Here is a 97,719-nt window from a genome sequence, read left to right on the forward strand (position 1 = left end):
GCACATCGCCTTCTTCAGCGCCTTCTACATACTCTTGTAAAATAACGTAATTGCCGCCTTTACCACTGTTGATATAAAACTCTAGCAAAGAGTGAAAACTCTTTTGCGCTGCTTTCTCAACTAAGATCACGCCTTGACCGCCGTAACCATCAAGTGGCTTCATGATCATCTTGTCAGTCTTAGACTCACGCAATACTTCTTCTAAGTACTCTGGTGTTTTAGACACGTGAGTCACTGGAATGAAGGTGTTATTTGGATCGTCAAATGACGCTGTGTACAGCTTATTGTTCGCAATACGCAGACCGTCAATATCATTCATGATGAACACTTCATCACGCACCGAATCTAAGAAGTTCAGCGCTACGGTATCCAATGGTGGATTCGCACGCATGATAATGCTGTCAAAGCCCGCTAACGGTAAACGTAGCTTTTTGAACTGCGCTTTTTTATAGAATGAAACAATATTATTTGGCGTAACTTGTTCTTTATCGAACACTTGGCAAAACGCACTAGCTTCTGAATCACGCATAGTTAAGTTGCTAGTCGTCGCTAAGGCTACAGTGTGGCCACGAGCAACGCATTCGTGAATTAAACGCAATGTGGTATCAGTTTCAGGCTCGATACTCGTCCAAGGGTACATCAAAAATAAAATATTCAATGGGATCTCTTACAAAAGGGGAATGCTCTAAAGATCTTGGGCCGGGTGATGGCTTGGGGAGGTGTAGAGTATTCAAAATAAATAACACAATGACTCAGGTTGGGGACAACCCAAGCCAGACAATGGCATCTATCTATCAATACAAGTTGAACTAGATATGGTGGCGCTAATTTACACCATATTTTGAAATTGGAATATAGAAATATTCACACAAAATAAAATGATTTTATTCACTAAAAAGCCAACAAGTGCGCAACACCACGAACCGCGCCACAATAGGCTTTAAACCAAGCTTGTCCAACACCAAAACGCAACAAGCCACACAACAAAGTAACAGGCATATTTGATATAGGTTTCGGTTTTCCCCCATAAAGAAACGCAGCCAAAGCTGCGTTTTGATTCTGTTTAAGATGTGACGCCACCATATTACCGGCGCAGCAAACTCTCGCTATTGGTTTGGCAACACCGTCGTCAAAGGCTTTTCTATAGTTCGACTCGCTAAAGCACTTCGACGCTTTAAGAGCATACATCCAAAAATAATTAGCAATAACATCGCAATTTCAACACCTACAACAGCCTTAAAACCGCTTTGCCAAAGCTGGATAATTTGCTCACCAAATAAATACCCGTCAGCAATTAAGGTGGCACTTAAAATAACCACACTCGCCGCAATTAATTGTGTCAGGTATCGCTGTTTATTATCGACAATGTAAGCCATTATCATTGCTGCAACTAAACCCGCAATAAAGCCATAAACCAGCCAATCAGAGCGGCTTTGTAACCCCGCAGGCAAAATTCGCTCAAGTAAAAAAGCCAAGGCTGTCGCCACAATTAGTCCACCACAGCCGCCTAAGGTTAAGCCTCTGACAATACTGATACTGCGCGGTGAGACATTTTTCTGTAAAGCCCGCTTATCTAGCCATAACATGTTACCAATGACTATCATGGCACAAATTGCGATAGAGAGAATGAAGTACAAAATACGCACATCAACGCCAGCAAAGTCGCCAAAATGTAGGGTGGCAATAATCTCTCGGCCTTTACGAAACACATTGTAGTTATTGATATCGGTCTTATTGAGTAGCTCGCCTGTTTTCACTCGGTAAAAGAACTCGTCTTTTTGTGAAAAATTAGCAAGGTCATTACCGCGTAGTTGGATAATCGCGGACTCATCTCCATAGTTATAAAAAATGACATTTCTTAAGTGGAAACCTTGCCGTTCACGCGTTTGAGCAATAATCTTATATGCGTTACTCATATCAATTGTTTGCTCTATTTGTGGCTCGTCAAATAAAGTAAAACCCGCATCTTTAAATAAGGTGTCTTGGTCGCCTTGATAGATAAATACCACAAAGGAAATTTGGTAGATAATAGCCAGATTAAATACCAAGCCACTTAAGGCATACATAAAGGTAAAAGGCAGCGTCATCACCCCAACCACATTATGTAAATCAAGTAATTTGTCACGGCGATTCTTATCGCTACGGTATAAGAAAAAGTGTTTGAACAACTTTCTAGCATGGATAAACACACCTGAAATCAACGCGAAAAAGAAGAACAAGCTAATGATACCGACAAGGTATGTCCCCCCAGGTAAATTAAGGTCGTAATGCAGCCGATATAAAAAGTCTCCAAGAAAAAAGTCATCTTTATTCGCCACACTAACGCCAGTATTAGGATCCACTAACAAAGACACCACTTCGCCATGTTCATCCTCTTTGCCCTCTTCGCGAACAAGATCCAAATAGACTTTGTAATAGGGGTCATATTCCGACGGCATTTGCACCATTAAGTGCTCTTGATAATCAAAATCATGTTGGGCCAATTTATCTTCGACAATTTGCTGCAGTGGCGCTGTAGTTTGTTGCACGCTAACCGGATAATGCGGCATAACCGCCCACTGCTTTACTTCTTCATAAAACAAGGTAACTGCACCAGCCCAAAATATGACAAACAGTAAGGGCGAAATAATCACTCCAATCCAGCTATGTGATTCGGTTAAGTTTTTTACCCACTGGCTCTGTGGTTTTTTATTGTTTTGAGAGTACATAGATTGAGTGTTCATAATGGAGACTGATACCAAAAAAGAAGAGAGTTAACACCCACTGACAACAGCAAAAATTTACCGCAGGCTATGGCACTGGTTTTGCCACTGTTAAAGCTATAGTAATAAACCATTGCCGCCACCCAGATAATAAAACCAGCTAATAAACCAATAAGCAGTTTGGTACCAATAGCGAGTGGAATAAGCAGATAAAGGCTCAACATGATACTGACAGACAGCAATAGCCCCCCAAAAAAAGCGGTCAGTGTTTTTGGCCACATAGTTAATTAATCCCTAATAAAAAAATACTTGGAAACACTACCGTTCCAAGTGAAAAAACCAACACACTTCGCTCCCGAACATGTGATGCCACCACAACTAACAACAGCCACATTGCCATCGTTAAAAGCAAGCTAATTAGCATTGAAACTAACCAACCAAATTGCATTGCTAAACCTGTTATGGCTATTGCAGCAGTAATGACAAAACCTGGCCAAGCCAATGCCCTAGGTATAGGTTTATAGATAAGCCGCTGTTTACTTGAAGATAAGTAGCTAGCAAAGCAGCCAAGCCACAGTGAAAATACACTCACGAATATCATAAAACCACCAACACAAATACAAATGATAATAATTTGTATTAATTATCGTAAATACGTTATCAAATTACAAGATGATTGTGTTAGCATCGCCGCGTTTACAAATAACAACCATTATCATTTGGACGATAAAACATGCGATCATCTAACTTAAACCCTATCACCAGTGCAATTCGCTTTGGCTTACTCCTTCCAGCTTCTCTGATATGTTTATCTGCTGCAGCAGATAATGCTGTCGATACCACAAATATCGAGCGGATCATGGTGACAGGTCAGAAAATTGCTCGCACCGTACAAGAGACAACAACCAGTGTTGCGGTATTGACTGAAAAGCAATTAGAGCAAGAAAACATCAATGATTTTCGCGATGTGATCATAAATACCGCTAATGCTCAAGTAACAGGCAATCGCAGCTTTAGCATTCGTGGTATTGACGGCTTTAACGTCTCCGGAGGCGGTAACAGCTTTTTAGCCAGTGTGTATGTCGACGGTGCTCCTCTGCCAGAACGGATGATTTATGGCGGTGGTTTTTCTACTTGGGACGCTAAACAAGTAGAAATATTACGAGGCCCACAATCAACTCTACAAGGACGTAACGCATTAGCTGGCGCTGTGATCATGACTACCCAAGCACCAACGCAGGAGTGGCAAGGTAAATACCAGCTAACTGTGGGTGAAAATGGTCAAAGAGAGATTGGCGTAGCCATTGGTGGCGGCCTTATCGAAGATGAACTTTCATTTAGGTTTAGTGGCGAAAAGAAAGAAATTGACGGTTATATTGAAAACTTAGTGCGCAATGAGCCCGCCGATTATCGTGACGACGGCACTTATCGATTAAAATTACTTTATCAACCATCGGCACTGCCTGAGTTTTCAGCTCAGCTAGGCTATACCCGCAGCAATAGTGACTATGGTCATACTGCGGTTGAGATAGCACAAGGTCAAAATCCTTTTGAAAATCGCTATGTCTACAATAACGATGAAAGAAAAGAGACTGTAGATGCCGACATACTAGTGCTAGAGCTAAACTACGACTTAAATGATTATTGGTCATTAGGGTCATACACCACGTGGTCTAGCGTCGATACTCGCTTTACTTGGGACTCTGACTTCTTAGAGATTGAAGGCAGTCAATTCCCAGAAGATACTGGCAGTATTTCTAACTACAAAAATACTACCGATTCACTAAGCCAAGAGCTGAGATTGACCTTTGAATACGATGATTTTAGCGGCGTGATTGGTGCTTATTACTTCAATACCGATGTTGATGATCACTCTAACGGATTAAGTAATCTAAAACTAAACCGTTTAGGGCTCACTAGCGATATATTGCAAGCAAGATATGGGTTAAGCCAACCCATTGCTGATTTAGTGGTTGGCCAATACGCTGAGTTTAATCCTGCCCACACGAGCGCACTAACCTCGTCACAGCAGACAATTTCAAGCTATGCGTTATTTGCAGATGCTGTTTGGAATATTACTGAAAAATGGGACGTTTTTGGTGGTATTCGCTTTGATCATGAAAAGCAACAAACACAAAATGATGCCCAATATATTATTTTAAATGCGGATAAAATACCGGATCCAGCCAGCTATATTGGAACACCTTATGAAGGTATTTCCCCGTTAATCGCCGGTATTAACCAGCAGTTTTATGATTTAGCGGCTAGTGCCTCAACAACGACTCCCGAAATTGAAAATGATTTTAATACCATCTTACCTAAGCTAGGTGTGAGCTATCACTGGACTGAAGACTTAATCACTAGCTTTTCGTACCAAAAAGGCTATCGCTCAGGTGGCGTAGGTATTAATAACGCTCGCGGTGATGTGTTTGAATACGACCCAGAATACACTGACAACTATGAGTTATCATTGCGTTCAAGCTGGTTAGACGGTGACTTGATTGCCAATGCCAACCTGTTTTACGTTGACTGGCGTGACCAACAAGTAAACGTGCAGCTCTCACCTAACCGTTATGACAATGAAACTGTCAATGCAGGTCAATCAACAGTGCAAGGGTTTGAGCTTGAGCTGAACTACCAAGTCACTAGCGAACTCGCACTTTATGCGTCTGTGGGTCAGTCAAAGACCGAGTTTACTGACTTTGTGATCACCATTCCCACTGAAACTACGCCAATAGTCAACGACTTATCCGGTCGCCAATTTACCGCTCCCGAGTGGACCGGTAATATTGGTGCCACTTACAGCGCCGATAACGGTATTTTTGCTAACCTAAATGCCAACTATGCCCAAAGCGCACCGGTAAAGGTTGACCCATACCGTGAAGGATATAAAGAGGGTGATGAACTGTTTGATCCTTACAATGACAGCCGCACTCTGGTCAATATGCAGATAGGCTATGAGTGGCAAAACGTCGGGATTTACCTGCAAGGTAAAAACTTATTTGATGAAGAATACATTACTAATAACTTCACTCGCACACCGGCCTTAGGCGAACCAAGACAACTAGCGTTAACCTTACGTGGCGAGTTTAGCCTTTAGCAAAAAAATGCAATAAACACATATAAGAAGGTCAACTCAATGTTGGCCTTTTTCTTAAACTAATCAGTATAAGAATTTGATCTACTCAGAGCGGTTTTTGGCAAACTAATCCAAGGCGAATAGCTGCAATAATGGTTATTCCCTTATAAAGCTAATCAACGCAGAAGTAGGCAGTCAAAAACGCTCCTGAAGGCGAGTTTTAGCGATTCTGATGCTGTGACTCTTAATAAACAAAGAAGGAGCTTGAACCTAGTTCAACTATGCTCTTCACTCGTTGCAAACCACATGGATGTAGTGAATGTCATTAATGCTGGAGCATTTAATGACTTTGCCTCAAAACCGCTAAACTCTCGCTAAGTGACTAAATGTTTATACTGATTGGTATTAATCATTTGTCAGGCATTAGAGCTGCACGACCTTCTGAGCGTAAAACTCAGCAGGATCATTCACTTTAATTTGATCTCTGCCAGCTTGTTTTGCCATATATAAAGACGTATCAGCACGTTTAACCCAAAGCTCACTGTCTTCGTTTGCAATTGCCTCGGCAATGCCAATACTTAAGGTCACTTGCTCAATATCAGGGCATTGTTGCGTCAGCCCTTCTACAACACTTTTACGAATTTTTTGCACCGCTTTAAAAGCACTATCGAGCTCAGTGTTATCAAATAACAATAAAAACTCATCCCCTCCTAAGCGAAACAGTAAATCGGTTTGCCGGCTATTAACATTAACAAGTTCCACCACGGACTTAATGATTTTGTCGCCCATATCATGTCCGTGTAGATCATTCACTTTTTTGAAGTAATCAATGTCAATAACGGCGATGCAGGTTAGATGCCCTGCTTTCGCTCTTTGGCTTGCAGCTTGTAGACTAAGATCCATTTGATGACGGTTAAACGCCCCTGTTAGTGAATCTCGGGTGGATAAATAACTTAAGTTACCCTGCAGCTTTCTGACAGCCTCAATAACACATTGGGTAATAGCGGCACAAATTAATAGCGCTAAGGTAAAACGCAATGTGACCGTCACCGACTGGTGCGGTAATGCAGCAAATGTTGTCGCAATTATGATTAAGCTGTTTACCGCTATCGCCATCTTCTTAGGTACGAGAAGTACGATGGCCGTTACAATAGGAAACACCCAATAAGTGGCTAATGTGCCAAAGATATGCACGCTTAGCACTATGCTAATAACGAGTAAAAATAAAGGCAGTTGGTAACCAATGATCTTATGCTTTAGTCGTAAGACACCAAATATTTCAACCGCTAAGCTAAACTCAAATGCTAATAAAACACTAGCTAACAAAGGTTGGCCGATTAAAAAATTTTTGATACTAAGAGGAATAAAGGTCAGCAATGACACGATAAGAATAAAACTTAACACCCTTTTGCGGCTGTAAATATCAAACAGTCCTTCGTCTAGCGCTTTTTCCGTAAAACTCAATCTATCCATAAAACGGCCTTATGTAATCCTTGCCTGTGGACGAACGTCTTAACTACCAACGTACTTAGCCTGAAAATAAAAACAAGTAATTACTCTAAAAAATAGTAAAACCCGTGCTTAAAGTACTAAATAGCTAACCAATTATAAGTAATAATCACTAAAAACGCGTCAATTTACCGTAAATATACATAGGTATTGAACGAGCATTAATGCGGAAAGTTCTAACTAGAAGACAAGCTAAAGCGGCAATTTATTACAGAAAAAGAAAACACAGATGCTTGTCATTAACCCAAACGCTCGTTACATCTGTCTGCAGAGACATAAAAAAGGGCTGCATTTAGCAGCCCTAGATTAGTTGTATTTAAGCTTAGCCACCCGTGGCTAACTTACGTTTGTTGTGCACCATTATCAGGCCAATTAAACAAACCACTCCAACGGCAATACCTACCGGCTGACTGAGTGACTGTGGTAGCCCTAGGCCAATGCCTGCAGTAACAATGTATGACACTGTGACGCAGGTACCCACAATCGCAGGTAAACTCACTATCCAGTGGAAAGCCCCTCTATCAAACAAATATTTAGTGGCTAGCCACAATACGCTGGTTGATAGCAGCATGTTTGAGAATGCAAAATAGCGCCAGATTAATGAGAAATCAATCTTAGTCATGAAGTAAGCAATCACCAAAATAGGGATGGCTAACAACAGACGATTTCTCAAACTTTGTGGGATCTTAAACGCATCAATAATGGTTAGACGTAAAGATCTAAAGGCTGTATCACCAGAGGTGATTGGGAAAATGGCTACAGCAATAATCGCCATAATGCCACCAGCAACACCTAAATATGTCGTAGCGACTTGGTTAACAACTAAACCTGGGCCACCCGCATCTAGAATGCTTTTCAGCTCAACATAACCACCGGGGAAAGCGGCAATACCTGCTGTTGCCCACACACAAGCCACAATACCTTCAGACATCATAGCGCCGTAATATACTGGGCGAACATATTTTTCGTTAGTTAAACAACGCGCCATAATTGGCGCTTGAGTTGAATGGAACCCACTAATAGCGCCACAAGTAATAGTCACAAAAAGCAGCGGCCATACAGGCAGTCCATCGGGGTTTGGCGCTAATAAGTCATTGTTGTAATGGCTATGGTCAAAATAGGCAAAAATATCGCCCATCTCAGGCAATTGCGGCGCACTCACCAATAATGCCACTGCAATCGACACTGTCATTACAATCATCAGCAAACCAAACAATGGGTAAAGCTTAGTGATGATTTTATCAATCGGTAGCATGGTTGCTAAGAAGTAGTAGCCTAAAATCACTAATACCCAAAAGGTATTGTTAGCCAGTATTGTGCCTTCAAAGTAGTCGAGATTACTCAATAAGCCCGCTGGGCTCATAATGAACACTACACCAACAAAAAATAGCAGCATAGCAGTGAATATCAACATAACGCCTTTAAAGTAAACGTTAAAGTAATGCCCGGCAATTTCAGGCAAGCTCTTACCGTCTTCTTTAATACTTAATACACCTGAAAAGTAATCGTGTACTGCACCACCAATAATATTACCCAGAACAATCCACACTAGTGCGATTGGGCCATATAACGCACCAAGAATAGGACCGAAAATCGGCCCCACACCAGCAACGTTTAGAAATTGAATTAAGTAAGCTTTAACCGGATGAACCTTGACGTAGTCAACGCCATCTTCAAAACGGGCTTGCGGAGTTTTTGCATTGGGATCGATACCAGCTTGGCGCTCTACAAAGGGACTGTAGAACTTATAAGCTAGCACTAGCGCCGCAATACAAATTAAGAATATTAGCATTTTTATAATCATCCATATTTGTAGGGTATATGTTGAGCATCGAGTGTTGTTCACTTAAGGATTTTGGTCAAGTAACAACTTGTTATACCAAAGTCGGGCTTGCTATCTAGCGTCTTGGTGTGAGAGGCAGTAAATAACACATCTTTACTATCCTTGGTGCTTAGGTCTTTATATAGTTTGGACTTTTTACTACGGGATTTGACTTAATTCGGCTTCAACTGTCCGTGAATGTAATCGTCTTATCAATGACTCCAACCCAAGCTGTCAACAAAGAGCCTGCATCGCAACACAAACGGGCTTCATCATTACAACAATAAATAGCGTTTTACTGACATTTATACATTGCAGGCTCTGCGCTAGGACAATCAATCGTATTCGAGTAGTAATTATAACTAGCAGCGGCAACAAGGGGGTCAAGGAGGGGCTGATATATAGCCTACAATAAACTAATTTAGTGTAGGCAGCATGATTAAGAGCGATATGCTTAACAAGCTAAAGGTGGGGTTTGCCTTTCATAAAGGCTTTGTCTGCTAGGGCTAGCATGGCCAAGTCTTCTTTGGTATCACCATAAGCGTAGACACTAGAAAACTGTGTTAACACAAACTGCTGGGTGACTTTGTCAGCCTTAGCGTTGCAGCTGCAGTCTCCAGCTAAATAGTGCCCAGTGTAACGCATACTATTACTGGCCATTTGGCTACAAATTAGCTCGATATTCATCATTTGGCACCATGGCTTGAGGTAAAGATCGAGCGATGCTGATACCAGTACTATTTTAGCGCCCTGCTGCTGATGCAGCTTTAATGTTTGCAGTGCATGCGAACATAGGTAGTTGGGGATGATACTTTGAGCATAACGCAAGCCAATGGCATCGACTTGCTGTTTACTGCGGCCAGCAAACGCAAAAAAGCTCACTACAGGCCTAAGCTTTCGTGGAGCTATCACTCCTAATTTATAAAGCAGATACAGCGGTGACATAAAGATAATGCCCAGCAATAGGCGGACTGGCGTTGCAGAAAATAGAATAAACTTGGTGTACATATCTTTGGTGGTCAGAGTGCCATCAAAATCAAATAGAACCAACTTCACCGCTAACTCCTCAACCAATTAATCGTACATTTTAGCAGGTGTTAGGCAATCTCTTCTTCAATTATATCCACTAGCTTAAGCTGCTCGTCGTGGCCAAAAGAGGTGTTGTCAGCATTGGACACCAAAAATACGTTTTCGGTACACTCACCTAAGGTACTAATTTTTGCTGAGTGAATACTTAAATTACGCTCGGAGAGAAGATTACAGATCTGCTCTAGATACATAGGATCATCTAAAGTGTTGACCTTAAGCAGCGCCCTATTCTTTTTAGTGGTGTGTAGTACTGTCACCACTGGTGGGCTATCAAAGTTCTTTAATGCTCTATGGGTCACGAGCTTTCTCGGCCTATCTTTTTGATCGATAGCTCTGTGTATACGTTTAACGATTTGCTCTAGTCTTGGTTCATCATCGATCGGCTCATCTTTATGATCCAACACCTTAATGATCTCTAATACTTGACCATTCTTCGTCTGCATCATCTGCGCATCTTTAACCTTGAGCTTTGAACTCGCTAAGGTTTTAAATAGATCGACAAATAGCTTAGGTCTGTCTTCGGTATAAACAAAAATACTAGTAAAACCATTGTCGCCATTTTTACCGATTAAGACGCGAGTGGTGCCCGGCTCGCCTTTTAGCACGCCTTGGCTAATATCAACAATATCTTCAACTGAGTTACCGCTGAAAAAGTTATTCGGCAAACTCTGCCAAAATCGAGTTAAACGTTCAGGTTCTACGCCCGCTTGTAATAGTTCGGCTTTGGCGTCACTTTGGTTTTCACGAATAACCGTACGCACCTCAAAGATGTTCTCAATACCTTGCTTTAATGTTTCGCGGATTGCCATATATAACTGAGTTAACTGGCTCTCTTGCCAATCGTTCCAATAGCTTTCATTGGTTGCCATCATATCTGCAATAGTAAATAAAAACAGTGCATTGAGCTTGCTCTGAGAACCAACGACTTTGGCCAAATGCTTAATTACATCCGGCTCACTAATATCTTGAGTTTGAATAGCACTAATCAATACATTTTGATTAGCCACTAACCAGTAAATAAGTGCTGTAGTTGAACCTTTTAACAGGTGTTCTTCTGCTAGCTCTTTTGCCTGAATAGCACTTAACTCACTATTCTCAATGACCTGCTTACCAGACAAGTGATGACAAAGCGTGGCAAAAACCAGTGCAAAACGATTACTCAAATTTTGATAAATACTGTATGTCAGGCTGTTTTTCTTGTTCAGAGCAAAGCTGTCGATGTATTGAATCGCTTTGAAAGTATGCTCATCGACTGTAAAGGCGTTATGCATATCAAACTGCATTTGGCCTTCAATGGCATGCCACTGTGAACAATAGGCCGCTAATACTCCATAGCGATGCATTAAGCCTAAACATTTACGCAGACCTTTAGGATGAGCCAATATGGCCAGAAACTCTTCACGGCAACCTTGGTAATCTTGCAGCTCACCGAGTAAGCGGCGACGAGTTTGGCGCAGCAACCTTAATGTTTTCGGCGCAATACCCACAATATTGTCGTTGTCGGCAATCAGCTTAAACATACGCATGACTTGGCGTTTATCAATAAACGCCTGCGTAAACTTAACCTCTATCAAACCGTTACATACACTGAAGTATTTATCGATTGATTGTAGGTTTTCTCGCTCGGTTTCATTTAAAGTATCTAACTTAAATGAATCACAAATAATTTGGTTTATTTCACGCACACGAGTCATTGCTCTAAAGAGCTGACGCATCATTCGCTCAATAGCTAGCTGGCTATTATCACCCTGACCAAATTGCATAAACTCAGCCACTGCTGCTTGATGCTCAAATAACAGTACGTCTTGTGCAGATTGAGTGACGCAGTGTAGCGCCCACCTTACTCTGCAAATAAAGTCATAGGCCTCTAGTAGCTCATACACTTCGTCTTGATCTAAAAAGCCTATGGTCTTTAAGGCGTTAGCGTTAGCGAGTGAGAAGTGCTTTTGCGCAATCCACATAATTGTATGGACATCACGCAGACCACCTGGATTGTTCTTTAAGTTAGGCTCTAAATATAACGCCGTGTTTTGCGCCTTATTGTGCCTAAGTTCCTGCTCAACCATTTTGGCATCATAAAATGACAGGCTGGTCCAAAGCTCATTTTGATACAGCTGATCTTTAATGGTTTGCGAGTGTTTTTTCGAACCCACTAAACAGCGAATATCAAGCAGGTTAGTTGCAATAGTGATATCTGTTGATGCAGCTTCGATAGATTCAGAAAGTGTTCTAACGGTTTGACCTATGTCTAAGCCAAAATCCCAGAGGCGGGTAAGGAAAAGTGATAATTGTTCTTGCTGGGGTGGGGTTAACTCTTGTTCAACGATAATGGCCAAATCGATATCCGACCTAGGGTGCAATGCCCTTCGCCCATAACCTCCAACCGCATTGAGCGACATTGAAGTTTGATGTAAGTGGTATGTCTTCCATAACGACACCAACATTTCGTCTATATGCTTAGCACGCTTTTTTAGCAGCGACTGCACAGGCAAAGTTAAAAACTGTGCATTAAGCTGTTCGTCGAAATTTTTAATATGAAACTTCAACTCCGACAGAGAATTCAGTTCCAATGTATTAGACATAATTAAGGACTCTTTAATCGCTAAACAACAGGTTTACACTAGCTCAAATTCCAATATTCCCCCTGCGGGATTTAATATCGCAGGCTAAACTAAAGCACCATAAAACATAGCTCAAACTGCTCCAGCAGCGACATAACCATAACAATTGCAAGACTTTTTTTCAACAAACCCAAGCTAAATGGCAGCTTTTATAAGCCTTATACTCGCAATATTCAGTCCGCTCAAAATAAGATCTTCACTAAAATGAGTTGCCAACAAACGATTACGATTTAATCACCATTTAGTGGCAAGCACCTTGAATAATAACAAATTAATGCCATTTACCTCGGAGCAATGATCAAGTAACCTTACATTGATTGCTGACACCGCTAGATAACCCTGACTCAGCAGTTTTATTCTTTAAAATACTGCAGGCTAATAACTCGCTAAAGGTCATCAAATGAATCAAAAAGTTGTATTGGTAAAAAGCTATTTTGCTAAGATCGCAACCGATAAACGCGAAGAAATGTGGGCTGCTAAGCCAAAAACATCTGAGTTTGAATACTCGACTTGTAAAATAGATATTGAGCGCCTTGATACCGATCTGCAACAAGCAATCGCTAGCCTAAATCAGCAAGGTTATAAAGTGATGCAAATTACGCCAGTGCTTTCTGGTGATTTTGCTTTTAAAGATCACTTCAGCGACCCGCACTTGCTTGGTAATGGAGTGAGTACTGAAGGCGGCTACGGATATGGTTTCTCTTATACCGACAGCTTAATTATTTTGGCGGAGCAAGTTAGTCAACCACACTGTGAGCAAGTAACGCCAGCTAGTGAGCCTCTACTAGAAGCTGACATGACTCCAGAACAGGAAACTAACGACTAAGCACGCGTTAGTTAGTATAAAATAATTGATGTGCGCTATACATTTTGAAATAGCACTTCGAGCGTAAACGTTAACACCACTTGGTTAATACGCTCGGAGAACTCATCTTCTTTACTCCAACGGTACTCAGGAGTAACAGCAAAAAAAAGCCAATCACGAATAAAATTTTGTCGATAAGTGGCGCTTATACTGGCATTTTTCACATAATGATAGGGTTCATCGACACCATAAATACTGGCTTGATAGCTTAATGCCTGCTTGTTATTTATGTATTGATAAAGCTTAACGCTAGAACCAAATTCCCAACCATTATTTCGATTTTCATATTGTGCTACTGCACTCCAGCGCCCCACAAAGGTTTCGTTAAAAGCGTGTTCAATATCAAATTCAGTCGACTCCCCCGTAACCTTTTTTTCCTGATAAATCTTTTGGGTTAAGCGGGTAACAGTACTATCGGAAATCGGATAGGTATAGCGCCACCTTGCCTCAAGTTTAGGCTTTAAGTTGGCTTTGATATTAAAACTTACACGGCCTTTGGCATACCAGTCATACCTTAATCCAATATCTCTATCATTATTGTCATCTGGTGATTTCAAAAACGAAAATGGATCGTCCTCACCTGTTGAATCTAAGATCAGCTTTAAACGCTTACTCGCTCCAGGTAAGTTCAATCGAGCGTTCAAGTTAGCTCGATACTTAAAGCCCTCTTCAGCGTAATAAGAAAAATCGTTATACCAGCGAATAATGGTTCCAGCTCGCGCATCATCCTCCACTCTGTCATCAACAAAAAAGCTATCAAACCAAATAGCTGGCTGACAAAACTTAGTGTTGAGGTAATCAAATGCCTTGTCTATCGCATCTTCCATTTGTGAATTGCTATAACAAGGATCTTCAGTTTTGGCAGCTTCTTCTAAGCTGTTAGCTTCATTAGCGTCTTGCCCCTCTCTAGCTCTCACTGTTGCAGGTTCTGTGACGCTAGCTTTTTGTTCTAGTTTGGAGGCAGGCTCTGGATCAAGCCGAGCTAAAAATGTTTTAACAGGAGACGGTACTGGTTGCTTGGGTGGGCTTTCTGCCAAAGGTAAAGCGGATTGCTCAGTTTTAATCCCTTGTTCTACTGCGGGCTTAGCCTCAGTAATTACGCTTGTTTCAGGCAAAAGCTCTGACGCTTGCACTGCCATAGAAGCAGCAAGACCACAAAATAGTATAGCTAATGAAAACTGATGCTTAAACAACAAGATGAGAGCTCTAACCCGTAAAATCAATATGCTGCGATAATACCACCGATTACATTACCATTACAGATTAAACATAAGTCCTACATACATTCAAACCTTACTTGCTGCAATGTAAGTAGATAATTCTGCCTGGCAAAATATTGATTACCACAGCTATTAATAAACTAACTAAAACTGATCCTTACAGCCATCCAAGCACGTCAGCGATTAAAACTTATAACAGCTTAGCGGTAGCGAGCTCTTACACATTAACTTCACATCTTCACAAGTAAACTGCACTTCATGCTTAGCTAATTAATGTTTTTCGTAATGCCATTTACGGTTTAAGCCGTTTTAGACCTTGATTAGCTAGAGCACATTCAAATCTTAAAAAACGTCATTATTTAAACTAGGTAATTTCACTATGACTCGGCATTATAATTCGCTCTTAGAGCAAAGAATCGAACCCTTAATATTTAAACCATGGTTGCCCTTGTCTATTCTATTAATTGCTATTGTTAGTTGCTTTGCAATTGCTGCCACAGCTCCAATCTCTGCAGAAAAAGTTAAAGGTGAAACCGCCGTTAACGTCAATGTTATGGCGATTACACCAAGTGTTTTTACGCCTAGTTATACCGCCTATGGCAGTGTCATTGCCGATAATAAATTAACCTTAAGTGCACAAGTCGATGGCCAACTAATTTATCTCAATAGCAATGTGGTAGAGGGCGGCATAATTGGATTAGATGAATTGGTTTTTCGACAAGACAACGCCGATCTCAGCGCAATTTTGTCGCAGCGACAAGCACAATGGGAAATCGCCAGAGCGCAACTAGCACTGGAGCAAGGTGAACAGCGGATAGCTGAAAAAGATTACCAAATGATGCAACAAGACTTTAAAGATAATGACTGGAAAATTGATCTAGATTTACTACTGCGTCAACCGCAATTGAGCCAAGCTAAAGCTGAGATCAATATTGCCCAGAATGCTTTAAAAATCGCTGAGAGAGATCTTAGCCGCAGCCAATGGTTAAGTGATAAACGCTATATCGTTGAATCTAAAAACGCGACCCAAGGTGACTATCTGTCTAAAGGGGACAAAGTCGCGACACTTGTTGATATAAGCCATTTGAGGGTACCTCTTTATTTACCTCGGGCACAGGCTTCTCAGTTACGCTTAGGTCAAAGTATTCGCTTAATACAGCCTGATACTGAACAGCGCTTTAATGCAACTATTAGTCATATAGTGCCTATTTTAGACCCTTCTTCTCAGCTGCAAAAAATCTATGCTGAATATCAAGCTTTACCGCTGCAAACTGATGCGTTGATTATTGGTGATTTTGTCAAAGCCAAGATTACTTTTGCACCTATCAACAATACTGTGCGTATCCCCCTCGCAGCTATCGATAACGGTCAGGTATGGCTGGTTGGCCTTAACAGTACCCTGCAAGCCAAAGCAATCAATGTGCTGCATCAAGATGAAAACCATGCGGTAATCAAAAACGTCTTTGCCAATAAAGAGTATTTAGTTACCAGTAAGCTTCACCGACCGCAAACAGGTTTAACCGCTAACATTGTCGAGAGTTTCTAATGTCCAAGAGAATACCTAAGGCATCAAATCAAACGACAACAAAAACTCAGGCATTATCGCTATTTCAACGATTGTTATCTTGGATGATAGATAACCCTGTTGCCGTTAATTTACTTACCCTTTCGATCATTGTTTTGGGTGTTTACCGCTTTAACGACATAACCCAAGAAACCTCCCCCTCTTTTAGAGTTGATGAAATTGAAATCAGCGCTAGTTTTCCAGGCGCTACTGTCAAAGAAATTGAACAAAGCATCATATTACCTATCGAGCATAGGCTAAAAGAAAATACCCGCATTGATCGACTACATGCTAGTGCGACTCAAGGTGAGGCTTTAATAATAATAAGCTTAAATGATGCCGTAGATGTCAACAGCATGCTTGCGGATGTCAAGAATGACTTAGACAGTATAAATAGCTTTCCTGACAGTATGGAGCCAATGCAAATTAGCCTTGTTGAAGAGTTAGAACCATTAATTGAACTAGGTATTTATGGCGATCTCACTGAAACAGCATTAAAAAATGAAGCGCTTAAATTGAAACGTAAATTACTCGCAAACTTTGATATTGCCCAAATAAAACTTGAAGGTGTTAGAGACAGCGAAATAGTCATTGAGATAAGCCAAGATAAACTCAAGCAACACCAACTCAGTTTGAGCCAAGTAACTGATAAAGTGGCAAGCTCAGTTAGCGATACCTCTGCTGGCAGCATCAGTACCAATGCCGGTGACATTGTTATTCGCACCTTGGGCCGTAAAGAACAATTAGCTGAATTTAGGGCTATTAGCATCTACAGTAATAATAAAGGTGCAGAGCTTACATTAGGACAAATAGCTAAAGTCAGCAGGGGCTTTTCCCAGTCTGAGCAACCCTTTCTAGTTAACGGAAAACCAGCTGTAATGTTGGTGGTTTATCAAAACAAACACGTTAAACCTATCGCTCTAAGCGCTGACATACAAAGCTATATCAAACAATACCAAACACTATTACCTGTAGCGAGCCAAATCACTGTACTAGAAGATCAAGCACAAGCCTACCAAACACGCAGCAAACTGTTAGTCGACAATGGCGTAATTGGTTTGGTACTCGTCATTATTGCGCTTTCACTATTTCTTGATACTCGATTAGCATTTTGGGTTTGTATGGGGATCCCCATCGCCATATTAGGCTCGCTAGCCATTATGCCAACATTGAATATTGCCCTAAATATCGTGACCTTATTTGCTTTTATTATCACCTTAGGGATCTTGGTGGATGATGCTGTAATTGTGGCCGAGAACATCTATCAAAAAGTGCATGATGGACTAGAAATAGACCAAGCTCTAAAACAGGGAGTACATGAAATGGCGCTGCCTGTATGCTTTTCTGTCGCCACTAATATCATTGCTTTTATGCCGCTGCTTTTTGTGACAGGCGAATTGGGTAATATGTACAAGCCCATGACCTTACTGATCTTTGCAATCTTTTTCGTCTCACTAATCGAAGCCTTGTTTATTCTTCCGTATCATTTAAAACAACTGAATAAGCCAAAAAGGTTAACTCGGCTAGCACAGATACAGCAACGCAGTTTTACTGCTTTTGAAAAGCTGCGTGACGGCCATTTTAGGCGTTTACTTAATCAGGTACTGAGAAATCCTTTAAGCGTTATCGCCGTTTTTATTGCTGCAAGCCTGATAGTCTTTACATGGGTAGGGTCAGGGCGAGTCGATAGCAGTTTTGTGCCTAAAGTTGAGTCAGAACGGATCGATGTTGAAGTGGAGTTTATTGCAGGCAGCTCACTTACCGATAAAAAGCGAGTTATGCAGGCCATTGAAGCTGCTGGTATACGCGCCTTTATTCGCTTAAAAGAGCCCGGTAATTACAAACACATTATGTTGTCAATTGAGGGCAGCGCAGCGTCAAGTACCTTTCAAATACCAGCAGAAGAACTGCGTCAATATAACGCGAGGCAGTTAGTCGATAGCTGGCGACAGGAGATAGGTGAAGTCGCGGGTATTAAATCACTTTTCTTTGATTTTGAAGTCGGCCCCGGCGGCGGCAAAGAGATATCGATTGAGCTTGCGAGTATCGATAGTAAGGCACTACAACAAGCAAGTTATGCACTAATGGCCAAACTACAATCTTTACAGGGGATAACGGATCTAGATAGTGGCTTAATCGATGCGCAACGTGAATACACTCTTACGGTTAACCAAAGAGGGTTACTAATGGGGTTTAGCAGCGATAATTTGGGCTCAATAGTGCGCAATAGCATGTACGGCAAAGAGGTAAGCCGCCAAATACAAGCAGGTGAAGAGTTAAAAGTACGAGTAATGCGTGATAAACGTGAGCAATATAAAGCCAATAATTTAGCTGACTTATTGATACTCTCACCATCAGGGCAGCAGGTCCTATTAGGGCAAGTTGCAACTATAAAGCCGGAGTTTTCACGGGCTAAAATTGAGCGTGTAGACGGGGTTGAACAAGTCGAAGTCAGCGCTAGTGTTATTCGCAGCCAAGCTAATGTGTCATTACTCATAAAGCAAATTGATCAACAAGTTCTACCCGAGATTGCAGAGCAATACCCAAGTGTAGCGCTAGAGCTAGGAGGTAGTGCGAGAACAGAGCGTAAAGTAAGTACCAATCTAACAAGCGGCATTATATTGGCACTATTTCTAGTGTTCGCTTTTTTAGCTATATATTTTAAAAATTGCTTAGATGCTGTACTTGTTCTTAGTGTCATTCCGCTATGTTTAGCCGCTGCAATGCTCGGCCATATAATGCTTGGATATAGCTTTAGCGTAATGAGTCTATTTGGCATGATCGCGCTGTCGGGTTTAGTGCTAAACGGCTCATTTGTATTACTACTTGAAGTGAAAAAACGCCGGCAACTTGGTTTAACTATTGTTGATGCTGTTTTGCAAGCCAGCCTTGCACGCTTTAGACCGGTAACAATCACAGCACTCACAACCACAGTAGGGTTAGCGCCAATGCTATTTGAAACCTCTGTGCAGGCACAATACCTAATACCTATGGTGATAAGTTTAAGTTTTGGTACCCTATTCTCTCTTGCCACCATCTTAATTTATTGCCCAGCGATATTTTATTTAGCCCTGCAATGGCGGGCAGCTAAACGAGTCAATAAAGGCGTTTATAATTTAGAACATAGCTTAATGGATTAACAAATAACACTCATAACACCAAGGCTGTAAACCACTTTTAAAATGCAAAAATGGTACAGCCTTTTATCGGCAAAAGTACTTCGGAGTAAGCAGGATATTTTACGCCTAGCTATCTTTAGATTAAGATCCAGACCAAATATAGATATTAATGGATTAATAATCAGTGGCTTCCCGACTATCAAAGAACTATTACCTGTCAATCGCAGGATTAATAGGCTTTACCCTTGTGGCACTCAAGGCTGCAACAATCTTACTTGCTCCAGAGCAACTTTATTTTTTTGGTGTCAGTATCCCTGCTGACTACGCCAACAATGCTTACCTACAAGATCAAAACCTAAGGTTTTGCTTGTTCTTGCTCGTTAGCTACGCCATTTTTACTAGCTATTGCGTGATAGCAGAAACGACAAATATATCACTGCCTTTTATGCTTTCAGTTTTGTTGCTGTTTTTACTGCTATCTATATTATCAGCCGTACTCACGCTAAGTACGCCACTAGCAGAACCTGTCAGTACCAGTTATCGCTATTGGCCAATATGGGTTATCAACAGCCTTGCTGAACTCAGTATCGCTGTTTTAGCCCTTATAGGTATTAAAGGTTTATGGAAAAACTTAACCGCTAAAATCAATTACCAACAAAATATTGTCATGATCAGTGCCATGGTCATCGCCTTTAGCATTACTCAGTTCTATGTTCCTGATAGTTATATGGACTGTAGTCTGGCCTTAATGAAGCAATATAAAGAGCTGCTAACTCAATTACCCTATGAACTTGATGATCTTATTAGCATGTTTTGGTTTAGCCTCCCTAAATATGTCATCTTATTTACTATATCAATTGCTCTCTTGGCTAAACTTGGGCATGGTCGTCACTTTGTTTACGCGCTGCTTTTAAGCTTTATCTTGCTACAATTTGTCCTCAAACAGCTACCGATAATCTCAACGTTAGTCATAGGCTCAACAACGAAAGTAAGCCAAATTATTTTGCTTTCAAACAGCTTTGCAATTGGATTACTTGTCGTTATGGTTGGTTGTTTATCAAATACCCGAAGCAAAAATCTTGGCACAGGCAAAGTTTAACCGTAATCATTATTCTGTTGACCTGTCTACAGGTATAGGCTTGATACTCCACGCTGTCGTCAAAGCTAGGATGAAATATGTATACCGTTACCCAACTTGCAAAACGCGCCAACATCTCTCGAACCACACTGCTCTATTATGAAAAAGAGGGGCTGCTCACACCAGCATTACGAGCAGATAATGGTTATCGATATTATGGTGAAGCTGAAGAAAAGAAATTAGCTGCGATAGTGTCGTATCGTGCATATGGGTTGTCAGTAGCCAGCATTACAACCTTACTTAACGAAGAAAACGCACTTGAGCAACCTCTGCTGTTAAAAGAGCATTTTAATCAGCTTGAGCAAGAGGTCGCCAAACTTAGACAGCAACAGCGGGCAATAGTCATCTTATTGAAAGCCCCTGATTTATTGGAGAACGAAATGGTAAACAAACAGCGCTGGGTTGAGATAATGATTGAAGCTGGTTTTGATGAAGCAGCTATGGTGCGCTGGCATCAAACATTTGAAAAACTAGAGCCGGAAGAGCACCAAAAATTCTTAGAATCTTTAAGCATTGATGCTGAAGAGATTAAACATATTCGTGCCTTATAGTTTTATAAGTAATTCATAATATATAAAAACATCACCACGCCTGCTATTAGCAGGCGTTTTTATCTCCCCGAAAACTAAAGCTATGCCCTGTTAACACTTCTGCTTGGACTTTCTCTAATAATCCCCCCCTTTTTTAGAGCAATAATGAAACCTCTACGACTACCTTGTATTTAATCCAACGATTAGCTTTACTTACCTAAGCAACAATACTGTTCATTCACTATTTAGGGGTTGATATGTTAGGCGAAGACCACTCTCTTATTCATGAGTTTCCTGAGTACCAAACAACGATTGTTAAGCTTTGTCAAAATGATGAGGCTTTTGCAAAAGATACTAAGCACTACAATGCGCTGGATAAAGAGATTCGAGTGCTTGAACTAAAAGGTGCACCAATTGATGATGAAGCGATGCACCAACTCAAACATGACCGAGCAGTGCTGAAAGATGCGCTTTTTCATCGCTTAAATACGATCGAGTAACCGCGTGAAACGTAGCTACAATTAATATAAAAGGGAGCTTAAGCTCCCTTTATAGTGCCCCTCTCATCAGTAAACCTTGTAAAGGATTAGTTCGCTTGAATAATGGTAGCGCTATTATTACTGCCTAATACATGCACTGAAGCAACGTTGTTAGCGTCATACTGCAAAACTGAAACCTGGTTGTTCACCCCGCCTTCAACATATACATCAGCCAATTGAAACTCACCTGTCTGTACTAAGCTAATATCATTTTCAGCACCTAACCAAGACTCTACCGATGCTAAGTTAAAGTCACCCTGTTGCGAAATATCGACCTTTGATTGATCTTGCGCCGCGTCGGCATAAAGCCTGTTGCCCTGTCCATTTTGCTCAATTTTCAGTTGGTTATTAGACCCTTTAGTACCAGCACCAACCAAACCACCATAATTACTCGGTGTATTGCCACCACCCATAATAACGTTATCGTTGCCTTGCTGAGTAATTTCGACCGAACTACCATCACCTAAACGCGTACCAGCTGCTGCAAAGTTACGTTCACCTGATTGATTGATGCTAATTGAATTACCAAAGCTGCCACTATCTTGATCAATTATCGCGACATTCAACTCACCTGCTTGGGTAATGACTGCCAAATCATTTTCACCAGATTGACTAATATTCGCTTCATTACCCTTGTCCAATGAACTGCCACTTTGGGTCAGTAACAACTGATTACCCAGACCACTTTGATTAACATCAGCTTGGTTAGATGCATCTTCCTGAGTAATACTTGCACTTTGTGTTAGCCCTAACTGAACAACTAGCGCACTGTTAGCTTCACCTTGCTGATTAAGCAACAGCTGGCTCAAGTCACTCGTTTGCGTGATTTGAGCATTTTGGTCTTCACCCTGTTGAGTAACTGATAATTGGTTAGCATCGCCTGTTTGCACAGTTTGAGCCGCACTCAATGAGCTGTCTGTTTGTAAAACAGTGGCTTGGTTTGCCGACCCAGTTTGAATAAGGTTAGCTAAATTAACCGTACTGTTTGCAGTTTGAGCCACTGCAGCTTGGTTATCATCTCCCGACTGAGTAATCTCTGCCAAATTATCTTGGCTTCCCGCTGCATTAGCGCTCGAAAGAAACATTGCGGCAGAGACAAGCACCGCTAACTGAGTATATTTCATATCCTATTCCCTAAATAGACTGTAATCAGCCAACAGCCAATTCTGTTAACCTCCGAGAAGAACATCAGTGATTTTACTCATGCTCCATAAAGTATTCTGTAGACGTAATTAGGAATAATTACCAATATTAACGGCTAGTTATCAGAACCCAGCGAAGATTATGATTAGAGAAAGCTTAACGAGAATCCGCCCTAAGTATTAAGCCAAGCGAACCTAAAGTTGTATTATTAAAAACAGCATAGACTTAACTACTAAGCTAATCAGTAATCAATAGCTAAAGCGATCTGTACAGCGCTAAAAGTAGATGACTGGTCCAGTAACCACCCCAAACAAAGCAACATTTACACAACCACCTGCAAACAAACATTTCAACTAGATACAATTATTGCTATCTTTGCAGCGCAAATTTCGAAAGGACATCAAAATGCTGCAAAAAAACTCAAAATTGACTCAAATTACAAAATCTTTTTCATTATTGAAAGTTTTACCAATCTTATTGTTAATCATCGCTATCTTTAATTCATACTTCATTGTTGTTGAAGGCCATGTAGGTGTTGTAAAACGCTTTGGCGAGGCAAAAGATCAGCAAAATCCAGGCTTACATTTCAAAATTCCTTTTATTGAAACAGTTGAAATGATTGAAGTGCGTACCCGTAAGAATGCCGAGAAAATGGCATCAAGCACTAAAGAGCAGATGCCTGTGACTATCGAGGTATCGGTAAACTGGACCGTAAATAAAGAAGCTGCACTTGATTTGTTTAAACGTTATGGTGGATTAACTCAATTTGAACAGCGTATTCTGGATCCACGTTTTCGCTCTGCGACTAAAGATACTATTCCGCAGTTTGAAGCAGAGCAGCTAATACAAGACCGTGCAAGTGCCATTCAGGGCATCGAACGTCGTTTGGCCGAAGAAATGGAGGGTTTCCCCGTTATCGTAGATAACATTCAAATTGAAAATATTATTCTGCCGCAGAAATATATCAACTCAATTGAAATTAAGCAGACCGAGAAAAACCTTGCTGCAGCAGAGGAACACAAGCTTGAGCGTCAACGCTTAGAAGCACTGCGCGCAGTAAACACGGCCGATGCCCGCGCCAAAGGCATTTTAAAAGTGGCAGAAGCTGAAGCGCAGTCTATCTTGCTAAAAGGTAAAGCCGAAGCTCAGGCGATTGAAGCAAAAGCCAAGGCACTTAAAAATAACCCACTAATTGTAAAGCTTACTGAAGCACAAGCATGGGACGGCAGACTACCAAGCACCATGATGGGTGACGGCGCGATGCCAATTATGGATATTCGCGACTCAAAAGATAACTAATTCTACGCTGTAACTAAAATTGGCATTAAAGCGCCAATTTTAGTTACTTAATAGGAAGGGGCGAGCGTAATTACACTTTTCAACCCTATTTAAAGCTCTCGCTTTTGTTTTTAGATGTTGCTAACTAACACAGGTTCAGCAATAAATTCTCGGGAGAAATACTCCACGTTAATATAGGCAGTATTGCGATCTTTAATTTTGACCTCTAAGATCGCAGAAGTGCCATCATCATACCCAACCTCTAAGCGTCTCCCGATGCAATTCCCTTGGAAAATACATTGATAACTTGAAGTATTTCTTGGAGTAAACTTTTTAGCTTGATAGCCTTTATTTAGTAGTGCATCTTCAAACTCTGCAAAATCTAAATCTAACTGCGCACCAAAAAGAGAGTAATCAAAGGTCTTCATTGACACTTTCATTAACCCATCTTCAGGCGTACCAACTAATTGGTAACACTCTGCAGTTAAATCATGATTTGGTAATTCAGCTGTCTTTACTTCGGCATAAATTCCTTTTTGTACAAATTCACCATAATGTGAAAATTCCCCTCCCCATTCTAGGCCAAATGGTGCAGCCGCATTAACGGTTAAAGGAGCGATTAATAAAAACAACATAAATTTTTTCATCACACATCCATTTAAGTCAAAAAACTGGCGGATAATATCCAAGACTTATGATTATGTATAGGTAATCAAGAAATAAAAACATCAAAAACATGAGCTTAAGCAATAATTACAGCGAAAAATAAATTACGCAGTTTTTTTGACAAAAATAAATAACCTATCAATTACAATTAGATAAAAAATAAGACAATAATTTAATTAAGTATAATTAACTTATAAGTATGATTTAAAAACTTAATTACCTAAACCTTAATTACCCCCTCCTTAATCAATCTACCCAACCACCTAAAAATTAATTTATTACACATTCATTATTTATATCCAAAACATTACACGTAACAAACAAATAGATAATTATAATATGTGAAAGTCACATATCTTAAATCCCGATATCACCACTATTAATATTAAGTAGCCAAACTTTTATTTATAAAATAAAGATGTACCAGGAAACACTTATAAATAATTATAAATACCTTTCAGCTCTGAGAAATATTTAGGTGATTAATTATTATCGAACCAAAGCGACCAATAGAATTGTTAACCCTATCACGCGTCTTTACACTTCTTTAATTGCAGTTGAAAGTGAGATTGATTACCATTCTCGTAAGTTTTGTGTGACATATTTCTTTTTCTAAAAAAAGTATAAAAATCAATATGTTTATAACAGCAAGCTTAAAGATCCTTTTTTGTCTTGGTCAAACTTTGCCTAGACTGACATTGAGAATGTAAATATGAACGCAGTAGCCGCTTTAAAATGGTTTCACAATTGGGTGGGATTTTTCATCAGTATTACTATGCTTATCGTACTCACAACTGGCGTATACCTCGGTAGTGTCGATATGTTTAAAAGACTTGACGATAAAGGCCAGCAATATGCGCCGCTATCTATCGAGCAAAAAGCCCATACCGTGGAAACGCTATTCGAGCGTTACCCTGAAATGAGCACGGTCCGCTTTCCAACAGAGCATACTCCCTACATTCAAGCTGCAACACGCGGCAAAACCATTGCATTAGACAGTGAACTCAATGAGCTTTCAGTAAGCGCATTTGGTGACATTCCTGGCTACCGCACGGTGTTTTGGTTACATCGTAACTTCTTGCTAGAAGACTTTGGTGGTAAATACATTAATGCTTGGGCGTCGCTACTTGGCGGCGCTGTCACTCTTATAGGTATTTACCTCTGGTGGCGTGTGCGTAAAGGCTTTAGATTAAAGCAAAGTATTCCTACTAACACACGCTCAAGCAGTTTAGTTAAGAGCCATATTCAGCTAGGTCTATTTATCTCTGTGCCACTGTTTATCTTGTGCATTAGCGGTTTTTTAATTACCTACAAAAGTTTATGGACAGGCGCACTTAAGCAACCTATGGCTGAAATCAGCTACCCAGTAAGCCAAGCAAGTAACTGGCAAAGCCAGTTACAAACAGCACAAGAGCTATGGCCTGAATCAAACTTAGTGGCAATTAGCAAGCCGCGAGTGAAGAAAGGCGAGACGCCTACAGAGCTAAATTACAGCATTCGTTTTGATAGCCATAACGATGTGTGGTTACGTGAAGCAGACCGTATGACCATGAGTTTCGAGCAAGGCATGATTAAAGACGCACTAAAACATAGCGATAGAACACTATCGGGCCAAGTTGCAGCATTTGTAAGACCACTGCACGATGCGCTAAATATGCCGTTAAGTTATGTGATTTTTATCACTTCGGTGTCTGTCGTTGGCTGTATGATTTTACTCTTTAGTGCGGTTACTTTTTACCGCCGCATATTTGCGAAGAAAACCAAACGAGTGAATAAACACGCCACTGCTTAATCGCCACTATCTACACCATTAATAGCAGCCAATTGGCTGCTATTTTTTTAGATCTTATTCCTCATGACCAACAAACAAACCTGTTAACAATTCATTAGTTGACATTTTATGCCAATCCTAGAAGATAACTGAGTTAAAACTCATGATATGCTGGGTTGAAAATCATAATAAAAACCGTTAAAAAAACGATAAAAGATTGACAAGGAAGAAAGGATAAAAATGAAAAAGTCATTAATAGCGATTGCTCTAGCAACCACATTTTTAGCGGGTTGTGGCGCATCAGATGTAAACAACGAAGCCAAAAATGAAGTCACTAAAGTGGCTACAACTAAAGCGGAACTAGGTAGTTTTGGCGTTGATTTAACTGCACGAAATGAAGCCGTAAAACCTGGTGATGATTTCTTTATGTATGCCAGCGGCACTTGGTATGACAACTACGTTATGCCTGCTGATAAGACTCGTTTTGGCGCATTTACCGGCCTTGCTGAGCGCAGTGAAAAGCAAGTTAAAGAAATTATTGACGACATCGCTAGCCGCAGCGACCTAAATGCTGAAGAGCAGCTCATCGCTGATTTTTATCAAGCTTACATGGACACAGATACCATCAATAAACTGGGTATCACGCCAATTCAAGGCACACTTGATCAAATCAATGCGATTAAATCAACTGATGACTTAACTAAAGTCTTCGGTGCATCTTGGTTAACTGGCGCAAGCTCACCAATTGCTGGCGGCATGTGGTTTAACCGTTTAGACCCTAACCAGTATGAAATGTCGATTGGTGCCAGCGGCCTAGGTTTACCAGATCGTTCTTACTACCTTGAAGATGCTGAGCGCTTTGTCAAAATCCGTGAAGCCTATGTTAGTCATATTGCTGAAATGCTCGCTTTTGCCGGTATTAAAGATGGCCAAGCTCGCGCCGAGGCAATTCTAGCGTTAGAAACTAAGATGGCTGAAGGCCAATGGCCGCGTGAAAAGCGTCGTAACCGTGACCTAACCCTTAACCAAGTTAAGCGTGCTGATTTAGCAAAAGAGTATCCAGGTTTTGATTGGGACGTATACTTTGCCGAAACTGGCTATCAAGTTCCTCAGCTAAACATCTCTCAGCCAGATCCTGTGAAAGCTATGATTAAATTGGTTAACAATGAATCATTAAAGGTTTGGCAGGACTACCTAACTTTCCACACCGTTAGTAACAACGCAGGCTTGTTGTCTGAAGATATCTACGCTGCTAACTTTGGCTTTTACGGTAAAACGCTAAGTGGTCAGCAAGAGCCGCGCCCTCGCTGGAAACGCGCAATTTCTGAGATGTCAGGTACTCAATCTCTTGGTTTTGCCATTGGTAAAGTCTACGTAGCACGTTACTTCCCTGAGTCATCTAAAAAACAGATGGCAGCACTAGTTGAAAACCTACGTACTGCAATGGGCGAGCGTATTGATGGTCTTGACTGGATGGGCGCTGAAACTAAAGTAAATGCACACGCAAAACTTGCTGCGTTTAATCCGAAAATTGGTTACCCGGATGTATGGCAAGAGTTTGACGGTGTTGAGCTAACCAACAAAGATCTTATCGGTAATATTCAAAACCTACGTCAATTCTTCCAAGCAGATAGTGTTTCTAAAGAGCTTGAAAAGACTGACCGTAATCGTTGGGGTATGACACCGCAACGTGTTAATGCTTACTACAACAGTTCGTTTAACGAGATTGTATTCCCAGCGGCAATTTTGCAACCACCATTCTTCGATCCAAATGCCGATCCAGCCGTTAACTATGGTGGTATTGGTGCGGTAATTGGACATGAAATGGGTCACGGTTTTGATGATCAAGGCTCAAAGTCTGACGCCAACGGTATTCAACGTAACTGGTGGACCGATGCTGACCGCGCAGCATTTGAAGCCAAAGCCGATCAACTTGCCGCCCAGTACAGCAAGTATGAGCCAATCCCAGATAACTTCGTTAACGGCCGTAACAGCCTAGGTGAAAACATTGGCGACGTAGGCGGCCTTTCAATGGCATACCACGCATACAAGCTAAGCCTTAACGGTAAAGAAGCACCTGTGATTGACGGTGTAACTGGCGACCAGCGTTTCTTCCTTGCTTGGGCACAAGTATGGAAAGAAAAGCGCACAGAGCAAAGCATGCTAAACCAGCTACGTGCAGGCACACACGCACCAGGTCGCTACCGTGCACAAGCACCACGTAACCACGACGCTTGGTACAAAGCGTTTGACGTTAAACCAGGTGATGAACTGTATCTTCCTGAAGATCAGCGCGTACGTATTTGGTAATACGCAAGCTCTTTTAGCTTAACGTTAAAATGCCAGTCAGTTATCTGACTGGCATTTTTTATAGAAAGCTATTAATTGCTTATTTTATGCTTACTCTTTTATGCAAAAGTCATCTCAATCAGATTAAAGGGTTATATTCATAAAAGTACTTAGGGGTTTTAAAACCACTTTCCGACCCGATATCTATACTGTGAAGCTTGAACAACCAAGCAGGTACGCGATTCAATACAACACGTAATTGCCAGATTAAAACCAATAGGATAAGACATGACAAACCAATACACACCAGCGAAAGTTTGGACCATGGATAATGAAAATGGTGGCCAATGGGCAAGTATCAATCGCCCAGATTCAGGTGCTAGACATGAGGAAACCCTGCCAAGTGGTGAACATCCATTACAGCTGCATTCGCTCGCTACGCCCAATGGTCAAAAGGTCACGATTATGCTGGAAGAGTTGCTCGCAAAAGGTATAACTGCCGCAGAGTATGATGCCTACACCATCAACATCGGCGAAGGCGATCAGTTCGGCTCGGGTTTTGTCGACATTAATCCAAACTCCAAAATCCCTGCCCTGCTTGATACTTCGGCCAATACACCAATCCGCGTATTTGAGTCTGGCAATATCCTTTTATACTTAGCAGAAAAATTTGGCCATTTCTTACCAACAGACATTGCCGCTAAAACGGAAGTCATGAACTGGCTATTTTGGCTACAAGGCTCAGCGCCGTACTTAGGCGGTGGCTTCGGTCACTTCTACGCTTATGCACCAGAGAAGTTCGAATACCCTATTAACCGCTTTACCATGGAAGCTAAACGCCAACTTGATGTGCTCGATAAGCAACTCGCTAACAATGAATATATTGGTGGTGATGAATATAGTATTGCCGATATCGCTATCTGGCCTTGGTATGGCAGCCTAGTGCTGGGCAATTTATATAACGCTGCAGAGTTTTTAGATGTCACGAGCTACAAACACCTACTGCGCTGGGCAAAGCAAGTTGAGCAACGTGAAGCCGTACAACGTGGTCGAATCGTTAATCGCTCATGGGGCGAAGAGTGGGAGCAACTTGAAGAGCGCCACTGCGCTGCCGATATTGATGCGGTGCTTAACAAAAAAACTTAGTGTCCGGCGATCCAAAATGCATAACGCCAGTCTTTGACTGGCGTTATGCTTTAAAAGTAACCATTTGATACTAATCGATACTTTTGTGAGACCCAAACCAAACTTCTTCACTTCTGCATATGATAATTTACTTACCGTTGCCAATATAAATGTGAAATAAACCCTTTGCATTTAATAAGTAACTCGCCTGAATAAAAACCGTTTATGAACATCAAAAGGATGGATGTGTGACCACAGCTAATACAGCCGAAGTAACTCACAGCTTTTCCCCCCTCACCAACGCTATTGTTGATAAAGCTATTGATAACGTTACTCGAAAACTTGTGGGCGGAGTAAGAAACAAAAACAACTCCCAAGCTGGCAGTAAGCACCCAAGTGTAAAAATAACAATCGAGGATACACTCGCTGCCACATCAGCAAAAGATGTCATGGAAGTGGCTAATAGAGGTGTCGATTGGAAAGAGATGATTAGCAAAAGCTTATCTCATGGCATTTCATCACTTTCTAGCATGCAATACGATGGTCAATTCACAGTAAAAGATGGTATTGCCGAAGGATTACACCAAGTGCCGGGGAAGCCAGGGGTTTATGTCGTATTCGATAAAACCAATACGCCCGTTTATGTTGGTGACAGTGCGAATATTCGTAGCCGCTGGCATGCTGGTCACCTGAATGAAAACCGCCAAAAACTCAGCAATGGCGAGCAATATAAATTATCAGATCAGCTTACAGAAGGTTGTGTAGTTAAGTTTATCTCATGTGAGTCAAAAGAAACTGCTGCAGCGATTGAAGCGCACCTTATCAAAGAGGCACAACCAAGTGTTAACGCCCGCGAAGAGCTACTTAACCAACAAGGTACTCGCTCCAATATTGAAGCAAAGAAAATGAAAGATGCTTCTGGTAGCACAGCAAGCCTTACTGCAGGTGCAGCTAAAGCCGCAGCAGAAAATGTCGGCTGGAATATATTAGAAACTCTAGTCTCCACTTGTATTAAAGCTTTAAAAGATGAGTTAGTTGATATTGTTTCTGGCGGAAAAACTAAACTTAAAGATCGTATAAAGCGTCTATTTAATAAGATCTGGTCTGTTATTGCCAATATCCTGAAAAATCCTGGATCTATACTAAAAGGGATTTTTGAATTTATTGTTAACGCCTTTTCAAGTGCCATTCGCAAAATTTATCAATTAGCTCGCAACATTTACGACTTAGGTTACGCGGCGTGGCAGTTGTATAAAGGCCAAAAAACAATGGGCAAGGCCGAGCTTGTCGCAAAAATATCTGAAACTATCATTACCAGTGGCTGCTTAGTGATTTGGGATGCACTCGATCCTATCATTGAGGCAAATCTGACCGCACTCATACCGCCTATCGCACCATTTGCCCCCTATTTTGCAGCAACGATAGCCGCAATTGGATTTGGTGTGTCTAGCCATTACTTATCGGGTTTTGTGCCACAAATTGTCGAAAAAATTGTTAACTTCAACCCGATGCAACAACAATCGCTTGCTCAACAAAGAAGCGCCTGTGAGCAGCTGGTGATTAATGCAGAAAAAGAGTTAATTATGATTAATGGCCTTGAAGATTACATGCGCTCATCCCAAGAGCTATTACTCGACTTATCTGCACAAACTAAACAACTTGAGCAACATCAAGCCATCGAGCATTTCAGTATAGAAGACAGATTAAATAGCATTTCCTTAGGAGCAAAAGCGTGACATTAGTAAAAGCCAAACAAGAGCTTATTGAAAGACAAGAATACCAAGTCTTCTTTCAGGACTTTGAAAGCAACCTAACTAAGCTAACAGCAGCATTAAAAACGACTAAAGATGTGCAAAAGCTTGCCACTGAAATCAATAAAAAAGGATTTTGGAGTAATGCTTTTGGTAGTATTTCAGGCCGTAACGATAAAGATCTTGCCGCTATGGTTGAAAATCTTGGCGCAAGTTTAGAAGTCACCCAAAATATTCTAACTATCGTGCTTAAAGTACAAAATATTAAAAATGGATTTTTAAAAGATTTCCATGAAGCCTTAGTAGAAAAAATAGTAAAGCTAACCAAAGACGATAAAACATTAGACAGCAACCAAAAAGAAGCGGCACTTGCAATTGTCACCAAAATTGAGCAGCAAGTAAGCTATCAACTAGCGCAGTCTCAACAAATCGAAAATCATGAGCGTAAACTGATAGAGCTCGATGATTTTGTTGAAGTGAAAGATATTATCGACTCTGAGCAAAGCGCCAAAATTGCCCATCTAGATAAGACTTCACAACAGATTATTCAAGGTGCAGATACTCGCCAACAGTTGATCAATGAACTGCAACAAAAAAGCGAAGCTAAACGTAAAAAGGATTTGTCCCAAGATGTAGAGATCAGCCAGTTGTCAAAAATGGCTCACTCTCTGAAAGATGATAACGAAGCTAAAAGCCTAAAAGATACCTCTCAAGACAGTGCTATTGAAATGCTAAGCCAGCAAAAGGCTGAGCTAAAGCAACAACACCTGCAAACAAGTGCACAACTACAGACGCAAAAAGAAGAACTTGTCGAACTAAATCAAATAGTCGAAACATTGTCGGAGCAACTATCAAACAATGAGCTCCGCACCACAGAGCTAACTCATAACTTAGAAAAAACAGCAAAACTATTAACGCAAACTCAACAACAACACACTGACTATGTCGCAGAGCAAGGAAAGCTATCTCAACGTTTAGCGAGAAACCTAATCCCCGTAGCAGCTTTGCTTGCCAGTGCAATCGCTATTTTCTTGATCCTGCAACCGCTGCAGTTTTAGCTTATCTTTTGTTGCAGTTCTTTTGTTGCAGTAAAACAATAAAAAGGCGCTAAAAACTGTTTATTAGCGCCTTTTAAATATTTATTTACTAGCTCCCCACACCACAGCGACTTAGTCGCTTAATAATCTCTTCATGTTGTGGGTAGTCATTTAATAATGTTTCTTGGCTAAATAACTCAAAGTCATCAAAGGTAAAACCGGGTGACACCATACAACCCACTAAAGAAAAGCCCGGCTTGTTCATTGCAGAGCCAAATATACAGCCTTTAGGCACTAAAAATTGTGGCCGCTCACCAGCTGCTAAATCAAGGCCAAGCTGCGCAGTGGTAAGCACGCCTTGTTCATCAATCATATAAATCGTCAATGACTCTCCAGCGTGGAAGTACCACATTTCATCAGCAGTTAAGCGGTGAAAGTTCGACACCTCATTTGTGCGCAATAAGAAGTAAATGCTGGTCCAAAGTGCACGACTGTCGCCAAAGTTTTGCTCTGAGCGATAAGATGAGCGGAAGTAACCGCCTTCGACATGTTGTTCTAACTCAAGGTGTTCAATAAAGTATTCAGCGGTTTGCATTGCAATGACCTTTATGCCGTTAGTCGACTTAATTTATGTAGGGAATAATAAAGCGCAGATTCTACGGCAAACTCACGTCCGTTAATGCGACAGCGCTTAAATAATTAATCCCGTAGTCACAGGGTAAGCGCCTCATCCAGCAATCATAAGATCGTTAAGAAAGTAAAATGGATTGTGAGCAGTAAAGTAAAAAGCCAGAGCTATTCGCCCTGGCTTTAAGAGGTATAATTAACTACCCAATCGATTACTTGTTACGGCGTCTAAAGAAAACAAGCGGCGTCAACAATAAAACTAACCATGACATACTACCGCCTGATGAACCACCAGACTCAGGCTTAACAGGTGGTTGAGGCGCGCTACCCTCACCGTTTATGGTTACAGTAACCTGCGCACTAACCTCCTCATCACCATCTGAAACAGCATAGCTAAATGTTTCTGTCGCAGTTTGGCCGTCATACAAATCATTAAATTGACCGTTAGGGCTATAGGTAACAGTGCCATCACTATTATTGACTACGCTTCCTTTAATTGAGACGCTATCAATCGCTGTAACAGTCAACTTATCACCATCAATATCGGTATCGTTACCAATCACATCAATAGACACATCTGCTGATTTCCCTGTCTCAGCAGTGTCAGCCTGAGCTTCTGGAGCTGTATTGGTTCCAACAACCGTAATTGTTACACCTGCAGTACTTACAGCACCTAACTCATCAACAATCGAATAGGTAAATGATTCAGTTTCCATTTCATCTCGAGTTAACTCTGCAAACTGACCATTTGGATCATAACTGAAACTGCCATCACCATTGTCGGTCAATGTACCTTTTAATGATTGCTGGAATCCGCTTAAAGTGATGCTATGACCATCAGCATCACTGTCGTTACTCAGTGGTGTGAATGTTACGGTTTGATCTTCTGCAACAGTTACCATATCGGCATTAGCCGTTGGAGTCGTATTGATCTTAACCGTAATATCTATTTGCCCAGCAACAAAAGCACCTTTGTTATCTGTCACTAAGTAAGTGAAGCTATCAACAATACTTGAACCCTCAACTTCATTATTAAATGCAGTCCCCGGATCATAGGTTAGCGTATCGCCATTCAAGCCCACAGATCCTCTCAGCCCTGAAGTATCAAGACTTTCGATAACTAAGGCGTCACCATCTGCATCAGTGTCATTAAGTAACGGAGATACATTAACGGTTTGCCCAACCCAAACTGAAGCAGCGTCTGTATTCACTACCGGTGCATTATTTGGCGGTACGTCAGTATTCAATGGCTCACCCGCACTAATACGGTACCCTCCAAACGATGCTGCCGTATCTTCATGTTTTACTTCAATAAAGATACTAGAGTCTAGATCTGCAGCAGCGATCTTATAGAACAAATAGTCAGTAGCCGAGGGGTCAGTTGCTACAGTGATATTTTCAACTATTTTGGTCGTTTCATCCGCTTTATAGATAGTCAATTGTGGCAACATATCTAAACTTAAGTCAGAAACCCGAACGACTAAATCCTGCGTATTATCAACATTGGCAACCTGATACATATCAATATCGGCAGCATTATCTATAGCACCATCTATACCTGTATTGTCAGCCGCTAAATCAACAGCCCCTTGGAAAGTGTCATTATTATCAGAGTAAGGTACATCAGTCACCACCAGCGAGGTCTTAGCAATACGAACAAAGTTCTCATCAATCGTCGGTAAGGCTTCTTGTACTGGTTCTGAACCATCAATCGCAGGTGTGAGTAAACCTGTACTAGTATATTGAGCTGTGTTATTTGAGTTATCAACCTTCACTTCAACTTGATAAATACCGTTGGCTGCATAAGGCGCAATCGCGGAATAAATACCGTCTCCAGCAACCGCATCGCCATTTAAACCATCATCTAACATTGGCAAGTCAGACAGTCCATTATAAGGCGAGGTAATAGTCGCAACGACATTAGCACCAGTAATCAGCTTATCTTTAGTTAAAGCCGTAGTTAAAATCATTGGGCTTGGATACGCTATAGAGTTACCCGTAAATCCTTCAACAGAAACGGTATAACTTCCCTCTAAACTAGGCTCTGCAATGACGTTAACGCTTGCATCAACATCGTAAGCTGTTGGGCTGTTTACCATCTCAAGTTGCCACTCTCCATGTCCAGCCATTGTGATAACGCTGCTCGGCACATTGACATTACAAGACTGAGTGTAACTCACTTGATTACAATCAAATGTCACCCCTGTAACCACTTCACCTTGGGGATCTTTTAGATTAAAAGTTAAATCGTTAGCATTGCCATCATGGTTCACAAAAATACTGATATTGTCTAAACCTGAGTCAATAGCAATGCTTTCTATTACAGTGCTACCGCTAGTAATCCCTTTAGAAGACGAAATAATATTCTGATTATCGGTAGCAATTGCGTTTGCCTGCAAAAATGCATCGGTAATTTCAGCTAACGTAGTTGGTGACGAGAAATATTTACCACCAGTCGAATTAGCTAAAGTGAGGAGTGGCCCCGTTGGCGAGGCGGAGCCATAGCCAAAGCTAAAGATTGGTACGTTTGCATTTTGATATGCACCGATAACGCTTGCTTCTGTATTACTTGAGCTATTGTCATCGCCATCAGCCAATACAAATACAACACCTGGAGCGCCACTACCTGAGTTAGTTTGATAAGTTTCAAGATTATCAAGCGCTAACTGACTGCCGTCATAAAGGGCTGTCCAACCACTAGCACGAATAGCATCAATACTATTTTTTAAGGCAGGCTTTACACTTGTGTCACCATCTGGGATTTTTTGAACAGCAAAATCTTGTGTGGCTGCATTAGAAAACGATACCAAGCCGATTCCAGTCGAGCCCTCTGCCACTGCATCAACAAGCGTTCTCGCTGCTTGCTTAGCATTGATAATTGCCGAACCTGCCATACTACCTGAACGATCGATAACAACCTGCATATCAATGTCACCTTCAACCCAGACATAGCTGAGCTGATCGCGACAGGTAGCCTGCAAGCTTGGTAATTCCTCTTTAACAGGCGATGCGGCATCTGGAGCATTAGCCGCTAAAGTCGTAAATCGAGTTCGATTAGGCTGAGCAGTTTTACGGCCTGATTTAGGGTCATTACTGGTGTCTTGCAACATCACTTCCCAAGCGCTTTTGCCGTATACTCGCCCTTGCGCAGTCCGTGCAACATCACCAATATTGCTCAATGTTGAATGGTTAAGCCATTTCATATCGCCATTTTTAGCTTGCCATTGGTTGCTCATAATCGAATCAGTAGCGACATCAGTGCTTACAGGGCTACTGCTGCTGCCTGAAGCTGAGTTGCCCTTATATTCATCAAACACACCATAAGCATAGTGCCCCCATTCATGAGCTAACGTATAACCTGATCCAATTGGATCTTGTAGCATGTCATGATCATTTCCAAGGCCAGCCCCATTAGGGAACACATCGCCAAACCAAATATGCATACCATTAGCGCCAAAACCGGAAGCGTTAGCGCGAGGCCACTCCCTCTCCCCCCAGATAATATCTGACTTTGAACGGTGCTTGTTCTGCCTAAATATACTGACCTTACCTAACTTATGCTCACCGTTTGATTGCTCACAAATACCATCAGCAAAATGGCCTAAGATTTCTTCATACTTCTGCTGCTCAGCTCCTTCTGGGTTATTATGCAGAGAAATAGTGATATCAAATACGGCTTTTGTTGAGTCGTTAACGCTTGCTTGAGTTGTTTGTAACTGCGCCGCTGGCACTATCTTCTTGACGTAATCCACAGATTGCGTATTGACACGTGAAAGCCAACTATTTGCGGCCATAGCTGATGTTGAACCTAAAGCTAGGCCTATACATAAAGCGCTTTTACTCAAACTAAACTGCTGTTTCATTCTATATCCTTTTAGAAAGTAACAATAATTGAAAGGTATGATCTCCTTCACTCACAATTAGCTGTTTGTTACGTTGAATCTCCAACGCAAGCTCAGGAAATTGAGCACGAAATCGAGTTAATGAAGTAAATTGAAATAAGCGATTAAAAAGCTGATCACCGAGCAAAATGAAATCCGCTGGAAAATCAGAGTGAATTTTCAAAACCATTACACCTGGTTCAAACGATAAAACCTTGTTTACTTTTGCTAAAACAGGAAAGTCAACTGAACTCACGTTGCAATAGTTTACTTGCTGTCCTGTAACTTGATAGTGATATGCCACGCCTAAGTTGGCATTGTTAGTGACGTCATTATCAAGGCAGGGGACATTGAGTGGGGCGAGCACAACCGATTGATGCGACAAAACAAACTGTTCAGAATCGAAATAAATTAACTCTGAAAAATGATTATCTCGCTCAATTATAATTTGTGTTGTGTAATAACGTTTTATGTCTAAAGGTGAATTATACAGATACACTACTTTCGCAAATGCTGAACTGCATAAAGCCAAGCTCAAACAACATAAAACGGCAACAAATACTTTACTCATCCCTGAAAGCTCACAAAATCATGCTACGCACAAAATGATAACAAACATAAAAGCTTTTTAACAACCCAAAAAATTAAACCTATTCAAAAATCACTCTAAGCGGCTGTATTTGTTAAAAGTAAAATCCTCCCTAGCCCCACTCAATAAAGCTAGAGTAAATATTGAAACATAAGAAGTAGATGAGAAAATCAGTTTTTTTGGCCAAAAAAGCCAAAAAATCAAGAATAAACCTATATTTTTAGCCAGTTGACACTACAAATCATACAAAGCGATAGAATTTGCTAAATGCCAATTAATAGCCACACAGAAATACTGTTTTTAAGTAAAAAATAACCACTTTAAAAATAACTACTTTAAGCTAAACCTAGATTTACGCTGCTTTGAATCAAAACTTAAAACTGTAACTCCCTGCTGCAACACAAAAAAGCCAGCATATAATTTATGCTGGCTCACTGATTGTTTCACGATGAAATGTGTTTACACATTAAAGACTCTCGCTTAATGCTTGCCCATTACGCCGTCACGAACCATCTCTTTTCCATTTTCGTAAACTTCGTCGCTTACCCAGCGTGCATGCAAAAGCTTCTGATCATTATCAAAAACAGCAACAAAATGACGTCCATCAGCTATGTTCGTCGCCATACCAACACCAGCCACCCCTTCAAGACCTATACCACCAGTTTCAACTGAAACTAAAAAGCGACGTAAGTCGTCTAGATTATCGATTACGTTTTGATCGTTATTCATTTTCAAATCTCTTTTACTTAGCTTTGCATAGCTCATCAATTACCCATGCATTTTATGGGGCGTACTTTACAGATCATAGCCAAAAATTGACAGCCTGTCTTACAAAGAACAAAACCTCTATTTGATGATTGAGCTGTTAAATTCAGCAATGACTTATTTAGTCTATTAGCCAGTTCACAAATAACAGTTAATTTTATTAATTTTCAATGTGCTCATGTAATACTCCCGCGGCATAGACCCTACATATAAATAAGATGGATGCACCAAGATGTCTGAGATTAAATTTGCAGTCCTAGGACAATACTTTCATTGCCCAACCAAAGGTGATTTTGAGTATGCACCAAAGGCATTAATTCAAGTTAATAGCCAAGGCAATATCGCTTCTGTGTTGACCGAAACTAATGCCGATTTCCAAACCCAAGTCAGCATATTGTCCAGCAGCAATCAGCTAATTGAACTTTCTTCAACTCAATACTTAATGCCTGGCATGGTTGATTTGCACGTGCATGCGCCGCAATTTCCTCAAGCGGGTAAAGGCCTAGACTTACCGCTTTACGATTGGCTACAAGATTATACTTTCCCATTAGAAGCCAAATTTTCCGATATGGATTTTACTAAGCAGATCTATCCAAGCCTAGTAAAGTCACTGCTTGCTAACGGCACTACTAGCGCGGTGTATTTTGCCACTATTCATAAAGACAGCTCTGTTGAGCTAGCTCGCGAATGTTTAAAGCAAGGCCAACGTGGCTTTGTCGGTAAAGTGAATATGGATGAGGCAAGCCAGTGTCCACCATTTTATATTGAAGCTTCTACTGCAGATGCTCTGGTTGAAACTGAAGATTTCATCCAACAAGTATTGGCGCTTGAAGGTAATGAGCAACAATTAGTCTCGCCAGTATTAACCCCACGCTTTGTACCAAGTTGCACCAGTGAGATGCTACAAGGTCTAGGTGAGCTTGCTCAAAAATACCAATGTCACGTACAAACCCATTGCTCTGAAAGCGACTGGGCGCGTGACTATAGTCAGAAAATGTATGGCAAAACCGACGCCGAGATCTATCGTGATTATGGTTTAATGACCAACAAAACGATTCTTGCGCACTCGATTTTCTTAACCCCAGCCGATCACGCTATCATTAAAGAAAGCGGTGCAAGTATTGCGCATTGCCCGTTATCAAACATGTATTTTGCCAACGCTGCAATGCAAACCCGTGAAATTCTGGATAACGACCTAAAATGCGGACTTGGTAGTGACTTAGCTGGTGCACCAATCCCATCAATCTTTCACACTTGCCTTGATGCGGTTAATCATTCACGGGTTCGTGAAGATGGCACGTCAACTTACTTACCAGCCGATACTCGTGGCGAAGGTGGCAGTCGTATCTCATTTTTAGAGTCTTACTGGATGGCGACCGTTGGCGGTGGACAAGCGATTGATGCTAAAGTGGGTTTGTTCCAGCCAGGGTTTGAGTTTGACGCCTTGGTGGTTGATATAGCAGTTGCGGACAGCAATATCTTTATTATTGATGAGATGGACAGCCCTAAGGATAAGCTAGAGAAAATCATTACCCTCAATAACCGTCAAAACATCTGTAAGGTGTGGGTTAAAGGGCAAATGGTCATCAATAAGTAATATCTAGATTGATGATGGGAGCGCTCTTCATTCTTAACGGTATTGGGCCTGTCTTAGGTCCAATACTGCTATTTCAAAAATAACCATCACTCTCCAGTTTTAAGTAAAGCCAGCAGAAATGCCTTACTCTGCCTCTCACCTAATTTTATTTGATAAACAATCTCTATTTTTACCCTTAAATTAATAACGACGGTTCATTTAATCAAATTAAAAAACCAGCTATATAGTAAACATAAAAGTAGCTAAAATCTTAGTTCATAACACCAAAAAAACAATCAAAAGCAATCCAATACACCAACAAAGTAAAACCCTAGCAAAATTTAACCCCGCAAAACACGGTGAGCCAAAAATCTATAAAAACCCTGACTCTGATTAAATAAGATCAAACGCACACTTATTAACCACAAAAAGAAAACTAAGCGTTCGCAAATAAGAAATGTGACATAGATCACAAATACCAAGTTATCAGTCTGTAACAATCCTCGCGCACGTTAACAAGAATTAACGGCTACATAATAAAAACGGGGTTGAATACATGGAAAAAGTTACAAAAGTGTCAGCGTTGGCGCTAGCAATCACTGCTGCATTACCTATGACTGCACAAGCCGATATTATGATAAGTGAATATGTAGAAGGCTCTGGCTTTAGTAAAGCCATCGAGATCTACAATTCAGGTACAGCAAGCGTAGACTTGTCAGATTACACCTTAGCCTATTACTCAAAAGGCGATGCCACAGCTAAAACTATTCTAAATTTAAGCGGAAACCTTGCTGCTGGTTCGGTGAAAGTGATCACCAATAACCATGCCGATAACACCATAGAATTAGATGCTGCAATTGACTCCGTCAGTGCGGCAATTTACTTCAATGGCGATGATAAAGTTGCCATCCTAAAAGGAACTGAGCAAGTCGATCTGTTTGGTGAAATCGGCACAACTGGTGACTGGGCAAAAGATGTTACCGTTGAGCGTAATGCTAATGTGACCGCAGCTAACAGCACTTATCAAGCTAGCGAGTGGACGGTTAAGTCAAAGAACCTCTTTAGCGGACTCGGTGCACGCAATGGTAATTTTGCAGGTGGCGATATTCCTGTAGAGCCAAGCTTTAGCTGCCTTGGTGAAACCATTACCCCAATCTACGATGTGCAAGGCGTTGGTCGTATTAGCCCACTGATCGAATCAGGTAAGTTTGAGTCAAATGAAGAAGTGACTATTAGTGGTGTGGTGACTGCTCGTGGTGAAAGCCTGTTTAAAGGTTTTTATCTACAAGAGATCAATGGGGATAACTCACCTTACACCTCTGACGGTGTATTTGTTTATTTAGGTGAAGCTCCAAGTGAAGCTATTCAGCCTGGCACTCAAGTGTGTGTTAAGGGCAAAGTTAAAGATTTCTATGGCCTGACTCAAATCGATATTAAAGCAGACAAAAAGTTTGTGATTGGCGAAAAAACTGACGTGCCAGCACCAGAAGCTTTTTACGTTGCTGATGGCGAGTCATTTGAGGATGCGCTAAACCGCTACGAAGGTATGCAAATTGTGCTTGATGCGGGTAGCGATATGAAAGTTACGCGTACTTTCAGCTATGACTATGCAGCAAGAAGAAACAATATGGTGCTTTCTCATAAAACACCATTGATGAAGCCTACACAGGTTTATGCCCCTCATTCAGATAAAGCGACAGCATTACAGGCAGCAAATCGTGGTAATGAGCTGTATATAGAATCTGACTTTAAAGCTAAAAATGGTGAGGTGCCTTACTTCCCAACATTCAATGCAGAAACAGGCTATATTCGTGTTGGTGATCAAATGACCAATATGACAGGCGTTGTTAGCTACAGCTATGGTGAGCCGCGTTTAGTCGTGACGAATGAAATTACTGCCGGTGACTTTATTCGCATTAATGATCGTACAAACGCTCCTGAAGTTGCCAGTCAGGGAGACATTCGCGTTGCTAGCTTTAACGTCCTAAACCTGTTCACCAGCGATAGCGATATTGGCGGTCCATTAAACCCAACTTGTAAAGATCAAGCTGATGCAGATGCAAGCCGTGGGTGTGGTCGTGGTGCACACTCATTAGAAGACTATCAGCTACAAAGAGCTAAAATCGTTAATGCTATTACCGAAATGAATGCCGATATCATAGGCTTAATGGAGATTGAAAATAACGGGTTTAGTGAGCATAGCTCAATTCAATACCTGCTCGATGCCTTAAACGCTGAAATGCCAGCAGAAGATGCCTATTCCTTTATTGAAGCTACTGATGCCGATAAGTATAAAGGTGAGTTCATTGGTGGTGATGCGATTGCAGTGGGTATTTTATATCGTTCAAGCAAGGTAACCCCAAGCGGTGATGCCTTTATCGTTGCAACACCAGAGCAACACGCAACTGAAGGTGTTGCTAGCCGTGATAATAATGGCACATTGGAGTACAGCCCTGCTTACGATAAGTTCCAGCGTCATAGCTTAGGACAAACTTTCCAAATCAATAATGAAAAACTTACCGTTGTGGTTAATCACCTTAAGTCAAAAGGTTCAGGCTGTTTAGAAGACTGGTTAGAGTTTTCAGAAAGCAAAGATCCTGCTGATCTGCAAGGTAAGTGTAATGAGTTCCGGGTTTCAGCAGCCAAAGTACTTGGCGAGTCTCTAAAAACTGTAGAGGGTGGTTTGCTTGTCATTGGTGACATGAACTCTTACGGCATGGAAGATCCCATCGCTGTATTAACCGATTACGATGCAGCAACAGCAAATCGTGAAATAGTGAGCGCAGCTTGGACCACACTAAATGGTGACGTATATGAACGTCAAGGTAGCAAGATTGATAAAGGCTATGGTCTTATCAACTTAAACACTCAAGCCCACGGCACTGCAACATTTGGCTATAGCTATAGTGGTGAGCTAGGTAACCTAGACCATGCACTAGCTAACAAATTAGTTGCCGATAAACTGGTAGCAATTGAAGACTGGAACATCAATTCAGTTGAATCTAGCCTGTTTGAATACCCAAGCAAATATTCAGGTGATCTAGAGAAGTCTGACAATGCATTTAGTTCATCGGATCACGACCCTGTGATTATTGCACTAAGTTACCCAGCACCTAAACCTGAGCCAGAGGTAAAACCTAAAAATGACGGTGGTTCATTGGGTTACTTTGGCCTAATGTTACTTGGTCTGCTAGGACTTAGACGTACACGTTAATCCAGTAAAGCAATACTAAAAAAGGCTCAGCGGAGTAATCCGCTGAGCCTTTTTATTTTGCTAAACATCAATGCATTAAGTATTGAAATTAATGACCATCAACAAAAGCAAATTTGATGATAAACAGCAGTGCCACTAATGCTACACCAGGGTGGATTTCACGCCAGCGATTGGTGCCAACTTTTAGCACGCAGTAAGTAATAAAACCTGCTGCTACGCCTTCAGTTATCGAGAAGGTAAACGGCATCATCACTGCGGTAATAAAAGCTGGAGCCGACTCAGTTAAGTCTTTACCATCAATTTTAGCGAGTTCTGATGACATCAAAATGCCCACATAAACCAGTGCGCCAGCAACTGCGTAACCCGGTACCATTGCAGCTAATGGCGAGAAGAAAATCACCAAAATAAACAAAAGGCCAGCAACAATCGCAGTTAAGCCTGTACGTCCACCAGCAGCAACACCTGCCGAGCTTTCAATGTAAGCCGTAACGGTTGAGGTGCCCATGTAAGCGCCAACAACTGATGTCGCAGAGTCTGTCATCAAGGCTTGTTTCATACGTGGGAAACGGCCGCGTTTATCGGTAAAGCCACATTTCTCTGTTACGCCAATCATGGTGCCAGAGCTGTCAAATAGGCTTACCAGCGCAAAAGAGAAAATCACTCCCATAAGTGCGACATCAAGTGAACCTGCTAAATCTAACTCACCAAAAGTATTAGCAATACTAGGCGGCATAGACACAATACCAGTGTACTCAATGTCGCCCATTAGAGCTGCAATAGCGGTGACGATTGCAATCGACACTAGTACCGCAGAATGAATACCACGAGAAGCTAAAATTACGATAATAAAGAAGCCTAGTGCACCTAATACACATTCTAGTGAGCTTAAGTCACCCACTGTAATCATGGTTGCAGGGCTTGCGACCACAATACCGGCGTTACTAAAACCGACCATGGCGATAAGTAAACCAATACCACTTGGAATACCAATGCGCAGACATTTTGGGATATTAGTTAAAATCCAAGAGCGGATACCAAGTAGAGACACGATGGCAAAACACACAGCCCCCCAGAAGATGGTACCCATACCTATTTGCCAGCTTACGCCCATCCCCACGACCACAGAGAAGGCGAAAAAGGCATTCAGGCCCATTGCTGGAGCGAGCGCGATAGGTAAGTTAGCAATTAAGCCCATGGCGATACAGCCAATGGCGCTGATCAGACAGGTGACAACAAAAACCGCACTGGCATCCATTCCTGCTGCTGACAAGATTTGTGGATTAACAAAAACGATGTACACCATAGTCATAAAGGTAGTGATACCTGCAATGACCTCAGTCGATACGTTAGTGTTATGGGCTGACAGTTTAAAAAATCGCTCTAACAAACCCGACTTTGCAGGTACTTCGCTAGAGTTTGCTGCCGTATTAGCAGCTTTTACATCGCTGTGCGGTGCATTACTTGGCGTACTCATAACTAGATTATTTCCATCTTAACTTCACTGTTGCCACGGTAAAAGCGACTGTAAAAAAGCCAATTTTCCATTCGCGGCGCGCGCACTTAATCCCCAGAACAGTAGTTCTGAAGATAACGATTAAACAATTTCGATTTAGGTAACGAAAGGGGCGCTATTGTAGAGTAGAGAGAGGGTCAAACATGAGTGATTCACATCACATATTACAGAGTTTTTTAGAGGGGAAATAAGCTTGCTGCGGCGCTTTCGATTATATACTAAAAATATTAGCTGTAACCATTGCACTAACTCTGTTGTAGAAGTCTAACTAACCAGCTAAATACACAGTAGTTATTGAGCTAAACCATGCCTAATGCTAGTGTCAGCCTCAAGCTTGTTTATATCCAAGGACAGATAAATGCTAAAAAAACTTCTCGCCAGTGTCGGCATTGGCAAAGCAACCGTTGATACCATTTTGCTTGATGAACAATTACGTGCCGGTGATAGCTTTGCTATCGAAGTCATCATTAAAGGTGGCGATGTTGAGCAAGAGCTAAACGGTCTAGAATTTGCCATTATGGCCGAAGCCAAAGCCGAGCAAGAAATCGGTGACAATGAAGTTAAATACAACAAAAGTCTCGTACTGCAAAGCTGGCAACCTAGCCTAGATATCACCATACAGCCAGGCGAAACCATCACTCATCAATTTGAGTTAGATCTGCATCCAGAGATCCCTGCTTCCAGTCTATTTGGTCAGCGTATTGCTAAAGTGTGGCTTCAAACCGGCTTAGATATTAAAAATGGCATTGATGGCTCAGATAAAGATCCATTAGTCATAGTGCCTTCAAATACTCAACTTGCGGTATTAGAACTCATTGAAAACAGCGGCTACCGTCTATTTAAGTCTGATATTGAGGTCGGTTACATTAGCGCGCAAAGTTTTAGTTCTCAGCTACCGTGTTATCAAGAGTACGAGTTCAAACCGGAGTCTCGCTCTTTCTTTGGTGCTAAAGAGCTAGAAGTCACTTTTGTTGATAATAGCGCAGAAACTGGCGTACTCATTGAAATCGATAGAGCCTTTTCGGGTGATGGCTATCATAGTGTATCGATTCCGAATCATTGCGACAGTGTTGACACTGTTAGGCCTTATATTGAAAGGCTGCTGAGTTAAACAATTCAGACTGTTTAAAATAGGTAGATAAACAACAAAAGCCAGTATTCCATACTGGCTTTTGTTTTTTTAACTTGTGCAGAAATTCACTTTTACTTAGCCAATAGCTCAAAACAACACAAACTCGCTATTCTCTCCATTTCGAACTGCAAACAGAATATCTGACTAATACTGCGCTACAGCTCACTCCCACACAATAAAAGCTGCTACCAAGATCAAATATAAATAAATATTAATCCAAATCGTTCACTTTACGAGCAACCAGAGATATCCGAGAGATAAATAAGTGTGGCAGTATAAGCCGCCACTAAATAGGCGTAACAACATAAAAAACTATTAAAAACAAATCAATAAAACAAAAAGTCAGTAACAAATTGAAGGTTTTTTTATAACGACTTTATCTATTTTGCTAGGAGTCATATGAATACAGTCTTTACCATTGGCGAGCTCGAATCATTTTTAGTCGCGATTCTTGTGCTATTCATCGGTCACGCGGTTAACCGCTATATTCCAGTATTAAAAAAATACAATATCCCCGAACCCATTGTCGGCGGGTTAATTATTGCTGCCGCGATTACTGTGCTGCATTTTAATAATATTACGATAAACTTTAGCCTATCGATGCAAAACACCCTGATGCTGATGTTTTTCAGCACTGTTGGTCTGGCCGCAAACTATAAGTTGTTGCTAAAAGGCGGTAGCAAGGTCTTCATCTTCTTGGGTGTCGCATCGCTATTTATTATTATTCAAAACATTGTCGGTGTAAGTCTTGCGAGCCTATTAGGACTTGAATCCTTTATGGGCTTAATCGCCGGTTCAATCACTTTATCGGGCGGTCATGGCACCGGCGCTGCTTGGGCAGATACTTTCCAAACCGAATATGGAATTAACACCCTTGAATTCGCAATGGCAGCGGCAACATTTGGCTTAGTCATGGGTGGTATTATTGGTGGCCCGGTTGCCCAGCGCCTTATCAATAAAAACAACTTAGTCTCAAGTTATGGTGTTGGTGGTAACCACCATACCGATCACCCCGATCTAGTAACTTATGATCAGCTAGAAATTGACCGAGTAACCGCTAAAAGCGTACTTGAAGTGCTATTTATTATGCTGCTCTGTGTGGCTGGTGCTAAATGGACTAGCGCACTAATTGAAGCTGTTGGTGCAAGCTGGCTAAAGATGCCAGAATTTGTTTACGCACTGTTTATTGGTGTGATGATTACCAACTGTACAGAGCTGACTCGCAGCTACAAAATTAACAGCGAATGTGTTGATGTGCTGGGTTCGGTATCGCTAGCGCTATTCCTGTCAATGGCGCTAATGAACTTAAAACTATGGGAAATTTTTGACCTTGCTATTCCACTACTCATAATCTTAGTGGTGCAAACGGCAGTACTGGCTTTGTTCGCCTATTTCGTCACATTTAAGATGATGGGCAGTAACTACGATGCAGCAGTCATGGCTGGCGGCCACTGTGGCTTTGGCCTAGGTGCAACACCAACAGCCGTTATGAACATGGGCGCCTTGGTTTCAAGAACAGGTCCATCACCACAAGCCTTTATGGTGGTGCCGATTGTAGGCGCATTCTTCGTTGATATCGTCAACGCGATTATCTTAAAAGGCTTTATGATTTTTGTTGGTTAATCCCAGACTATAATAGTAAAAAGCCAGCTAAATTAGCTGGCTTTTTTTATCCGCTTTTATGCTGATTTAGTTAGCTCCATCTTTGCCAACTCCACCTTAGCGTAGTACCTAGAAAGCTTGATATAGATAATCAAAGACAGAAATATCACTCCGCCGCCGAGTAACTTTTGCGGCTCTAGAGTCTCACCTAGTACACTAATGCTAAGCAATAGAGTCCAAATCGGTTCTAAGATCATTAGCAACGCAGCAGTTTCCATACTGACCTTGTACTGTCCCATTGTCTGCAATAAATAACGCACTGAAGTGGCCATAACAGTCGAAAGCACAAACCATACCAGCAATTGATTAGAAAACTCTACAGCTTCAGGCTCAGTATAAAGTGTATATAACAAGCCGACTAAACCAACAACAAATAGCTGCAAACAGATAGATACTAGCGGTTTAAGCTTGCCACTAATACGCTTATTCATCACAAAATGTACCGACAACAATGCCGATGCGAGCAAGAACAATAACTGGCTCGACTCCATCTTCCAGCCATTGGTTAAGCTCATTAACATCATGCCGCTAACGCTGACTGGCAGTGCAATCCAAAAAGCCCGATTGGGCTTAACTTGAAACAGTAACCAAGCCGTTAGCGGGGCAATAATCATCGCTAGACTCATGATAAACGCGCCCTCAGATAAGCCATCACTTATCGATACCGCATAAATCCATACTTGTAATGCTAAGCCTAAAAACACCCCGACTCCGCAGGCCGACAACACTTGCTTAGCGCTTAGCTTAAGCAAACTTTTATAGCAAAAAGGCACTAAAATCAGGCTTGCGAGTATAAATCGACTCGCGATAAACATTTCTCCCGCCATCGATTGCACCACAACTTTTGAGGCAATCCAGCCCATTGCAGCCAATAAGGTGGCGATAAACAGATACAATACTCCGCGCATTCTGAGCACTCTTAAAAAGGAGATGGATACGTTATTTTGATATGGAGAGAGAAGTGACAACATCAAAATAGCCAGCATAAAAACAAAATAGCAATCCCACTGACATGGGATTGCTATTGGTTTAGCACACTATTTTAAATTAGGAAGTGCGGGTAATGCTACTGATTATATTCACTGTAATCAGTTAATCCCTTTTCGCCACCTCCAAACAGGGTGGCAGGGTCGTGCTTAGCAAGCTCAAAGCCATATTGAATACGCTTAGGTAAATCAGGATTAGCCACAAACGGACGACCAAAACCAATCATATCAGCAAGGCCATCAGCAATTGTTTGCGCCGCTTTATCAGCGTTATATTTACCGGCATAAATCAGCACACCATCAAAGGCATCGCGCACGGCACGTTTAAATGCTGCAGGAGTTTCTGGCGCATCGTCCCAGTCCACTTCAGCAAGATGTAAATACACTATTTTATGCTTATTGAGTAACGCTGCCGCTGCGGTGTATGTCTGTTCCGGGGTCGCATCGACAGTACCATTAAGTGAGGTAAATGGCGCTAGACGCACACCGACTTTGTCGCTACCAATGGCATCCACCATAGTCGCAACCACTTCATCTAAAAAGCGTAAACGGTTTTCAATGCTACCACCGTATTCGTCAGTGCGGTTATTGGCCTCTGAATCAATAAACTGATTCACCAAATAACCGTTAGCCGCGTGCAGTTCAATGCCATCAAAACCAGCTTCAATTGCATTTAGCGCGGCTTGACGGTATTGACCAATGACCATGTCGATATCGGCTTTTGTCATTTCGCGCGGCTCAACCACTTCAACAAAGCCCGGCTCATCACTGCCATTATCGATAAATACTTTTACGCCTTCCGCTTTCAGTGCCGATGAGGAAATTGGCTGCTCACCACCAATATTATCAGGGTGTGTCACACGGCCAACGTGCCATAGCTGAGCAAATATAACCCCGCCTTTGGCATGTACGGCGTCAGTAGTTTTCTTCCAACCGGCAATTTGTGATGGGCTATAAATACCCGGCGTCCACGCATAGCCCTGGCCCATTGGCGAAATTTGGGTGCCTTCGGCAACAATTAACCCCGCAGATGCACGCTGAGCATAATAGGTCGCCATCATATCGTTCGCTTCATTACCCGGTTGAGTAGCGCGCGAGCGGGTCATTGGTGGCATCACAATACGGTTATTAAGTGTATGGCGACCAAGTTGTACTGGTTGAAATAATGCGTTTTTCATTTTAAATGCCTCTTAATCGACGCTGCTATGCGCTGTTAAATTCTGATGACTGTGATAAACCTGTGCGACGAACTAACGTGGTTAACTTGAGATATAAATTATCGTAATCAACTAGCTAAGCTGAATAAGCTCTATTTGATAGCCATCAGGATCGGTAATAAAGGCAATATGAGTCGAGCCACCTTTTACCGGCCCCGGTTCGCGAGTCACATTACCGCCAAGCGCTTTAATCTTGTCGCAAGCAGCATAAATATCATCGCTACCTAACGCCAAGTGGCCAAATGCAGTACCTTTTTCATAGCTGTTGGTGTCCCAGTTATGGGTTAATTCGATTGTGGTGCCGCCAGCTTCAAAGCCAACAAACACTAAGGTGTAGCGGTACTCAGTGTTGTCTGTTCTTTCAAGTACCTTCATACCCAACACTTTGCTGTAAAACTCAATTGATTTGTCTAAATCAACAACACGCAACATGGTGTGTAAAAACTTCATCTTTAGCTCCAAAACACATTCGCTGATCTTGCTAGCAGGGATGATTATCACTCCCGCGTAAGCAATCTATGGAGGCTATATTAAGGTAATTAACCCAAGATAAATAATTATGATATTTTCTTATTATGATAACTTTTTGTTATCAACAGAAACAAAAAAGCGAACCGTTTAATCAAAAACGGTTCGCTTTAATCAAGCTAATATTTATTATTTAGCGTGCAGGTGAGTGCCTACTTTGCTGCAGCCTTAGCGCGAGCGCTATGCAGCTTCTTGTAGCTTTCAATCAAGCGTAAGTGTGGCTCAATGCCTTCAAGTGCCATACTGGTCTTGGTTAGACCGTAGAAACGCACTTCACCGCTAACGGTGCCTACTACGTTTTGCATGACATCGATGCCAAACATACGGTTGAAGTTATGGATAAAGTGTTCAAGCTCAAGCTCTTCGTCCATTTCCACTTCAAGTACTGCGCTAACCGCTTGATAGAACAAGCCACGTTCAACCGTGTTGTCGTTAAACTGTAGGAAACTATCAACTAGCTCCATCGCCTCTTCTGCAGCGCCAAGTGCTAGATAGATTAAGATTTTAAGCTCAATAATCGTTAGCTGACCCCATACGGTGTTTTCGTCAAACACGATACCAATCATGGTGCGGATGTCAGTGTAGTTATCTAACTGGCTCTCTTCTAAGCGGTTAACTAAGTCCACTAGCTCTTCATCAGAAAGCGAGTGCAGATTAAGAATATCTTCGCGGTACTCCAGTGCCTTGTTGGTGTTATCCCAAATAAGATCATCGACTGGATACACTTCTGAGAAGTCTGGTACCAACATACGACACGCTGATGCGCCGAGTTGATCAAATTCAGCGGTATAAACCTCTTTACCTAAGTCAGCCAAAATGCCAAATAAGCTGTCAGCTTCTTCTTGGGTGGTGCCAGAGAAGTCCCACTCGCAGAAATCAAACTCAGCATTGTTGCTAAAGAAGCGCCATGAAATCACACCTGTTGAATCAATAAAGTGTTCAACAAAGTTTTCCGGTTCAGTGACTGCCATGCTGTTAAAGGTTGGCTTTGGTACATCGTTTAAACCTTCAAAGCTACGGCCTTGCAGCAGCTCTGTTAAGCTGCGTTCTAATGCCACTTCAAAGCTTGGGTGTGCACCAAATGAGGCAAATACACCGCCAGTTTTCGGGTTCATTAGGGTCACACACATCACTGGGAACTGGCCGCCTAATGATGCATCTTTAACAACAACCGGGAAACCTTGCTCTTCAAGACCATTAATACCTGCAAGAATGCTTGGATACTTTTCAAGCACGCTCATTGGTACTTCTGGTAGAACAATTTCTTGCTCGATGATCTGGCGCTTAATTGCACGCTCAAAGATCTCTGACAGACACTGAACCTGTGCTTCTTGGATGTTGTTACCCGCGCTCATACCGTTACTTAAGAACAAGTTCTCAATCAGGTTTGACGGGAAGTAAACCGTTTCACCGTCTGAGTGACGAGTATAAGGAATACTGCAAATACCGCGGTCGATATTGCCCGAGTTAGTATCAATCAGATTAGAGCCTGCAAGCTCGCCTTCTGGGTTGTAGATCTCAAGACAATATTCATCAAGAATGCCAGTTGGCAGTGAGTCATCGTCAGTTAGTGCGAACCACTTTTCATTTGGGTAATGCACAAATTCACTGTTCGCAATCTCTTCACCAAAGAACTGGTCATTGTAGAAGAAGTTGCAGTTTAGACGTTCGATAAACTCGCCCAATGCTGAGCACAATGCACTCTCTTTGGTTGCACCTTTACCGTTAGTGAAACACATAGGTGATGCCGCATCACGAATATGCAGTGACCACACGTTTGGCACGATATTGCGCCATGATGAGATCTCAATCTTCATGCCTAAATCAGCAAGCATGCCAGTCATGTTGGCAATGGTCTGCTCAAGCGGTAGATCTTTACCTAAAATGTAGGTGCTCGCATCACTATCATCTTGTCCCATCAGCATCGCATTGGCGTCTGCATCTAGGTTTTCAACGGTTTCAATCTTAAATTCTGGGCCAGTTTGCACCACTTTTTTAACAGTACAACGCTCAATCGAGCGCAAAATGCCTTGGCGATCTTTATCAGAAATATCGTCTGGCAATTCAACTTGGATTTGAAAAATTTGGTTATAACGATCTTCAGGATCAACGATATTGTTTTGCGACAAACGAATGTTTTCAGTTGGAATATCACGAGCCTTACAATACACCTTGATAAAGTAAGCCGCACACAAAGCAGATGATGCTAAGAAGTAATCAAATGGACTCGGTGCTGAGCCATCGCCTTTATAACGGATTGGCTGATCGGCGGTGACGGTAAAGTCATCGAACTTGGCTTCTAATCTCAGATTATCGAGAAAGTTAACTTTGATTTCCATTAGATATGATTTCCACTTTGTTGCGAGCGTGCCTAAAGAACAAGTCTAGTGTATGAGTTGTTTGCTCAATAATGAGCATGTTACTCAACGAGTGTTAAGGCTAAATAAACGTATTGGGGAATTATCGGTGTTTTTTGCGCATTAGTCTTGGGTTAATTAACTAAAAGCACAGATTACGGTAAATTAACGCCCTACAAACGAGCTAATTAAGAACACTTTATTGAAGATAGTTTATTGAGAATAAACTATTGCTGTTGTTCTGATTCACGTTTAACTAAAACAAAAGTCAGATACATTTTGGTCGGCAGCGACAACACCATGCCAAAGGCCACGCATACGGCGCTAATGATAATACCGCTAACACCCATAGCATGAATCGTGTCGTTAAAATTATGCAGGTAGATCCCCAATAAAATTAAGCAAAGCCCAATTGAGATACAGACTTTAAGCAGAGTAATCAGCTTACTATCGCTTACTTTGCTGTCTAATAGCTTACGGTTTAATAGCTTGAGATCTGACACTCATCCCCCTGCTCAATCAAGTACAACTTGATTATGCAGGCATGATGTTTTTTTGTGCTGATACAGATCAAACTTAGATAAGCTAGCGCTAAATAACCTTTAAATATAAATAGCCATTAAACTAAAAAAACTGCGGGTTGAATGAACTGAAACCTGTCAGGCATCTATCGGCAGTGTCACCAAGGCTTTATCAGGTTTTGCATAACTTAAGCGCGCCAATCTTTGGGTTTGGTGATAGCTATCAAGCCCTGAAACGGCAACACTTTCCAGCGCTTCAATATCAATATAACCATCGTCTTTTAGGCCTGACTCATCCACCATAATATGAGTGATTTCGCCTATAACTAAGATTGTACCGTTAATTGCCAGCGGCATTATTTCTCTCAGCTCAAGCGAAAATTTAAGCTGACTTTGCGCAACAAAAGGCGCCTCAATACCAGCAACAAATTCAGCAGATAAACCGACTTTTTCGAACTCTGACACCTCTGCGGCATAACGCGCTGAAGTTTGATGCGCCTGACGATAGATATTGGCTGACACATGGTTAATGGTATAGCAGCCTATTTGCTCAATATTGCTTAAGGTATCGCGCGGCACGCTATCTGGGCGAATAACCATCCCCATCAATGCAGGGCTAGCACCGAGGTGAAAACACGAGCTAATTATCGCCACATTGCTATGCCCGTCTTCACTTATCGTTGCGACTAAATTGGCGCTTTTAAATCCAGATAAACTATTAATCAAGTGTGCACGCGCGCGTTGCTCCATCTTATCTATGTCATCAAACCCGATATGTTTCATTATCAATATCCTTATAAATTATCGATATGGGCGAGTAAATGCTCAGCCCGCTGTAAAATAAGTTGCTGTGTCTGCTCTGGCTTTTTTAGCCAGTTTGCATAAACCATACGCGTGCGTGGATTAGCCTTAAAATCATCAATATGCTGCTGCATAAAATGCCAATAAAAAGCATTCAACGGACAAGCATTATCGCTGTGGCTTTGCTTAACCTCGTACTGACAACCGCTGCAGTAATCACTCATTTTATTGATGTAGTTACCGCTGGCGGCATAGGCTTTAGAGCCCACAATGCCGCCATCGGCAAACTGACTCATACCACGGGTGTTCGGCATCTCGACCCATTCGATAGCATCGATATATATGCCTAAATACCAAGCATCCACCTCATCGGGATCAATACCGGCGATTAAGCAAAAGTTTCCGGTTACCATTAAGCGCTGAATGTGGTGTGCATAGGCATAATCGAGCGATTGCTTGATAGCGTGCTGCATACAATTCATTTTGGTGTCGCCATCCCAAAACCAGCTTGGCAACTGACGATTAGCAGCAAGGTGATTAAGGCTGGCGTAATCTGGCATATTGGCCCAATAAACGCCCCTAACAAACTCGCGCCAACCTAGAATTTGCCGTATAAAACCCTCTATTTGCGCCAAGGTGATGGCGCCATCACTTTGCTCAAAATAGGCTATAGCAGTGTCGACCACCTGCTGTGGGCTTAATATTTTGGCATTGAGCGCAAACGATAACCGCGAGTGATACAGGCTCCATTGCTTTTTGTATTCTGCAGTCGTGACTTGTTCAACTTTGGCGTCTGAACCGAGCGCTAACTCGCCATTTACAGGCGCTGCGGTCATGTCTAACTCATGGGTCATCGCATCTTGAAAGCGACCAAAATTGACTAAACAGTGACGACAAAAAAACTGCAATAGTTCATTAGCTTGTTTGCGTGTTGTCGGCCACAACAGCTGTTGGTGGGCAGCCCCAATCGTGCTGACATGATGGCGCTCTAGCCTAGCTAATATGGCGCTGACATCGTTAGCAAACATCAGCGGCGCAGGCACAGCGTCAAAGTCGGCCTTTTTGAGCTTTTGCCGATTATCAGCATCATAATTCCACTGACCACCAGCAGACTCATTACCTTGCATTAATAGATCAAAGCGGCGACGCAGCTTGCGATAGAAATGCTCTAAACGATGCTTTTTACCCGGTGCAAAATAATCACCAAGCTCAGCATCAGTCAAATAAAAGTGCTCAGTTTCAAACGCGAGACTGGTAATCTCCAACGAAGCGGTAAACTGCGACAACTGCTGACGCAGCCGATATTCATCGGGTAATTGATAGTGAAACTCGCTCACTTGATGCTCAGTAATTAACTCCATCAATAACGCCGGTAAATCCGCGTATTGCGCAGTGTCATCAAGAGTCAGATGTAGCACCTGGTGCCCAGCTTGTTGTAAGGCTTTTGCAAAAGCCTGCATGGCAGCAAAAAAAGCTGGTCAATGGCGCGCTACTCGCCATGCCCTTAAATTGAAAAAGTTTTACGCCTATACGCTGCGCCAACCAATGAAAATATTCACGCCACAACAACTCAAAACCAATCCAGTAACTCGATTCACTCGGACCTTGCTCTAGTTCAAAATGCTTAAGCGCGTTCCATACTTGCCGAGCAGACATATTGCCATTAGCAAGATACGGACTAAATTTGGTGGAATTGTCAAAGCCATCTAGTGCATTACGCGTGGCTTTATAGCTGTGGGGGAGCGATGTTAAAAAGTAATTGCTCAGATGCTGCTTAGCAGCCAACTCGCCAGCCTTGAACAAAGTACTTGCACCAACGTTGTTATCTGATAACCAATCTTTACTCACTTTAAACTGTGCTGATGCCTCAGTTAAGCCAACGGTTTTAGGCAGCTGCTGTGGCCAAGTTTGGCAAGGTTTTGCCACGGGTAATAATGACTTTTCCAACTTGCGACGGAAACAAGAAAAACTCGTAAACACGTCACCAAGGGAACTAATTTGCTCAGCATCAAACAAGCTGTTGCTCCACCTTGAGATAAAGTTAACAGACGCTTGTTCGTTTGAAACCTTACTCCACTGTAACTCAAGGCGCTGCCAATTGTGTTGTTCGATATAGCCTGCAGAAGCCGTACGCCCCACTAAGGTAAAACCTTCATTTTTAATTAACGCTGACAAGACGCTATTTGGCTCACCAGTTAAGATCTGCAATTGATGGCCATAGCCTTGCAGTTGCTGCTTAAGTACAAGTAACGACTGAATAATGAAACAAAGGCGGCGCTGCCCCATTGCGGCCTGTTGGTAGCGAACGGCAATAAAGTCCTGCGGGTTAAAAATATAAACCAGCGCCACAGACTCAGTATGTTGCAGCACATAGTTAAGGGCTGGATTGTCACTTAGCCTTAAATCATTGGTGAAGCAAAAGAGTGCTTTTTTGTGCGGTGACATGCGCTTGCCTATCGTTGCTACTGGTAAGGGGTATTACGTAGCAACATAGAATTGAGATTCATTTTTTATCGGGTTCTGTGGTAAAAAACTAATTATGTTTAACAAGGTTATGGAGGATTAAGCTGTCTAAATCGCGTTTGAATGAGTGTATTAAACTCATTGTAGGTCAGCCGCTTTTGATACTCATAAGCAAAACGGCCGTGAAACATCAGCGTCATCACTAAGTCTTGATAGCCCAAATAACAGGTGTAGCCATCGATATCATGCCAGGCCGTTAAGCCATCTAAATGATATTTATCATCACGTTTTATGCCGTTAGCAACCACATGATTAAAAACGAATAGATGTTTCGATAAAGACATAAAGACCCCTTGGAAGCTTTGCTCATCACAGTGCTAATAACAAAGCCCCTTGCTTTGGCTGCAGTGATAAAGGCACCTATTGGCCTCTACAGAGGTAAATACGCATATACCTCTAATCTGGTTTACAGTTTTTTTGCATCATAAAAAAGGGATAAGCCGTAAAGCTTATCCCTTTAGTTCATGTTGAAGGCATCAATATCGAAAACCGCTGTTACATCGCCTTCTTTAATATTTCAACAATGTCTTGATGCTCACGGTCTACAGCCAAATCCATCGCGCTTGAGTCATGAATATTCTGATGATGTATCGTCTTGGCAGCGCCATTAGCAAGCAGTAACTCAACAATCGCAGCACGTTCATTATAATTACCAATAACAGCCTTAATTAGTGCTGTATTACCATCGTCACTGAGCGCATTACTATCGGCACCAGATTGCAGCAATAATGCCACCACCTCGGCAGTGCTTTGACCGGATGCAGCCATCAGTGCGCTCTCAGCTTCATCATCTAAGCCGTTAACGTCTGCGCCCTTTGATAATAACAACTGCATGATTGGTAACATGCCGTTAAAACTGGCGATATTGAGTGCTAACGTGCCATAACTGCCCGCTTGATTGGGATTAGCGCCAGCTTCAAGTAGCAAACTGACAATCTCGGCAGTACTGCTTTTCACTGCATGATTAAGCGGGGTATTTTTGTACCAATCGCCCTGATTGACATCTGCGCCAGCTGCTATCATCTTAGCAACTAATGCGGCGTCTTTAGCTAAAATGGCTTGAATAAGCGCGGTAAAACCATTGGCATCTAGACCATCCTTATCAAAACCATGTTCATCAAAACGATCATCGTTTTCATCGTCGTCATCAAAATCATCATCGTCGTCTTCATCATAATCATAGCCGAAATCAGCGCCGTGGCCTTGCTCAAGCCCTTCAACATAGCCGCTTAATCCCGGCCAATTGCCACGATCGCAAAAATCATTAAACTCGACAATCGGCTCATTGGGCGATTTCTCAATGAGGGTTTCTAATAATTGGGTCGACCACTTCAACGTCTCAACCGGCTTACCTAAGCTGTTGTGATGAAAAACCGCTATTTGTGCGGTCACCTTATTAGCAGCAAAAGCACTAACTAACACCTTTGCTAGTGACTTGACCTCGTCCACTTCGCACTCAAGGCTGAATAATAGCAGCTGCTTTTCAAGCCTAAAGGCATAGATGTCGCCATCGAGATGATCAAGCTCAGGGATCAACATCTTTATCGCAGCATCAGCTGTCGTACTTAGTTGCATACAGATAAAGTAAGGCTCATCGTAACTATCCAATCCATCAAGATACTCGTGGAGTACATCATCAAGTTCTAATCCATCAAAAATATTACTGCTAAGCATGTAAACCTCATTTTCGTCTTAAATCTACAACTGGTTCAGGCAAGTTCACCACCTGTTTACTTTCGAGTAGAGTATAAGTTAGTCGGATTTGGTTCAAGTTATTGGTTTTAAAAGCGATAGCAATAACTCAGCTTTTGTAAATATTGGCGCTTATGCCTTACTTACTTGTGCCATTTTAGCCACACATTTCTACCTTAAGCAGTGGTTAAACTCAAAATTAGTCGTATCGTCCAAGAAGAGCAACAAAGCAACATTTAGTACTACCAACCAACTTTTAATCACCATAAAAAAGAGATTTGTATCGACAAAATAAACCGATAAAACCATAACCTTTGCGGTAATTGATTTAGATCAATGAGCTCCTAACGCTTTTGATGTCATATAAAGGTGAGCTTGATCACGCGGTGCGATTTTCACTTTCAAAACAAGCTCACACAAATACAGATAAATCTCTTTTAAATAATAATGAAACCTAAAATATAGAGGTACCCTATGGAACTCCTACCAAATTGCTATACCGACCTATGTGTTAATGGAAAATGGTTTCACTATGATCACGGTGAAAGCTCAGTATTTATGCTTAACGGCAGTGTACCTATGACATTTGAACTCAATTCATTGCCTAAAACCGAAGATGAATTAGAAATGCATTTAGAGGCTATCTCAAACCAACTTATATAAAAGTTTAAGGTAGGCCTGCTCAAGGCCTATTATTGAAGCAGTGATGTAAAAAGTAGTTATTCTCGAATTACCAAGCGTCTGCATTAAAGCGAGCTGTTCTGGCCTCGGTCATAGTGCAGCCAGTAAGGTGGATAAGTTCAGCCAAGGTTATATTGGGCTCTTGGCGAATGAAACGAGCAAGCTTATCCTCTAAAGACTCGAGTTTATCAGCATGATTGAGTAGTCCAGCATCTAGTTTTTTTATCAGATAAGCAAACTCAGCTTTGCTCATCGTTAACTGCATTGCTTTTAGCTGCCGTGTAAAAGATTGGACCTGCAGGGCCTCGCCCGTTAGCCCCCAGTTTCGAGAACGACGCACACGTTTAAGCTCACACCCCCATTGCTTAGCAACCGATTGCGCCAACTTAACAGGCTCTCTACCAATGCGATGAATAAGTGAGGGCAATGCAATAGTAATACGCTCAATCATTAAGGTCTGTGTACTCGTAGATGTGGTTTTGCCGTTTTATCATTTTGACTATTTTTTCAGGCTCAGCTTATTATCTCAAGCTTTAACCAACAAATAGTTAATGCTAAAACCACACCGAGCTTATCCCCATTGGCTAATGATGCTACTCATCCCAATAACAAGACTTATGCAGTTTCACTTTACAGTTAAAACTCAACTACCCTTAATACTCATTCTTAGTATTGTCCTCATATGGAGTTAACGCCTATAGGAGTTAAGGTGAGAACATTTTTTACATCATATACTCTAGTGATCAAATTAATACTGTTATCGCTTTTCTCCAGCCCTATCTATGCTAAGTCAGGGCTAGAACTCGCCTATGGCTTCGCTCCGGCAAAAAACAGCCATCTACGTGCTGGCGATACTTGGCGAGTCTCATATTCACAACCTATCAATCACTTTGATGACTTTTTATCCCAATATAATATTAACTTAAGACTTGAGTTATCAGCTCAACATTGGGATGAATTGGGTTCAACAAACAATCATGTTTTTAGTCTTAACCCCATGTTTCAATACCAATGGCACTTTGAGCCAATGTCTGTTTATTTGGAGTTAGGGATTGGCGCCGCCTACAGCCATAATACGTATTACCTCGACCGTAACTTAGGCTCTAATTGGCTATTTGAAGATAAACTAGGTATTGGCATTATCATTAATCAGCACCATCGACTCGGTGTTTCCATTGCTCACTATTCCAATGCCGATCTTGCCAATCATAACGATGGTGTCGACTCAATAAGCATACACTACGGTTACTTATGGTGAGCCTTATGTTTGCTTACATTCAAAATCAAAACGCCCTTGTCGTATGCAAGGGCATTTTGTCTATCTCAACGGTGGTATCACACCAAAGGGATTAGCTAATCAACTGCGAAGGCGCTTGGTAACTAATATGCTGATGGAATCGAACCATAAGATCTTCGCGCGATTTATCAAACTCCAGATCGGCAGTAAAGATCTTAAGTGCTTCTTCCACTCGGTTTAAGTAGCGTCCAAGCCCACCTTCTTTACTGTCTTTCACTTCAGCGGCAATAGTAAAACTGACCGTTTCAACAAGGCGATTACCGTCCCAATGACGGATAAACTGCTGTTGCTCTAAATTTGGGTCAAAGCCAAGCATCTGTACTTCGTCAGTACCGTCAACTTGATCAAATTTACTATTGCGCACTAGCGGTGTGAGGCCGTTAGCAACCATAGCGATGTGCTTAAGTTGCTTAGCTGCTGTCGCTTGAATAAAGCCATCTTCTAGCTTTTGGTAAAGCGGTGTAAAGTCGTTAGTGCCCGCAGGTAAAAACGCTTTTTTAAGCTTACGACTTATCGGTAGCTTTACCGTCACATAGCATAATGAACCATGCCCTTCTGGCAGTGGACATTCACGCGCTTTATATCTGTCGCTGATAGAGCGCAACTTATAGCCATAGCTTTCTTTTTTGCCTTTCGCTTTGGCGAACAGGTCATAGGACAAATGTTGATGGTCGCGAATTTTAACCTTAAGGTTTGGCTCGGGCAGCTGCGGCATTAAGTTGGCTAAGAAAGATTGCACCTTGATGTGAAAATTAGCTGAATTACTACGAATATCTTCACCGGTTGCCAAAAATACAATTCTAATTTTACGGGCGCGGTAATCATCTTTGCTATGTAAGCTTTGAGCTTCATGGTACTCAGGGTTGTAGAAAAAGATGATTTGCTCAGCAGTTGGGAAATTGTAGGCTTCTGTATGAAAACGCACTACGGGTAACTTATCGTTAGTGATGACATGCAAGTTATACAGTTCTTGTTGCTCACCTAAATCAAAAATCGTTCGACTCAGTGACTCGTAGCAAGTCTTATAATCTGCGTAGTGAGCAAGTAATGCATCGGTAACAATAATTTCTGCACTAATATACTGGTTACTACGAACGTCCTTGGGTATGTACACTTTTTGCTGATGGCTAAGGGACATGAATACTCCTTGTGATAAGTTAACCATACATAGTTTCACGCTTATATTAACGGCCAACTATGACGAAAATTCGGTTGTAAAAACGCGCTTTTATCTACTGAGCCCAGCCTACGATCTGAATATGATTTATTTATTAAAATAGAAAGCCTCAAAGCAAACAAATCACACAAAAAGCACACCCAAGTCACACTTTTAAACATTCCATTAAAAATGAGTACAATACAGCCCCTAACCGTTATAACAGACTGTTACTTTATCCAAGCTATTGCTAATCCCAATGATACTCGAGTGGGCCCGTTAACCTATTTTTAAACCCCTTATCGGTAATAGGTAATGACTAAGACAAAACCGATATCTTGTTTTTAACGTCGAGTTTAGGCAAGATTTGATGTGATTTTTACAATTATAAAAATATGGTAAATCATGCAGATAAAACAACTTAAGCAAGCTATTGGTCCGCTGTGGCAAAGCGCCATGTCGATTTATTGCCAAGTGTTTCCTGATTGGGAACGCGAACCCGTTGAGGCTTTGCAGCATGCAGTTGATGACGCGAGTTCTCGCTGCGTTGTGCTCTATGAAGGTGACTGCGTTTATGGTGTATCGTTAACAGAACTTTACCCTCAGCATGAGTTTGCACTATTAGGTTATCTGTTTATCGCTCCAGAGCGCCAAGGCCAAGGCTTAGGTAAACAGCTTTGCAATGAGCTATTTGCATTCTTTCAGCAGCAACAAGACTTAACATGGCTGCTCGTAGAAGCTGAAACAGGCCCTGAAGCTTTTTATCACAAACTCGGTTTTAGTCGATTTAATATTGACTATTTATCACCGCATTACGACGACATGGGCTCAACACCTATGGCACTTATGTCCCTTAGTAAAGCGCCTAACTCGTTACCTAGTCCACAGCAACTTTGGGATCTAGTTGAGCATATTTTTGTTCAAAGTTATTACTTAAGCAGCACAGATCCAAGACTCAACCACCAGCGTGACAACATACTCAATAAGGAAGCACTATGACCCTGGATATGGATCCTAACCAACAATCCATTATTGATACTTTTTTCGAATACATTCGCGCTGAAGATTTTGAGCAAGGTTTTCACTGGGCCAGAAAAGCATTACAAAGCTACAATTCGAGTGCATTTGAGATCACAAACCAACTTGAGCAACAAGCTAAGATTGATAAAGAACAGTTACAATCACTGCCACCCGCTGAAGTTCTATTATTATTCTGTGCTTGTTACAGCTATGCCCGCCACGAAATTGAAGAGAGTAACTGGTACCTGCATGCCGAAACCTTAGTTAAATCAAGCATTACAGCCCTTGAAACATTGCCAAACTCAGGTTTAAGTAAAGCATTATGTGCTTTCGCGGCAATTCAAATTGATATCTGTTATATCGACCGAGGCATATACACCAGCCAAGATTGGCTAATGGCTGAAGCAGCAACCAATATTGCTAATCATCTTGCCCACGTCAGTGCACTGACCAATAGCTTCAATACCACTGAACACCAGCTATACGCCAAATACCTTGTTCCTGAATTTGCCGCTTATCAACACTTTAATGACGGCATAAGCATTATTGCCGAGCTATACGCTATTCGCTGGGGGGAGCCTACATTACTAACTGCTAAGATGACCCAATTACGGCCTAAGTTTATACAAGCAGTCAATGCGCTAACAGCTGATGACAAATACATCATGTCAACGGATCTTGAAGCACTGTGGCCACCTTTAACCTTCTTTAGTGAAAACAGACAAAAAGCCTCAGGTGAGCTAATTGTTGAGCGCGGTATGATAAGTATTTCCTACTTTGCCAATATCAATCACCTTGTAACGAGAGAGTTAAGGCAAACCTTAAAAGATATTGTTGCCAACGCCCCAGCCAAGCACCCTCTTTATCTAAGTGATTGGGCAGCAGAAACGCCGCAAAGTAATATGTTAAATGACATTTGGGCCGGCATTGCCAGAGACTTTGAAGATATCTATTCATGGCAGCTACCAGAGCTAAGCTTACCGTTTCGTAATAAAACCGACAGCGGTCAACGACTAACGTTTGATGTCGAACTTATTTACTATCCAATGGGCATATTTGCACTGAATCTAAAAGCACCACTCGATAATGTCACTGCGAGCGGCGTTCGTCACGCCATGTCTTTAGGTACCCCCTTTGCGATGGATCAAGATATGCGCTGGCACGATCAACAAGTGGGTCTGTTAGAAGATTTTGCCAAACATCGTTTTAGCGAACTTGGCGATATCTTAAATCGTTTTTTTGACCACTATAAAGAAGAGGTCGACGACTTAATCATTTTTAACACCTCGGAAAATCGCTTTGTCTCGACCATGCTAGATAGAGTTGCTGAACGCATTGGCGATAAGCACCAAGCCATGACCGCTAAATCTCTTAAGTCGCACTTTGCTTACCCAGCCTTTGTACTACCGCAGCGAGAACTCCGAAGTGCCGTTGATGATTGGTGCCTGCGCAGCGTCACCCACGAGCAACATAACCTTAATCGAGACTGTTATAACCACGACGAGTTTGTGTTTACTAACCACCATGAATGCGTACTGGGTTTATTACAGCAGCCGAATTGGGTACTAGAGCAATCATCAGAAATGATGGAGGTTGCAGCAGCGGTCAATAACCTGTTTCACCTAACCAATAAGCTACTCGACAAACAGCTACGGATAAACTTAGAGCAAGCCGTCCCTAAGCTCAAAAGCAAAAACGCCTCAGCGGCAAAATTGCGAGCTCAGGTTAAAAAGCTTACCGATGAAGGCGAGTGTTTAAAGCAGTTTACTATTGATGCTCACTGGTTATTAGATCTGATTAATGCAGGTAGTATGATGACCTTCCCAGACCATACTAGGATGATCCAAAAGGTCTTTCATTATATGGATTTTGAAAAGCTGCACACCCGCACTCAAGATACCTTAGATAAAATCCAGCATCGCCAACAAGAGATCATCAACGAAACCGGTAAACTTTACGAAAAAATTCGTACCCGCAACAGTAAACGATTTACCCGCGTCTTATCTGGTTCAATGGCGCTGATCTCAATCGGTGCATTAAAAGATATTTTTGATATTCTCAATGGCAGTAAAATGGGCTTTGAGATCTCAGGTCCCTTACAAGTCAGTATTGTGACCTTTTTTGGTATGTTACTGGTGATATTGTTAATCAATAAAAATGAAGGCGATAAATAATTGACGATAACGCGGAGCTGCAAGGAAATCCTAGTCGCTCCGCGGGTGACTTTAGCAAGTTGCCGCTGCACATAAGTCTAAGCTTGCATTAATGCTTTGGTCACCTAGAGCACGGTCACGTAGCTTGCTCATATCACCTCTAGTAGTACCTTGAGGCAAGCGAGTGGGCAGTATCGGTTGCCACTTACCATTATCGCCTAGCTCTGCAAACTTGAACTTAAAGGCCAAGTTACCAAACATACCCAAGCGTAAATCACTCACAACCAAATCGTCAGCTTGCACGTCATAGCGCACAAAATCATGAGTAAAGGTTTGTAGTGCTGTCAGCTCACTAGGCTCTACAGCTAACGGCCACTGACCCTTAGGCTGAGCGATAAACTCGATATTAGGTTGATTATCTAATACCGATGCTAAGCCCTCCCAATAACGTTCGCCGTCGAGGAACACCACTCGCCACAACAAGGTATTTAACGGCGTTGGCGTAATAAAAACAGCATCTGCATTTATCGATACCGCAGCGATGCTAGCTTCAGCTCGGTTCTCAATCAGCCCTTTGGCAAACAGTGTCCAACCCAAATAGACTGATGATAGTATCAAGCCAATCGCGCAGCACCGACTCAGTAATGGCCGTTTTACTAAGCCAACGCCAATAGCAATAAGTAATGGCAAGGTATACAAGGGATCAATAATAAACACGCTCGACAACGAATAATAACCTGCAATGGGCCAGAGTAACTGGGTGCCATAACTCGTAAACGTATCTAGTAGTGGGTGAGTGATTAAGCTCGCAGCAATAAGAAACCACAATCGAGAAAATGACCAACCGGCTAACGGTTTAAAACGTTTAAATAAACCAGCTAGCAATAAAGAAAACGGCAATAATATTAATAACGAATGTGAGAAACCACGATGCTTAACGGTATTACTAATATCATCACCGTAATCAATAAATACATCCAAATCAGGTAAAGTGCCAAGCAATGCACCTGCAAGTAATACTTTAGCATTGCAACGTTTCCCCGCTATAACGCCAGCAACCGTGGCGCCTAACGCCGCTTGAGTAATAGAGTCCACAAAAAAATCTCTCGTTAGTATTATTTTAACTTAGAAAATTACCGCTTAATCGGTTCATTAAACCGATAACGCTTGCTGCCTGTCTCAAGTAAATTTGCTTTAGCGTAACTATCTAAACTATGTCGCTTAATCAATGCGCGCAGGTTATCTACGTATGCTTGGCCTCTGGTCGAGTAATGAGTCAAAGCTTGCACCAACTCATAACCTGTTAATTGATTTTTCTGCGCTAAAGCACGGCGTAATATTCTAAGCTCTTGATACGCTAAAGTCGTATTCAGGTTATGCATGTAACTCGCCGTACTTTGGTACAAATTAGCAAAAGCAGCCACCTTTACATCGCCACCAGGCGTCGTTAAATAGTCCCCACCGCTTTGTGATAAATGCTCACCGAACAGGTTATTGCCAGCTTTAGCAAAATAACTGCTGCCCCAACCACTTTCATCTATCGCCTGAGCCAGCACCATACCAGTAGGCACTATATCGAGCCGCAGCAAAAGCTCATCAATATTTTTAGACTCTACAAGATATGTATCAAACAAGCCTTGTAACCACTGAGTTTCCGCTGCCGACCACTGTGATTTAGGCTTTGCTGATAGCGTAATAACCTGCGCTCTGACTCGTAATAACTGGTTATTAACCGCCTTAATCGTCGGTAACATTAAACGAATAAAACCTGAGATTTTATTAGCTACCGTAAGCTCATTTAAATCATTAGGTAGGTTTTCAATAAAGTAACTAGGGAGCTGTTGGCTTTGGAGTACAGTGCTCAGTTGATAGTGATTATTGTCAAACTCTGCAATCAAATCTTTTGCTTTATTTAAACGGATAACGGCAACGTCAGGATAAATCTTTGTCAGCAGTTCAGGTGGTAAAGGCAGCGCTTTATCAATATTTTCAAAGGCATTTAAGCTAAGCTTATGAGTTTGGAGCTGAGGTTGTTCGCGCGCTAAACTGATATTGGCAAAAGCCATGGGGGAAACAAGGAAGATAATACTAGCGATAATTTTGGCTAAAGACATTCAAGCCCTCTACTTTGTGCTGTTTACTCGGTTAGATTAACCAATATATATCAGCGAAATGACAATACCAATCAGTATCAAAAGCAGTTTATCTTTAATGAGTTAATAACAACAAAATTACGCCAACAAAAAAGGCCGCTAACGCGACCTTTTAATTGATTAAGCATAATAAAAGCTTATGTTTACTTATAAAATGCTTCAATAGTGCCTTTTACAGTGATCATCAAAGGCTGACCACGACGGTCTAATGCTTTGTGAGAAGGCACTTTAACCCAACCTTCGCTGATGCAGTATTCTTCAACATCAAAACGCTCTTTACCGTTAACCGTAATACCGATATCGAATTCAAAAATAGCTTCCACATGATGTGGGCTACGTGGGTTAACTGAAAGACGATCTGGTAATGCTGGTTTTGCAGTAGTGTCAGTCATAATCCTGGCCTGTAGTATAAATTGCTGTAAATAAAAAGTGCGCTATTGTAGGCAATACAAGGCCTATGCTCAATAGCGACCGTCACAAATGTTAGTGGATTCTCGCCAGTATTCAAGACACAAACTTTTTTCACTATTGAGTCCAGCTTTTCTCTCAACCAATAACAAGCATACTCTTATAAAAAACCTAAGAATCACGAGTATCTGCAGGTTTATTGTTATTCACCGTGTTTTTCAGATGCTGCATAAACGTTTTAAAGTGCGGCATAAAATCCACAAACAATGGATGTTTACGATCCCCCATCATCACTGGCCCTAATAGACGTAATGCAACTCCGACTCTAGTCGCCAATGATGCATCTAAACCGCTCGCTTGTTTGAGGCTTTCAACAATTTTGAACAGATCTTCTCTATCTTCCAACTCAAACTCTAATGTCCTCCCCTTAACTTGCTCATCTATGCCAATTTCTTCAATGGTGATTCGATAGCAATTATCTTTTCTAACTTTAGTACCCATAGTGACCCCTGCATGTTAACCCTGATTAAGTTATCGCTCAGAGCGTGATTCACGTCAATAAGCCCAATCAGTACACGTTATCAACGAACCTTAAATATGCTCTTATTTATAGCGGCTTGAATCGACATCATTCATTTAGCGCTCTCTAAAAAAACGGATATACAATCAACCTACAATGCCCAAGATATTCATGGCTAAAATTGACTAGTCCTCTGAAATTAACCATGAATTTGTTGACTTGCTTATAGGTAATCATTAATATCCGCCCCCAGCAAAAAGCGGCCCGCTGCGGCTTACCCTATCTTTTCTTTTTGCTCTATATCAGCTGATCTCGGTCAGTTGTTTCTCTATTTTTATAAAGTGAGAGACAACCATTTTTGAGACCAGAATGACCAGCCAAACCGCACCTAAAATAACACCTACAACTAGCGTAACAAATACTCACGCTTGGAAAAATAAAGCAATTCTTAGTGTTGCCTTTTTAATGGCAATGACATCAGTTGGCCCAGGTTTCCTAACCCAAACGGCCGTATTCACCAATATCTATAAAATAGATATGGCATTCCCTGTTTTTGCCTCAATGTTTATCACATTTGCCATTGTCATGAACCTATGGCGTATTGTCGGAGTTTCTGGTTTACGGATCCAAGATATCGCGAATAAGATTGCCCCAGGTGCAGGTTATTTTATCGGTATTTTATTAGCCCTTGGTGCTGTGGCTTTTAACTTTGGTAACGTCAGCGGTGCTGCACTAGGGTTAAATGTGCTAACCGGTGTTGATACCATCTGGGGAGCACTATTTACTGGAGTAGTAGGTTGCCTACTGTTTGTTTTGCATAACGCCTCAAAGCGCATGGATCAAATGGCCCGTTATTTAGGCCTGTTTATGATAATTCTAATCGCCTATGTTGCCATGACTAGCTTACCACCTATGGGGGAAACTTTAACCGCTGCGGTCATGCCTGTTGATATTGGTAACCTAATACTACCAACGCTTACGATCGTCGGCGGTGCAGTGGGCGGCTACTATACTGGCGCACAAAGATTGGTTGATATAGGACTGCAAGGCAAAGACAACATAGGCGCAATTAAGTCTGCTGCTTGGGCGGGGATCTCAATTGCCGTGGTTATCCGAATCTTATTGTTCTTAGCTGTATTTGGCGTTATTGCAGCTGGCGGCGTATTAGATACAAGTAACCCTGCAGCCGATGCGTTCAAACAAGGTGCCGGTGATTTAGGTTATTTTATTTTTGGTCTAGTGCTATTTGTCGCCTCGATTACCTCAGTTGTAGGTAATTCATATATGGCAGTGTCTTTAGTTAAAACCCTATTCCCTGTAATTAAGCGCCAAGAAAAAGCGTGCTGTATTGGCTTTATCATATTCACCAGCGTTGGCACTATATTGATGGATATGCCTATTTTATTGTTAATGTTGGCAGGCCTGATTAACAGTTTAATCTTACCTATCGTGCTAGCATTTATGCTTACTGCTACTCGTCGCAAAGACATTGTTGGCGACTATAAGCATCCGCTTTACTTGTCGCTCATGGGAGTTGTGATTGTATTGGGAATGGGCATAGCAAGCTTTGGCAATGTAGGTAACTTTATCGCTAAGTTTATTATCTAACAATCCTTATAACATTGGCTCGGTTCAACTAAACCGCGCCAATGTCTGTTCTCACGACCTCATCCGACTCGCCTTTTTGGTGGCCAATCCCGCATTTGTATTGTATTACTCACGGTCTCATACACTAAAGTCCTAACTACAAATCCCCTATTCACCTGTATTGTTCTCCCCATTCACGTTAAAATGCGCAACAAAAATAACACCCTTACTTAACAATGCATGGGTTAGTTATCTGATTTAATTCGTAATGCATTGTTATAAAACTACTTAATGCCTTCAAGGAGTCGAGAAGTCACATGAGAGTCAGCCAATTAATTTTAGCCATAATATCCTTGGGACTAGCAACACCCGCTTTTGCCAGCGACGCTGGACTGGATTTAACACAATCGGGTGTAGGTTATGCAGCATTAATCATATTTTTTCTGGCTTATTGTTTAGTGATGGGAGAAGAATATTTACAACTGCGTAAATCAAAACCAGTACTGTTAGCAGCCGGCATTATCTGGTTGATGATAGGTTTTGCTTATCAACAACAAGGCCAGATTGAAGTGGCTAAACAGGCCTTAGAGCATAACTTACTAGAATACTCTGAGCTATTGCTGTTCTTACTGGTTGCAATGACCTATATCAGCGCCATGGAAGAAAGACGATTGTTTGATAGTTTGCAAGCATGGATGGTCAGTAAAGGCTTTAATTTCCGCACCTTATTTTGGCTAACCGGCTTTCTCTCTTTTGTTATTTCACCTATCGCAGATAACCTTACAACCGCTCTGTTAATGTGTGCCGTTGTTATGAAAGTCGGTGGAGACAATTTAAAATTTATTAATATCGCCTGTATTAATATAGTGGTTGCAGCCAACGCAGGCGGCGCATTCAGTCCATTTGGCGACATCACAACCTTAATGGTGTGGCAAACAGGCTTAGTCAGCTTTGTTGAATTTACAGACTTGTTTATTCCATCGCTGGTTAATTACATTATTCCGGCAGTGATCATGTCGTTCTTTGTACCTAAAACTAAGCCCGATTGTGCGAATGAGAAGGTCGAGCTTAAACGTGGTGCCAAACGCATTGTCGCGCTATTTATTCTAACCATTGCCACAGCCGTAAGCTTCCACGCTTTAGTCCACTTCCCACCAGTTATTGGCATGATGATGGGTCTAGGTTATTTGCAGTTCTTTGGTTTTTACCTACGCAAAACCTTGCCACGCTCGTTAGAGAAAAAGAAGGCCGTTGCCTTAGCCAATAAAGATGAAACTGCACTAAAACGCTTAGGTTCAGTGGTTCCATTTGATGTATTTAAACGTGTATCACACGCAGAGTGGGATACCTTGCTGTTTTTCTATGGCGTTGTTATGTGTGTTGGCGGACTGAGCTTGTTAGGTTATCTCGGTATGGTGTCAGATGTGATGTACAACCAGTGGGATCCTGTTTGGGCTAACGTTATGGTCGGCATACTTTCAGCCATTGTTGATAATATTCCAGTGATGTTTGCGGTACTCACCATGCAGCCTGAACTGAGCTTAGGTAACTGGCTGCTAGTGACCTTAACCGCAGGCGTTGGCGGCAGTATGTTATCTATCGGTTCCGCGGCTGGTGTGGCACTAATGGGCGCCGCCCACGGTAAATACACCTTCTTTGGCCACCTAAAATGGATGCCAGTAATTGCCCTTGGTTATGCAGCGAGTATCTTGTGTCACTTATGGCTAAACGCGGATCTGTTTTAATATTTGAACAGCAATCTTCATAAACAAAAAAGCTCGGCTTAAGCCGAGCTTTTTTGTATTTCTAACGCTATACCATAATAAACAAAAGCCGTATCAGTTTGACCTCATCATGTCTTTCCCATGCACTTGTAAATACTTTAGCAGCGTCTGTTCCTCTGTCGGCGTGAGAGAGTTATAAGGCTTCATCGACTTTAACGAGCTTATCCACTGATTTGCTGGTAAGAAATCTGGGGCTGTCACAGCATGGCAGGCACTACAAGTCTCGTTATACATACCTTCAGCATATTGCCAAATAGAGTCGATGTTAGGTTGCAAGTAAGTCTGGGTAATCCAGGCTGTTACCTCAACCTGTTGCCACATCATCCCGGTGGTTGGGTCGCGTTTTTCTTGGATCAGTTTCTCTGTCGCTTTAGCAGACTCTTTCAACTTAGCAACACTTATCAATTTTCCAAGCTCTTGAGTAATAATGCCACTTTGAGCAGACTTTTCATGCCAGCCGGAAAATTTAATCTGCAACATGTCATTTTTAGTCGCTAACACAGTTACAGTAGATGCAGGTAACAGCATTCCTTCATTGGTGCCACTTTCATCTGGATCTCTATAGAGTTGCTTCTCCGTTAATGTGTAAAGCGTGGTGACTGACGGCGCTATAGCTGAATTTGCTTTTAACTGTTTAAACACCTCATGAAACTTCTCACTCACCATCGGCAACTGATGCGCGATGCCTTTATGACACTCGATACAGTTCATATTTTTAGCTGCAGCACCGGTCATGGCTGCAGCCGCTGCTGGTGATTGCTTGGCATGATCCATAGCATCATAAGTGTGGCAGCTTTTACAGGGTGCTGAGTTAGTGTCAGCCATCATTTTCCAAACATCTTCAGCCATCTTTTGTCTGTGTTGCTCAAACTTTAAGGGAGTATCGACATCACCAGAAATATACTCGCTATAAATATCACCTAAACCGCCGATCTTGGCTTTAAGAAAGTCTATCGGGTTATCTTCCGGAATATGGCAATTACGGCATTCAGCCCGCACTCCTGCGGCATTTTTAAAGTGAATGGTATTTTTATATTCATTGTAGTTCTCATCCATTGAATGACAGGAAACGCAAAACTCGGTGCTCGAGCTATATTCAACCGACTCATGAAATACAAACACACCAACGAGAGTCATAACGACTGCAATAAGCGCAATAGTAAAAACCGAGTATTTAGCACTCGGTTTAGTAAGAAAATGCCAAGCTCTCTTCATATTGATATTCCATCTTTTAAATCCGTGTCAGCTTTTTATCTTGAACTACAATAATGATAGTTAAAGTTTAAAAAACAGACACAAGAATCCGCTATTAGATGACAGAAACCGCATTCGAACAGTGACGATATGGGGAGCACGATAAGCGGGGTTGCAGGCAGTTTAATTAGGAATAAAACATGGCAATATCAAGACGTCACTTTTTGAAAGCTTCATTAGCCTCAGCTTTCGCTGCCCAAGGGCTGACTTTATTCCCTGCGAGCAAAGTATTTGCAGATGATACCCAAGTTATCCATCATGCTTCTCACTACGGTCCATTCAAAGCCGTGGTTAAAAACGGCAAACTCATTGGCATTCAGCCCATCAACGATATTGATGAGTTTCCAACAGAGATGCTAACTAAGGGCGTATTAGGCCGTACCTACAGTGATACGCGCATTATGTACCCCATGGTGCGTAAATCCTTTTATGACAACCCATTAGGTGATCACAAGCCAGAGTTGCGCGGTAAGGAACCTTTTGTGCGGGTGGACTGGAAAACTGCTATAGCACTGACCTCTTATGCCATCGCAAAGACCATTCAAGAACACGGTAATGAAGCTATTTTCAGCTCCTCATACGGAGGCTGGTCTCATTCAGGCTTGATGCGTCCACAAACCTTACAAGGTCGATTTTTTAATCTTATCGGGGGGCAAAGTAGCTGCAGTGGCGATTATTCCGCGGGCGCATCAGAAGTGATATTGCCCCACATTATTGGCGACTTAGAGGTCTACTCTCCGCAAACCGCTTGGGAGGTTATCGGAAAAAATACCCAAGTCTTTATCTTTGTCGGTTGTGACCCCTTTAAAACCAACCGTATTGAATTTACGGTTGCGGATCATCAGATGCATCAGCATTGGCTAGATTTTGCTAAAAAAGGCATCAAGTTTATCTCTATCAATCCACAGAAAACCTACTCAGATAATCACCTTGATAGTGAAGTTATCCATATTCGCCCCGGTACAGATACCGCGCTATTTACAGCGATGTCATACCATTTATATAGCAGCAAGCAACATGATCAAGCCTACCTAGACAAATACACCACAGGATTTGATAAGTATCTTGCCTACCTCGATGGTAGTGAAGACGGCATAAAGAAAACCCCTGAATGGGCAGCAGCTATTACAGGGCTAAGTACAGCACAAATTATTGAGCTTGCCGAAATCATGGTGACTAAACGCACTCAAATTGCTGCGGGCTGGTCACTACAGCGAGCCGATCATGGCGAGATGGTCCACTGGGCTATCATTAACTTCACAGCCATGGCGGGTAAAATTGGTAAACCCGGTGTGGGCTGTGGTTTTAGCTGGCATTATGGCTGTGGCGGCATGCCGCAATCAGGCACGCGCATGCCTATCGGATTATCTCAAGGGCGAAATCCAGTCACCAAGACAGTTCCTGTAGTACTAATTTCAGAAATGCTCAATAACCCCGGTAAGGCGTTTAGCCGTGATGGCAGCCCAAAAACCTTCCCCGACACTAAGTTAATTTATAACTCTGGCAATAACTTAATGTCCCATCAACAGAACACCAACGAATTAATTAAAGCCTTAGAAAAAGTCGATACGGTAATTTGCCAAGATCCATGGTGGTGCGCTTCTTCTCGCTATGCCGATATCGTGCTCCCCTCTACCACGACACTTGAGCGTAACGATATGAGCTCTGGTGGCACCTATAGCAATAATAAAATTTATGCGATGAAACAGGTAATTGAACCTGTTGGCGAAAGCTTAGATGATTACGAGATCTTCTCGCGACTTGCATTTATGTTTAACGTGCATGACCAGTACACTGGCGGCAAAACCATGATGGAGCATTTGCGCCACTCTTATGAAAATTCCGACGGCCCCGATGGCTTTGATACCTTCTGGAACAATGGCATCAGCCATTTAGCCACGCCAAAAGCGGCTGATGCTTATGTACGTCACGCAGACTTCTATCAAAATCCCAACAAGCACCCTCTGCACACGCCTTCAGGAAAAATTGAACTGTATAGCTCAACCATTGATGCCTTTAACATCGCAGATTGTCCCGGAATGCCTAAATGGATGCCACCGTTTGAGTGGCTAGGCAATGCAAAAGAGGGCCAAGTCCAAGTGCTCAGCCCACACCCTTGGATGCGGCTTCATTCACAAATGGCCAATACAGAGGTCAATTCCCACGAGTCTGTAGCAGGTCGACAAATTGCCATGATCAATGCTGCAGACGCAAAAGAAAGGGGCGTAAAAGAGGGCGATATAATCGAAGTTTATAATGATCGCGGTATAACTCTGTGCGGCGCAAAAATCATCGCCGATTGCATGCCAGGAGTGATTTACATTCATGAAGGCGCCTGGCTGCAACTTGATGATAAAGGTCGCTGTAATTCGGGCTCAATCAACATGCTAACCTCAAGTAAGCCCTGCAGTGGATTAAGCCAAGCAACCAGTGCTAATACCTGTTTAGCCTATTTCAAAAAATGCACTGACCCACAATCGGAAAACCTCGCCTACACTCCACCAGAAATAATGACAGCCAAAAATGCGGTTGATATATGGAGCCTGCAGCTTGGCACACGCCTAAAAGCGGTGAGTGGTAATAAAAAAGGTACCCAATCAAAAGGTGAAACACTCTTCTATGGCAGCTGTAGCCTATGCCATGCTTCTCCTCATCCTGATGAATACACCATCAATCAATGGAAAGGGATCACCAAAAGTATGTTTCCACGCTCAGGGCTAAATGCAGCCGATCAAAAACTGGTACTGGAATATTTAGATAAGCATGCCAAGAAGTAGCTAATTACCATCCCATCAAATAAAAAAGCTCGGCTTAAGCCGAGCTTTTTTATGACTAAAATGAGTAATTAGCGGGTTAGATAACAATGAATGAAGTCAGTTATCGCCACCATATCGGCAACCGCAATAAACTCATCGGTGGTGTGCACTTTAGCCATCCCCGTTGATAAGTTAACCGTCTTTAAGCCATTAGCGTTAAAGATGTTAGCGTCCGAACCACCGCCAGTCGGCTTGGTCATCGCATCAATGCCAATAGCGGCAAACGTGTCTTTAATCTCTAACACATGCGCGTCATCATCAGCAATATGGTACGCGTTATAAGAGCGACTTGAGTCAATCTCTACAATAGCGCCATGCTTTTGCGCCGCCGCTTCAAAAGTCGACACCATATGAGCAACTTGTTTAGCCAGTTTGTCATCATTAAGTGAGCGCGCTTCAGCTTCAATATACAGCTCTGGCATCACAATGTTGGTTGCCTGCCCACCTTGTACCACACCAATGTTAGCCGTTGTTTCTTCATCAATGCGGCTAAGCTGCATCTTACTAATTGCATCGGCAGCCACAGTTAAGGCATTTACACCTGCTTCAGGTTCTAGACCAGCATGAGCGGGTTTGCCTTTAATGGTGATTTTTAAGCTCTGCTGACCCGGCGCAGTGGTTATAATTGTGCCAATAGGGCCACCAGAATCGAGTACGATAGCTTGGCTTGATTCAATCTTACTGATATCAAAACTCTTAGCGCCATGCATGCCTCGCTCTTCAAACACCGTAAACGCGACTTCAATCGTTTTATGCGCTTTGCCCTGCTCTTGGATACTGCGAATAGCCTCCATCACAGCGGCAATACCTGACTTGTCATCACCACCTAAAATGGTGTCGCCTTTAGAGCGAATAATACCGTCTTCAATAATTGGCTCAATGCCATTACCAGGCGTTACTGTGTCCATATGGCTACTGAAAACGATGCTACCTTCAAGCTCACCTGCTAATTTGCCATAAATATTAAAGCCATTGGTGATTTCATCAGGCACCGCAAGTTTAGTCACTTCAAAACCCAGCTCGCCAAGCTGCTCAGCCAACGCCTCAGCCACTGCTTTTTCATTGCCTGATTCACTGTCGATTTTCACTAGTGAGATAAAATGTTCAACGAGTCGTTGTGGATTGATCTTGGTCATCTGTGAGCAACTTCTGTTATGCAAAATAGACAAGGATCATAAACCTAAGTAGCGAACTTAATCGTTGGCTTACATCAAATAAATACCAAAAATACACATGAACCACAGACTCAGGGCAGTCTTATTGCTTATTGGATGGCTTATTTGTTGATTTATCATTGTTCTGCATAGAGAATAACAACTAGTTTGAGCGGTTTATTCAATAGCATAGATTTAGGAGTTTCAATTCGATGATGACAAAATGGGCGACACGTTTTTTACAGATGGCCGAGCTCGTTGCATCTTGGAGTAAAGATCCCTCTACTCAAGTGGGTGCGGTGATCACTGAAAATAACCGAATTGTTTCTTTAGGTTTTAATGGTTATCCACATGGTGTGTCTGATAGCGCGGAAACCGACAACCGTGAAATGAAGCTACTCAAAACCTTGCACGCTGAAGAAAACGCCATTCTTTACGCTAAGCGTGACCTTAGTGGTTGTGAGATTTGGGTAACGCACTTTCCTTGCCCTAACTGCGCGGCAAAAATCATCCAAACAGGCTTAAGCACTGTACACAGCCCAATGCCAAGCGAAGATTTTCAGTCACGCTGGGGCGACAAGATTAAGATCAGCGAAGATATGTTTGCCCAAGCAGGCGTCAAAGTTGATTGGATGCAGGCTGATTAATAAAAATCTGCCTACAACGCACGACTTAACATCATGATAAAGGACGCTAACTCGCGTCCTTTTATTTGCTCACAGCCGTATTAGCGATTATACCCCTGATAAATAGAAGCGGCCCGCTTGCTCCAAGATGATGTGGCGGTGACCTTGCGCTGTTCGATAGTTATAACAAGTGTTAATCGAATCAGCGGTAAAACAACCATTTATCGATAGGTTAAATTGGCTCTGATCTGCATTAATGATTGCACTAGCAAATGACGTTTCGGTTTCGTTTTGTAAACTCACGGCAATGGCTTTGTAATCATTAATAAGGCGTTCGCGAATATCGGCCTTTAGCCCAGAGACTTGCTTAATAAGCTTGTTATACTCCTCTTGCTCCACCCCTTCAAAATATACAGTTCCATTTTCTGGCATGACTAAGTGAGCAAAAAAATATTGATAGTCATGGTTCGATAGTGCTTTAACCACAGAGTTAATTAGCGCCAACTTACTCGCCTGAGGATAGGTGTCATTATCCACTTTAACGCCATTTCTAAATACTTGAGTATCGAGCTCATTGAGTCGAATTTTACTCAACTTTCCGATTACTGACTCGCTATATTGCTCGGAAATTTGTTGGTATTTTTCATAAGCCTGATTTAACTGGATGCTATCTTCCAGCTGTTTTGCAGTAACAAACTCAAGATTAACAGCATTAGCTGCATCGACAGCAGCAAAGCTCAAACTGGTATAACTAAGGGTTAACAGTAACAAGGATGCACTCAATAGCGTGTTAATTAAGCGAATGTGTTTTTTCATTATCTTAGAAGCCTTTGCCATTATCTTACGTGCCAATAGTAATTATTATTGGCTTTAATCAATCTAAACCCTCTAACGTCTTGCCAATGCATTTTATAAAGCACTGCAACTTGCTTTTCGCGCACCTCATAAAATTCAGGCTGAACATCGTTATCTAACAGCAGATTGATATTATCGATTATAGAGGTGACTCGAGGATCATTAGTATCTAACAAGCTTTGCATGGTTTCGATAATATCCTGATCAACGTCTACATCAGGAAGGTTTGCATATTGACTTAAATGATAAACCAGATAATTAGCATCTTTACTTTTCAATGCCTTAGCTAATGACCTCAGTAAGTCTTGGTAGCTGGATTGCGGATACTTATCGCTATCTTTTTTTATGCCGCCATTAAACACTTTGTCGGTTAACTTACCTATTTCCAATGAGCTAACAACAGCAGCACGGGTGCTAGGGTAAGTTGTGATGATCTGCTGTAACAGATCATATTCTTTATCGTATTCACCAGTATGTTGGTACAGGTTTGCCTCAACAAATAGGCTGTTGGCATTAGCTTCGACAGATGTGGACTGTGGTGGTTGATAAGTTGTATTGCAGCCCTGCAGAACAACTAAAGGCAGTGCTAAAAGAAACAAATGTGCTGGTTTTATCATCGATAAACTCTAGAGTAAGATAGGCTCGGGTTCAGCAAACCTATTTAGATCAACAATAGCCAAAATTATTGGCTACGCTTAGCTAGCTTTTTTGATAGCGTCAAGTTAACAATCGCCTTACTATTGGCATCTGCAAACATATAAATACGGCGTCAACAAAGTAACAGATAAAACAATAAATAACAGTGGACTTAAACCGTAAATCTCAACAAACTTTCAAACCAAGGGAGTGTTCATAAAATACAGTTTAACGGTAACAACGCTAAAGCCCTCTCTGGGCATGCTTAACACCTAATACCTGCTCACTTAAGCCGTCATCATTAGCATATTGATATGTTGAACGTACACATCGTTGCAGTGGTGATAGTTGTCATAATACTATTGCCGCGAGTTCGCTCGCTTTTGTACTTCTCCTTAGTTAGAACAGATACAAGCATGCATTAAGTTTCCGTACAGCATTCTGCCTTTATAGTAAGTATCAGATAAGGATGATTAAGTAGAGGCGATAGATGAAGCAATTAACTAAGCTGTTATCGACAACTGTGAATATGTTTACCACTGCATCAAAAACGGTAATCACGTTAGCTCTAGCCTTGGCACTCTCAATCGGCAACGCTCACGCCTCGCCCAATACAGCAGTAACCGCAAACTTGGTAAAATCTAACACTGAAGATAATTTGCTAATCTGCCAATATCGCACAATTTCTGCTAGCCATTTTCAGGTGTTCGATAAGGTTTTAGACAAGGAGACAAGCTGCCCAACCAACATGCAGGTTTCCCCTGAACCTATGTTAACCCAAGCAGAAAAGAATCAGCTTAACCGAATGATGAAGCACTAATAAAAAATTAAAGCCATCAAAAATCAAAACATATTGAATGGTAAATATATCATTCAATAATGTGTTTAGAGCTGGTTATGTTAAAGTCTGTCGAGCAGCTGACGCAATTGTCCACCACACCAGGAAGTCAAATAATGAATGAGTACTTTTTTGCCATTGAGAACATGAACATTCCTTTTTATGACTTTCCCGATGAATACTCAGGTGTTATCCCTAGCAATATGTTCACCCACCCGGTAGAGCCTGTACCCCTAATCGTAAAATTTACAGGTGACGATGTACATCAACTCGCTGATATCTTTTTAGTACCAGGACTAAGCATTAAGTTGCCGTTATTCCAACAATTAGAGCTTAGTGATATCCACGGCACCAATTGGGTTCAAGTAAACTTATTTGATCAAGGTGAGCACCTGTATCAAATGCTGCAAGTTGAAAACGAGATAAAAGCCATTGATCGCCAGCAAAGTGAATTCGATTTCTATGATGAATTTAATGGCGGCGAGTTTATTTCTGGAATGAACAAACTGGTGTTAGATGAGCAAACATTAAATAAAATCGCTCTAGAGAAAAGGCTAATATTCAGAGATAGTGGATGGAAAGATAAGCTGTTTTTTCACAAAAGTATTGTTAATAAAATAATACAATTTCAACCTAAAGGGATCAGCTTTATACCCGTTGATGGCTATAATGAATTTGGCTAACTAACTTCGTCTAGTTTAAGCAGATCATTCTACTTAAACTACAAAAAAAGCCCCGATAAGTCGGGGCTTTGCGCTTAATTAAAACTCATTAGAATTGAGCTTTAACCCAAACCATACGATGGTCTGAAGAGATATCTTTACCAGTACCGTACTTACCGATGCGCAGATCGTTAAATAGCATGCGGCCTTCTTGGTAAGTAGCTTGCCAGTACACACCTGAATCAACAATGTTTAGCGACGCTGAAGGAATCGCGTGGTCAGCATTAATACCGCCGTAAGGGTTGTGGAATTCAGCCGTAATACGATTCGGGAATGGGTGAGCAGAACTTCTGTCAGCAGCATACTCAGCAGCACCATAACTTGTTGGGTACAAATCACCATTAGTTACGTTTTGATTTACTACAGGGTCTGCATGTAACGCAGCCATCACTTCAGTAAAGCCGTCACCAGCACCTGTTGCCGCATCAAGGTTTTGATCACCTACGATAACAAAGTGTGCACCTTCGGTAAGCGCGCCCTTGTTACCTGCATCGTCATAAAAATCTTGAGCATTAGTTACATAGTTATGCCAGAACTCAACCTCAGCTGCGTTTTGTAGCTTGTTCTTACCAGTATCAAATACTGGTGGAGTTGGGTGAGACATAAGAATGTGGATGGTTTCAGTGCCATCTTTAGTCGGCACTAAAATAGGTGCATCGACGTGGTTTTTAGATGAAAGTGTCATTTGCTGCCACTCTTCATCTGTATACCAGTTTTCACCGTCTAGTAACGGGTTTTCAGCACCTTCAAGATCTTTCCATTTGAACTTCTGGAAAGTACGGGTATTTTTAGTATCGATTTCATACTTAGACATTAACGCAAACGCGTATTGCCCATGGTACTTACCATAGCCCCAAGAGTCATTGCCATATTCATTTGTACCAACATCAGCTTCAGTCGCTACATAGCCATCATTATTCAAGTCAAAGCCACTTAATAGGCCTGTGTTAGTGCCGTAACTTTCAGCAAATGGGTATTCAATTGGCTCTAGATCTGCTTCGCCACCTGCACCGTCAATACTTTGTGCAACTGATAGGTAGTTTTCTTGGAAGCCTTTAAGTGCAGATAAATCTTCACCTGTGCCATCATTGTTATATTCACCCATCATTAGCACGTCAGGGCGAGTCTTTTGAATGATTGCGGCAACGTTGCGGATTTGAATCACTTTTTCAGCTGTCGTTTTATCAGCAGGTTCCATTGCATCTTTGTCTGCAAGGTAAGCTTCAACTAATGTAGTCTGATCAGCAGAGCTCAGCTCCATTTCAGCAACTAAGTCTTCAAATGTATTACGATCAAAAGAAAGGTTATAAGTAGCAATTTTAACTTCAGTATGGTCTACATACTTTACGTCATCGTCATTACAACCGGTAAGAAGTGCAACACCTACAGCTATAGCTGCAGCAGTTTTTAGTAATTTCATATTGTGACCCATCTTTAATTATTTATTATATTTAGCTCAATTGATTTGAGCTTAGGACGGAGTCTAAACAGGTGTATAAGAAAAGAAAGATCTGTCGTGTCTTTTTGTGACTCCTGACATGAGTCGTTACAACTAACAACCAATGATTAACAAGCAACCACCAGAAGTTAACAACTAAAAATTGTGGTAGATAATCTGTATTTGGTTAATTTAAAAATTAAAAATGCTAAATAAATACATAGTAATAAAATAATCCCTACGACAAACGGTTAAGTTTCAGTACAGCATACTGCCGGTATATTAATGCTTAAATAAGGATGGTTAAGAGAGCTAAAAATGACGCAATTAACTAATGTGCTAGCAACCACTATAAAATCACTAACCACGATTGCATTAACCTTGATGATCTCAATGGGCAGCGTTCATGCCTCACCACATACAGCAGTAACCGCGAATCTTGTAAAATCGAAAACCGATGACAACCTACTTATCTGCCAATACCAAACGGTCTCTGGCAGCCACTTTCAGGTTTTTGATAAACTTTTAGACAATGAATATGCCTGCCCAACAAGCATGCTCGTTGCCCCAGAGCCCATGCTTACCAGCACTGAAATAGCACAGATTAAACAAAGGCAAAAGCACTAATTGCTGGTGCGATGATAAGCAGAAAAAATATCAGTTGCGAATGACGCTTTAGGATAATTCCTGCAGCTCATAAAGCGCTCCAACAGCGTTAGCTACCGCGAGTAACCTAGCTTTGATCGCCTGCTCAATACCTGCGCCGCCTTTTAGTAAATCATCAACGGCTATTAAAGCCGTTGTGACAAGGCGATGACTGTCGTACACATAAGCATAACCTGACTCGACCACCCAACGTCTTTCATTAGCAGCATTCTGCAAGCTCTCTTCACTGACGCTTATAGGCGTCCTTGATAGATCGTTTTCTTCTAACGTTCTGACCAAAGTAAAATCAAACGACAAAATAAAATCTTCATCACCATACCAATCAGCTTTTAATGCTTGAAAATTTACCCACATTTCCAGCTCTGCCAACAATGGCGTTAGTGAGTTAGAAAAATTGCCATCGGCCATTACTCTAATAGGAAACTCTTGCTGCATCTTTACTTTAACCTTCGTTATTCTTTATTAATTAAGCACTACATAACCACGATTTGTCATACAGTTCTTTATTACCATGCTTTGTTCATTTGCGTAAGCGTCTTTATTATTACGTCTCTCTCTACCTTTAGAAAGTACCCCAACACCTAAACCTATTGCAGCGCCTTGCTTTGCACCATCAGTGCCTGAACCACCAGCTATCGCCTTACCAGCACTGCCTATTGCAGCACCTTTAGCGGCACTACCTATAGCGCTACCTTCAGTTTCCTGCTTTTGTACTTGAGTAGATAATTCAGTGCACTGGTGTAAATCGTAGACGTAGTCTTTTTCTTCTACGCCCGTCTTATCAACGATGATATTGGCGAATACACTCATTGGTGCAAGTAGTGCACTTAAAAGCAATAACTGACGTTTCATTTAGCTTTCCTTCTATTTACTCACAAGCTTTGGGATTTTTAGCTTTACGAAAACCCTAGCAGCTTGATTTGACATCAACTTTATTGCCTCAATAGTAAACAAACCAACCTGTCAGTTAGATGAACAGAAGTTAATTTAAGCGCGAGAATGCGAAATAAAGAAAAGCAAATAAGAAAACTATCCATAATAAATCAATCATGGATAGTTATTAAAAGATCAGTTAAAACCCCAAACTCGTTTAGCGTTAATCCTGACAATAAGTATAAGCGATCTGTTGCCAGTCAGTGTTATCGCCACGTAATACATCGGCCGGAATACTGTATATACAGCTACCAGAGTCACTGTAGAGATAGCTTAAAATCGCGATATGGTTTTTAGGTAAATACGGCTCTTCACTAAAACTACCATCTTGCTTAAACACTAGCTGAGTAAGCTCTGCAACTCTAGGCATTAAACCGCAGCCATATGGCAAATTATCGTAGAGATCAGAATCGATCATTGAGCCTATTTTTTCTATTGCCAACGCGATTTGAGTTTCGCTGTCAGGTAACTGTTTATAAGGCTGCCAACAAATTGGGTATGCGCCTGCCTTACGAAAAGCCACATCAAAACCTGAAGGGGCTAAGTCGTCTCCCGCTATCGCTTTATCAGGTTTCTCTACCCAGTTAAGAGATTGCATTTCAAGCTCTGTCCAGAATATTGTCTCACAACGGCCAACTGGCTCTTCTCCCTCCTCAGGCTCTGGAATAAAAACCTGCAGCAAGCCTGAAGTTGGCAAAGCTGAATGACGGCCTTCTAGCTCGGCAAAGTTTATTTGTAGCGCCAGTTTTAGATTGTTATCAGCTTCAATGGCTTGCATAGCCTGTAGGTTTTGGCTTGCTATTGCAGAGTCAAGTTCAGGTAGCCAAGGCGAGCCCGCGATACGACTTTGAAATTCATTATCGTATTCACCAGCAAGCATATTAAAACCAACACTGAGCAGGCCAAATTGGGCTTCTAATTCATCTTCTAATCGTTGCAGCTGCTGCAGACTTTGCTGTTTACTCATAAACACAGCTTTATAGTCTGCACTACTCGATTGAAATGGATTAGTTAAGCTAGCTGCTTCAAACTTTTTTAACAGTAATAGATAAGGCTGAGCTAAGCGTTGGTTTTCGGCAAGGCCTGTTAGATCGCATAACTTTGACGGCATTAACTCATCCAGTTTATCCATCATGTTATTGGCTTTAGTTAGCTGAAAACTCCCTTTGGGTAAATCAAGGCTATAAGGGTAAAGGCTAGCTTCTTTAAAGACCTCAAAACAGGATTGATTAAGTAGCCAAGAAACCAGTTCCATACATGGAAAAGGTTTAGCAAAAGCGTACTCTAAGGCGCTACGCCCTTTATCGTCACGCTCATGAATGTCCTGCCCTGCATCAAGCATATTTTGTAATGCCTGCTGGTGCTCAAAGAACTGCTCATCTGTCTTTACTTTCTTAAATAGCCAAAACCACGGCTTCAACATAATCGTCCCTTTTAAATCACTTTTTAATAAAGCCGCATACTGCCAACATTACAGTCGAGATTAGAGGCCTGAATGCTTCTTATCACAAATAATACTCTCAATTAATATAGGTTTGTATTTGCTTTTCAAAACACCGTCAATAAATAGCCCTTATTTTACTCAAGCAGGCTTAACATACTGCCCCAGCAAGTTACCAGTACCTAATCCATAAAAAAGTAGCCGAGCGCCGAAAGTCAGCTTGCTAACTAAGCAAATCTAAAATTACACTTAGCTGCGTAAATTAGAAAACTCAAAGACAATGCGAAGGAATCTTTATGTCTCATCCCTATGATTTATTAACGCTAGATGATGGCGCGACCTTAATATTTACTCCTTGTCCTGGAACAAAAGATGCAGATCTTGCAAAGTCTGTATCCATTTTGAAAGAAGCCGGAGCTGTAGCCGTCATTTCAACGGTTACCGCTGAGGAAATGACTAAGCTGAACGTGCCGACTTTAGGAACAGAGATACAAAGCCAAGGGCTAGCTTGGTTTGCATTACCGATTGAAGATGATTGCGCACCAGCGGCAGATTTCGATGTGGCCTTTGCTCACGCTAAACAACAAATCTTATCGCTTATAGAAGGCAAAAATATCCTTGCCATTCATTGCCGCGGAGGCTCGGGCCGCACCGGCCTAGTTGCAGCAATCATTATGTTAGAGCAAGGTATTGCATGGCCTGAGGTTCAATCTCGAATACAAGCATTACGCCCTAAAGCCCTAATCGTGCCAGCTCATATCCAATATCTTGCCAAGCATTACCCTATTGGCTAAGGCTCGATTATATTGGCACCTTATACAAGCTCGTTGCAGTGTAATACCAATCAGTATAAGAATTTGATCAGCTCAGAACGATTTTTGGCAAACTAATTCAAGGCGAATAGCTGCAATAATGGTTATTCCCTTATAAAGGTATTCAACGCAGAAGTAGGCAGCCAAAAACGTTCCAGATTGGCGAGTTTTAGCGATTCTGATGCTGTGTTAACGAATTTGAACGTAGAACAACTATGCTCTTCACTCGTTGCCCTGCCTCAAAACCGCTAAACTCTCGCTGAGTGACTAAATGTTTATACTGATTGGTATAAGGTGCCAATGTATTAACGTTTTGCTTTACCTCGCAACACCAATCCTCCCAGTATCTCACCGAACCATTTCTCAGCAATTGAAACTGTGTTTGAAGGAATAATACCAATCAGTATAAGAAGTTGATCTACTCAGAGCGATTCAATTGTTCAAACATATAATGATTTATTAAATTAGCGTTTTCAAAAACGCTATTTATATATACAGCTTATAAATTTTACATAGCTCATTAAGCTATTTATAAACATCAATCTTTCATACCGCTACGAGTAAACACACCCACTCAATTTCAGTCATAACACTCAACATTTTCGCGTCAAAAGCAAAGTCAAAATTCCGACTTAAGTCAATAACTTAACGAATCAAACAGCAACTGACTCTTATTTATTCTATTGAGCTTGAAGGCATTAAAAACTGAGTGTATTACAAACATCTACCTGATATCTTCGCCGGGAATGTGTTTCCTATATTAGCTATTCACATGGCTATTTACCCAGCGTCCTTAATCATGTTTTTAGCGCTATAGGCAACGCATTTTAAATCGATAACAGAATGTGTTGGTTATGAGCTAATCAATTTACAGTCCATCTATAACGCATCTCTTAAATAATTAGTCCGTTTATCTGCACCGATAAATGAATAAAAGAAGATCTAAATCTTGATAAAAATAAATAAAATAACTGTCGCTTTAACTAGCGTAATGTTCAGTGGTTATCTGTATGCAGCTGACGCAACGTTAACATCGAGTGTTATCACTTTTGTTCCGGGAGAAACAAAAGTTCAAAATGGCGATATGGTTGCCTTTAATGGTGAATGCTTTATTGCTAAAAACAACCCAGGCGTTTGGGAATCACCAAAAGCAGGCTCATGGTTTTGGGATGCCAGCGAATGCTCGGGCGAGCCTGCGCCAGATCCTGAGCCAGAGCCTGAGCCTGAGCCGGGCGACATTATTGCCTTTATTCCAGGCCAGACCAAGGTTAACAACGGCGATATCGTCTCTTATGCTAACCAGTGCTTTATTGCTAAAAACAATCCAGGCGTATGGGAAACCCCAAGCGCTGATTCATGGTTTTGGCAGTTAACTGAGTGTTCAAGCGAACCGGGGGAGCCAGATCCTGAGCCAACCGAGCTAGCTATTCAGGCGCCAGTTGCAGGCCAAATACTAAGCCTAGATACAGCAACAGCGATCCAAGCCAAAGTTGTTGGTGAATTAGCAGCTAAAGTCGAGTTTTGGGCTAACAACCAAAAACTATCGCAAAAAGCCGTTAATCCAAGTCAGAGCATGTATTCGCAAAGCTGGACACCGACTGCAGCAGGCAGCGCGACAGTTAAGGTATTTGTATTCGATAAAAATAACCAAAAAATCGAACAGCAAGCTGTTGTTGTAACAGTAAAAGATGAGACGGAAGAAGATTTTACAGCACCAGCGGTGAGATTCATAACTCCTAACAATGGTGCCATCTTTAATGAAACAGACACCGTCGCTATTGCAGTTAATGCCACCGATGTTGATGACGATTTAACGAAACTGGTGATTAAAGCCAATAACGCACAAATATGTTCGTTTAACGCAACCAATGCAACGACTTATGCCTGTAACTGGCAGCCGACTCAAGCGGGTAATGTTAGCCTAAAAGCGATTGCTACCGATGCTGAAGGCCTGTCTTCAACCGTAAATGTAAGCATTGCTATTGAAGCGGAAGAAGAGTTCACTGCGCCAGTGGTTAAGTTCATCACCCCAAGCAATGGCGCAAGCTTTAATGATAGCGAAAGCATTGCCATTTCAGTTAACGCCACCGACGTTGATGAAGACTTAAGCAAACTAGTTGTTAAGGCTAATAACCAGCAAATTTGTGCATTCGACGCGGCTAACAGCCAAGTGTTTAGCTGTGATTGGCAGCCGACACAAGTAGGTAGCATCAACCTAAAAGCGATCGCTACCGATGCTGAAGGCCTAACTGCCATAAGCAATGTAAACATCACCATTGAAGAAGAGATTATCGACCCACCAGTGACCCCACCAGGTGGATTGTGTGCTGACTTTAATGTTTACCCAGACTGGACCCGTGGCGACCATGCAACCGGTGGCGACATTATGGTGCATAACAACATCGCTTACTCGGCAATATACTGGACGCAAACCCTACCAGGTAGCGATGCCTCATGGGCGCTACACCTAAATTGTGATGGCACCGAGCCTGGCACTGCGCCACTACTTTCACTGCCAAACCCAATGGATCCTGTGCGTTTAGAAGTGGCTGGCTGGCCAAATACCTTAGTGGTAGCAAGCCCATCAACTTCAGCTCCAGTGACATTGACGCTGGAGACCAGCAACAGCGCAGATCTGACTAATGTTAACAAGCTAACAGCAAGCTTTGTTTCAATCATGGAGCAGGCTACACAAGCAGAATCTGCATCAATCATTATTAGCAGTGATGTGCTTGATAAAGCCACTCAAGATACCGCGCTAGCAACTAGCACTATTGCGGTGAAAGATGCGCTAATTAAGGCGATGGATATCACAGGTAATAGTATTGATCTTGATGATATCAACGCACTGAGCAATGACTTAAAAGGTTGGGCGCAAGCGCATCAGTTAATTATTGCCACGCTTGCACCGCAAGCGACTTACGGTTGGTCGTTAACCATTGGTGATTTTGCTTTCGATACTCACTCTGGTCGCCAATCAGTTTGGGATGAAGCCTCAGTATTTACTGCAGACTTACTCAATAAGCTTGAGCTATATAAAGCTGATGCAGCCAACAAAGCAGACTTCGTCGCTTTCACTAAATCTGACGCAACAGCCGCGTTATCAAGTGAGCAGTGGCACAACGCCCTAGAGTACGTTAAGCAAGTCACTGACTTTGTTAACACGCCAGCGATGCTAGCGCAGATCCCAACAGCGCAAGCGGCAAACTACTTTATGGGCAATCACACAAGTAAGCCACAGCTTCGTAAAGCAGCCTTTAGCAACGTATTTGCCATTTTGTTTGACCAAGACTCCGAGCAGTTGAGCAGTAAAATCGAGCAATACCAAGCAGCGAAAATGCCGCTGTACTATGTGGGAGAATCGACAGAAAATGGCCAGCTAACTATCATCGACGCATTGAATCGTGAATTAGAAAATGCCGAAGATAGCATGAACAACACAGCCTTCTTATATGAAACGCCGCAATCACAATGGGTGCCTTCTACTGTTTATAAGTGGGCTGACTTCATGACAGGCTTGAATGCAATGCATAACGTTGGCGTTGCAGGCAACAAGTTCTGGTTACTTGATGAAAGTGCAGATGATGCCACTAACATCAAATACGCCAAAGTGGCGATTGCGGCTTTCTTAGCACAAAGTATGCAAGAAACCATTCGCTACAATGCTTGTGATGAGAACAACTGGGCAGAGATTAAGTACGGGGCACCTACTGATTACCCAATGTCAGCTAGTTGTGGCCAACTTGAGCAGAAGTACGCAGATTACGGTGTCAATCCAGAGTCAGGTTTAGACCATGCTTACTCTTGTCCACGTGATAACAAGATGGAAGTGAGCGCGTTAACGCATGCTAAATGGTACGGTGCGCCAGCGCCAGTATTCGCCGCGCCAAACTCTGTACTTGAAGAGCGTGGCTTATTGGTTAACGGCAATGTGGGTCGCTGGACCAACAACGGTCACTGTAATGATGTACCGACCTCTGTTGATACCTCTAAGCAAGTGTGGGAGCGTGACGACTGTAAAACTTACGTTGACCAAAAAGCCGGTAAGTTTATTTGGGATGGCAGCAGCCAAGAAAGTGTTGAAGGCTGTGGTTGGTGGGGTCGTGGTGTGATTCAAACCACTGGTCGCCAAAACTTCGGTACCCTAAACCACTACTTAGGTCGTTCACACGTTGACCCAGCAACTGTTGGCCAAACCATTGACGGCGTAACGGTTGAAGCGCCACCAGCGAACCCGCTATACGCCGAACTCGATTTCTGTTCAAATCCAGGCTTAATTTGTAGCTCTGAAGAGAACCGCGAAATCAAGTGGATTGCTGGTCTATTCTACTGGGTAACCTCAGTACAAGCTTACCCAGATGAAAACGGCCAGTACGGTAACTGGAACTACCACAACGAACTGAAAAAGTATGTTGAAGGTGGCATGAAAGGCACTGACTTTATTGATGATGTGTCTGGCATTGTTAACCGCGGTTGCCCTGACTTAACCTGTTCAACCGGTGATGTGCATAACGTTAAAGAGCGCCGCGAGAACTTTAAACTAGTGCTAAAACAGCTAGGTTTAACGCCGCAATAAACGTAAAAGCTCATTTTTGTTAAAAATAAAACCAGTCAGCGCAAGCTGACTGGTTTTATCTTATATGGGGCAAGCAATATCAAAAAGAGGTATTAATTCTCAGTTTTAGCATTGTCACAAGAGTCACTGCGGCAAAGTGAATAGTTACGCCAATGTGCAACAACCAACAAGCAAGTTGCAGCTAAAGTCGCTAATTTCTCACCAGTTTCACCTAAGAAGTCATGTCCAAAAACCGCGCTAACAGCAAGGCCAACAATACCGAAAAAAGCTAACACTAATACCTTAGGATCTTTATGGCGAGTACAACCCATTAATACCGCAATAGAGCTGGTTGGAATAACAAACCACACCATCAACATATGATAAAAATGATCACCTACAGGCATTGCAAGTAATGACGGGAATACGACTAATAACACAGGCCCAGCGATACAGTGTAATGCGCATAATGCAGAGGCTGTAATAGCCAGGCGATCGAGTAAAAGTTGTGCTGACTTATTCATAATCTGTTCCCAATGTCATAATTGTACTTAGCAGCTCAAAAAGCTACGGCTATTAAATAATTGCCGCAGCAACATATCACTAACAACATTAGCAAACAATAAACTAGCCGTGATTAGCCGTAAGATTTACAAACACCAGCAGCTTTTACTCACACCACTATTGTGCACAAAACCGAGCTGTACAGACGGTTATAGCGAGCGATACACAACCTGCTCAAATCCTTGCGAAATAACTTTATCCCCTTGGATCACAATACCGAAGCCGTGTTCTTCGTCCCAAGCACATTCAAAAATCATCCCTAGCGCATTTTTGTCTGGGTGGTGTAAAACAAACGCAGAGAGTTGCATTAACTTAAATATATCCCCAGCCTGCATATCAGCTTCGCTTACCTCGCCAACACGTGTTGGGTAAGTTTCTGAATCTTCATCGAACACGTCGAGAAACTCAGACTCTTCAAGTAGCTCTTGATAGTTTTGCTTAACGTAGTCGCAGACTAGCGTATAAATACGCTTTTCATTATCAATAAACCATTGCTGCATGGTATCAGTAATAGACAGGTCTTCTTGAGTGAGAAAACCAACATTGCCGTAAGCTTTAAAATCATGCCAAGCACTCAGATCTGTCGCACCTTGATGAAGTTCTTCACCTGCTTCCCAAGTAATGTTCACTGCTTTCATAATCGCCTCGTAAAAGCGAAAATTATATTAGTAATAACAGCGCATTAATATGCTGTTAGAGCACAAATTAACACTAACCTCAGGCAACAAGGTTATACAGTTACTTCTAAAGCAGGAGGATTCAGCAGTGGAGTAATCTCCAACCTCTTCAGTAGCAAAATACACATCACTAATACACATAACAGCCAGCCAACATATCATTCGCCAAAAAACCTAGCTTTTACTTGCTCCTTTCACCTCTACCTCGTAAGCAAAGCCATGGCTGCCGTCATAGTAAAACTGATCAGCCTTGCGTAGTTCAACATTCAGTCCCTCGCTACGAGCATATTCATAGGCAGCTTCAATAATCCCCATGTGGTTAGCATTGGTGTGGTGGTTTGGAATAATTGACCAATCCTTATCCATAATCAGCACTCGATTATCATCTGAGGTGCGCGGCATATGAATCGCTATCTCAACTCCATTCGATGCCTTAAACGAAGCTTTGGGTGTGGTATGAAATTGCATTGAAGTATTAAGTGATTTAAACGTCGCGACAACAACTGGTAAAGGCGCCGCTTGGGCAGGCACAGAAACCGCCATAGAAGCCATTAAAATAGCGATTGCAGACAATAAGGTTTTAGTAAAAGATGCTTGAGCTAAGTTCATAGTATTCCTCGAAAAGTGACTGGTTATTAGTAACTAGTTGATGAAATACATATTAGCGAGCACAGCATTACTACGCTTCTATAAGAGAGTTAGTGAAGCCTTAAAAAGGTAAAAGTAAAGGTGAAAAACGAGGGCAGAGTAAACTAAAATTATTCACCTATACTCATTAACATAGTGAACATTGCAAAGGGAACTTGCACATGTCTAGAAAACCGAGAGCCAACCCGATAGGCATACCTCAACATATCATTCAACGCGGCAACAACCGCCAAGCCTGCTTTACTTCAGAACAAGACTTTATTGCCTATACCGCCTGGCTAAAGGACTACGCCAAGAAATTTCAGGTGGAAATCCATGCTTGGGTATTTATGACAAATCATGTCCACCTACTCTGCACACCACGAGAGAACAATGCTATAAGCCAAATGATGCAGTCTCTTGGGCGACAGTATGTCAGGTATTTTAATTACACTTATAAACGCTCTGGAACACTATGGGAGGGGCGATATAAGTCTTGCTTAGTACAAGCTGAAGACTATCTACTGCAACTATACCGCTATATAGAGCTCAATCCAGTTAGAGCAAATATGGTCGATGATCCTTGTAAATATCAATGGTCTAGTTACCAAGTAAACGCCTTAGGCAAAGCTTCCACACTATGTACGCCTCACCTAGCTTACCTTGCTATTCATCCTAACGATAAAACCCGACAAACATGTTATCGAGCCCTATTTAAACATCACCTAGACACAAAAATGATTGAGGATATTCGACAAGCAACCCACAAAGGCATGGCAATCGGAAATGATAAATTTAAAGATGAAATTGAAAAAATAACAAACACAAACATGAGACCACAGAAAATGGGGCGGCCAACAAAGCCAACAGCATAAAGTTTACTCTGACCCCACTTATTGGCGTATGGACTTCTTTTGATAGTGATACCACTGAAATAACCGCTTTCGTTCCCACTCTGTTAAGTGGCTATATTGCTGTCCCATAACACCCTCCTAATCTTTTAAAAAAAGTATAGGTGGTGCACTTCTAGGTTGAACGTGGCAGGTCTACAAACATGCCATTAACGATGGGTGTCTATGATTGGTTTTTTAATTGTTACAAAGCAGATTTCAACCATAGCAACATGGCTTGTTCATCAATGTAAATAAGCCTATTTCTAATCCATCAGCCAAATTTGAATTTCTGTAATTCCTACAGGATCGTAAATAACCGTTTTATCATTTAAGCCATGATGAGAAGCCAAGGAGCCTGCCTATTGCGCTGTCTACTCAGCACTCGGCAATCCTCCTATAAACACTATTTTGCCGATAGGCACTAAGACTAAAAATGCCGTTGATAAACTTACACAATGCTTTTTCATCTCAAATATCGCCAATCTTCGCCACCGCGTTGGGCATATTCGCTCACTTTGAGATACTCGATATTTCACAGGCCTATTTAGGCACTGTTGCGTTGATTTTCATCCATAGCTTTCGGGCTAGGCGAGGCAAATTGGAAGAGCGAAAACCCAGCCACCACAGCCGCGATTTTCAAGAAAACATCAAAGCAGAGGATAAAGAAAATGCCATTAACGACTAGTGTTATTTTTAGCTTACAGTGGCTTGCCGTCGTCATTTTTTACCTTGCGCTCATTTGGACTATGAGCGATTAGCCGTGGCGTGTGCTTAAAGAGTGAAAGTGAGAGGCAGATCTAGGTCATATGGTCAAAACGAACAGACAAAAAACAAATGGAGCCTGAAGAGGCCCCACTTATTTGCTATTTAGATTGAGCGCGATGGTGAGCTTTATACCCCTCTATACGCGACTTGGGCACCATCTTGAGAAATGACTTTATCCTCTTGGATCACAATACCAAAGCCATGCTCTTCATCCCAAGCACATTCAAAAATCATCCCAACTGCATTTTTGTCTGGGTGATGTAAAATAAATCCGGACAGCTGCATTAACTTAAAGATATCCCCAGCCTGCATATCGGCTTCGTTCACCTCGCCGACACAGGTTTCGTAAGATTCTGAATCTTCGTCAAATACATCTAGAAACTCAGAGTCTTCAAGCAGCTCCTGATAGTTTTCATTAACATAATCGCAGACAAGCGCATAAATACGTTTTTCATTATCAATGAACCATTGCGTCATGCTATCGGCAATAGAAAGGTCTTCTTGGGTGAGAAATTCAACACTACCGTAGGCTTTAAAATCATGCCAAGCATTCAGCCCCGTTGTGCCTTCATGAAACTCTTCACCTTCTTTCCAAGTAATATTTATTGTTTTCATAATAGACTCGTAAAAAGAGAAGATTATATTTGAAGTGATTTCTTATTAATGTGAGAAAAGTGGGGTCAGAGTAAACTAAAGTTATTTGAGAAAAGCGGGGTCAGAGTAAACTAAAGTTATTCATCTATACTCATTAACATAGTGAACATTGCAAAGGGAACTTGCACATGCCTAGAAAACCGAGAGCCAAACGAAAGCCAAGCCACCCATTATTAATCAACAACCTACTCGCCTATGACTACGATTTGCAGCTAAGCATCGATAATCAGACTTCTTGCTTCTTGTTAGGGGAAGTTAGGAAGTAAAAACGACGAAAAAGCAGGGATTCAATTGAAAATTGACGAGTTATAGACAAAGTAAAACAACCCATAGTGTCATTCTATAAGTTAGAAAAAATGATATTTGAATGGCTTAGCTTGCTGATAGGTACTGACAACTACCGACAAAATGCCGTCGTCGCTTTTCTAGATGCTCACAATAGTGAGTTAGTTCCTGTAGTGACCCCACAGGACCATGGAATAACTTGCCAAACTCTGACGTGATTTTAATCCAATTATCAATTGGTATATTAAGTCGATTTAAAATGTTATCTACTTCAGAAGAGATTGCACCGCGCTTATCATTACGTATGATGCGCCCCGTTTCATCTACTAGCATTAAATAGTCTTGCAGTGAGAAGTTAATCCCTTTTGGCTGATGCTTTCTTTCATTGCCAATGAAAGAAAGTAATTTAGCAGGCTGCTTTCCTTTAAGTGCCGCATTTACCCTTAATTGCAAACTGGTGTAATCTGACTTTTCAGGCGTTTTAGCCATCTTGGCTCGAATAGGATTGAGTTCAACGTACGCCATACAAGCAAGTACAGCCGCTTCATCAAGTAATGCTTGGCTCTTGAAGCGCCCCTCCCAAAAATGGCCTGTACACTTATCTTCATAGTTAGCTTGTCGTGCAATGGGTTCATTCAGACAACGCATAAACCAACTGATGTCACACAAGCGCGAACGATAGGTCGCTATTCGCTGCTTGAGTAATGCAACCATACACTCGTCTATCACTTCACCTTTAGCAAACTTCTGTGTTAAATCAGTACCATTAAACAGCTTATGCCATTGCTCAACCACTTCCCTATCTGACCAACCATTCACCGTATCAAGGTCGATATAAAGCACAACATGCAAATGGTTACTCATCACTGCATACGCAGCTACGTCTATCGCAAATACCTCTGTTAACTTGAGAATTTGCGCTTCTACCCAACTTCGACGATGGTCATAATTCTTACCTGTATATTTATCATCACCGCACAAAAAGGCACGTCGAACTACACGACTACAACAGTGATAATAAGGCGTATCTTCCAAGCTAATCAGTGTACTTCTAGGACGGGGCATAACAACCTCCTACTTCAGCAATAACTAAAGCTTAGTAAGAGGTCTACAAACTGCCATTAATATTGAGTGTCTTTGGTTTGGCTACATAAATGTCATTGAAGGCGTAAGGAAATATACTGATTAACGCGTAGCAATCGAAAGTGAAAAATTAAATAGGCACAAATACCAAAGTTCAAAAAATAATCTGCCCTTCAAAACACAAAAAACCAAGTTTACTCTGACCTCTCACTTAAAACTACAAAGAATTGGAGCCCTTCTACACAAGCAGAATTAGTTTGCTTTGTTCAACTAATTTAACAGACATCAATATCTCGTTTTAACTATTATGGAAGTCAATACTATGAATACTTTCAACAGAAATCTTAACGTAAATACAAAAAAATACACGTTAATCTTGATAAGCATACTTTTATTATTTTCAAACTTTGCCAGCAAAGAGGCTTTAGCTGCAACTTCTTATGCAAAGCCAGCAGATGCAATACCCGTCCTAAAGATAACAACACATAGAACGCCTTTAACTGATGACAATAAAATTTATGCAAATGGTCTCATGCAGTCCCCCTTAGCTATTGAATATAAATTGGGTTCCGACTTCATCAACCCTCGGTTTTTAATCAAAGAAAGATATACGCATAATTTACTGCCACTTGATGGGTGGGATGTTGAACATGAATTCAACAGACTTCCCCACTTTATCAGCAATATTGGTGGAAAAATTAGAAGAGGTAAAAAACCGCCTCTAAGAACCAATCCTGTTAGATTATTTTATATTACTAATAACACAGGGCGCTCCGATAAAATCGATGTATGTGTAGAGCTAACCGTTACTAATAAAGTCACTCTTGGCGAGGTAACTCGTGATACATGTGATAATGAGGAAAAGAAAAATAACGCTGTTACCATCCATACATTGATTCCAGTGATCTATCCGACTGAAACCTTTTCTTTAACCCTAAAGCACCAAGAACAGAAAGATAAATTCAACAAAAAACTATACATTAGATACTACGAATTAGCATCAAAGACCACGAATAAGTTCACATTAGTAGACCCTAAACGAATCAATATCAGAAAACCTAATTCTGCTGGAGACGTTTACTCAATGCCTTATGTAGCACCCCTGAGAGTGTCGCAAGGAGATCGTCTTTTTTATGTTGAAGCCCTTAAAAACGAAACGAATAGTTATCGCCGTCCAGATTATGTAAAAGATACAACTAACTTTAGGTTGAATACTAAAAACGCCACATTAGTCAAACCAATAGTTAAACTTGCAGCGATGTACGGAAAAGAAATGCCTCAAAATATTTGGCCATCATCAACAAAAAAACAATTATCCAACTCTATGACGATACGAGTAATTGACCAATACGGTAATCCAGTCGATCTAAACTTAACCATAAGTGGTTGGTACTTATACTTTGGGAATAAGTTAATATGGTAAAAACACCAATTCCAGCTGACATTTACTACCCGCAATAAAAAAATAGCCACCCTGTTCTGGGTGGCTAAAAAGTAAAAATGGGGGGCAGAGTTTGGCTACTCCACACTGATTTTCGCATCCTATCCCTGCAATATTTCAACCCTATTTCTGCCACGAGTCTTCGCATTATATAAAGCTTGATCCGCTCGATTAATTAACGCCTCAAGAGTATCGTCAGCTATCAATGTAGTAACACCAAGGCTGACCGTAACGTGTGGCCCTTCAGCAAAACGATGTTGCTCAATAATTGCTCGACATGCTTCAGCCAAATCTATTGCGTTATCTAAATTAGTTTCAGGGCACAAAATTAAAAACTCTTCCCCTCCCCAGCGTCCGGCGGTGTCCAGTTCACGAGTATTATTGGTCAATATTTCAGAGACTTGAATTAAACATTTATCTCCAAAAAGATGACCATAATTGTCATTCACTTTTTTAAAATGATCGAGATCTGCCAAGATAATACTTAGCGGATACTTAAGACGTCTGCATCTTTCAATTTCACAGTTAAGTCTAGTATCGAGCTCTAACCTATTAGCTAACCCTGTCAGCACATCAGTCTTAGCCAGCTTCAATGCTTTTTCTTCAAGTAACTTTTGAGTAGTAATATCCGTCGATATTCCTAAAATTCCGATAATTTCATTTGGGTCAGCATCTGGTAAGCCCCTAGAACAGTAGACACTTCATAGAGTTATAATGAACCAAAAAATATGAGGTGTTACATGCGCGGAAAACGTTATCCCGATGAGTTCAAAATTGAAGCTGT

The 97,719-nt window shown here is 41.7% G+C and carries 78 protein-coding genes and 1 pseudogene (1 of these 79 cut by a window edge); 33 read left to right on the forward strand and 46 right to left on the reverse strand.

Annotation, left to right across the window (positions count from 1 at the left end; all coding sequences use genetic code 11):
- From gshB to L2747_RS12465, 4 genes are all read right to left on the reverse strand, one after another.
- Nucleotides 1-658 carry the 5' portion of a glutathione synthase gene (gshB, locus tag L2747_RS12450; protein WP_283107280.1) on the reverse strand. The gene continues 380 nt to the left of window position 1, outside the view, so only the first 658 of its 1,038 coding nucleotides appear in the window; the start codon lies at nucleotides 656-658; its stop codon lies beyond the left edge, outside the window.
- Between the two features lie 448 nt (nucleotides 659-1,106).
- Nucleotides 1,107-2,723, reverse strand: coding sequence for a PepSY-associated TM helix domain-containing protein (locus L2747_RS12455; protein ID WP_248999346.1), 1,617 nt, complete (start codon nucleotides 2,721-2,723; stop codon nucleotides 1,107-1,109).
- Complete coding sequence (locus L2747_RS12460; protein WP_248999347.1) at nucleotides 2,720-2,983, reverse strand: hypothetical protein; 264 nt, start codon at nucleotides 2,981-2,983, stop codon at nucleotides 2,720-2,722. Before L2747_RS12460 ends, L2747_RS12455 begins: the two co-directional genes overlap by 4 nt.
- Before the next feature lie 2 nt (nucleotides 2,984-2,985).
- Complete coding sequence (locus tag L2747_RS12465; protein WP_248999348.1) at nucleotides 2,986-3,303, reverse strand: hypothetical protein; 318 nt, start codon at nucleotides 3,301-3,303, stop codon at nucleotides 2,986-2,988.
- A gap of 132 nt (nucleotides 3,304-3,435) precedes the next feature.
- On the opposite strand from L2747_RS12465, the gene L2747_RS12470 reads away from it, so the two are divergent.
- Complete coding sequence (locus tag L2747_RS12470) at nucleotides 3,436-5,802, forward strand: TonB-dependent receptor (protein WP_248999349.1); 2,367 nt, start codon at nucleotides 3,436-3,438, stop codon at nucleotides 5,800-5,802.
- A 402-nt stretch (nucleotides 5,803-6,204) separates the two neighbouring features.
- Here the strand turns inward: L2747_RS12470 and L2747_RS12475 are convergent, their stop codons facing one another.
- From L2747_RS12475 to glnD, 4 genes are all read right to left on the reverse strand, one after another.
- Entirely contained in the window at nucleotides 6,205-7,254 is a 1,050-nt protein-coding gene (locus tag L2747_RS12475) for a GGDEF domain-containing protein (RefSeq protein WP_248999350.1), read from the reverse strand.
- Between the two features lie 358 nt (nucleotides 7,255-7,612).
- Nucleotides 7,613-9,082, reverse strand: a complete 1,470-nt coding sequence (locus L2747_RS12480) for a carbon starvation CstA family protein (RefSeq protein ID WP_248999351.1) — start codon at nucleotides 9,080-9,082, stop codon at nucleotides 7,613-7,615.
- 492 nt (nucleotides 9,083-9,574) lie between these two features.
- Nucleotides 9,575-10,168: an HAD-IB family hydrolase gene (locus tag L2747_RS12485; protein WP_248999352.1), complete on the reverse strand. Its 594-nt coding sequence runs from the start codon at nucleotides 10,166-10,168 to the stop codon at nucleotides 9,575-9,577.
- Nucleotides 10,169-10,209: 41 nt separating this feature from the next.
- Nucleotides 10,210-12,783: a [protein-PII] uridylyltransferase gene (gene glnD / locus L2747_RS12490; protein WP_248999353.1), complete on the reverse strand. Its 2,574-nt coding sequence runs from the start codon at nucleotides 12,781-12,783 to the stop codon at nucleotides 10,210-10,212.
- 439 nt (nucleotides 12,784-13,222) lie between these two features.
- Between glnD and L2747_RS12495 the strand changes: the two genes are divergently transcribed.
- Complete coding sequence (locus L2747_RS12495) at nucleotides 13,223-13,648, forward strand: hypothetical protein (RefSeq protein WP_248999354.1); 426 nt, start codon at nucleotides 13,223-13,225, stop codon at nucleotides 13,646-13,648.
- Nucleotides 13,649-13,683: 35 nt separating this feature from the next.
- On the opposite strand, the gene L2747_RS12500 is transcribed toward L2747_RS12495, so the two are convergent.
- Nucleotides 13,684-14,883 (reverse strand): hypothetical protein, encoded by a 1,200-nt coding sequence (locus L2747_RS12500; protein ID WP_248999355.1) that lies wholly within the window; start codon nucleotides 14,881-14,883, stop codon nucleotides 13,684-13,686.
- A gap of 472 nt (nucleotides 14,884-15,355) precedes the next feature.
- Between L2747_RS12500 and L2747_RS12505 the strand changes: the two genes are divergently transcribed.
- From L2747_RS12505 to L2747_RS12525, 5 genes are all read left to right on the forward strand, one after another.
- Nucleotides 15,356-16,453 carry an efflux RND transporter periplasmic adaptor subunit gene (locus L2747_RS12505; protein ID WP_248999356.1) on the forward strand — a complete coding sequence of 366 codons (1,098 nt, stop codon included), beginning with the start codon at nucleotides 15,356-15,358 and terminating at the stop codon, nucleotides 16,451-16,453.
- Nucleotides 16,453-19,611, forward strand: a complete 3,159-nt coding sequence (locus L2747_RS12510; protein ID WP_248999357.1) for an efflux RND transporter permease subunit — start codon at nucleotides 16,453-16,455, stop codon at nucleotides 19,609-19,611. The genes L2747_RS12505 and L2747_RS12510 overlap by 1 nt, the downstream gene beginning before the upstream one ends.
- A gap of 163 nt (nucleotides 19,612-19,774) precedes the next feature.
- Nucleotides 19,775-20,689 (forward strand): hypothetical protein, encoded by a 915-nt coding sequence (locus L2747_RS12515; protein ID WP_248999358.1) that lies wholly within the window; start codon nucleotides 19,775-19,777, stop codon nucleotides 20,687-20,689.
- A 77-nt stretch (nucleotides 20,690-20,766) separates the two neighbouring features.
- Nucleotides 20,767-21,279, forward strand: coding sequence for a MerR family transcriptional regulator (locus L2747_RS12520; RefSeq protein WP_248999359.1), 513 nt, complete (start codon nucleotides 20,767-20,769; stop codon nucleotides 21,277-21,279).
- A 236-nt stretch (nucleotides 21,280-21,515) separates the two neighbouring features.
- A complete protein-coding gene (locus tag L2747_RS12525; protein WP_248999360.1) occupies nucleotides 21,516-21,758 on the forward strand; it encodes an HP1242/YdcH family protein in 243 nt (80 codons plus the stop codon).
- A gap of 86 nt (nucleotides 21,759-21,844) precedes the next feature.
- Here L2747_RS12525 and L2747_RS12530 read toward each other — a convergent pair whose 3' ends face one another.
- Nucleotides 21,845-22,921, reverse strand: coding sequence for a hypothetical protein (locus tag L2747_RS12530; protein ID WP_248999361.1), 1,077 nt, complete (start codon nucleotides 22,919-22,921; stop codon nucleotides 21,845-21,847).
- 424 nt (nucleotides 22,922-23,345) lie between these two features.
- Between L2747_RS12530 and L2747_RS12535 the strand changes: the two genes are divergently transcribed.
- Nucleotides 23,346-24,239, forward strand: coding sequence for a prohibitin family protein (locus L2747_RS12535; RefSeq protein ID WP_248999362.1), 894 nt, complete (start codon nucleotides 23,346-23,348; stop codon nucleotides 24,237-24,239).
- Nucleotides 24,240-24,349: 110 nt separating this feature from the next.
- Here the strand turns inward: L2747_RS12535 and L2747_RS12540 are convergent, their stop codons facing one another.
- A complete protein-coding gene (locus L2747_RS12540) occupies nucleotides 24,350-24,865 on the reverse strand; it encodes a hypothetical protein (protein WP_248999363.1) in 516 nt (171 codons plus the stop codon).
- Between the two features lie 731 nt (nucleotides 24,866-25,596).
- On the opposite strand from L2747_RS12540, the gene L2747_RS12545 reads away from it, so the two are divergent.
- From L2747_RS12545 to L2747_RS12565, 5 genes are all read left to right on the forward strand, one after another.
- Nucleotides 25,597-26,676 carry a PepSY-associated TM helix domain-containing protein gene (locus L2747_RS12545; RefSeq protein ID WP_248999364.1) on the forward strand — a complete coding sequence of 360 codons (1,080 nt, stop codon included), beginning with the start codon at nucleotides 25,597-25,599 and terminating at the stop codon, nucleotides 26,674-26,676.
- Between the two features lie 219 nt (nucleotides 26,677-26,895).
- Complete coding sequence (locus L2747_RS12550; RefSeq protein WP_248999365.1) at nucleotides 26,896-28,965, forward strand: M13 family metallopeptidase; 2,070 nt, start codon at nucleotides 26,896-26,898, stop codon at nucleotides 28,963-28,965.
- Nucleotides 28,966-29,232: 267 nt separating this feature from the next.
- Complete coding sequence (gene yghU, locus L2747_RS12555; protein ID WP_248999366.1) at nucleotides 29,233-30,090, forward strand: glutathione-dependent disulfide-bond oxidoreductase; 858 nt, start codon at nucleotides 29,233-29,235, stop codon at nucleotides 30,088-30,090.
- Between the two features lie 227 nt (nucleotides 30,091-30,317).
- Nucleotides 30,318-31,805 (forward strand): GIY-YIG nuclease family protein, encoded by a 1,488-nt coding sequence (locus L2747_RS12560; protein ID WP_248999367.1) that lies wholly within the window; start codon nucleotides 30,318-30,320, stop codon nucleotides 31,803-31,805.
- Nucleotides 31,802-32,878 carry a hypothetical protein gene (locus L2747_RS12565; RefSeq protein ID WP_248999368.1) on the forward strand — a complete coding sequence of 359 codons (1,077 nt, stop codon included), beginning with the start codon at nucleotides 31,802-31,804 and terminating at the stop codon, nucleotides 32,876-32,878. The genes L2747_RS12560 and L2747_RS12565 overlap by 4 nt, the downstream gene beginning before the upstream one ends.
- Nucleotides 32,879-32,966: 88 nt before the next feature.
- Here L2747_RS12565 and L2747_RS12570 read toward each other — a convergent pair whose 3' ends face one another.
- The 4 genes from L2747_RS12570 to L2747_RS12585 form a co-directional block, all read right to left on the reverse strand.
- Nucleotides 32,967-33,452 (reverse strand): cupin domain-containing protein, encoded by a 486-nt coding sequence (locus tag L2747_RS12570; protein ID WP_248999369.1) that lies wholly within the window; start codon nucleotides 33,450-33,452, stop codon nucleotides 32,967-32,969.
- A gap of 244 nt (nucleotides 33,453-33,696) precedes the next feature.
- On the reverse strand, nucleotides 33,697-37,347 hold the full coding sequence (locus L2747_RS12575) for an Ig-like domain-containing protein (RefSeq protein ID WP_248999370.1): 3,651 nt from the start codon (nucleotides 37,345-37,347) through the stop codon (nucleotides 33,697-33,699).
- 1 nt (nucleotide 37,348) lies between these two features.
- Entirely contained in the window at nucleotides 37,349-37,936 is a 588-nt protein-coding gene (locus L2747_RS12580; RefSeq protein ID WP_248999371.1) for a hypothetical protein, read from the reverse strand.
- Between the two features lie 498 nt (nucleotides 37,937-38,434).
- Entirely contained in the window at nucleotides 38,435-38,683 is a 249-nt protein-coding gene (locus L2747_RS12585; protein ID WP_248999372.1) for a hypothetical protein, read from the reverse strand.
- Between the two features lie 268 nt (nucleotides 38,684-38,951).
- Here L2747_RS12585 and guaD point away from each other — a divergent pair, with 268 nt between their 5' ends.
- Both guaD and exeM read left to right on the forward strand, forming a co-directional pair.
- Nucleotides 38,952-40,316 (forward strand): guanine deaminase, encoded by a 1,365-nt coding sequence (gene guaD / locus L2747_RS12590; RefSeq protein ID WP_248999373.1) that lies wholly within the window; start codon nucleotides 38,952-38,954, stop codon nucleotides 40,314-40,316.
- Between the two features lie 535 nt (nucleotides 40,317-40,851).
- A complete protein-coding gene (exeM, locus tag L2747_RS12595) occupies nucleotides 40,852-43,509 on the forward strand; it encodes an extracellular exonuclease ExeM (protein ID WP_248999374.1) in 2,658 nt (885 codons plus the stop codon).
- Between the two features lie 88 nt (nucleotides 43,510-43,597).
- On the opposite strand, the gene L2747_RS12600 is transcribed toward exeM, so the two are convergent.
- On the reverse strand, nucleotides 43,598-44,896 hold the full coding sequence (locus L2747_RS12600; protein WP_248999423.1) for an NCS2 family permease: 1,299 nt from the start codon (nucleotides 44,894-44,896) through the stop codon (nucleotides 43,598-43,600).
- Nucleotides 44,897-45,380: 484 nt separating this feature from the next.
- Here L2747_RS12600 and L2747_RS12605 point away from each other — a divergent pair, with 484 nt between their 5' ends.
- Nucleotides 45,381-46,133: a sporulation protein gene (locus tag L2747_RS12605; protein WP_248999375.1), complete on the forward strand. Its 753-nt coding sequence runs from the start codon at nucleotides 45,381-45,383 to the stop codon at nucleotides 46,131-46,133.
- A gap of 420 nt (nucleotides 46,134-46,553) precedes the next feature.
- Entirely contained in the window at nucleotides 46,554-47,777 is a 1,224-nt protein-coding gene (gene gltS, locus L2747_RS12610; protein ID WP_248999376.1) for a sodium/glutamate symporter, read from the forward strand.
- 56 nt (nucleotides 47,778-47,833) lie between these two features.
- Here gltS and L2747_RS12615 read toward each other — a convergent pair whose 3' ends face one another.
- The 10 genes and pseudogenes from L2747_RS12615 to L2747_RS12660 form a co-directional block, all read right to left on the reverse strand.
- Nucleotides 47,834-48,724 carry a DMT family transporter gene (locus L2747_RS12615; protein ID WP_248999377.1) on the reverse strand — a complete coding sequence of 297 codons (891 nt, stop codon included), beginning with the start codon at nucleotides 48,722-48,724 and terminating at the stop codon, nucleotides 47,834-47,836.
- A 158-nt stretch (nucleotides 48,725-48,882) separates the two neighbouring features.
- On the reverse strand, nucleotides 48,883-49,980 hold the full coding sequence (locus L2747_RS12620) for an alkene reductase (protein ID WP_248999378.1): 1,098 nt from the start codon (nucleotides 49,978-49,980) through the stop codon (nucleotides 48,883-48,885).
- 111 nt (nucleotides 49,981-50,091) lie between these two features.
- Complete coding sequence (gloA, locus tag L2747_RS12625) at nucleotides 50,092-50,469, reverse strand: lactoylglutathione lyase (protein WP_248999379.1); 378 nt, start codon at nucleotides 50,467-50,469, stop codon at nucleotides 50,092-50,094.
- 230 nt (nucleotides 50,470-50,699) lie between these two features.
- Nucleotides 50,700-52,886, reverse strand: a complete 2,187-nt coding sequence (locus L2747_RS12630; RefSeq protein WP_248999380.1) for an OsmC domain/YcaO domain-containing protein — start codon at nucleotides 52,884-52,886, stop codon at nucleotides 50,700-50,702.
- A 245-nt stretch (nucleotides 52,887-53,131) separates the two neighbouring features.
- The gene (locus tag L2747_RS12635) at nucleotides 53,132-53,407 is read right to left on the reverse strand and encodes a hypothetical protein (RefSeq protein WP_248999381.1); all 276 of its coding nucleotides are present in this window, start codon (nucleotides 53,405-53,407) and stop codon (nucleotides 53,132-53,134) included.
- A gap of 156 nt (nucleotides 53,408-53,563) precedes the next feature.
- Nucleotides 53,564-54,208, reverse strand: coding sequence for a flavin reductase family protein (locus L2747_RS12640; RefSeq protein ID WP_248999382.1), 645 nt, complete (start codon nucleotides 54,206-54,208; stop codon nucleotides 53,564-53,566).
- Nucleotides 54,209-54,219: 11 nt separating this feature from the next.
- A pseudogene (locus L2747_RS12645) lies at nucleotides 54,220-55,701 on the reverse strand (cryptochrome/photolyase family protein); the annotation flags it as partial.
- Complete coding sequence (locus L2747_RS12650; protein WP_248999383.1) at nucleotides 55,625-56,671, reverse strand: deoxyribodipyrimidine photo-lyase; 1,047 nt, start codon at nucleotides 56,669-56,671, stop codon at nucleotides 55,625-55,627. The pseudogene L2747_RS12645 and the gene L2747_RS12650, both read right to left, overlap by 77 nt.
- Before the next feature lie 107 nt (nucleotides 56,672-56,778).
- Nucleotides 56,779-57,033, reverse strand: a complete 255-nt coding sequence (locus L2747_RS12655) for a DUF3081 family protein (protein WP_248999384.1) — start codon at nucleotides 57,031-57,033, stop codon at nucleotides 56,779-56,781.
- A 211-nt stretch (nucleotides 57,034-57,244) separates the two neighbouring features.
- Nucleotides 57,245-58,423 carry an ankyrin repeat domain-containing protein gene (locus L2747_RS12660; RefSeq protein ID WP_248999385.1) on the reverse strand — a complete coding sequence of 393 codons (1,179 nt, stop codon included), beginning with the start codon at nucleotides 58,421-58,423 and terminating at the stop codon, nucleotides 57,245-57,247.
- Between the two features lie 492 nt (nucleotides 58,424-58,915).
- On the opposite strand from L2747_RS12660, the gene L2747_RS12665 reads away from it, so the two are divergent.
- Nucleotides 58,916-59,104 carry a hypothetical protein gene (locus L2747_RS12665; protein ID WP_248999386.1) on the forward strand — a complete coding sequence of 63 codons (189 nt, stop codon included), beginning with the start codon at nucleotides 58,916-58,918 and terminating at the stop codon, nucleotides 59,102-59,104.
- Between the two features lie 67 nt (nucleotides 59,105-59,171).
- Here the strand turns inward: L2747_RS12665 and L2747_RS12670 are convergent, their stop codons facing one another.
- Nucleotides 59,172-59,573, reverse strand: a complete 402-nt coding sequence (locus L2747_RS12670) for a ribosome recycling factor family protein (RefSeq protein ID WP_248999387.1) — start codon at nucleotides 59,571-59,573, stop codon at nucleotides 59,172-59,174.
- 258 nt (nucleotides 59,574-59,831) lie between these two features.
- Here L2747_RS12670 and L2747_RS12675 point away from each other — a divergent pair, with 258 nt between their 5' ends.
- Nucleotides 59,832-60,380, forward strand: coding sequence for an acyloxyacyl hydrolase (locus L2747_RS12675; protein WP_248999388.1), 549 nt, complete (start codon nucleotides 59,832-59,834; stop codon nucleotides 60,378-60,380).
- 91 nt (nucleotides 60,381-60,471) lie between these two features.
- On the opposite strand, the gene L2747_RS12680 is transcribed toward L2747_RS12675, so the two are convergent.
- A complete protein-coding gene (locus tag L2747_RS12680) occupies nucleotides 60,472-61,557 on the reverse strand; it encodes a DUF3083 family protein (protein ID WP_248999389.1) in 1,086 nt (361 codons plus the stop codon).
- A gap of 423 nt (nucleotides 61,558-61,980) precedes the next feature.
- Between L2747_RS12680 and L2747_RS12685 the strand changes: the two genes are divergently transcribed.
- Together L2747_RS12685 and L2747_RS12690 are read left to right on the forward strand one after the other, a co-directional pair.
- Nucleotides 61,981-62,574, forward strand: coding sequence for a GNAT family N-acetyltransferase (locus L2747_RS12685; RefSeq protein WP_248999390.1), 594 nt, complete (start codon nucleotides 61,981-61,983; stop codon nucleotides 62,572-62,574).
- Nucleotides 62,571-64,769: a hypothetical protein gene (locus tag L2747_RS12690; RefSeq protein ID WP_248999391.1), complete on the forward strand. Its 2,199-nt coding sequence runs from the start codon at nucleotides 62,571-62,573 to the stop codon at nucleotides 64,767-64,769. The genes L2747_RS12685 and L2747_RS12690 overlap by 4 nt, the downstream gene beginning before the upstream one ends.
- Nucleotides 64,770-64,820: 51 nt before the next feature.
- Here L2747_RS12690 and L2747_RS12695 read toward each other — a convergent pair whose 3' ends face one another.
- From L2747_RS12695 to L2747_RS12710, 4 genes are all read right to left on the reverse strand, one after another.
- On the reverse strand, nucleotides 64,821-65,843 hold the full coding sequence (locus tag L2747_RS12695) for a metal-dependent hydrolase (protein ID WP_248999392.1): 1,023 nt from the start codon (nucleotides 65,841-65,843) through the stop codon (nucleotides 64,821-64,823).
- A 38-nt stretch (nucleotides 65,844-65,881) separates the two neighbouring features.
- Nucleotides 65,882-66,862 (reverse strand): glucosaminidase domain-containing protein, encoded by a 981-nt coding sequence (locus L2747_RS12700; protein WP_248999393.1) that lies wholly within the window; start codon nucleotides 66,860-66,862, stop codon nucleotides 65,882-65,884.
- Nucleotides 66,863-67,044: 182 nt separating this feature from the next.
- Nucleotides 67,045-67,293: a DUF3297 family protein gene (locus L2747_RS12705; RefSeq protein WP_248999394.1), complete on the reverse strand. Its 249-nt coding sequence runs from the start codon at nucleotides 67,291-67,293 to the stop codon at nucleotides 67,045-67,047.
- Nucleotides 67,294-67,480: 187 nt separating this feature from the next.
- The gene (locus L2747_RS12710) at nucleotides 67,481-67,810 is read right to left on the reverse strand and encodes a DUF3861 domain-containing protein (RefSeq protein ID WP_248999395.1); all 330 of its coding nucleotides are present in this window, start codon (nucleotides 67,808-67,810) and stop codon (nucleotides 67,481-67,483) included.
- Nucleotides 67,811-68,198: 388 nt separating this feature from the next.
- Between L2747_RS12710 and L2747_RS12715 the strand changes: the two genes are divergently transcribed.
- Together L2747_RS12715 and nhaD are read left to right on the forward strand one after the other, a co-directional pair.
- On the forward strand, nucleotides 68,199-69,437 hold the full coding sequence (locus L2747_RS12715; RefSeq protein ID WP_248999396.1) for an NRAMP family divalent metal transporter: 1,239 nt from the start codon (nucleotides 68,199-68,201) through the stop codon (nucleotides 69,435-69,437).
- Nucleotides 69,438-69,733: 296 nt separating this feature from the next.
- Nucleotides 69,734-71,161, forward strand: a complete 1,428-nt coding sequence (nhaD, locus tag L2747_RS12720; RefSeq protein WP_248999397.1) for a sodium:proton antiporter NhaD — start codon at nucleotides 69,734-69,736, stop codon at nucleotides 71,159-71,161.
- A 93-nt stretch (nucleotides 71,162-71,254) separates the two neighbouring features.
- Here nhaD and L2747_RS12725 read toward each other — a convergent pair whose 3' ends face one another.
- A complete protein-coding gene (locus L2747_RS12725) occupies nucleotides 71,255-72,415 on the reverse strand; it encodes a NapC/NirT family cytochrome c (protein ID WP_248999398.1) in 1,161 nt (386 codons plus the stop codon).
- Between the two features lie 179 nt (nucleotides 72,416-72,594).
- On the opposite strand from L2747_RS12725, the gene L2747_RS12730 reads away from it, so the two are divergent.
- Nucleotides 72,595-75,231 (forward strand): molybdopterin-dependent oxidoreductase, encoded by a 2,637-nt coding sequence (locus L2747_RS12730; protein WP_248999399.1) that lies wholly within the window; start codon nucleotides 72,595-72,597, stop codon nucleotides 75,229-75,231.
- A gap of 68 nt (nucleotides 75,232-75,299) precedes the next feature.
- On the opposite strand, the gene L2747_RS12735 is transcribed toward L2747_RS12730, so the two are convergent.
- On the reverse strand, nucleotides 75,300-76,406 hold the full coding sequence (locus tag L2747_RS12735; protein ID WP_248999400.1) for a M20/M25/M40 family metallo-hydrolase: 1,107 nt from the start codon (nucleotides 76,404-76,406) through the stop codon (nucleotides 75,300-75,302).
- Nucleotides 76,407-76,636: 230 nt separating this feature from the next.
- On the opposite strand from L2747_RS12735, the gene L2747_RS12740 reads away from it, so the two are divergent.
- A complete protein-coding gene (locus L2747_RS12740) occupies nucleotides 76,637-77,071 on the forward strand; it encodes a dCMP deaminase family protein (RefSeq protein WP_248999401.1) in 435 nt (144 codons plus the stop codon).
- Between the two features lie 87 nt (nucleotides 77,072-77,158).
- Here L2747_RS12740 and L2747_RS12745 read toward each other — a convergent pair whose 3' ends face one another.
- Both L2747_RS12745 and L2747_RS12750 read right to left on the reverse strand, forming a co-directional pair.
- Nucleotides 77,159-77,866 carry a hypothetical protein gene (locus tag L2747_RS12745; RefSeq protein WP_248999402.1) on the reverse strand — a complete coding sequence of 236 codons (708 nt, stop codon included), beginning with the start codon at nucleotides 77,864-77,866 and terminating at the stop codon, nucleotides 77,159-77,161.
- A gap of 20 nt (nucleotides 77,867-77,886) precedes the next feature.
- Nucleotides 77,887-78,522, reverse strand: a complete 636-nt coding sequence (locus L2747_RS12750; protein WP_248999403.1) for an outer membrane protein assembly factor BamD — start codon at nucleotides 78,520-78,522, stop codon at nucleotides 77,887-77,889.
- A 509-nt stretch (nucleotides 78,523-79,031) separates the two neighbouring features.
- On the opposite strand from L2747_RS12750, the gene L2747_RS12755 reads away from it, so the two are divergent.
- Together L2747_RS12755 and L2747_RS12760 are read left to right on the forward strand one after the other, a co-directional pair.
- Nucleotides 79,032-79,361: a hypothetical protein gene (locus L2747_RS12755; RefSeq protein ID WP_248999404.1), complete on the forward strand. Its 330-nt coding sequence runs from the start codon at nucleotides 79,032-79,034 to the stop codon at nucleotides 79,359-79,361.
- Nucleotides 79,362-79,438: 77 nt separating this feature from the next.
- On the forward strand, nucleotides 79,439-80,062 hold the full coding sequence (locus L2747_RS12760) for a hypothetical protein (protein WP_248999405.1): 624 nt from the start codon (nucleotides 79,439-79,441) through the stop codon (nucleotides 80,060-80,062).
- 88 nt (nucleotides 80,063-80,150) lie between these two features.
- Here L2747_RS12760 and L2747_RS12765 read toward each other — a convergent pair whose 3' ends face one another.
- Entirely contained in the window at nucleotides 80,151-81,521 is a 1,371-nt protein-coding gene (locus L2747_RS12765; RefSeq protein ID WP_248999406.1) for an endonuclease/exonuclease/phosphatase family protein, read from the reverse strand.
- Nucleotides 81,522-81,857: 336 nt separating this feature from the next.
- Between L2747_RS12765 and L2747_RS12770 the strand changes: the two genes are divergently transcribed.
- Complete coding sequence (locus L2747_RS12770) at nucleotides 81,858-82,166, forward strand: hypothetical protein (protein ID WP_248999407.1); 309 nt, start codon at nucleotides 81,858-81,860, stop codon at nucleotides 82,164-82,166.
- A 48-nt stretch (nucleotides 82,167-82,214) separates the two neighbouring features.
- Here L2747_RS12770 and L2747_RS12775 read toward each other — a convergent pair whose 3' ends face one another.
- The 3 genes from L2747_RS12775 to L2747_RS12785 all read right to left on the reverse strand — a co-directional run bounded on the left by L2747_RS12775 (nucleotide 82,215) and on the right by L2747_RS12785 (nucleotide 84,561).
- Entirely contained in the window at nucleotides 82,215-82,640 is a 426-nt protein-coding gene (locus L2747_RS12775; protein ID WP_248999408.1) for a hypothetical protein, read from the reverse strand.
- A gap of 27 nt (nucleotides 82,641-82,667) precedes the next feature.
- Entirely contained in the window at nucleotides 82,668-83,057 is a 390-nt protein-coding gene (locus L2747_RS12780; protein WP_248999409.1) for a glycine zipper family protein, read from the reverse strand.
- 244 nt (nucleotides 83,058-83,301) lie between these two features.
- Complete coding sequence (locus tag L2747_RS12785) at nucleotides 83,302-84,561, reverse strand: DUF1963 domain-containing protein (protein ID WP_248999410.1); 1,260 nt, start codon at nucleotides 84,559-84,561, stop codon at nucleotides 83,302-83,304.
- Between the two features lie 314 nt (nucleotides 84,562-84,875).
- Here L2747_RS12785 and L2747_RS12790 point away from each other — a divergent pair, with 314 nt between their 5' ends.
- Complete coding sequence (locus tag L2747_RS12790; RefSeq protein WP_248999411.1) at nucleotides 84,876-85,373, forward strand: phosphatase domain-containing protein; 498 nt, start codon at nucleotides 84,876-84,878, stop codon at nucleotides 85,371-85,373.
- A 967-nt stretch (nucleotides 85,374-86,340) separates the two neighbouring features.
- The gene (locus L2747_RS12795; protein WP_248999412.1) at nucleotides 86,341-89,967 is read left to right on the forward strand and encodes an Ig-like domain-containing protein; all 3,627 of its coding nucleotides are present in this window, start codon (nucleotides 86,341-86,343) and stop codon (nucleotides 89,965-89,967) included.
- A gap of 92 nt (nucleotides 89,968-90,059) precedes the next feature.
- Here L2747_RS12795 and L2747_RS12800 read toward each other — a convergent pair whose 3' ends face one another.
- The 3 genes from L2747_RS12800 to L2747_RS12810 form a co-directional block, all read right to left on the reverse strand.
- Entirely contained in the window at nucleotides 90,060-90,470 is a 411-nt protein-coding gene (locus tag L2747_RS12800) for a MerC domain-containing protein (RefSeq protein WP_248999413.1), read from the reverse strand.
- Nucleotides 90,471-90,659: 189 nt separating this feature from the next.
- The gene (locus tag L2747_RS12805; protein ID WP_248999414.1) at nucleotides 90,660-91,148 is read right to left on the reverse strand and encodes a DUF6985 domain-containing protein; all 489 of its coding nucleotides are present in this window, start codon (nucleotides 91,146-91,148) and stop codon (nucleotides 90,660-90,662) included.
- Nucleotides 91,149-91,361: 213 nt separating this feature from the next.
- Nucleotides 91,362-91,796: a hypothetical protein gene (locus L2747_RS12810; protein WP_248999415.1), complete on the reverse strand. Its 435-nt coding sequence runs from the start codon at nucleotides 91,794-91,796 to the stop codon at nucleotides 91,362-91,364.
- Between the two features lie 200 nt (nucleotides 91,797-91,996).
- On the opposite strand from L2747_RS12810, the gene L2747_RS12815 reads away from it, so the two are divergent.
- Nucleotides 91,997-92,689 (forward strand): transposase, encoded by a 693-nt coding sequence (locus L2747_RS12815; RefSeq protein ID WP_248999416.1) that lies wholly within the window; start codon nucleotides 91,997-91,999, stop codon nucleotides 92,687-92,689.
- A 451-nt stretch (nucleotides 92,690-93,140) separates the two neighbouring features.
- On the forward strand, nucleotides 93,141-93,392 hold the full coding sequence (locus L2747_RS12820) for a hypothetical protein (RefSeq protein ID WP_248999417.1): 252 nt from the start codon (nucleotides 93,141-93,143) through the stop codon (nucleotides 93,390-93,392).
- A 206-nt stretch (nucleotides 93,393-93,598) separates the two neighbouring features.
- Here the strand turns inward: L2747_RS12820 and L2747_RS12825 are convergent, their stop codons facing one another.
- Complete coding sequence (locus tag L2747_RS12825) at nucleotides 93,599-94,087, reverse strand: DUF6985 domain-containing protein (RefSeq protein WP_248999418.1); 489 nt, start codon at nucleotides 94,085-94,087, stop codon at nucleotides 93,599-93,601.
- Nucleotides 94,088-94,498: 411 nt separating this feature from the next.
- Nucleotides 94,499-95,476 carry a transposase gene (locus L2747_RS12830; RefSeq protein ID WP_248999419.1) on the reverse strand — a complete coding sequence of 326 codons (978 nt, stop codon included), beginning with the start codon at nucleotides 95,474-95,476 and terminating at the stop codon, nucleotides 94,499-94,501.
- A gap of 340 nt (nucleotides 95,477-95,816) precedes the next feature.
- Between L2747_RS12830 and L2747_RS12835 the strand changes: the two genes are divergently transcribed.
- Complete coding sequence (locus tag L2747_RS12835; RefSeq protein WP_248999420.1) at nucleotides 95,817-96,917, forward strand: hypothetical protein; 1,101 nt, start codon at nucleotides 95,817-95,819, stop codon at nucleotides 96,915-96,917.
- Between the two features lie 119 nt (nucleotides 96,918-97,036).
- Here the strand turns inward: L2747_RS12835 and L2747_RS12840 are convergent, their stop codons facing one another.
- Nucleotides 97,037-97,528: a GGDEF domain-containing protein gene (locus tag L2747_RS12840; protein WP_283107282.1), complete on the reverse strand. Its 492-nt coding sequence runs from the start codon at nucleotides 97,526-97,528 to the stop codon at nucleotides 97,037-97,039.
- Nucleotides 97,529-97,719: the final 191 nt, after the last annotated feature.

It is taken from the genome of Shewanella marinintestina, from assembly GCF_023283845.1.
In the GTDB taxonomy this organism is placed as follows: domain Bacteria; phylum Pseudomonadota; class Gammaproteobacteria; order Enterobacterales; family Shewanellaceae; genus Shewanella; species Shewanella marinintestina.

Excerpts from the sequence above, each read along its gene's own strand:
- L2747_RS12455 (WP_248999346.1), bottom strand. The coding sequence starts at position 2,723 with ATGAACACTCAATCTATGTACTCTCAAAACAATAAAAAACCACAGAGC.
- L2747_RS12460 (WP_248999347.1), bottom strand. The coding sequence starts at position 2,983 with ATGTGGCCAAAAACACTGACCGCTTTTTTTGGGGGGCTATTGCTGTCT.
- L2747_RS12465 (WP_248999348.1), bottom strand. The coding sequence starts at position 3,303 with ATGATATTCGTGAGTGTATTTTCACTGTGGCTTGGCTGCTTTGCTAGC.
- L2747_RS12470 (WP_248999349.1), top strand. The coding sequence starts at position 3,436 with ATGCGATCATCTAACTTAAACCCTATCACCAGTGCAATTCGCTTTGGC.
- L2747_RS12475 (WP_248999350.1), bottom strand. The coding sequence starts at position 7,254 with ATGGATAGATTGAGTTTTACGGAAAAAGCGCTAGACGAAGGACTGTTT.
- L2747_RS12480 (WP_248999351.1), bottom strand. The coding sequence starts at position 9,082 with ATGCTAATATTCTTAATTTGTATTGCGGCGCTAGTGCTAGCTTATAAG.
- glnD (WP_248999353.1), bottom strand. The coding sequence starts at position 12,783 with ATGTCTAATACATTGGAACTGAATTCTCTGTCGGAGTTGAAGTTTCAT.
- L2747_RS12495 (WP_248999354.1), top strand. The coding sequence starts at position 13,223 with ATGAATCAAAAAGTTGTATTGGTAAAAAGCTATTTTGCTAAGATCGCA.
- L2747_RS12510 (WP_248999357.1), top strand. The coding sequence starts at position 16,453 with ATGTCCAAGAGAATACCTAAGGCATCAAATCAAACGACAACAAAAACT.
- L2747_RS12520 (WP_248999359.1), top strand. The coding sequence starts at position 20,767 with ATGTATACCGTTACCCAACTTGCAAAACGCGCCAACATCTCTCGAACC.
- L2747_RS12525 (WP_248999360.1), top strand. The coding sequence starts at position 21,516 with ATGTTAGGCGAAGACCACTCTCTTATTCATGAGTTTCCTGAGTACCAA.
- L2747_RS12530 (WP_248999361.1), bottom strand. The coding sequence starts at position 22,921 with ATGAAATATACTCAGTTAGCGGTGCTTGTCTCTGCCGCAATGTTTCTT.
- L2747_RS12535 (WP_248999362.1), top strand. The coding sequence starts at position 23,346 with ATGCTGCAAAAAAACTCAAAATTGACTCAAATTACAAAATCTTTTTCA.
- L2747_RS12540 (WP_248999363.1), bottom strand. The coding sequence starts at position 24,865 with ATGAAAAAATTTATGTTGTTTTTATTAATCGCTCCTTTAACCGTTAAT.
- L2747_RS12545 (WP_248999364.1), top strand. The coding sequence starts at position 25,597 with ATGAACGCAGTAGCCGCTTTAAAATGGTTTCACAATTGGGTGGGATTT.
- L2747_RS12550 (WP_248999365.1), top strand. The coding sequence starts at position 26,896 with ATGAAAAAGTCATTAATAGCGATTGCTCTAGCAACCACATTTTTAGCG.
- yghU (WP_248999366.1), top strand. The coding sequence starts at position 29,233 with ATGACAAACCAATACACACCAGCGAAAGTTTGGACCATGGATAATGAA.
- L2747_RS12570 (WP_248999369.1), bottom strand. The coding sequence starts at position 33,452 with ATGCAAACCGCTGAATACTTTATTGAACACCTTGAGTTAGAACAACAT.
- L2747_RS12575 (WP_248999370.1), bottom strand. The coding sequence starts at position 37,347 with ATGAAACAGCAGTTTAGTTTGAGTAAAAGCGCTTTATGTATAGGCCTA.
- L2747_RS12580 (WP_248999371.1), bottom strand. The coding sequence starts at position 37,936 with ATGAGTAAAGTATTTGTTGCCGTTTTATGTTGTTTGAGCTTGGCTTTA.
- L2747_RS12585 (WP_248999372.1), bottom strand. The coding sequence starts at position 38,683 with ATGAATAACGATCAAAACGTAATCGATAATCTAGACGACTTACGTCGC.
- guaD (WP_248999373.1), top strand. The coding sequence starts at position 38,952 with ATGTCTGAGATTAAATTTGCAGTCCTAGGACAATACTTTCATTGCCCA.
- exeM (WP_248999374.1), top strand. The coding sequence starts at position 40,852 with ATGGAAAAAGTTACAAAAGTGTCAGCGTTGGCGCTAGCAATCACTGCT.
- L2747_RS12605 (WP_248999375.1), top strand. The coding sequence starts at position 45,381 with ATGCTAAAAAAACTTCTCGCCAGTGTCGGCATTGGCAAAGCAACCGTT.
- gltS (WP_248999376.1), top strand. The coding sequence starts at position 46,554 with ATGAATACAGTCTTTACCATTGGCGAGCTCGAATCATTTTTAGTCGCG.
- L2747_RS12615 (WP_248999377.1), bottom strand. The coding sequence starts at position 48,724 with ATGCGCGGAGTATTGTATCTGTTTATCGCCACCTTATTGGCTGCAATG.
- L2747_RS12620 (WP_248999378.1), bottom strand. The coding sequence starts at position 49,980 with ATGAAAAACGCATTATTTCAACCAGTACAACTTGGTCGCCATACACTT.
- gloA (WP_248999379.1), bottom strand. The coding sequence starts at position 50,469 with ATGAAGTTTTTACACACCATGTTGCGTGTTGTTGATTTAGACAAATCA.
- L2747_RS12630 (WP_248999380.1), bottom strand. The coding sequence starts at position 52,886 with ATGGAAATCAAAGTTAACTTTCTCGATAATCTGAGATTAGAAGCCAAG.
- L2747_RS12640 (WP_248999382.1), bottom strand. The coding sequence starts at position 54,208 with ATGAAACATATCGGGTTTGATGACATAGATAAGATGGAGCAACGCGCG.
- L2747_RS12650 (WP_248999383.1), bottom strand. The coding sequence starts at position 56,671 with ATGTCACCGCACAAAAAAGCACTCTTTTGCTTCACCAATGATTTAAGG.
- L2747_RS12655 (WP_248999384.1), bottom strand. The coding sequence starts at position 57,033 with ATGTCTTTATCGAAACATCTATTCGTTTTTAATCATGTGGTTGCTAAC.
- L2747_RS12660 (WP_248999385.1), bottom strand. The coding sequence starts at position 58,423 with ATGCTTAGCAGTAATATTTTTGATGGATTAGAACTTGATGATGTACTC.
- L2747_RS12665 (WP_248999386.1), top strand. The coding sequence starts at position 58,916 with ATGGAACTCCTACCAAATTGCTATACCGACCTATGTGTTAATGGAAAA.
- L2747_RS12670 (WP_248999387.1), bottom strand. The coding sequence starts at position 59,573 with ATGATTGAGCGTATTACTATTGCATTGCCCTCACTTATTCATCGCATT.
- L2747_RS12680 (WP_248999389.1), bottom strand. The coding sequence starts at position 61,557 with ATGTCCCTTAGCCATCAGCAAAAAGTGTACATACCCAAGGACGTTCGT.
- L2747_RS12685 (WP_248999390.1), top strand. The coding sequence starts at position 61,981 with ATGCAGATAAAACAACTTAAGCAAGCTATTGGTCCGCTGTGGCAAAGC.
- L2747_RS12690 (WP_248999391.1), top strand. The coding sequence starts at position 62,571 with ATGACCCTGGATATGGATCCTAACCAACAATCCATTATTGATACTTTT.
- L2747_RS12700 (WP_248999393.1), bottom strand. The coding sequence starts at position 66,862 with ATGTCTTTAGCCAAAATTATCGCTAGTATTATCTTCCTTGTTTCCCCC.
- L2747_RS12705 (WP_248999394.1), bottom strand. The coding sequence starts at position 67,293 with ATGACTGACACTACTGCAAAACCAGCATTACCAGATCGTCTTTCAGTT.
- L2747_RS12710 (WP_248999395.1), bottom strand. The coding sequence starts at position 67,810 with ATGGGTACTAAAGTTAGAAAAGATAATTGCTATCGAATCACCATTGAA.
- L2747_RS12715 (WP_248999396.1), top strand. The coding sequence starts at position 68,199 with ATGACCAGCCAAACCGCACCTAAAATAACACCTACAACTAGCGTAACA.
- nhaD (WP_248999397.1), top strand. The coding sequence starts at position 69,734 with ATGAGAGTCAGCCAATTAATTTTAGCCATAATATCCTTGGGACTAGCA.
- L2747_RS12725 (WP_248999398.1), bottom strand. The coding sequence starts at position 72,415 with ATGAAGAGAGCTTGGCATTTTCTTACTAAACCGAGTGCTAAATACTCG.
- L2747_RS12730 (WP_248999399.1), top strand. The coding sequence starts at position 72,595 with ATGGCAATATCAAGACGTCACTTTTTGAAAGCTTCATTAGCCTCAGCT.
- L2747_RS12735 (WP_248999400.1), bottom strand. The coding sequence starts at position 76,406 with ATGACCAAGATCAATCCACAACGACTCGTTGAACATTTTATCTCACTA.
- L2747_RS12740 (WP_248999401.1), top strand. The coding sequence starts at position 76,637 with ATGATGACAAAATGGGCGACACGTTTTTTACAGATGGCCGAGCTCGTT.
- L2747_RS12745 (WP_248999402.1), bottom strand. The coding sequence starts at position 77,866 with ATGAAAAAACACATTCGCTTAATTAACACGCTATTGAGTGCATCCTTG.
- L2747_RS12750 (WP_248999403.1), bottom strand. The coding sequence starts at position 78,522 with ATGATAAAACCAGCACATTTGTTTCTTTTAGCACTGCCTTTAGTTGTT.
- L2747_RS12755 (WP_248999404.1), top strand. The coding sequence starts at position 79,032 with ATGAAGCAATTAACTAAGCTGTTATCGACAACTGTGAATATGTTTACC.
- L2747_RS12760 (WP_248999405.1), top strand. The coding sequence starts at position 79,439 with ATGTTAAAGTCTGTCGAGCAGCTGACGCAATTGTCCACCACACCAGGA.
- L2747_RS12765 (WP_248999406.1), bottom strand. The coding sequence starts at position 81,521 with ATGAAATTACTAAAAACTGCTGCAGCTATAGCTGTAGGTGTTGCACTT.
- L2747_RS12770 (WP_248999407.1), top strand. The coding sequence starts at position 81,858 with ATGACGCAATTAACTAATGTGCTAGCAACCACTATAAAATCACTAACC.
- L2747_RS12775 (WP_248999408.1), bottom strand. The coding sequence starts at position 82,640 with ATGCAGCAAGAGTTTCCTATTAGAGTAATGGCCGATGGCAATTTTTCT.
- L2747_RS12780 (WP_248999409.1), bottom strand. The coding sequence starts at position 83,057 with ATGAAACGTCAGTTATTGCTTTTAAGTGCACTACTTGCACCAATGAGT.
- L2747_RS12785 (WP_248999410.1), bottom strand. The coding sequence starts at position 84,561 with ATGTTGAAGCCGTGGTTTTGGCTATTTAAGAAAGTAAAGACAGATGAG.
- L2747_RS12790 (WP_248999411.1), top strand. The coding sequence starts at position 84,876 with ATGTCTCATCCCTATGATTTATTAACGCTAGATGATGGCGCGACCTTA.
- L2747_RS12800 (WP_248999413.1), bottom strand. The coding sequence starts at position 90,470 with ATGAATAAGTCAGCACAACTTTTACTCGATCGCCTGGCTATTACAGCC.
- L2747_RS12805 (WP_248999414.1), bottom strand. The coding sequence starts at position 91,148 with ATGAAAGCAGTGAACATTACTTGGGAAGCAGGTGAAGAACTTCATCAA.
- L2747_RS12810 (WP_248999415.1), bottom strand. The coding sequence starts at position 91,796 with ATGAACTTAGCTCAAGCATCTTTTACTAAAACCTTATTGTCTGCAATC.
- L2747_RS12815 (WP_248999416.1), top strand. The coding sequence starts at position 91,997 with ATGTCTAGAAAACCGAGAGCCAACCCGATAGGCATACCTCAACATATC.
- L2747_RS12820 (WP_248999417.1), top strand. The coding sequence starts at position 93,141 with ATGCCGTTGATAAACTTACACAATGCTTTTTCATCTCAAATATCGCCA.
- L2747_RS12825 (WP_248999418.1), bottom strand. The coding sequence starts at position 94,087 with ATGAAAACAATAAATATTACTTGGAAAGAAGGTGAAGAGTTTCATGAA.
- L2747_RS12830 (WP_248999419.1), bottom strand. The coding sequence starts at position 95,476 with ATGCCCCGTCCTAGAAGTACACTGATTAGCTTGGAAGATACGCCTTAT.
- L2747_RS12835 (WP_248999420.1), top strand. The coding sequence starts at position 95,817 with ATGAATACTTTCAACAGAAATCTTAACGTAAATACAAAAAAATACACG.